The organism is Streptomyces canus, from assembly GCF_030816965.1.
GTDB lineage: Bacteria > Actinomycetota > Actinomycetes > Streptomycetales > Streptomycetaceae > Streptomyces > Streptomyces canus_E.
This window is the reverse complement of record NZ_JAUSYQ010000002.1, coordinates 1,988,906-2,104,248: the sequence shown is the minus strand read 5'-3', so window position 1 is coordinate 2,104,248 and position 115,343 is coordinate 1,988,906. Positions and strand designations below refer to the sequence as shown.

At 70.5% G+C, this 115,343-nt stretch carries 89 protein-coding genes, 1 tRNA gene and 4 pseudogenes (2 of these 94 running past the window's edge); 63 read left to right on the top strand and 31 right to left on the bottom strand.

Annotated features, from left to right (window positions below):
• On the top strand, window positions 1-1,408 hold the 3' portion of the coding sequence (locus QF027_RS10645; RefSeq protein WP_307074129.1) for a hypothetical protein. It extends 632 nt beyond the left edge of the window; only the last 1,408 of its 2,040 coding nucleotides appear in the window; its start codon lies beyond the left edge, outside the window; the stop codon is at window positions 1,406-1,408.
• Window positions 1,409-1,686: 278 nt separating this feature from the next.
• On the opposite strand, the gene QF027_RS10640 is transcribed toward QF027_RS10645, so the two are convergent.
• Both QF027_RS10640 and QF027_RS10635 read right to left on the bottom strand, forming a co-directional pair.
• Window positions 1,687-3,084, bottom strand: a complete 1,398-nt coding sequence (locus QF027_RS10640; protein WP_307074127.1) for a GntP family permease — start codon at window positions 3,082-3,084, stop codon at window positions 1,687-1,689.
• Between the two features lie 43 nt (window positions 3,085-3,127).
• Window positions 3,128-3,634, bottom strand: a complete 507-nt coding sequence (locus QF027_RS10635; RefSeq protein ID WP_307074126.1) for a gluconokinase — start codon at window positions 3,632-3,634, stop codon at window positions 3,128-3,130.
• Between the two features lie 158 nt (window positions 3,635-3,792).
• On the opposite strand from QF027_RS10635, the gene QF027_RS10630 reads away from it, so the two are divergent.
• Window positions 3,793-4,494, top strand: a complete 702-nt coding sequence (locus QF027_RS10630) for a FadR/GntR family transcriptional regulator (RefSeq protein ID WP_307074124.1) — start codon at window positions 3,793-3,795, stop codon at window positions 4,492-4,494.
• Window position 4,495: 1 nt separating this feature from the next.
• On the opposite strand, the gene QF027_RS10625 is transcribed toward QF027_RS10630, so the two are convergent.
• A complete protein-coding gene (locus tag QF027_RS10625; protein WP_307074122.1) occupies window positions 4,496-4,918 on the bottom strand; it encodes a YchJ family protein in 423 nt (140 codons plus the stop codon).
• 363 nt (window positions 4,919-5,281) lie between these two features.
• Between QF027_RS10625 and QF027_RS10620 the strand changes: the two genes are divergently transcribed.
• From QF027_RS10620 to QF027_RS10525, 20 genes are all read left to right on the top strand, one after another.
• Window positions 5,282-7,165, top strand: a complete 1,884-nt coding sequence (locus QF027_RS10620) for a phage tail sheath subtilisin-like domain-containing protein (RefSeq protein WP_307074120.1) — start codon at window positions 5,282-5,284, stop codon at window positions 7,163-7,165.
• Window positions 7,166-7,199: 34 nt separating this feature from the next.
• Window positions 7,200-7,724, top strand: coding sequence for a phage tail protein (locus QF027_RS10615; RefSeq protein WP_306983812.1), 525 nt, complete (start codon window positions 7,200-7,202; stop codon window positions 7,722-7,724).
• A gap of 32 nt (window positions 7,725-7,756) precedes the next feature.
• The gene (locus QF027_RS10610) at window positions 7,757-8,491 is read left to right on the top strand and encodes a T4 family baseplate hub assembly chaperone (RefSeq protein ID WP_306983814.1); all 735 of its coding nucleotides are present in this window, start codon (window positions 7,757-7,759) and stop codon (window positions 8,489-8,491) included.
• Complete coding sequence (locus QF027_RS10605; RefSeq protein WP_307074118.1) at window positions 8,484-9,206, top strand: hypothetical protein; 723 nt, start codon at window positions 8,484-8,486, stop codon at window positions 9,204-9,206. Before QF027_RS10610 ends, QF027_RS10605 begins: the two co-directional genes overlap by 8 nt.
• A 49-nt stretch (window positions 9,207-9,255) precedes the next feature.
• A complete protein-coding gene (locus tag QF027_RS10600; protein ID WP_307074116.1) occupies window positions 9,256-10,089 on the top strand; it encodes a DUF4255 domain-containing protein in 834 nt (277 codons plus the stop codon).
• Window positions 10,090-10,122: 33 nt separating this feature from the next.
• Complete coding sequence (locus tag QF027_RS10595; protein ID WP_307082340.1) at window positions 10,123-12,072, top strand: ATP-binding protein; 1,950 nt, start codon at window positions 10,123-10,125, stop codon at window positions 12,070-12,072.
• Entirely contained in the window at window positions 12,063-12,353 is a 291-nt protein-coding gene (locus tag QF027_RS10590) for a hypothetical protein (protein ID WP_307074114.1), read from the top strand. Before QF027_RS10595 ends, QF027_RS10590 begins: the two co-directional genes overlap by 10 nt.
• Complete coding sequence (locus tag QF027_RS10585) at window positions 12,350-18,919, top strand: eCIS core domain-containing protein (protein ID WP_307074112.1); 6,570 nt, start codon at window positions 12,350-12,352, stop codon at window positions 18,917-18,919. The genes QF027_RS10590 and QF027_RS10585 overlap by 4 nt, the downstream gene beginning before the upstream one ends.
• 12 nt (window positions 18,920-18,931) lie before the next feature.
• A complete protein-coding gene (locus QF027_RS10580) occupies window positions 18,932-19,501 on the top strand; it encodes a HEAT repeat domain-containing protein (RefSeq protein WP_306983825.1) in 570 nt (189 codons plus the stop codon).
• 32 nt (window positions 19,502-19,533) lie between these two features.
• Window positions 19,534-20,211, top strand: a complete 678-nt coding sequence (locus QF027_RS10575) for a hypothetical protein (RefSeq protein WP_373431014.1) — start codon at window positions 19,534-19,536, stop codon at window positions 20,209-20,211.
• A 10-nt stretch (window positions 20,212-20,221) separates the two neighbouring features.
• Window positions 20,222-20,593 (top strand): hypothetical protein, encoded by a 372-nt coding sequence (locus QF027_RS10570; RefSeq protein ID WP_307074110.1) that lies wholly within the window; start codon window positions 20,222-20,224, stop codon window positions 20,591-20,593.
• Window positions 20,586-21,725, top strand: coding sequence for a hypothetical protein (locus tag QF027_RS10565; RefSeq protein ID WP_307074108.1), 1,140 nt, complete (start codon window positions 20,586-20,588; stop codon window positions 21,723-21,725). Before QF027_RS10570 ends, QF027_RS10565 begins: the two co-directional genes overlap by 8 nt.
• A 64-nt stretch (window positions 21,726-21,789) precedes the next feature.
• On the top strand, window positions 21,790-22,326 hold the full coding sequence (locus tag QF027_RS10560; protein ID WP_306983831.1) for a phage baseplate assembly protein V: 537 nt from the start codon (window positions 21,790-21,792) through the stop codon (window positions 22,324-22,326).
• Between the two features lie 16 nt (window positions 22,327-22,342).
• Window positions 22,343-22,678 carry a hypothetical protein gene (locus QF027_RS10555; protein WP_307074106.1) on the top strand — a complete coding sequence of 112 codons (336 nt, stop codon included), beginning with the start codon at window positions 22,343-22,345 and terminating at the stop codon, window positions 22,676-22,678.
• A complete protein-coding gene (locus QF027_RS10550; RefSeq protein ID WP_306983834.1) occupies window positions 22,675-23,058 on the top strand; it encodes a GPW/gp25 family protein in 384 nt (127 codons plus the stop codon). Before QF027_RS10555 ends, QF027_RS10550 begins: the two co-directional genes overlap by 4 nt.
• Complete coding sequence (locus tag QF027_RS10545; RefSeq protein WP_307074105.1) at window positions 23,055-26,156, top strand: putative baseplate assembly protein; 3,102 nt, start codon at window positions 23,055-23,057, stop codon at window positions 26,154-26,156. Before QF027_RS10550 ends, QF027_RS10545 begins: the two co-directional genes overlap by 4 nt.
• Entirely contained in the window at window positions 26,156-29,926 is a 3,771-nt protein-coding gene (locus QF027_RS10540; protein ID WP_307074103.1) for a putative baseplate assembly protein, read from the top strand. The genes QF027_RS10545 and QF027_RS10540 overlap by 1 nt, the downstream gene beginning before the upstream one ends.
• Complete coding sequence (locus QF027_RS10535) at window positions 29,926-32,070, top strand: hypothetical protein (RefSeq protein ID WP_307074101.1); 2,145 nt, start codon at window positions 29,926-29,928, stop codon at window positions 32,068-32,070. Before QF027_RS10540 ends, QF027_RS10535 begins: the two co-directional genes overlap by 1 nt.
• Window positions 32,071-32,119: 49 nt before the next feature.
• Entirely contained in the window at window positions 32,120-33,670 is a 1,551-nt protein-coding gene (locus QF027_RS10530; protein WP_307074100.1) for a DUF6519 domain-containing protein, read from the top strand.
• The gene (locus tag QF027_RS10525) at window positions 33,670-34,551 is read left to right on the top strand and encodes a peptidoglycan-binding protein (protein ID WP_307074098.1); all 882 of its coding nucleotides are present in this window, start codon (window positions 33,670-33,672) and stop codon (window positions 34,549-34,551) included. The genes QF027_RS10530 and QF027_RS10525 overlap by 1 nt, the downstream gene beginning before the upstream one ends.
• An 18-nt stretch (window positions 34,552-34,569) precedes the next feature.
• Here QF027_RS10525 and QF027_RS10520 read toward each other — a convergent pair whose 3' ends face one another.
• From QF027_RS10520 to QF027_RS10510, 3 genes are all read right to left on the bottom strand, one after another.
• A complete protein-coding gene (locus QF027_RS10520) occupies window positions 34,570-35,940 on the bottom strand; it encodes a M1 family metallopeptidase (protein WP_306983845.1) in 1,371 nt (456 codons plus the stop codon).
• Between the two features lie 77 nt (window positions 35,941-36,017).
• Window positions 36,018-39,881, bottom strand: coding sequence for a Pls/PosA family non-ribosomal peptide synthetase (locus QF027_RS10515; protein ID WP_307074096.1), 3,864 nt, complete (start codon window positions 39,879-39,881; stop codon window positions 36,018-36,020).
• Between the two features lie 281 nt (window positions 39,882-40,162).
• Window positions 40,163-40,250 (bottom strand) — tRNA-Leu (locus QF027_RS10510).
• A 198-nt stretch (window positions 40,251-40,448) separates the two neighbouring features.
• Here QF027_RS10510 and QF027_RS10505 point away from each other — a divergent pair.
• The 3 genes from QF027_RS10505 to QF027_RS10495 all read left to right on the top strand — a co-directional run bounded on the left by QF027_RS10505 (window position 40,449) and on the right by QF027_RS10495 (window position 43,106).
• A complete protein-coding gene (locus tag QF027_RS10505) occupies window positions 40,449-41,774 on the top strand; it encodes a M20/M25/M40 family metallo-hydrolase (protein ID WP_266526397.1) in 1,326 nt (441 codons plus the stop codon).
• A 136-nt stretch (window positions 41,775-41,910) separates the two neighbouring features.
• Window positions 41,911-42,144, top strand: a complete 234-nt coding sequence (chpH, locus tag QF027_RS10500) for a chaplin ChpH (protein ID WP_306983852.1) — start codon at window positions 41,911-41,913, stop codon at window positions 42,142-42,144.
• A gap of 149 nt (window positions 42,145-42,293) precedes the next feature.
• Entirely contained in the window at window positions 42,294-43,106 is an 813-nt protein-coding gene (locus QF027_RS10495; RefSeq protein ID WP_307074093.1) for a chaplin, read from the top strand.
• Window positions 43,107-43,167: 61 nt separating this feature from the next.
• On the opposite strand, the gene QF027_RS10490 is transcribed toward QF027_RS10495, so the two are convergent.
• Window positions 43,168-43,356 (bottom strand): DUF5703 family protein, encoded by a 189-nt coding sequence (locus QF027_RS10490; RefSeq protein ID WP_007380901.1) that lies wholly within the window; start codon window positions 43,354-43,356, stop codon window positions 43,168-43,170.
• A 47-nt stretch (window positions 43,357-43,403) separates the two neighbouring features.
• Here QF027_RS10490 and QF027_RS10485 point away from each other — a divergent pair, with 47 nt between their 5' ends.
• A complete protein-coding gene (locus QF027_RS10485; RefSeq protein ID WP_306983864.1) occupies window positions 43,404-44,096 on the top strand; it encodes a hypothetical protein in 693 nt (230 codons plus the stop codon).
• A gap of 61 nt (window positions 44,097-44,157) precedes the next feature.
• On the opposite strand, the gene QF027_RS10480 is transcribed toward QF027_RS10485, so the two are convergent.
• Both QF027_RS10480 and QF027_RS10475 read right to left on the bottom strand, forming a co-directional pair.
• Window positions 44,158-46,776, bottom strand: coding sequence for a helix-hairpin-helix domain-containing protein (locus QF027_RS10480; protein ID WP_307074091.1), 2,619 nt, complete (start codon window positions 46,774-46,776; stop codon window positions 44,158-44,160).
• A complete protein-coding gene (locus tag QF027_RS10475; protein ID WP_306983868.1) occupies window positions 46,773-47,756 on the bottom strand; it encodes an aldo/keto reductase in 984 nt (327 codons plus the stop codon). The genes QF027_RS10480 and QF027_RS10475 overlap by 4 nt, the downstream gene beginning before the upstream one ends.
• A gap of 176 nt (window positions 47,757-47,932) precedes the next feature.
• On the opposite strand from QF027_RS10475, the gene QF027_RS10470 reads away from it, so the two are divergent.
• Both QF027_RS10470 and QF027_RS10465 read left to right on the top strand, forming a co-directional pair.
• Window positions 47,933-48,988 (top strand): LLM class F420-dependent oxidoreductase, encoded by a 1,056-nt coding sequence (locus QF027_RS10470; RefSeq protein WP_306983870.1) that lies wholly within the window; start codon window positions 47,933-47,935, stop codon window positions 48,986-48,988.
• A 251-nt stretch (window positions 48,989-49,239) separates the two neighbouring features.
• Window positions 49,240-50,028, top strand: a complete 789-nt coding sequence (locus QF027_RS10465; protein WP_307074090.1) for a ferritin-like domain-containing protein — start codon at window positions 49,240-49,242, stop codon at window positions 50,026-50,028.
• A 9-nt stretch (window positions 50,029-50,037) separates the two neighbouring features.
• Here QF027_RS10465 and QF027_RS10460 read toward each other — a convergent pair.
• Window positions 50,038-51,669, bottom strand: a pseudogene (locus tag QF027_RS10460) (IS200/IS605 family accessory protein TnpB-related protein).
• Between the two features lie 203 nt (window positions 51,670-51,872).
• A pseudogene (gene corA / locus QF027_RS10455) lies at window positions 51,873-52,872 on the bottom strand (magnesium/cobalt transporter CorA).
• A gap of 62 nt (window positions 52,873-52,934) precedes the next feature.
• Here corA and QF027_RS10450 point away from each other — a divergent pair.
• From QF027_RS10450 to QF027_RS10430, 5 genes and pseudogenes are all read left to right on the top strand, one after another.
• Complete coding sequence (locus QF027_RS10450; RefSeq protein WP_306983878.1) at window positions 52,935-53,621, top strand: histidine phosphatase family protein; 687 nt, start codon at window positions 52,935-52,937, stop codon at window positions 53,619-53,621.
• A gap of 87 nt (window positions 53,622-53,708) precedes the next feature.
• The gene (locus QF027_RS10445) at window positions 53,709-54,299 is read left to right on the top strand and encodes a DUF3090 domain-containing protein (RefSeq protein WP_266526379.1); all 591 of its coding nucleotides are present in this window, start codon (window positions 53,709-53,711) and stop codon (window positions 54,297-54,299) included.
• A pseudogene (locus QF027_RS10440) lies at window positions 54,263-55,082 on the top strand (SCO1664 family protein). Before QF027_RS10445 ends, QF027_RS10440 begins: the two are co-directional and overlap by 37 nt.
• Window positions 55,083-55,183: 101 nt before the next feature.
• Entirely contained in the window at window positions 55,184-56,413 is a 1,230-nt protein-coding gene (gene mshC / locus QF027_RS10435) for a cysteine--1-D-myo-inosityl 2-amino-2-deoxy-alpha-D-glucopyranoside ligase (RefSeq protein WP_306983883.1), read from the top strand.
• 289 nt (window positions 56,414-56,702) lie between these two features.
• Window positions 56,703-57,632 (top strand): SMP-30/gluconolactonase/LRE family protein, encoded by a 930-nt coding sequence (locus QF027_RS10430; RefSeq protein ID WP_307074088.1) that lies wholly within the window; start codon window positions 56,703-56,705, stop codon window positions 57,630-57,632.
• 56 nt (window positions 57,633-57,688) lie between these two features.
• On the opposite strand, the gene QF027_RS10425 is transcribed toward QF027_RS10430, so the two are convergent.
• The 8 genes from QF027_RS10425 to QF027_RS10390 all read right to left on the bottom strand — a co-directional run bounded on the left by QF027_RS10425 (window position 57,689) and on the right by QF027_RS10390 (window position 66,261).
• Window positions 57,689-58,699 (bottom strand): PAC2 family protein, encoded by a 1,011-nt coding sequence (locus QF027_RS10425; protein WP_307074086.1) that lies wholly within the window; start codon window positions 58,697-58,699, stop codon window positions 57,689-57,691.
• Between the two features lie 264 nt (window positions 58,700-58,963).
• Complete coding sequence (locus tag QF027_RS10420; RefSeq protein WP_307074084.1) at window positions 58,964-59,635, bottom strand: FadR/GntR family transcriptional regulator; 672 nt, start codon at window positions 59,633-59,635, stop codon at window positions 58,964-58,966.
• Window positions 59,636-59,680: 45 nt separating this feature from the next.
• Window positions 59,681-60,997 carry an amidohydrolase gene (locus tag QF027_RS10415; RefSeq protein WP_307074082.1) on the bottom strand — a complete coding sequence of 439 codons (1,317 nt, stop codon included), beginning with the start codon at window positions 60,995-60,997 and terminating at the stop codon, window positions 59,681-59,683.
• Window positions 60,994-61,770, bottom strand: a complete 777-nt coding sequence (locus QF027_RS10410; protein ID WP_307074080.1) for a nucleoside phosphorylase — start codon at window positions 61,768-61,770, stop codon at window positions 60,994-60,996. The genes QF027_RS10415 and QF027_RS10410 overlap by 4 nt, the downstream gene beginning before the upstream one ends.
• A complete protein-coding gene (locus tag QF027_RS10405; protein WP_306983893.1) occupies window positions 61,767-62,633 on the bottom strand; it encodes an ABC transporter permease in 867 nt (288 codons plus the stop codon). The genes QF027_RS10410 and QF027_RS10405 overlap by 4 nt, the downstream gene beginning before the upstream one ends.
• A complete protein-coding gene (locus QF027_RS10400) occupies window positions 62,633-63,703 on the bottom strand; it encodes an ABC transporter permease (RefSeq protein ID WP_307074078.1) in 1,071 nt (356 codons plus the stop codon). Before QF027_RS10400 ends, QF027_RS10405 begins: the two co-directional genes overlap by 1 nt.
• Before the next feature lies 1 nt (window position 63,704).
• Entirely contained in the window at window positions 63,705-65,228 is a 1,524-nt protein-coding gene (locus tag QF027_RS10395) for an ABC transporter ATP-binding protein (protein ID WP_306983896.1), read from the bottom strand.
• Complete coding sequence (locus tag QF027_RS10390; RefSeq protein ID WP_307074076.1) at window positions 65,209-66,261, bottom strand: BMP family ABC transporter substrate-binding protein; 1,053 nt, start codon at window positions 66,259-66,261, stop codon at window positions 65,209-65,211. The genes QF027_RS10395 and QF027_RS10390 overlap by 20 nt, the downstream gene beginning before the upstream one ends.
• A 304-nt stretch (window positions 66,262-66,565) precedes the next feature.
• Here QF027_RS10390 and mtnA point away from each other — a divergent pair, with 304 nt between their 5' ends.
• Complete coding sequence (mtnA, locus tag QF027_RS10385; RefSeq protein ID WP_307074074.1) at window positions 66,566-67,597, top strand: S-methyl-5-thioribose-1-phosphate isomerase; 1,032 nt, start codon at window positions 66,566-66,568, stop codon at window positions 67,595-67,597.
• Between the two features lie 52 nt (window positions 67,598-67,649).
• Here the strand turns inward: mtnA and mtnB are convergent, their stop codons facing one another.
• Genes mtnB through QF027_RS10370 form a run of 3 tightly spaced genes read right to left on the bottom strand, consistent with a single transcriptional unit; the run spans window position 67,650 to window position 69,570 of the window.
• Window positions 67,650-68,258 carry a methylthioribulose 1-phosphate dehydratase gene (gene mtnB, locus QF027_RS10380; RefSeq protein ID WP_307074072.1) on the bottom strand — a complete coding sequence of 203 codons (609 nt, stop codon included), beginning with the start codon at window positions 68,256-68,258 and terminating at the stop codon, window positions 67,650-67,652.
• Window positions 68,255-68,974, bottom strand: a complete 720-nt coding sequence (gene mtnC, locus QF027_RS10375; RefSeq protein WP_307074070.1) for an acireductone synthase — start codon at window positions 68,972-68,974, stop codon at window positions 68,255-68,257. The genes mtnB and mtnC overlap by 4 nt, the downstream gene beginning before the upstream one ends.
• Window positions 68,971-69,570 (bottom strand): 1,2-dihydroxy-3-keto-5-methylthiopentene dioxygenase, encoded by a 600-nt coding sequence (locus QF027_RS10370; RefSeq protein ID WP_306983906.1) that lies wholly within the window; start codon window positions 69,568-69,570, stop codon window positions 68,971-68,973. The genes mtnC and QF027_RS10370 overlap by 4 nt, the downstream gene beginning before the upstream one ends.
• Window positions 69,571-70,125: 555 nt before the next feature.
• Between QF027_RS10370 and QF027_RS10365 the strand changes: the two genes are divergently transcribed.
• Genes QF027_RS10365 through mtnK form a run of 4 tightly spaced genes read left to right on the top strand, consistent with a single transcriptional unit; the run spans window position 70,126 to window position 74,980 of the window.
• The gene (locus QF027_RS10365; protein ID WP_306983908.1) at window positions 70,126-71,223 is read left to right on the top strand and encodes a substrate-binding domain-containing protein; all 1,098 of its coding nucleotides are present in this window, start codon (window positions 70,126-70,128) and stop codon (window positions 71,221-71,223) included.
• Window positions 71,210-72,730 carry a sugar ABC transporter ATP-binding protein gene (locus tag QF027_RS10360; protein WP_307074068.1) on the top strand — a complete coding sequence of 507 codons (1,521 nt, stop codon included), beginning with the start codon at window positions 71,210-71,212 and terminating at the stop codon, window positions 72,728-72,730. Before QF027_RS10365 ends, QF027_RS10360 begins: the two co-directional genes overlap by 14 nt.
• A gap of 25 nt (window positions 72,731-72,755) precedes the next feature.
• Window positions 72,756-73,802, top strand: coding sequence for an ABC transporter permease (locus QF027_RS10355; RefSeq protein ID WP_306983911.1), 1,047 nt, complete (start codon window positions 72,756-72,758; stop codon window positions 73,800-73,802).
• Window positions 73,803-73,810: 8 nt separating this feature from the next.
• The gene (gene mtnK, locus QF027_RS10350) at window positions 73,811-74,980 is read left to right on the top strand and encodes an S-methyl-5-thioribose kinase (protein ID WP_306983914.1); all 1,170 of its coding nucleotides are present in this window, start codon (window positions 73,811-73,813) and stop codon (window positions 74,978-74,980) included.
• Window positions 74,981-75,060: 80 nt separating this feature from the next.
• Here mtnK and QF027_RS10345 read toward each other — a convergent pair whose 3' ends face one another.
• From QF027_RS10345 to QF027_RS10330, 4 genes are all read right to left on the bottom strand, one after another.
• Window positions 75,061-76,677, bottom strand: coding sequence for a glycerol-3-phosphate dehydrogenase/oxidase (locus QF027_RS10345; RefSeq protein WP_306983916.1), 1,617 nt, complete (start codon window positions 76,675-76,677; stop codon window positions 75,061-75,063).
• Window positions 76,678-76,733: 56 nt separating this feature from the next.
• Window positions 76,734-78,272, bottom strand: coding sequence for a glycerol kinase GlpK (glpK, locus tag QF027_RS10340; protein WP_306983918.1), 1,539 nt, complete (start codon window positions 78,270-78,272; stop codon window positions 76,734-76,736).
• An 83-nt stretch (window positions 78,273-78,355) separates the two neighbouring features.
• A complete protein-coding gene (locus tag QF027_RS10335) occupies window positions 78,356-79,156 on the bottom strand; it encodes an MIP/aquaporin family protein (RefSeq protein ID WP_307074066.1) in 801 nt (266 codons plus the stop codon).
• 376 nt (window positions 79,157-79,532) lie between these two features.
• On the bottom strand, window positions 79,533-80,306 hold the full coding sequence (locus tag QF027_RS10330; RefSeq protein WP_306983920.1) for an IclR family transcriptional regulator: 774 nt from the start codon (window positions 80,304-80,306) through the stop codon (window positions 79,533-79,535).
• Between the two features lie 284 nt (window positions 80,307-80,590).
• On the opposite strand from QF027_RS10330, the gene metH reads away from it, so the two are divergent.
• The 4 genes from metH (at window position 80,591) to QF027_RS10310 (ending at window position 88,630) form a co-directional block, all read left to right on the top strand.
• Window positions 80,591-84,112 (top strand): methionine synthase, encoded by a 3,522-nt coding sequence (gene metH / locus QF027_RS10325; protein WP_307074064.1) that lies wholly within the window; start codon window positions 80,591-80,593, stop codon window positions 84,110-84,112.
• Window positions 84,113-84,230: 118 nt separating this feature from the next.
• Window positions 84,231-84,929, top strand: coding sequence for an HAD family hydrolase (locus QF027_RS10320; protein WP_306983925.1), 699 nt, complete (start codon window positions 84,231-84,233; stop codon window positions 84,927-84,929).
• Between the two features lie 434 nt (window positions 84,930-85,363).
• Entirely contained in the window at window positions 85,364-86,968 is a 1,605-nt protein-coding gene (locus QF027_RS10315) for an ABC transporter substrate-binding protein (RefSeq protein ID WP_307074062.1), read from the top strand.
• 81 nt (window positions 86,969-87,049) lie between these two features.
• Window positions 87,050-88,630: an ABC transporter substrate-binding protein gene (locus QF027_RS10310; RefSeq protein ID WP_307074060.1), complete on the top strand. Its 1,581-nt coding sequence runs from the start codon at window positions 87,050-87,052 to the stop codon at window positions 88,628-88,630.
• Window positions 88,631-88,724: 94 nt separating this feature from the next.
• On the opposite strand, the gene QF027_RS10305 is transcribed toward QF027_RS10310, so the two are convergent.
• Window positions 88,725-89,396, bottom strand: a complete 672-nt coding sequence (locus QF027_RS10305) for a response regulator (RefSeq protein WP_020141342.1) — start codon at window positions 89,394-89,396, stop codon at window positions 88,725-88,727.
• Window positions 89,397-89,410: 14 nt separating this feature from the next.
• Window positions 89,411-90,382: a RecB family exonuclease gene (locus QF027_RS10300; protein ID WP_306983931.1), complete on the bottom strand. Its 972-nt coding sequence runs from the start codon at window positions 90,380-90,382 to the stop codon at window positions 89,411-89,413.
• A 554-nt stretch (window positions 90,383-90,936) separates the two neighbouring features.
• On the opposite strand from QF027_RS10300, the gene QF027_RS10295 reads away from it, so the two are divergent.
• From QF027_RS10295 to QF027_RS10285, 3 genes are all read left to right on the top strand, one after another.
• Entirely contained in the window at window positions 90,937-92,523 is a 1,587-nt protein-coding gene (locus QF027_RS10295; protein WP_373432110.1) for a site-2 protease family protein, read from the top strand.
• Window positions 92,524-92,561: 38 nt separating this feature from the next.
• The gene (locus QF027_RS10290) at window positions 92,562-93,464 is read left to right on the top strand and encodes a tRNA (adenine-N1)-methyltransferase (RefSeq protein ID WP_057614329.1); all 903 of its coding nucleotides are present in this window, start codon (window positions 92,562-92,564) and stop codon (window positions 93,462-93,464) included.
• A gap of 215 nt (window positions 93,465-93,679) precedes the next feature.
• On the top strand, window positions 93,680-94,258 hold the full coding sequence (locus QF027_RS10285) for a hypothetical protein (protein WP_307074056.1): 579 nt from the start codon (window positions 93,680-93,682) through the stop codon (window positions 94,256-94,258).
• Between the two features lie 57 nt (window positions 94,259-94,315).
• Here QF027_RS10285 and QF027_RS10280 read toward each other — a convergent pair whose 3' ends face one another.
• On the bottom strand, window positions 94,316-94,621 hold the full coding sequence (locus tag QF027_RS10280) for a ferredoxin (protein WP_069761305.1): 306 nt from the start codon (window positions 94,619-94,621) through the stop codon (window positions 94,316-94,318).
• Between the two features lie 244 nt (window positions 94,622-94,865).
• Here QF027_RS10280 and arc point away from each other — a divergent pair, with 244 nt between their 5' ends.
• The 6 genes from arc (at window position 94,866) to prcA (ending at window position 100,973) form a co-directional block, all read left to right on the top strand.
• A complete protein-coding gene (gene arc, locus QF027_RS10275; protein WP_306983942.1) occupies window positions 94,866-96,632 on the top strand; it encodes a proteasome ATPase in 1,767 nt (588 codons plus the stop codon).
• A gap of 245 nt (window positions 96,633-96,877) precedes the next feature.
• The gene (gene dop, locus QF027_RS10270) at window positions 96,878-98,389 is read left to right on the top strand and encodes a depupylase/deamidase Dop (protein WP_373431015.1); all 1,512 of its coding nucleotides are present in this window, start codon (window positions 96,878-96,880) and stop codon (window positions 98,387-98,389) included.
• Between the two features lie 155 nt (window positions 98,390-98,544).
• Window positions 98,545-98,763, top strand: coding sequence for a ubiquitin-like protein Pup (locus QF027_RS10265; protein WP_007380863.1), 219 nt, complete (start codon window positions 98,545-98,547; stop codon window positions 98,761-98,763).
• A 6-nt stretch (window positions 98,764-98,769) separates the two neighbouring features.
• Window positions 98,770-99,360 carry an endonuclease VII domain-containing protein gene (locus QF027_RS10260; RefSeq protein WP_306983944.1) on the top strand — a complete coding sequence of 197 codons (591 nt, stop codon included), beginning with the start codon at window positions 98,770-98,772 and terminating at the stop codon, window positions 99,358-99,360.
• The gene (gene prcB / locus QF027_RS10255) at window positions 99,312-100,157 is read left to right on the top strand and encodes a proteasome subunit beta (protein ID WP_306983946.1); all 846 of its coding nucleotides are present in this window, start codon (window positions 99,312-99,314) and stop codon (window positions 100,155-100,157) included. Before QF027_RS10260 ends, prcB begins: the two co-directional genes overlap by 49 nt.
• Before the next feature lie 60 nt (window positions 100,158-100,217).
• Entirely contained in the window at window positions 100,218-100,973 is a 756-nt protein-coding gene (gene prcA, locus QF027_RS10250) for a proteasome subunit alpha (RefSeq protein WP_306983949.1), read from the top strand.
• Between the two features lie 67 nt (window positions 100,974-101,040).
• On the opposite strand, the pseudogene QF027_RS10245 reads toward prcA, so the two are convergent.
• Window positions 101,041-102,058: pseudogene (locus QF027_RS10245) on the bottom strand (LacI family DNA-binding transcriptional regulator).
• Between the two features lie 88 nt (window positions 102,059-102,146).
• Here QF027_RS10245 and QF027_RS10240 point away from each other — a divergent pair.
• The 12 genes from QF027_RS10240 to QF027_RS10185 all read left to right on the top strand — a co-directional run bounded on the left by QF027_RS10240 (window position 102,147) and on the right by QF027_RS10185 (window position 114,437).
• Complete coding sequence (locus tag QF027_RS10240) at window positions 102,147-103,406, top strand: MFS transporter (RefSeq protein ID WP_307074054.1); 1,260 nt, start codon at window positions 102,147-102,149, stop codon at window positions 103,404-103,406.
• A 9-nt stretch (window positions 103,407-103,415) separates the two neighbouring features.
• Window positions 103,416-104,777 (top strand): Pup--protein ligase, encoded by a 1,362-nt coding sequence (gene pafA, locus QF027_RS10235; protein WP_007380857.1) that lies wholly within the window; start codon window positions 103,416-103,418, stop codon window positions 104,775-104,777.
• 127 nt (window positions 104,778-104,904) lie between these two features.
• On the top strand, window positions 104,905-105,909 hold the full coding sequence (locus QF027_RS10230; RefSeq protein ID WP_306983956.1) for an FKBP-type peptidyl-prolyl cis-trans isomerase: 1,005 nt from the start codon (window positions 104,905-104,907) through the stop codon (window positions 105,907-105,909).
• 88 nt (window positions 105,910-105,997) lie between these two features.
• Window positions 105,998-106,369 (top strand): FKBP-type peptidyl-prolyl cis-trans isomerase, encoded by a 372-nt coding sequence (locus tag QF027_RS10225; protein ID WP_020117713.1) that lies wholly within the window; start codon window positions 105,998-106,000, stop codon window positions 106,367-106,369.
• 176 nt (window positions 106,370-106,545) lie between these two features.
• Window positions 106,546-107,499, top strand: coding sequence for a helix-turn-helix transcriptional regulator (locus QF027_RS10220; protein WP_306983960.1), 954 nt, complete (start codon window positions 106,546-106,548; stop codon window positions 107,497-107,499).
• A gap of 18 nt (window positions 107,500-107,517) precedes the next feature.
• Window positions 107,518-108,555 carry a helix-turn-helix transcriptional regulator gene (locus QF027_RS10215; RefSeq protein WP_306983962.1) on the top strand — a complete coding sequence of 346 codons (1,038 nt, stop codon included), beginning with the start codon at window positions 107,518-107,520 and terminating at the stop codon, window positions 108,553-108,555.
• Window positions 108,552-108,842, top strand: a complete 291-nt coding sequence (locus tag QF027_RS10210; RefSeq protein WP_176742418.1) for a hypothetical protein — start codon at window positions 108,552-108,554, stop codon at window positions 108,840-108,842. The genes QF027_RS10215 and QF027_RS10210 overlap by 4 nt, the downstream gene beginning before the upstream one ends.
• Before the next feature lie 10 nt (window positions 108,843-108,852).
• Window positions 108,853-109,047 carry a hypothetical protein gene (locus QF027_RS10205; RefSeq protein WP_053850561.1) on the top strand — a complete coding sequence of 65 codons (195 nt, stop codon included), beginning with the start codon at window positions 108,853-108,855 and terminating at the stop codon, window positions 109,045-109,047.
• Window positions 109,048-109,305: 258 nt separating this feature from the next.
• On the top strand, window positions 109,306-109,593 hold the full coding sequence (gene tatA / locus QF027_RS10200; RefSeq protein ID WP_057614315.1) for a Sec-independent protein translocase subunit TatA: 288 nt from the start codon (window positions 109,306-109,308) through the stop codon (window positions 109,591-109,593).
• A gap of 48 nt (window positions 109,594-109,641) precedes the next feature.
• Complete coding sequence (gene tatC, locus QF027_RS10195) at window positions 109,642-110,592, top strand: twin-arginine translocase subunit TatC (RefSeq protein ID WP_306983967.1); 951 nt, start codon at window positions 109,642-109,644, stop codon at window positions 110,590-110,592.
• Window positions 110,593-110,623: 31 nt separating this feature from the next.
• On the top strand, window positions 110,624-111,514 hold the full coding sequence (locus QF027_RS10190) for a diacylglycerol kinase (protein WP_307074051.1): 891 nt from the start codon (window positions 110,624-110,626) through the stop codon (window positions 111,512-111,514).
• Window positions 111,515-111,572: 58 nt separating this feature from the next.
• Complete coding sequence (locus QF027_RS10185) at window positions 111,573-114,437, top strand: DEAD/DEAH box helicase (protein WP_307074048.1); 2,865 nt, start codon at window positions 111,573-111,575, stop codon at window positions 114,435-114,437.
• A gap of 13 nt (window positions 114,438-114,450) precedes the next feature.
• On the opposite strand, the gene atzF is transcribed toward QF027_RS10185, so the two are convergent.
• A protein-coding gene (atzF, locus tag QF027_RS10180) for an allophanate hydrolase (protein ID WP_306983973.1) crosses the window boundary here: on the bottom strand, window positions 114,451-115,343 show its 3' portion. The gene runs 754 nt beyond the window's last position; only the last 893 of its 1,647 coding nucleotides appear in the window; the start codon falls outside the window, past its right edge; the stop codon is at window positions 114,451-114,453.

The window sequence follows — 115,343 nt, the reverse complement described above, 5'->3', positions numbered from 1 at the left end:
CGGTTCGAGCCGCATCAGCGCGGTCCATGAACTCCTCGGCTACGCGCCGTCGAAGGTCGCGTACGAGTGGAGCATAGACAGCCGGTTGTTCCGCCGGGAGACCAATCGCTGGCTCCGGTTGGTGCAGAAGCAGGGCTGGGAGAACCTCAGCGACGAGGAACAGCAGAAGGTGCGGGTCCTGACCGTGCCGGCCCGCGTGGTGATCGGGTTCCGGCCCAACGAACGGACGAACCTTCCCTTCCACACCGCCGTACGGAACTTCATCGGCCTGACCCACATCCGCCCGCCCAAGCCCTACGGCTCCGCCGTGGAGAACGAGGCGAAGGCCGACGCGGTACTCGACACCCTGGCCCAGCCCACGCGCAGCCGTCCGGCCCGGATCTCGGAGCCGCAGAAGCAGTGGTTCGCTGGGGTGATCAGCCATGACGAGGCCCTGGACGAGGGCTTCAGCCCGTACCGCGACGTCCGGGCCGCGGAGATCGTCCGCTCCGTGCTCGGCGGCAGCGCCAAGCGACGCGTCAACGACGGCATCCGGTCCCTGACCGCCAAGCAGAAGCCCACGCGTGAGGACCGGGTCGACATCGCCGTCGAACTCGTCATCCGCCCGTACCGCACCGAGATGAACGACCTCGTCCAGGTCGTGCGGCCGCGCCGCGCGGTGCTCCAACGTGCCTACCGGCTCAAGGAGATCGAGCAGCATCTGACGGCGGACCTCAGGCTGGAGGGCGCCGAATACGACGGCCTGTCGCTGGAGCAACTGCGCGACGAGGCGCTGGACGAGGTGGAGTCCGGCTTCGGCGACAGCGGAGAACTGGGTCCGGCCCAGACCGAGTTGGCGGTGAAGGCCTGCTACTACATGGCCGTCGCCGATCCCATGGCGCTGCAGCGCGAGGTGTTCGGAGGGCCGGAACATGAGGACGACCGCAGCCCCGCGACCGTGCTGCGCGCCATGCTGGCCCGCAGCCGCGGCGTCCACCAGGCGTACGAGATCGTCCGCGCCGGCCGCCGTGGCGAGCCGCTCCTGGAGGTCGACGAGAAGGGTGTCCCGAACCGGTCGGCCGCGGGTGAGGTGCGGGAGCTGACCGACACGCTCGTGCGCCATACCTACAACGGCGAGCCCTCCACGGACGTTCCCCAGACCACGGGCCACAAGGCCGCGAGCCTGCGGTGGGCCGAGATCCGGCTGAAGGTCGAGGAGCTGACCAGGGCCGTGGCGGCCATGGAGGCTGTACCCGTCGACGAGGGCGGTCGCAGCCTGGTGCAACGGGACGGCTGGGACACCGAGCAGATCAAGGAACTGCGGGCCACCCTCGACCGCAGCGACCGCAAGCTCGCCACCTGGGCCGATGTGCACGAGGACAACAAGATGGCCGCGCAGGAACAGGCGGAGGCCGAGCAGGAGCTTTGACGGTGGTCCGGCTCTCCGCGGGGTTTTGACGGTGGTCTGGTCGTGTGCCAGTTCTTGACGGTGGCTCAGTCATCCGCAGGAGTTCCGACGACGGTCCCCCTGGAGCCCTGATGGGAGTCTGGTCGCCCGCCGGAGTCCCAACGGCGGTCCAGCCGCGCCGGAGCCCTCACGGCAGTCCCGTCGTCCGCCGGGGTCCCGACGGAGCTCCTGCCCTCGGAGCCGGTGGCCAGGAGTTGCCGGCCCCCGGCGTTCCCGCGGGGCGACGGATCGCCGTAGCGCTAGATGACCAGCGAGAGCAGCAGGACCAGACCGCCCGCGAACACCGAGATGATCGTCTCCATGATCGACCAGGTCTTGACGGTCTGGCCGACGTCCAGGCCGAAGTACTCCTTGACCAGCCAGAACCCGGCGTCGTTGACATGGCTGAAGAAGAGGGAGCCGGCGCCGATGGCGAGGACGAGCAAGGCGGTGTGGGTCGTCGACATGTTCGCGGCGAGCGGGGCGACCAGGCCGGCCGCGGAGACCGTGGCCACCGTCGCGGAGCCGGTCGCGAGGCGGATCGCGACCGCGATCAGCCAGGCGAGGAGCAGGGCCGGGATGGACCAGTCCTCGGATATCTCCAGGACCATCTGACCCACACCTGAGTCGATCAGGGTCTGCTTGAAGCCGCCGCCGGCGCCGACGATCAGCAGGATGCCGGCGATGGGCGCGAGGCCCTTCTCGATGAGCGGGGTGAGGCGCTCCTTGCCGAAGCCGGCGGGGCGAAGCAGCGTGAAGATGCCCACGAGCACCGAGGCCAGCAGGGCGATCAGCGGCGAGCCGACGACGTCGAAGACGCGCTGCCCGGTGTTGTCGGGGTCGTCGATCACGATGTCGACCAGTGCCTTGGAGAGCATCAGGACGACCGGGAGAAGGAGCGTGGCGAGGGTGGCACCGAAACCCGGGCGCTTCTCCAGGTCCTCCGAGGCACGCTGGGGGATCATCCGGTCGGGCGCGGGGACGTCCACCCAGCGGGCCGCGACCTTCGAGAACAGCGGACCGGCGACGATCACCGTAGGTATGGCCACCAGCACGCCGAGCGCGAGCGTCACACCGAGGTTGGCCTGCACCGCGTCGATCGCGACCAGGGGGCCGGGGTGCGGCGGGACCAGGCCGTGCATCACGGAGAGACCGGCGAGGGCCGGGATGCCGATGCGCATCAGGGAGTAGTTGCCGCGCTTGGCGACCATCAGCACGACCGGGATCAGCAGCACGACGCCGACCTCGAAGAACAGCGGCAGACCGATGACGGAGGCGATCAGAACCATCGCCCACGGCATCGAACGGCCGCCCGCCTTCGCGAGGATCGTGTCGACGATCTGGTCGGCCCCGCCCGAGTCGGCGAGCATCTTGCCGAGGATCGCGCCGAGGGCGATCAGCACACCGACGCCGGCGACCGTGGTGCCGAGACCGGTGGTGAAGCTGGTGATGGCCTTGTCGAGCGGCGCTCCGGCGACCGCGCCGAGCACGAGCGTGCCCAGGGTCAGCGACAGGAAGGCGTGGAGCCTGAACTTGGTGATGAGCAGAACGATGACGGCGATGCCCGCCAGTACGGCGATGCCCAGCTGAGCGTGACCGGCCGAGGTGATCGGCTCCGGTGCGTCCGCTGCCAGCATCTCGACGCTGAGTCTGGTCACGGGTGTCCCTTGCAGGTACGGGGATGGTCTTCGGAAAGGGGTGTTACGGGAGTTCGGCGAGCGCCTTCGCGGCGCGCCCGGTGATCTCCTCCGGGCTGCCGGAGACGTCCACCACGACCCCGGCCTCGTCCTCCTGGAGGGGCTGCAGCGTGGCGAACTGTGAGTCCAGCAGTGCGGTGGGCATGAAGTGCCCCTGCCGGTGCGACATCCGGTCCTCGATGAGGGAGCGGTCGCCCGCCAGGTGCACGAAGACGACCCCGGGCGCCTCGGCCCGCAGCCGGTCGCGGTACGACCGCTTCAGCGCCGAGCAGCTGACCACCCCGCCGAGCTCCGCCCGCCCGTGCGCCCAGGAGCCGATGGCGTCCAGCCACGGCCACCGGTCCTCGTCGGTGAGCGGAGTGCCGGCCGACATCTTGGCGATGTTGGCCGGCGGGTGGAAGTCGTCGCCCTCGGCGTACGGAACGCCGAGCCGGGCCGCGAGCAGGGGACCGATGGTGGTCTTCCCGGTGCCCGCGACGCCCATGACCACGACGACCTTCGGGGTACTCATCGCTGCCTCACTGTCTGCGTGTCGTCTTCGACATCAGATGCCGACTCATGCCGGCTGATGCAGACGCAACTGAAACCGATTAGGTACGACAAATTCAAGAGCCTGTGATGAATAAGTCTGACTTTTTCTGGGTGTGACATGCCCCGTACTCTGAGTGCATGAGCACATCGGGCCGGGGGCTGCACGGGCGCGTACTGGAATCCCTCGGCCCCGCCATCACCGCGGGGGAGTACCCGCCGGGCAGCGTGCTGCGCACGGACGAACTCGCTCAGCGCTTCGACGTCTCACGCTCGGTGATGCGCGAGGCGGTCCGGGTCCTGGAGTCGATGCACCTGGTCGAGTCCCGGCGGCGCGTGGGCGTGACGGTCCGCCCCAAGGCCGAGTGGAACGTCTACGACCCCCAGGTCATCCGCTGGCGGCTGGCCGGCGCCGACCGGCCGCACCAACTGCGCTCACTGACCGTGCTGCGCTCGGCGATCGAGCCGGTGGCGGCGGGCCTGGCCGCGAAGCACGCGACCGCCGAGCAGTGCGCCGAACTCACCGAGTGCGCGCTCGGCATGGTCGCCAACTCCAAGGGTCATCGCCTCGAGGGCTACCTCTTCCACGACATCGCCTTCCACCGCGTGATCCTCAACGCGTCCGGCAACGAGATGTTCGCCCGCCTCGGTGACGTGGTCGCCGAGGTCCTCACCGGACGCACCCGCCACGAGGTCATGTTCGAGGATCCCGACCCGGCCGCCGTCACCCTCCATGTCCGGCTCGCCGAGGCGATCCGCGAGGGCGACGCGGGTCACGCGGAGGAGCTGACCCGCGAGATCGCGGAGGGCGCCCTCCAGGAGCTGGAGATACTCGCGCCGTAGGTCAGTCGAGGAACTCCCCGTCGACGTACACCCAGGCGCCGTCCACGCGCTCGAAACGGCTGCGCTCGTGCAGGGAGCCACCCTTGAACGAGGCGCGGAACGTCACCGTGCCCGTGCTGTGGAACGCCGAGCCGTCGGTCGTGTCGAGGATCTCCAGGCCGGTCCAGCGCATGCCGGGGTCGAGATCGACGCCTGGCGGCCGGGTCCGCGGGTGCCAAGTGCGCAACAGGTACGCCTCGTCGCGCTTCACGAAAGCGCTGTAGCGCGAACGCATCAGCGCTTCGGCGGTCGGTGCGGCGGCCGCACCCCGGTGGAATCGGCCACAGCAGGCCTCGAACGTCTCCTCAAGACCGCAAGGGCAGGAGGGCTGGTGAGCGGGCCCGGAGGTGGTAGAGGGCCGGAGATGCGAGGTACGTCGGGGCATGACCGCCATTCTGCTAGAACATCGCCTGTGTGCAATCCGTGAAGTGCCTGCTGCGACATGCGCACATCGTGTGCGATTCGGGTGGGTACCCTCCACCGAACCTCCCTCAGGGCTGGCGTGAACACGCCTTGCACGGCCAACTCCCGACCCCCCACGGTGGGTTGAGCACTTGAGCATCAGGAGTCACAAGCGTGCGCTTGACCCGGACGGCCGTCCGTCCCGGGTGCTGACGGGGGAAACTGATGCGGTGTCACGGACCGACGCGCCTTCGCGCGCCGGAGACCGCCGCGCGCCGCGACGAACCCTCCCTCTTCCGTCTCCTGGTGCCTGTCGTTCGGTGCCCGAGAAGGGATTGGAGGGGGAATGCCGACGAATGCAGTGAGCGCCGCCAGGCCGACGTATCCCGGCGTCCATGTCGAAGAGCTTCCCAGCAGCACCCGCACCATCTCCGCCGTGACCACGTCGGTGACCGCGTTCGTGGGGCACACCCGGCGCGGTCCGCTCAACGAGCCCGTACGGGTCACAGGGTTCACCGAGTTCGAGCGCCGCTTCGGCGGTCTGAGCTCGCAGAGCGCCCTCGCCTACGCGGTCCACCAGTTCTTCGGCAACGGCGGCTCCGTCGCCGTCGTCGTGCGGGTCGCCAAGTCCGGCAGCGGCAAGGCCGCCCATGTGGCCCTGGAGTCCACCGAGGGCCACAGCGAGAGCCGCGTCCTCGACGTCCACGCCAAGGAACCCGGCGTATGGGGCAACGGACTGCGCGTCGCCGTCGACTACGACACCCTCCGCCCCGACGAGACCTTCAACCTGCGGGTCTACGACGCCAAGGGCGACGCCCGCGAGAGCTTCACCGGTCTGTCCATGGACGAGGCAGGGGGTACCCCCTCTGGGGGAGGCCGGTACGCGCCCACCGTGATCAACGCCGGCTCGCGGCTGATCCGGGTCGAGGCCGTGGGTGAGGGACGCCCGGACCCGTCGGGCACTGTCTCCAAGCCCTTCGGGCACGAACTGCCGGACCTGGCCGTCGACCTGACCGTGAAGATCGGTGACGTCGAGCGGGAGTTCAAGCTGTACGACCCGGGCTGCGACGGCGAGGCCCCCTCGTCCGTGGCCGAGTTGGCGCTGCTCCTTGAGCGCAAGCTGCGGGCGCTGCCCGACGCGCCGGGCAAGCACGCCTTCGCGGGCGTCGAAGTCACCGCGTTCGGACGGCGGTTGCAGGTCGTCGCCGGGTCCACCGACCCCGAGGACGTGGTCCGCTTCCTCGGCGAGTGCGCCAACGACCTGGGCCTGGAGGCCTCCGTCAACCCGCCGGTCTTCCCGCTGGAGGGCGGCGAGGACGGCGAGGCGCCGGGTCCGCGCGACCTCATCGGCTCCGAGGCCGACAAGACCGGCATCCAGGCGCTGCGCGGGGTGGCCGACGTCAACCTGCTGGCGCTGCCCGAGCTGGCGTCGTACGAGAAGACCGATGACGCCCTCACCGTCGTCTCGGCGGCCCAACGGCTGTGCCAGGAACGGCGGATCTTCCTGCTGGTCGACGCGCCCGGTACCTGGGTGAACGTCGACACCGCACGCGCCGGGGTCGCCGCCTTCGACGCCGTCCGCGGCAACCACGCCGGCCTGTACTTCCCGCACCTGCAGCTCACCGACCCGCTCACCGGGCGGCTGCGCTCCTTCCCGCCGTCCGGCGCGGTCGCGGGGGTCATCGCCCGCACCGACTCCGAGCGCGGGGTGTGGAAGGCACCGGCCGGCACCGAAGCGCAGCTTGTGGGCGTGCACTCGCTCACCGTCGATCTCACCGACCGGGAGACAGGGCTGCTCAACCCGCTCGGCGTCAACTGCCTGCGGACGTTCCCGGTGTCCGGTCCCCTCGTCTGGGGGGCGCGCACCCTCGAGGGCTCCGATGCGCTCGACAGCGAGTGGAAGTACGTGCCCGTGCGGCGGCTCGCGCTGCACGTGGAGGAGAGTCTCCAACGCGGCCTGCAGTGGGTCGTGTTCGAGCCCAACGACGAGAGCCTGTGGCAGCAGATCAGGCTCGGCGCCTCCTCGTACCTGCACACGCTCTTCCGCCAGGGCGCCTTCAAGGGCAGCACCCCGCGCGAGGCGTACTTCGTCAAGTGCGACAGCGAGACCACCACCGACGAGGACGTCGCCAACGGCATCGTCAACGTGCTGGTGGGTATCGCGCCGGTCCGCCCGGCCGAGTTCGTGGTCGTCAAGATCCAGCAGACCTCGGGCCAGTTCGCGCTGTAGCGCCCACGGAAACATGGAGAGCTGAAGGAATCCGATGGCTGAGTTCACGGTCAACGCGCATCGATTCGACCCCTACAAGAACTTCAAGTTCCTGGTTCTGTGGGACGGTCGCACGGTCGCCGGCATCAGCAAGATCAGTCCGCTCAAGCGGACCACCGAGGTCGTCAAGCACCGGCACGGCGGCGACCCCTCCTCCCCGCGCAAGTCGCCGGGCCGCTCGGAGTTCGAGGGCGTCACGCTCGAACGCGGGGTCACCCACGACCCCGAGTTCGACCGCTGGGCCAACAAGGTCTGGCAGGTCGGCGCCGGTCTCGGCGCCGAGGTCTCCCTCGCCGACTTCCGCAAGGACATCGTCATCCAGGTCCTCAACGAGGCCGGACAGGTCGCCGTCTCGCACAAGCTCTACCGGACCTGGCCGAGTGAGTATCAGGTCCTCGGCGAGCTGGACGCCAACGCCAACGCGGTGGCCATCCAGTCGCTGAAGCTCGAGTGCGAGGGCTGGGAGCGGGACTACGAGGTGCCCGAGCCGGAGGAGCCGTCGTTCCTCAACCCGGCGTGATCCAGGGGTAGTCGGGACAATCGGGGGAGAACATGGTGATCACCGGGGCGGCCGAGTTGCTGTCCACGTGGGAGGCGGGGATCGGCGAGGCGCCTGTCGGGCGGGCGCTGCTGCTGCACCGCACGGCACGGCCCGACATCGATGCCGGACGGCTGCCCTCGGTGCCCGTCGGCGAACGCGAGGCCGACCTTTTCGCACTGCGCCGGGCGCTGTTCGGCGAGCGGATGCAGGTGCGGCTGGCGTGCGTGGCGTGCGGCGAGGACATGGAGTTCGAGCTGGACGCCGGGGACCTCGCGGGCTCGCTGGGCGGGCGCTCTTCGGCCGAGTCCGTCGTCCGGGTCCAACAGGACGGCTGGGACGTCGAGTTCAGGCTGCCCGGGGTCGCCGACCTGACGGCCGTGGCCCGTTCCCGGGATCCGCGCGAGGCGCTGCTCACCCGGTGCCTCGTGTCGGCGGTGCGGGACGGGACCGCCGCCACCGCCGGCGAACTGCCCGCACCCGTGCAGCGCCGGATCGCCGAGGCCGTCGAGGCCGCCGACCCGGGCGCCGACCTGGCGCTCAACGTGGCCTGCCCCGAGTGCGGGCAGGCCACTCGGGCCGAACTCGACATCGCCTCCTACCTGTGGACCGAACTGGACGCCTGGGCACGGGACGTGCTGCTCGACGTCCATCTGCTCGCCACCGCCTACGGGTGGAGCGAGCCGGAGATCCTGGCGCTCAGCCCGCTGCGGCGCCGCTACTACCTGGAGCTGTGTGCGGATGTCTGACGCCGAGGGGGCGCCCGCCCCCGACTTCCTCGACCGGCTGATCGCCCGGCACGCGGCACCGCGCCCCGGTGCAGTGCGGGTGCAGCCCCGGCTGCCCGGACCCTTCGAGCGGGTCGAGGCCGTACGGGACCGGGCGGCGGCGCCGGACGAGGACGCGCTGCTGTGGCCCTCGGCCACGCCACCAGCCCTACCGGCGCCGGACATGCGGCGCCCGGCTCCCGCGCAGACCCGGACGTACACGGAACGGGAGCGGACCGTCGTACGCACGGAGCGGTCGCCGGAGCAGCCGGCCCCGCGTCCGGCGCCGGCGGTCCGGGCCGAGGTGCCGTTGCTTCGTCCTGCGACACCTCTCGCTCCGGTGCCGCGGCCGTTGCCCGACGCCGGGCGGCGCGCCTCGGGGCGGGCGGAACGGCATCCGTCACAGACCGCGGCGTCCGCGCCCATCCCCCCGGGAACGGACGCCGCCCCCACCGCCGTGCCGGCGGCGCTGCGACCCAGCGCCGCCGACACGGCGGCCGCCCGCGACGCCGTACGGCAGGCCGCGGCACGGCGGCCGGAGCGGGTGACCGAGCAGGTCGTGCAGGTGCAGATCGGGCGGCTCGAAGTCACCGCGGGGGACACGCCCTCGGGCGGCGGGCGGCAGCGGACGCCTTCGAAGGAGCGCGCCGGGGCGACCGTGAGCCTGGCGGAGTACCTGGCCCGGGGGCGCGAATGAGCGACACGGCAGGGACCAGTAGGACGAGAGGAACCGAGGAACCGACGTCATGAGCAACGCACTTGCCCTCGCCCATGTCACCCAGGCCCTCGCCCTGCTGATCGAGTCCAACCTGGGGCCGGAGACAGACATGGCCGTCAAGGTCGAGCCACGCAAGCCGTCGGCCGACCCGCCGAGCGACCCCACCATCTCCGTTTTCCTGTACCAGGTCACGCCCAACACCTCGCAGCGGGGCAACGATCTGCCGACCCGGGCGGCCGACGGCACGCTCGTCAAGCGGCCCGCCGCGGCGCTCGACCTGCACTTCCTGATCACCGCGTACGGCGACGAGACGGAGCTGGTCGGGCAGCGGCTGATCGGCTCCGTGGTCCGCGCGCTGCACGAGATCCCGATCCTGCCGAAGGACGTCATCGAACAGGCCCGTGAGCAGCGGCCGTACCTCGCTGCCAGTGATCTCGCCGAGTCGGCGCAGCGAGTGCGGTTCACGCCGACGGTGATGGACGTCGACGAGACGTCGAAGCTGTGGGGAATGCTCTACCAGACGCCGTACGCGCTGTCCGTGGTCTACCAGGCGGCGCTCGTCTTCATCGACGGCCGGGAGAGCCCGGTGCCGGGCAGGCCGGTGGAGCGGCCCGAGGTACGGGTCGTGCCGTTCGTGCCGCCGGTTCCTCCGGAGGACGAGCCCACAGCTGAGGAGCCGTCAGAATCGGCGCCGGCGGAGGTAGTTGGAGCGAGATCGAAAAGGACGGCGAAGGCACCTGCGAAGGCACCTGCGAAGGCCGTTGCGAAGACCGCCGCCAAGGCTCCCGCGCGCACGCGCAAGACCACTCGGCCGAGCAAGGCGGCACAGCCGGCGCCACGCGACGAGAGCACGGAGAGCTGAGACCACATGGAGACGACGGGGGCGGGTGAGGACATGGGGACGGACGGAACGGGTGTGGACGACGGAAGCTCGACGCTGAACGCGGAGATCCGGCGTGTCCTGGCTCGCGTCGACGGCCATGCCGCACACTCCGGTGGTACGGAGACGGCTTCCACGGAGCCGTCCGCGGGCACTCCCGTGCTCACCGGCCCCGGCGCCACCCCCCTCGACGCCCTCGTCGCCTGCTTCGGGCTCACCTCCTTCGAGCGGGACCTCGTACTCCTCACCGCTGCCCAGGAGTTGGAGCCCACGGCCGCCGCCCGCTGTGCCGCCGCCTGCGGGGATCCCGAGCGGGCGTACCCGACCTTCTCGCTCGCCCTGGCGGCGCTGGCCGAGCCGCACTGGAGTGCGCTCACGCCGGTGGCGCCGCTGAGGCGTTGGCGGATCGTGGAGCTGGAGGACGAGTCACGACTGACCATGACCCGGCTCCGGCTCGACGAGCGCATCCTGCACTTCCTGCTGACCTCGCCCTACCTGGACGCCCGCCTGCACGGCCAGTTGCGCCGCACTCCGGTGCCGGACGCGCTGTCGCCGTCGTACGACCTGGCCGCGACCCGGCTCGCCGAGGGCTGGACGAACGGGACCGACACCCCGCTGGTCGAGCTGACCGGCGGGGACGCGCGCAGCCGGGCCGACCTCGCCGCCGCCGCGGCCGCCCGCTCGGGGCTCGGGCTCTACTCCATGAGCGCCGAGGACGTCCCGTCCGACCCCGCCGAGCGCGACCGGCTCGCCCGGCTGTGGCAGCGCGAGGCGATCCTGCTGCCCGCCGCGCTGCTCGTCGAGGTGGCCGAGCTGGACCGCGACCAGCGGGCGGCGACCGAGTCGTTCCTGGCCGGGGCCGCCGTACCGGTGGTCGTGTCGAGTGAGGACCCGCTGCGTTCGGAGCGGTCGTACGCGGCGCGGGTGGTGGTGCCGCGGCTCGACGACGAGGAGCAACTCGGTCTGTGGGCGGGCGCGTTCGAGGAGACCGAACTGGGAGAACGCGAACTCCGTTCCCTCGTCGCCCAGTTCCAGCTGCCGCCGCACGTCGTGCGTTCCGCGGCCGCGACCGTACGGCGTCGGCTGCCGCACGAGGAGGAGCTGGACGCCGCCGAACTCGCGTGGCGGGCCGGGCTCGACGAGGCCCGGATCGGCATGGACGAGCTGGGGCGGCGGATCGAGCCGCAGGCCGGCTGGGACGACCTGGTGCTGCATGAGCGGCAGACGAGCGTGCTTCGGGAGATCGTCGCGCATGTGCGGCAGCGGGCAACCGTCCACCAGGAGTGGGGATTCGCGGCCACTCTGCGTCGGGGACTGGGCGTCACCGCCATGTTCGCGGGCGGCTCCGGCACCGGAAAGACCCTGGCCGCCGAGGTCATGGCGAAGGAGCTGGGCCTCGACCTGTTCGTCATCGACCTCTCCCAGGTGGTCAGCAAGTACATCGGTGAGACCGAGAAGAACCTCCGCCGGGTCTTCGACGCCGCCGAACGCGGCGGCGCGCTGCTCCTGTTCGACGAGGCCGACGCCCTGTTCGGCAAGCGCAGCGAGGTCAAGGACAGCCACGACCGGTACGCCAACCTGGAGGTCAGCTACCTGCTGATGCGGATGGAGGCCTACCGGGGTCTGGCCATCCTCACCACGAACATGAAGAACGCCCTCGACACGGCCTTCCTGCGACGCATTCGTTTCGTCGTCGACTTCCCCTTCCCGGCCGAGCACGAGCGGGCCGAGATCTGGCGCCGGGTGCTGCCGCCGCAGGCTCCGGTCAAGGACATCGACGCCGCGCTGCTCGCCCAACTCACCGTCGCCGGCGGCTCGATCCGCAACATCGCCCTGTCCGGAGCCTTCCTCGCCGCCGAGGAGGGCGACCCGCTGCAGATGCGACACATGCTCGCCGCCGCCCGTACCGAGTACCTGAAGCTGGAGCGCTCGCTGACGCCGGCGGAGGTGCGCGGATGGGTGTGAACAGGGACTCCGGGGTTTCGGCGATCCGCGTGGAGATCGGCGAGCTGGTACTCGACGGATTCCGGGCCGATCCGGAGCGGGTCTCCGCCGCCTTCGAGCGTGAGCTGACCCGGCTGGTACGGGAGCACGGGGTACCGCTGGCGGCGAACGGCGCGCTGAGCGTCGACGCGCTGACCGGACTCGCCCCGCTGCCCGCCGGGCTGTCCGCGCGACGGCTCGGACAGGAACTGGCCCGGGCCGTTCACGAAGGGTTGAGCGGTCACGGGGAGGCGACCCGGTGAACTCGCAGAGCCACCAGGCTGGTACGGAGCAGTCCGCCGAACAGCGCCGTCGCAAGCGCAAGGAGCGGGCCGCCAAGTCCCGTACGCCCGAGCCGAAGAACATCGTCAGCGGCGCCGGTCAGCCCCTTGACCCAGGCGTACGGCGGGAGTTGGAGGAGCAGCTCGGTCACGACCTGAGCCGCGTACGGCTGCACACCGGCCGCGACGCAGGTCAGCTGACAGAGCTGCTCGGGGCGGACGCGGTCGCCGTCGGCCAGGACGTCTTCTTCCGCGAGGGTGCCTTCAAGCCGGGCACCGACGAGGGCCGGCGCCTGCTCACCCACGAGCTGCACCACACCGTGCAGAACGCGCATGGCCTGGGCGCGCTGCGGGCCGGGCGTGAGCTGGGCGCCGTAAGCCTGCCGCAGCAGTCCATCGAGCGCGAGGCGGAAGCGGCCGCCCAGGCGGTCGTACGGTCCGGCGCTCCGGAATCCGCACCACAGGACGCTTCGAAGGTCGAGGAGGGACAGGCCACCCCCGGCTGGCTGCGCTACGCCACTGTCGACGCCGACCGGATGCGGGCCGAGGCCGTCGACCCGGCGACCCTCGTCGACCGGCTCGCGGGCAACGTGCTGCGCAGCCTGCGCGGCGACCCCACCGACGCCTCCGGCCGCGTACGCCTCCAACTGGCGCGGATGTCCGAGCAGTTGGAGGACGCGGTCGTCGAGCGCCTGGAGACCCGGCTGCTGACGCCCGAGTACGAGCGTCTCCTGGACCTCGCCGACGAGGCGCGTCCCGGTCCCGTCGAACTGCAGCCCGCCGACGTTCCGTTGCCCGAGATCGACCTCTTCGAAGCACTCGGTGTCGAACGCATCCAGTGGAAGAAGAAGCAGGAGTCCGACCGGAGTTCCGATGACAAGCGCGCCACCGACGAGCGCGAGGAACAGCAGGACGCCAGAGCGCGCGACGAGAAGAGCGGCAGCGACCGCAGCCGGGCCCGTGCGGACGCCGCCACCGAGGATCAGGAGGCCGCGCAGCGCACCGAGCAGGAGGACGAGCGCAACGCGTCCCGGCAGCAGGACCGGCAGGAGCAGCAGCAGGAGGACGAGCAGGCCGCCGCGGACCGCGACCGCACCGACCAGGCCGCCGACGAGCACGCCCAGGGGCAGCAGGAGGGCACCGAGCAGGCCAAGGAGGAGCGCAAGGAACAGCGCGAGCGTGAGGAGGCCGACCCGCAGCAGGCGAGCGCGCCGGGCGCCGACAAGCGCAAGCGCCGGGACGACCAGACGCAGCCCGCCGCAGGGTCCAGGAACGAGGAGCCGGACCCGAAGCAGAAGGCCCAGCCCGGCGCCGTACGCCCGGAGAAGGTCGACGAGCGGGCTGAACAGCCGGATTCCGCGCTCTCCGAGCACGGGCTGAACGACAAGGATGAGGACGGCGGCGCCGAGGCCGAGCCGCGCGAGGAGGAGCGGCCGCTCGGTCTCGAAGCGGGCGCCGACAACGAGGTCACGGGCGGCGAGGACGAGGGTGGGGGTGCCCCGGGCGCCGAGCGCGAGCCCGAGATCAAGCCCGAGGACCACCTTCCCGAGGCCGACCTCGCCCTGTCCGCCGTACCGACCGCGGACCGGCTCGAACCGGGCGCCGCCGAGCCGTCCCTGCCGTCCTTTCCCACTCCGCCGCCGACCAAGGCCGAGAAGATCGAGCAGGAGCGGGAGAAGCAGGAAGGCGAGCGGTCCGACGACGACGCAGAGGCCGGACCCGAGCCCAAGGCCCCCGGCCAGGACGAGGGACCCGTCGAGGGCGAGGCCCCGCAGCCCGAGAACGGGCCCGCCGCCCAGACCCGCGACCGCAGCACCAAGGACCTGCAGGAGACCGAGAAGCCGCTCGACCAGGAGGTCGGCCCGGACCTCGCGACCCAGGACAAGGAACGGGCCGAGCCCGAGGCCGAGAAACCCGATCCCGAGCAGGAGCAGGAGCAGGAGCAGACCAAGGACGCCGACTCCGATGCGGATGACGCGGGCGGCGACGACGAGCGGCCGGACGCCGAGGATGCGCAGGACGCTCGGGTAGAGGGCCGCGAACAGCGGGACCGTACGGCCGTACAGCCGCAGTCGGCCGTCCAGGCCCCGGCGCCGCCCGTCGCGTCCCCGGTCGCGGCGGCCGTGTCCAAGCCGGCCGGGGCGCAGACGCCGAAGACGCCGGTCGAGGACCGCAATCCCTCTCCCGCCGCCCGGCGCGGCGCCGAACCGCCCCGGCCCGAGCGCGAGGCACCGCAGGCCAAGAGCCGTGTGCCCAAGGAGTCCGGGCCCGGTGCCGTACCCCCTGGGCCCGTGGGCGCCGCCGAGCGGACGGCCGGGCCGACGACCGCAGCCGGACCCGGTGCCGCGCCGTCCGCCGCGCAGGCGGCGGTGAGCCCCGCCGCCGAACAGACCGCCACGCCCGGCCAGACCGCCACCGAGACGGCCACGCCCCGGCCCGAGGCGTCCCTGGAGAAGGACGGCGGAGGCTGCGCACCGCCCGAACCCGCCGCCGAGAAGGACGAGGGCGGTCAAGGCAGTTGTGGTGGCGGCGGTGGCGAGGCCGCGGCGGAAGAGAAGGAGCAGGAGCCGCCGGACGTCTCGGGGCAGGACCCCAAGGCCGCCGTGCAGACCGTGAGCAAGCTGGCGCCCGACCAGGCCGCTGCCGCCATGCCCGGGGTCGACAAGGCCGCGGACAGGAAGATCGGCGAGGAGCAGCAGCGGCTCGACGCGGCCCCGCCCACCAAGGAGCGTCCCTCGGGTGCGCCCGAGACGCGTTCGGCGCCGCCCGAGGCCGCCCCCGCGGCGGCTCAGGTCACCGGCAAGGTGGAGAAGCTCGGCCCGAAGGACCAGGGCGAGAAGCAGAAGGCCAAGGGCAGCGAGAAGGCCCAGGGCAAGAAGCCCACCGACGACGTGCCTCCGCCGCCGCCTCCCGCCGCGCCCGACAAGGGGCTCAGCGAGGCCGAGGCCGCGAACATCGAGGCCGCGGCCAACGCCGTGCCGACGACCGACCCCGAACTCCAGAACAAGACGGTCGGACCTGCCCCCAAGATCCGGCTGGAGGGCGCCAGCGACCCGACGCGGACCGACGACCAGGCCAAGGCGCTGAAGGACAAGCAGTCCGACATCCAGCGGACCGGTCGGGACGACGCGGCCAAACCCATGGGCGAGGACCAGATCTTCCCCGACGCGCCGCGGGAACAGCTCACCGGAAAGGCCTCCGGTGGCGGCAAGCGCGGCAAGGGCGGCGCACTCAAGGCCGCCTCCAAGCCCAAGGACGGCGTAGGCGCCGTCGCCAAGCAGGAGAAGGGCTCCGAGATCACCGGTGCCGCCGGCACTGCGCAGGGTGACCTCGGCGCCAAGGAGAAGGAACACCAGCAGAGCGAGCAGCAGTCCAAGCAGGAGAAGCAGACCGAGATCGACCGCGAGGTCGCCCAGAACACCGAGAAGCAGACCTCCGAACGCGGCCGGGTCGCCCGGGAGACGCAGAAGCAGCGAGAGGACTGGCGGACCGAGCAGGACAAGAAGGCCGAAGACGCGGACAAGCAGTCCGAGGACGAGCACGGCAAGAAGAACAAGGAGATCGTCAAGGCGCGCGACGACAAGGACAAGGAAGTCGCCGAGCGCAAGGACAAGGACAACGCGCAGATCGACACCGAGCGTGAGAACGCCGAGAAGGAGGCCGAGAAGAAGAAGGAGGAGGAGAAGCCGTCCGGCGGCTTCTTCGGCTGGGTCGCCGACAAGGTGGGCGACTTCTTCAAGGGCCTCCTCGAAGCGGTCACCAAGGTGTTCGAGGCCGCGCGCGCCCTCGTCAACGGCATCATCGACAAGTTCAAGGAGTGGGCCAACGCGGCGATCGACTTCGTCCGCGACCTGGCCGTCAAGGCGATCAACGCGCTCGCCGACGTCCTGATCGCGATCGGCGACGTACTCCTCGCGGCATTCCCCGAACTGCGCGACAGGTTCCGCAAGGCGATCGAAGGCATGCGGGACGCGGCCATCGCCACGGTCAACCAGCTGGCGGACGGCCTGAAGAAGGCCGTCAACAGGCTGCTCGACGCGCTCGCGGCGGGCCTGAACGCATTGCTGGACGTCCTGGAAGCCGGGGTCAAGGCGGCCATCAAGGCCTTCCAGGCCATCATCGAGGGTGCGATCAAGTTCGCCCAGGCGGCGGTCGAGGCGCTGGGCAAGTTCGCAGCCTTGGTGGCGGACATCGCCCCCGACCCGGGCGGCTGGATCTCGAAGGCGGGCAGCTCGGCCAAGACCGGCATCACCGACCACCTCTGGGGCGCCATCAAGGTGGCGGTCAAGGGGTGGTTCGACACGAAGGTCGAAGGCATCCTCGGCCTGGGCAAGGCGGTCATCGACGTCCTGGTCAAGGGCTGCGTGTCGATGAAGCAGATCGGCAAGATGGCGTGGGACGCGATCATCGCCTCGCTCCCGATGATGATCGCCTCCCTGGTCATCGAGAAGGTCGTCTCGATGATCGTGCCCGCGGCCGGGGCGATCCTCACGATCGTCCAGGGCCTGATGGCGGCCTGGCAGAGCATCAGCTCGATCCTGGCCGCGTTCGGGAAGTTCTGGGCGTATCTGAAGGCGGTCAAGGCGGGCCCGGCGGCATGCCTGTTCGCGGAGGCGGTCGCCGCGGGTGTGGTGGCCCTGCTCGACCTCATCACCAACTTCCTTCTCCAGAAGCTGTCTTCGGCGACCAAGGGGGTCGGCAAGCGGCTCAAGGCCATGTCCCAGAAGATCATGGAGGGCCTGAAGAAGGTCGGGGGCGGGGCGAAGAAGGCGGCGGGGGCGGCGGTCAATTCGGCGCGGGGGGCGATGCGGAAGGCGAAGCAGGCGCTGTCCAGGCCTGGCACCGTGCCGAAGCCGAAGGGCAGGCCCTCACCCGACCCGAAGTCCCCTGTGAAGCCGAAGGACACGGCTACGCCCAAGGGGCCGGAGAAGAAGCCGGACGCGGCGGAGACGAAGCCGAAGGAGCGGACGCCCGACAAGGATCGGGATCCGTCGAAGGAACAGAAACCCGACAAGGACCAGGGTCCGGACAAGGACAGGACTCCCGACAAGGACCGGGGCCCGGCCAGGGACAAGGCTCCCGCAACTCCTCCGAAGAAGAAGCAGAAGGAGATCGAGGGCCCGAAGCCGACCAGGCCCAAGAAGCCCAAGTCCCCGGCCGCGAAGGCCCTTGCGAAGGCCAAGGGTGCCGTCAAGTCCGCCCTGAAGAAGGTCGGCAACGCGGCGAAGACCCTCGGCAGGAAGCTGAAGAAGTCCAAGGTCGGCAAGGCGCTGAAGAACGGCGCGTCGAAGCTGCGGAACCTCTTCAAGAAGAAGAAGGACCGGCTGCGGGACCACAAGAGGCAGCAGCAGGAGCAGAAGAGGCAGAAGCAGGACCAGAGGCGCAAGGACGAGAAGTCGAAGGAGTCCAAGGAGGCGCGGCTCGCGAGGATCGTCGCGCGGATCCGCCCTCGTATCGCAAACCTGCTGCGACGCGGGACCACAGGCATTGCGCTCAATGCCGTCCTGCTGGCCATGCGCCTGTGGTATCGACTGACCAGACTGGACGCGGCGAGTTCGCGAGCTTTCGACATCCGTGCCGTACTCAATCCGGAGGCTCTGGCCGGTGGGGGCTTCCGGCTCACCGGGGCCGATATACGCCGTATCGTTCATGAACTCGTGCAGACCTTCGTGAGCCGGCCCGACGTGCAGGAGCGTGCGCAACAGATGCATCGGTCACGTTCCGGACTTCTGGCACGGTTCAGGAACACGCACCCGCTGGAGGTCTCCGGTGGGAGGGACGTACCAGCCGTGGTCCGCTATCTCAGGGAACGCGCGAGAAACCTCACAATATCCCTCCCGGGTGGCAGGAAGGTCGAGATCAATGCCTTCAATCCGCCGTTGTGGAAGGACGAGCAGTACCGCTTCGGTAGTGAACGCGAGAACGTCGCAGAGTGGAACAGGCCAGGCGCCGTCAACGCATTCACTCGGGGAGTCGGCACCTATCCGGAGATCGCAGAGCTCATGCGGAAGAGTGGTCTGACGGACGCCCGGATCGCGAACTACATGCGCACGTATGTGAGGACGGGCACCCTCCCGCCGAGCCTCAGCAGAGCGAACCGGAGGTTGCTGCGCAATGCCACCTGGCTCATGTTCGTCCGGGAATCGGTGAGGAATCCGGCCAATCTCGGCTTCGCTGCGATGACAACCCAGATGGTCGAGCGAGGTCCGCAGCGCGGCGGTATGACGTGGAGCCAGGCCTTCACGGAGTACGAGGGAACGGAGGCGCCCGGAGGGCGAGGCCGGTTCCCGATGTCGATGATCGGGGCCCCAAGGGCCGCCCGAGGTGTGGCAGCGGTGGAGGGCGGCAGGCATCCAGGAACGACCTCCCAAGGAGGGACCGGGGCCGAACGGGACGAGCTGGTGCGCCGCGAGGAGCAACTCGCCCAGCAATGGGCCGCAGCGGTGACCAACAACGAAGGCATCGTCGGGGATACCGAGGACGAAGCGCTGAAAGCCGGCCGGGATAGAGTCCAGAAGGCACTCGAAAAGTTCTACTCGCTGCAATAAAGGGCCCAGATCATGACGAACGCGAAGCAAAGAATTGTGCTAGCTCCCGGGGTGACTTCCGACGACATTCAGAGGTTCGCCTGGGATCTGGACTGGAATGCGGTCGATGCCGGGGACCTGGCCGCGGACGTGGTCGTCGACGTGTGGACCACAGTGGACGGCAGGACGGAAATCAGATCGGTCGAAGACCGACCGATCGCCCTCTTCTACTTCACCGTGCACGGCGACAATAGGGATCGGGTGATCGGCGAGATCGAAGAAGCGTGCCCCGTATGGCATTTCGAAGACGCCGTGGCTGCCATGGGTCGCGCGAGCTCTCGGGACGAGAAACTTGTCGCCGTCTACGCTGCCGCTCTCTCGGCGACATCGGACGACCGGCAGGAAGAAATCTCCCTGCTCCGGTCACTGGCACAGGATTCGGATCCCGCTCTGCGGCAGGCAGTTCTTGTCGCCACGGGATACCTGGGGTGGCCGGAGCTGATCTCGCTGGTCGAGGAGATCGGACAGAACGATCCCGAGGAGTTCATTCGGCACAACTCCGCGATCCTCCTGGAGGGATTCCACCGCTTCGGCACCGATTGACCCGTGCAAGAGGTCGCACCCCAAGGAGAATCATGTCGTACCGAAACATCCCCAAGCCTATCCGCTCCGGCATAGTCGTGGTCGACCCCGGCACCGGCGCCCCCCAACGTGTCGTCGTGCTCCAGTTCAACCCTGACACGCTGGAGCGCAGCCTCGCCCCCCAGTCCGCCGGAGACAACAGTGACTCCGGCGGTGGAGGCAGTGGTGGTGGGGACAGAAACGAGGCTCTCCGGCTCAAGGGCCCCGCCCAGGAGACCTGGAAGTTCACCGCGGAGATCGACGCGACCGACCAGTTCGAGGTGGCCGCGCCCGACGGGATCCACCCGCAACTCGCCACGCTCGAAATGCTGGTGCAGCCGACGACCGAGCAGCTGCGTGCCGCCAGCCGGCTGTCGCAGAAGGGGACCATCGAGATCAGCCCGATCGAGATGCCGTTGACGCTGTTCACCTGGGGGAGCAAGCGGGTCATGCCCGTGCGGCTGACCGAGCTGTCCGTGAACGAGTCCGCCTTCGACGTGAACCTCAATCCCATCCGGGCCTCCCTCGGCATCGGGATGAAGATCCTCACCGTCAGCGACCTGCCCGCAGGGCACCGCGGCGCCGACCTGTACATGGCGCACCTCGCGCAGAAGGAGCGGCTCGCGGCCGCCGCGCGGGGCGCCGGGCTGGGTGCGCTCGGGCTCAGTGGCACATTCAGCGGAAGGGGCTGAGCAGCACACCATGGCCGACATCGAGCCGTACGAGAACGCCCTGGGCGCGATACCCGGCGCCCATCCCTATTCGCGGGGCAGCCGGTACCACGACGCCGAGATCGGCATCCACCGTCAGGCCGGCGGGACCGAAGTCCGGTACGCCAAGCGGCGGTTGCTGCCCTCGCTGGACCAGCAGGAGACGCAGGAACATGTGGTGGGGGGCGGCGAGCGGGTCGACCTGCTCGCCCAGCGGTACTTCGGCGAGCCCGGGCAGTGGTGGCAGATCGCGGACGCCAACCCCGTCCTCGATCCACGGGAGTTGACCGACGAGGCTGGACGCGTCATCGACATCCCGCTCGCCGGCGGGTTCCCCAGCGGCAGGGGAGACCGGCGTGTTTGATCTGCCCGTCGGACAAGGTCCCGTCCACATCACGCTCCTCATGGGGCCCAAGCTCGCCCGGCCGGTCCCGGCCGAGGTCACCGAGGCGCTGCTGTCCGCGCAGATCACCGCCACGGCGGGGGAGCGCAGCGGCTTCCAGCTGGCCTTCGACCTCACCAAGAACGGGATCATCAACCGGCGGCTGCTGCCCGAGGGGTTCTTCGACCCGAAGACCCGGATCATCGTCACCGTCAGCGTCCGCGGCACCCTCGACGTGCTCTTCGACGGCCTGATCGTCCGCCAGGAGGTCGGCGCCAGCAACCAGCCGGGACACTCCACCCTCACCGTCACCGGCGAGGACCTCACCCTCCTGCTGGACCTGGAGGAGCGCACCGCCCGGTACCCGAATCTGCCGCCCTCCGAGCGCGTCCTGAACATCCTGCGCCGCTACTCCGACTACGGCATCCGGCCCGACGTCTACACCGAGCAGATCGCCCAACCCCCGCACCAGGACCTGCGTGTCCACTACCAGACGGGCACCGACCTCCAGTACGTCACCGAGCTGGCCCAGGCCAACGGCTACACCTTCTATCTGGAGCCCGGTCCCAACCCCGGCCAGTCCTCAGCCCGTTGGGGACCGGAAGTCCGCCTCGGCATCCGCCAGCACGCCCTCAACGTCAACGTGGACGCCAACTCCACCGTCGACCAACTGACGTTCGCCTACGACGGCACGGCCCGCGAAGAGCCGCAGGCCCGCTGGCAGGACCCGGGCACCAGGGTGTCCACGCTGCTGCCCCAGCCGGCGATCAGCCCCCTGCGCCCGCCCCTCGGCAAGCGGCCCACCCCGGCCCTCAAGCGCAAGACGCTCTCCGGCACGGCCAAGCAGCAACGCGAGCAGGCCGAGGCCGAGTTGCTCGCCCGCGCCGCCGTCTCCGCCGACGTCATCACCGGCTCCGGCTCACTCGACGTCAACCGGCACGGCTACATCCTCCAGCCCCGGCAACTGGTCGGCGTGCGCGGCGCGGGACGGGCGTACGACGGCGACTACTACGTCAAGTCCGTGACGCACACCCTGCGTCCGGGCTCATTCCAGCAGAACTTCACGATCTCGCGCGAGGGCCTCGAAGCCCGCAGCGACTACGTACGGCCCTGAGAACACACCGAGCCAGAACACACCGCGCCCCGACAACAGCGACACACACCGGGAGTTCCTCACCATGGCGGCACCCAGCAACCGCTACCTCGGCAAGTTCCGCGGCCGAGTCGTCAGCAACGACGACCCCCTGCGGATCGGCCGCGTCACCGTCGAGGTCCCGGACGTCCTCGGTGACGAGCCGTCCACCTGGGCGCTGCCCTGCCTGCCGTTCACCGGCCCGGAGTCGGGGCAGTTCGTGGTGCCGCCGCCCGGCGCGGGCGTGTGGGTGGAGTTCGAACAGGGCGACCCCAGCTTCCCGGTGTGGACCGGGTGTTGGTACGGCACCGCCGAGGAACTGCCGCCCGACGCCCGCCGCGAGCTCCAGGCGAACTCGCCGAACAAGCCCGTCGTCGTACAGACACCGGCCGCGCACAAGATCGTGATGAACGACACCGCCGGCGCCGAGCAGGGAATCCTGCTCCAGGCCCAGGGCGGCGCCTACATCCGCATCACCGAGGAAGCCGTCGTCATCGCGACCGGAGCGGGTGCCGAGGTCATCCTGCGCGGCCGTGAAGTGACCATCAACGAGGGCCAGTTGACCGTCCTCTCCAAGCGATAGACAACGGGGGAAGATCTTGTCCGGGAGTCTGCTCGACGCGGGCGCCGTGATCGGCTGTCCGCACGGCGGCCGGGTCACCGCCGCCACCACACCCTCCGGAGGCGTACGGGCGGGGGGCGCCGTCGTCGCCACGGCCGCCCACGCGTACGTCGTCACGGGCTGCCCCCACACCGTCGACCGCGTGCCCTCGCCGTGCGTCGCGGTCCGCTGGACCGCCGGCGGCAGCGGCGTCACGGTCGGCGGCGAACCCGTACTGCTCGACACCTCCGCGGCCCAGTGCCTGACCGCGGCCTTCGTCCCGCAGGGACCGCCCGTCGTCCAGGCCGCACAGCGAAAGGTCACGGTCCGATGAGCCCACGCGCCCGCACGCGCTCCGACATCGCGTTCCCGTTCCACGCCGACCGCCGGGGCCGCACCGCGCACGCCGGACACGGCGAGCACGTCCACGACCTCGTCGAACAGCTGCTGTTCACCAGCCCCGGCGAGCGCGTGATGCGCCCCGACTTCGGCTGCGGACTCCTCGACCTGGTCTTCGCCCCGAACAGCCCGGAACTCGTCAGCACCCTCGAACTGTCCGTCCAGGCCTCCCTCCAGCGCTGGCTCGGCGACCTGATCGAGGTGGTCGCGCTCGACATAGACAGTGAGGACAACGTCGTACGGGTCCATCTCTCGTACGTCGTCCGCGCCACCGGCACCCTGCGCGACGACCTCTTCGAGGGGAGGGCCTCATGACCGGCACCACGACCCGCATGACCCGCACCACCACCCGCCGGGCCAAGGTGCGAGCCGCCCAGCTCAACGGGATCGACGCGGTGGAGGTCGACGACGACGGCCTCCTCCTCACCGTCACCTTCCTCGGCAAGGCCCCGCACGGCCTCGGGCCCGAGAACGTCCGTATCGACGGCGGCCGCCGCATCACCGGCATCACCGCCGTCGACCTCAGCGTCGAACGCGAGGAGGACCCCGAGCTCGACGACAAGCTCTACGTCACCCTCGACCAGGCCGGCGACACCTCCCGCTACCGTCTCTCGCTCGTCGAGACCGACCCGTACGGCCGCCCCGGCACCGAACCCTTCCGCGGCTTCGACCAGCGCTACCACACCGCGACCTTCTCCTTCCGCCCCGACTGCCCAACTCCCTTCGACTGCAAGGAAGATGACGGACACCCAGAAAGCTTCCCCGAGGCCCCGGTCGTCGACTACACGGCCCGCGACCACGACACCATCCGCAAGCTGCTCCTCGACCGGCTCGCCCTCACCACCCCCGACTGGGTCGAGCGCAACCCCGCCGACCTCGGCATGACCCTCGTCGAGCTCCTCGCGTACACCGGCGACCAGATCAGCTACCAGCAGGACGCGGTGGCCACCGAGGCCTACCTCGACACCGCCCGCCGCCGGGTCTCCGTACGGCGACACCTCCGGCTCATCGACTACGCGATGCACGACGGCTGCACGGCCAGGGCGTACGTCACCGTCGAGAGCGCCGGCGACATCACCCTCGCCCCGGGCACCTTCCGCTTCGCCTCCGTCGACGTCCGCACCCTCGACCCGCACGACCGCCCCGAGCCCGGCACGGTCATCGACGAGAATGACCTCGGCGACCTGGACGAGCGCGGCTCGGTGGAGGTCTTCGAACCGGTCGTCGCCGCCGACCCGTTGGAGCTGAAGGTCGCCCACAACGCGATCCGCCTGTGGACCTGGGGCGGCGAGGTCGGCACCCTCCCCCAGGGCGCGACCTCGGCCACTTTGCGCGACGAATGGCGCGACCGGGAGACCTGCAAGGACCGCCAACTCGACCTGAAGCCCGGCGACTTGCTGGTCCTCGAAGAGGTACGGGGCCCACGCACCGGTACCCCCGGCGACGCCGACCCCGCCCACCGCCAGGCCGTCCGTCTGACCTCCGTCCGCCCGGCCGTCGACCGCATCGAGGACCAGCCGGTCCTGGAGGTCACCTGGGCCGCCGAGGACGCCCTGCGCTTCCCGTTCTGCCTCACCGCCCGGGCCGGCCGCGACTGCCTGCCCGTCGAGGACGTGACCCTCGCCCGCGGCAACGTCGTCCTCGTCGACCACGGCCGCACCCTCCACGGTTTTCCCGAGACGGTCACCGTCCCGCCCGAGCCCGCCGTCGTCGCCCCCTGCGCCCCGCCCGCCTTCGGCTGCGGCGACCGGGACGAGGGCAACGCGCCCGCCCGGCTCATCAACTCCCTGACGGACAAGGCCGAGTCGGGCGAGTCGCTCGTACCGGACGACATCCGTGAGCTGTTCCAGACCGTCGGCGAGGCCGCCACCGTACGCGCCGGACTCGGCCTGGAGCGGGCCGGGCAGCGGCACGAACGCGTCGTCCCCGGGACGTCGTACGCCCAGGCCGCCGCCCTGCGCACCCTGCTCGCCCAGTCCGTCTACCCCGGCATCGCCCCCCGCTTCCGCCCCGTCCTCGGCCGCTCCCCGGTCGTCCAAGCGGTGCCGTACCCCGAGCCGGCCACGGTCGCCGCCGGACAGGCCGAGCGGATCGCCGCGATCCCCGGACGCATCCGGCAGCGCCTTGTCGACCTGTGGCGCAGCGCCCGCGACCGCGACGGCCTGAGCGAGGAGGAGATCTCCGAACTCACCCTCGTCTACGGCCTCCACGTCCTCGAACGCCTCGAACTGCGCCGCCACCCGGTGCGCGCCCTGCGCGAACTCCTGTACCGCAGCGACCGGTTGCTCGACGGCAAACTCCGCCGCGTCGAGATCCTCGCGGCCCGCGCCCGCGCGGGCACGGTCCTCGACCCGCACATCGCCTGGGAGATCGCGCACAGTTGGGGCCCGCAGTACGCTGCCGGGCTCCACCCCGACGAGCCGGTACTCCGTGGCCCGGCGACCGCCGCGCTCACCCAGGACCCGCGCCGGGCACTGCCCGCCGTACGCGTCGACGAGACCTGGTCGCCGCGCCGCGACCTGCTCGACAGCGGTCCCCGCGACCGGCACTTCGTCGGCGAACTGGAGAACGACGGCCGCCTCGCCCTGCGCTTCGGCGACGGCCGGCACGGCGCCCGGCCCACCCCGGGAGCCCGGCTCGCCCTGCACTACCGGCTCGGCGGCGGCAGCGCGGGCAACATCGGCGCGGAGGCCATCAACCACCTGGTCATCCACAGCGACTGCGCACAGCCGCCCGCCGTCGTCGTACGCAATCCCCTGCCCGCCGTCGGCGGCGCGGAACCCGAACCCGTCGGGCAGGTGCGCCAGTTGGCCCCCCTCGACCTGCGCCGCACCCGCCTGCGCGCGGTCACCGCCGACGACTACGCGGCCCTCGCGAGCTTGCTGCCCGGCGTCCAGCGGGCCGCAGCCGCGCTCCGCTGGACCGGCAGTGTCCAGGAAGCACACATCGCGATCGACGCGTACGGCGACGCCGAGCCCTCGGCCGAACTGCTCGCGCACGTCGAGCAGTCCCTGGAGGCGTACCGGCGCATCGGCCACGACCTCGTCGTCGGGCCCGCCAGGCTCGTCCCGCTGGACATCGCGCTCAGCGTCTGCGCGGCCCCCGGTCACCAGCACGGGCAGATCCTCGCCGAGCTGTACCGCGTGCTCGGCAACGGACGGCACGGCTTCTTCCACCCCGACGCGCTGACCTTCGGCGAACCCGTCCGGCTCAGCCGACTGGTCGCCGCCGCGGCGGCCGTGCCCGGTGTGACGGGCGTCCAAGTCACCCGTTTCCAAAGGCTGTCCGAGCAGGACCGAGGAGAGAGGGAGGACGGCGTGCTGCGGCTCGGCCCGCTGGAGATCGCCACCTGCGACAACGACCCGGACCGGCCGGAGAACGGCCTGCTGGCGATATCCCTGGGAGGTGCCTGATGTGCGCGTCTGAAGAATGCGGCTGCGGCGGCCACGACGAGCGCCTGGCGCCCGCCCCGCTCCACAACCCACCCGGCCGCACCGCCCTCGACTACCGCGTCGGCGAGTACGGGTCCTTCCTGGCGGCCTTGCTCGACCGGCTCGCCTCACCCGCGTACCCGGCCCTGAACGGGCTCACCGTCCGCACCCCGGACGACCCGGCGATCGGCCTGCTCGACGCCACCGCCGTCCTCGGTGACCTGCTCACCTTCCACTCCGAGCGGATCGCCGACGAGGCGTATGTCCGTACGGCGAACGAGCACCGGTCGCTGGTGCTGCTGGGCAGGCTGGTGGGGCACCGGCCGCGGCCGGGTGTCGCCGCGTCCACCTATCTCGCGTACAGCCTGGAACGTGATCCGCGCGCCGAGACCCTGCCGGTGCTCATCCCGAGGGGAGCGCGTAGTCACAGCGTGCCCGCGTCCGCCGATGAGCAGTCCCTCACGTTCGAGACCAGTGCGGATCTGACGGCTCGCTGGGACTGGAACGAGTTGAAGGTGCGTCGGCGCCGGCCGTCGTCGGTGACGCCCGCGGATCTGGAGCGGCGGTCGGAGCTGTTCGTCGACGGTACGGCGAACTCGCTCCGGACCGGGGACCAGTTGCTGTTCGTCTTCGGGGAACAGGCGGGTGGACAGCGGCTGTTGCTGCCGGTCGCGAAGACACGGGTCGACCGGGACGAGGAGATCACCGCGATCTCGCTGCCGAAGTCGGCGCCGGCGACGCTCAAGGAGCTCGTGGACGAAGTGCGGCGGTGGGTCGCCGAGCCTGCGGTGCCGGGGGAGCCCGGGGATGAGCCGCCGACGCCCGAAGTGCCCAATCCGCGGCCGGTGAGTCGGCTGATCGAGGACATCGACGATCAGGTGCTGGCGCCGCTGCGGGATGACTTGGACGGCATCGAGACGCCTGAGAGCCTCGCCCAGCGGCTCGCGGAGCCCGTCGCCCGTCTCGGTGAGGCCCAGGTGTTGGCCGATCCCTATGAGGATGTCGCCGCTTGGTTCGAGCAGTTGGAGGCGGTGCTTGGGGAACTTGCTGAGCGGGCACTGGAGTTGGCGCCTGCGCAGACAGAAGGCAGTCGGTCGTCTGCCGCGCCGTTGGGGCTGGTCGCGCCCCGCGGCGGAGCCGCAGGTCGATACAGCCCCGCGCCCCTGAAAGACCGGCGCGCCGCCGCTCTCCAGGCACTGGCCGGCATCCTCCCCGCCCTGCGGGCCGACACCCCGGCATCGGAAGGCGCGGCCCCCCGCCCCACCGCCGACCCCGCCCGCCTCCTCTCCACCCTCAACCCCTCCCTTCGCACCCTCTACCCGGCCTGGCGCAAGGCCGCCGTGCCCGGAGCCGCGCCGCTCCTCCGTGAGCTGCTCGCCATGCGGGTCACCACCGCGCCCTTCGGGGCCACCGCTCCTCTCAAGCCGGTCCAGGACGACCGCGGGCGGGTCATCCGTTCCGCGGACTGGCCGCTCACCGGGGCCGTGCTGGCCGGGGTCCGGGTCGCCTACGACACCGCGGGCAAGGTGCCGGTGCGGACGGACTTCCAGTACATCGAGGGCGGCAGCTCCGACCAGCGGGCCGTGACCCTGCCGCTCGCCCAGCAGGTGTCCTTCGCGCTCGGGCCGGGGCAGGTCGACCTTCAGACCCGTTCCGGGCAGGACCGCGACCTGAACGGGCCGACCCGTCGGCCGACCGACTCCCAGGACCCCGGCGTCACCGTCCGCCTCCGCAGCGGGCTGCCCGAGCGCACCCTGTTCGTGTCCCGGCCCGACGACGACGGCCTGGTCCACGTGGGCATCCACAACGGCACCGCGCAGGAGATCGCCCTGCGCCCGGGCGCCAACGAGCAGTTCACCCACGGCGAGTACGAGGTCAGCCTGCGCTATACGATCGGCAGCACCGAGCCCAACGTCGAGATCGTCATCGCCAGCAAGCCCGAGCCCGTCAACCGCAAGGTGCTCCAACTGGACAGCGTGCACGACGGGATCACCGTCGGCAGCTGGGTCGCCGTCCAGCGGCCCGCCAAGGGGGACCAGATCCCCGGCGACGCCAAGCTGGCCTTCGTCACCACCCAGGTCATGGCGAAGCGTACGGCGGCGTACACCAACTACGGCATCACCGGGCGCGGCACCGAACTCACGCTCGCCAACGACTGGTTGGACGAGTTCGACGTACTCCTCTCCCACATCCGCGACACCACCGTGCACGCGGCGGGCGAACCGCTGCGCCTGGCCGACGAACCGCTCGGTGAGGACGTGCACGGCAACGAGATCGAACTTGCCGAGCTGTACGACGGGTTGGCCCCCGGACGGACCCTCGTCGTCAGCGGTGAGCGCAGCGACCTGCCGGGTGCCGTCCCGGCCACCGAGGTCGTCACCATCGCCGCCGCCGACCCCGCCGCGGACCCCCAGCTCCCCGGCGACCGCGTCCACACCCGGCTCACCCTGACCGGCGACCTCGCGTACCGCTACCGCCGCGAGTCCGTCCGTATCCTCGGCAACGTCGTCCGGGCCACCCACGGCGAGAGCCGCGACGAGGCCATCGGCAGCGGCGACTCGGACCGCGTGGGCCAGACCTTCGTACTCTGGCAGTCGCCGCTCACCTGGCTCGCCGACGACAACCCCCTCGGTGCCACGCCGGTGTTGGAGATCCGGGTCGACGGTGTGCTCTGGCACGAGGTCGACAGCCTCGCCGGACGCGGCCCGCGCGAGCGCGTCTACATCACCGGCTCCACCGCCGACGGCCGCACCACGGTCACCTTCGGCGACGGCGTCCACGGCGCCCGCCTGCCCACCGGCCACGACAACGTCCACGCCCGCTACCGCTTCGGCACCGGGCGGGCCGCCAACGTCGCCGCCGACCGCATCACCCAGCCCCTCACCCGCCCGCTCGGCGTCACTGCGGTCACCAACCCGCGCCCGGCCACCGGCGGCGCGGACGCCGACGGCCCCGGCCTGACCCGCCGCACGATCCCCCTCGCGGTCTCCGCCCTCGACCGGCTGGTCTCCGAGGCCGACTACGAGGACTTCGCCCGCTCCCGCGCCGGCATCGGCCGAGCGGCCGCACGCGAACTCTTCGACGGACGGCGGCGCGTGCTGCACGTCACGGTCGCGGGCACCGACGACGTGCCGATCGCGGAGGAGACCCTACGGCCCCTGCGCGGCGCCCTCACCGAATTCGGCGACCCGGGTCTCCCGGTCCGCGTCGACGTACGCGAGCTGGTCCTCCTGCTCGTCGCCGCCAAGGTGAAGATCGCGCACGACCACGCCTGGGAGACGGTCGAGCCGCGCCTGCGCCAGGCCATCCTGCGCCGACTCGGCTACGACGGACGGGAGTTGGGCCAACCGGCCCGCCTGTCCGAACTCCTCGCCACGGCCCACACCGTGCCCGGCGTCGACTACATGGACGTGGACGTCTTCACCGGCATCCCCGCCTCCGCGACCCCGCAGGAGCTGACCGAACTGCTCACCAACCCCGGCGAGCCCAAGCAGACCGTCCCCGCACACCCGGCGACGTACGACGAGAAGACCCACACGGTCCGGGCCGAGAACGGCGAGACCCTCACCGAGATCTGCGCCCGTCACGGCGTCCCGCTCGCCGAACTCCTGCGCCTCAACCCCGACATCACCGACACCCGGCGCCTCGCCAAGGGCCGGACGGTGTACGTCTTCCGCGGCATCCGCCCGGCGCAGCTCGCGCTGCTGTCCCCGAAGGCCGCCGACACCCTGATCCTGACGGAGGTCAAGTGATGACCGCGCACTCGGCGGATGTCCAGTCGGACACCACAGCCCCGGCTGCGGCAAGGGAACCAGACGGCCTCGCCGCCCTCCTGCCCCGTTGGCATCTCCTCCGCGACGCCGAGGAGGGCGAGCCCCTGCGCGCCCTCCTCGCGGTGATCGCCGAGCAGCTCGACCGCGTCCGCGACGGCGTCCAGCAGGGCTACGAGGACCTGTTCGTGGAGACGGCCGCCCCCTGGGTGCTGCCGTACCTCGGCGACCTGGTCGGCTACCGCACCCTCCCCGGCTACGAACGCGTCCTCACCACCGGCCTGCACGAAGGCGGCCGGGAAGCCCTCGCCGAGGCCGTCGCCCCGCGCGCCGACGTGGCCGCGACCGTCGCCAACCGCCGCCGCAAGGGCACCCTGCACCTCCTGGAGGAGATCTCGGAGCAGGTCGCGGGCTGGTCGGCCCGGGCCGTTGAACTCTCCCGCCTGGTCGCCCAGAACCAGTCGGTGAAACTACAAAGGGACAGGGGTCGCCTCCTCGACCTCCGCGACGGCTCCGCGCTCGCCCTCGCGGGCAGCCCGTTCGACACGGCGGCCCGCACGGTCGACGTACGCCGCGCCGAGTCCCGTAAGAAACAAGGAGGTTGGAGCCCGGCCGGAGTCGCCCTGTTCGTCTGGCGGCTGAAGTCGCACTCCCTGACGTCCTCCCCGGCCTACTGCATCGACCGAGCCCGCAACCTCTACACCTTCTCGATCCTCGGCAACGACAGCCCGCTGGTCACCAAGCCGGTCCCGGAGCCGTCGCCCACTCACATCGCCGCCGTCGACAACGTCCCGGCGTTCATCACCCGTCGCCTCCTCCACGACCGGCTCCTGGACTACTACGGCCCCGGCAAGAGCCTCTGCATCCGACGCGACGGCGAGGACCGGCCCGTGCCGCCCCAGGACATCGTGGTGGCCGACCTGTCCGACTGGCGCTACCGGCCCAAACGCGGCCAGGTCGCCGTGGACCCGGAGCTCGGGCGGATCGCGTTCGGGTCCCGGTCGGCGCCCCGGCAGGGCGTGTGGGTGGACTACCACTACGCGTACGGAACCGACATGGGCGGCGGCGAGTACGAGAGGCCGGACCGGGTGGCCCGCCCCGACGCGGCCTTCTACCGAGTCGGCCCGGGACAGCCGTACCGCCAGATCATGGACGCCTACCGGGCCTGGCAGCACGACCGGCGCGCGGACCGGACCGGGCCCGAGGGCATCATCGAGATCACCCACAGCGGCGCCTACCAGGAGCAGTTGGACTTCGACCTCGACCCCGGCGACCGCCTCGAACTGCGCGCGGCCGAGGGCACCCGGCCGGTGATCCGCCTGCTCGACTGGTACAGCAACCGCCCGGACGCCCTCAACATCCGTGCTGTAGAAGACGATTGCGCCCCGCACGAGCGGCCGCGGGTCGTCCTCGACGGGCTGCTCGTCGCCGGACGCGGCATCAACGTCACCGGTCCGATGGGTGCCGTCGTCGTCCGCCACAGCACCCTCGTGCCCGGCTGGTCCCTGGAACCGGAGTGCGAGCCGCACTCGCCCGACGAACCCAGCATCATCCTGGAACGCACCACCGCCTGCCTCCAGATCGAGCACAGCGTCCTCGGCACCATCGAGGTCATCGGCGACGAAGTCTCAGAGGACCCCCTCGACATCCACCTCCGCGACAGTGTCCTCGACGCCACCGGCCACGACCGCGAGGCCCTGTCCGCGCCGGACTGCCGCCTCGCCCACGCCGTGCTCCACGCCCACCGCACCACCGTGATCGGCGAAGTCCACACACACGCCGTGGAGATCGCCGAGAACTCGATCTTCACCGGCAAACTGCACGTGGCCCGCCGCGGCATCGGCTGCCTGCGCTACTCGTACGTCCCTGCCGGATCCCGTACGCCCCGCAGGCACCGAAGCCCCTCGCAGCCCGGCCCGTTGTTCACCTCCGTGCGCTACGGGACGCCCTGGTACGCCCAGTTGGCCGACCGCTGCCCCGAGGAGCTACGGCGCGGCGCCGACGACGGGGCCGAACCGGGCGCCTACCACGACCTGTACCGGCCGCAGCGCGAGGACGGACTCAGGGCGCGGCTCGCGGAGTACACGCCCGCGGGCACCGACGCCGGGATCTTCTTCGTCACCTGAGCGCACCCGCAGACCTACGCACACTTCCTGAACCAGGGGGACCCCTTTCATGCACGCTGACCTCTCCCGCCTCACGTTCCGCCCGGAGCGTCACTACTCGGCGGTGATCGCCCAGCAGGGCCGCGTCCAGCTCGACGCCGACGCCAACGAGCAGACCGCGATCCAGCTCCACCAGGCCCGCACCCTCGTCGCCGACCTGATCGGCCGGCACGGCGGGCCGCGTGACGCGGCGGGCTTCCGCATCGAGTACGTGGGCGGCAGGCACGAGATCGACACCCTGTACATCCACGGCGGCCGCTACTACGTCGACGGCATCCTCCTCGACGCGAACCGCCCCGCGCCCGGCGTTCCGGTGCCCGACGAGGACGACGCCGAGGACACGGCCGAGCCGCCCGCCTTCTGGACCTACTGGGACCAGCCCGACGCCTTCCGCGACCCGGAGAAGCCCGGCGACCGGCTGCCCTCGCCCGCCCAGTCGCCGTTCGTCGCCTATCTGAAGGTGTGGGAGCGGGCGGTGAGCGCGGCCGAGGACCCGGCGCTGCGCGAGGTCGCCCTCGGCGCCGCGATGCCCGACACGGCCGCCCGCGTGAAGGTCGTATGGCAGGTGCTGTCGCTCTCCCTGGCCGAGCTGGCGATCGACGAGACCGACCCGTCCAAGGAGGTCGTCCGCGCCGCGTTCGACAAGTGGGCCACGGCGCAGGCCCCGACCGCCCGCCTCGCCGCCCGCAGCGAACGCCCCGACCACGCCGACGAGGATCCCTGTCTCGTCAGGCCAGACGCCCGCTACCGCGGCCCGGAGAACCAGCTCTACCGGGTCGAGGTGCACGCCGGCGGCGAGGCGAAGGACGCCACCTTCAAGTGGTCGCGGGAGAACGGCTCGGTGGTCTTCCCGGTCGACGAACTCGATGGAACGTGGGTGCAGTTGGCGTCCCTCGGGCACGACGACAAGCTGGACCTGGACGTCGGCGACTTCGTGGAGTTCACGGACACGGCCTACGCCTCGCGGCTGGAAGCCCTGCCCCTGCTGCGAGTTGAGGAACTCGACCTGCCCGGCCGTCGGGTCCGCCTGTCCGCCGAACCGGAGCCCGGCGTCGGCCGCCTGCCTCACCTGAACCCGTTCCTGCGGCGCTGGGACCACCACGAGGGACCGAAGCGCAAGGGCCGTACGTCAGCCCTCAAGCACGGGGCCGTAGCCATCACGGAAGGCGAATGGCTCCCCCTGGAGGACGGCGTAGAGGTCTACTTCGCCAAGGGTGTCGGCTACCGCACCGGCGACCACTGGATCATCCCCGCCCGCACCGCCACCGGCAGCGTCGAGTGGCCCACGGACTCGGCCCGCCGCCCCCTCCTCCAGGCCCCGTTCGGCATCGTCCGCGGCTTCGCCCCGCTCGCCCTGGTCAAGGGCGAGGGCAGCACCGTGGACCTGCGCTACGCCTTCGGGCCGCTGGCCAGCAGCGTTCCCGCGGCGAGCGAGGCGACGCTGGCGGCGGAGGAGCAGGCCCGCCGTCAGGAGGAGGCCGCGGAGGCCGATCCCTCGCACGGCCAGTCGCAGACCACGGCACAGGCGGAAGCGGAGGCCTCGGAGGAAGGGAACCGGTAATGGCGAAGCCGATCGGCGCGTCCAAGATGGTGGAACTCCTGCGCGCGGAGGGCCTGACGGTCCACGAGGTCCGCAACTGGCGTTCCCACAACCGCAACACGAAGGGCCCCTGGGGCCCGGTGAACGGCGTGATGATCCACCACACCGTCACCTCGGGCACCGCGGCCTCCGTCGACATCTGCTACGACGGCTACTCGGGTCTGCCCGGCCCGCTCTGCCACGGTGTGATCGACAAGAAGGGCGAGATCCACCTAGTCGGCAACGGCCGTGCGAACCATGCCGGATTGGGCGACAGCGACGTCCTGCGCGCGGTGATCAACGAGTCGAAGCTGCCCGGCGACAACGAGGCGGACACCGACGGCAACCGGCACTTCTACGGCTTCGAGTGCATCAACCTCGGTAACGGCAAGGACCCTTGGCCGGAGGTGCAGAAGGAGGCCATCGAGAAGGTCGCCGCCGCGATCTGCCGCCACCACGGCTGGAGCGAGCGCTCGGTGATCGGCCACAAGGAGTGGCAGCCGGGCAAGCAGGACCCGCGCGGCTTCACCATGGACGGCATGCGCAAGCAGATCGCCGACCGCCTCGGCGGCAAGAAGCCCCAACCCGATCCGAAGCCCACGCCGTCGAAACCGTCGTACATCCCGTTCCCCGGCGCGGACTTCTTCCACCTCGGGCAGAAGTCCCCGATCATCACCGCGATGGGCCACCGCCTGGTCGCCGAGGGCTGCGGCCATTACGAGGAGGGGCCGAGCCCCGAGTGGACCGAGGCCGACCGCAAGTCCTACCAGGCCTGGCAGCACAAGCTGCACTTCCGGGGCAGGGACGCGGACGGCATCCCGGGCAAGGCCAGCTGGGACAAGCTGAAGGTGCCGGTGAGCTGAGACCCGGGGCCCGCCCGCCTACGCCGACCCGGCGTTGGTGGGCGGGTGCGCGGGCCGTGCCGGAATCAGCGTGGGCAGCGGCGGCAGCGCCGCCCGGTTCACCCAGGCGTCGAACAGGTCGTTCAAGGGCTCGTCCGCGAACCGGTTGACATGGGCCGTGAAGGTCGTCGTGGTCACGGCCCCGCCCCGGTGCAGCCCCGCCCAGCCGCGCAGCATCCGGAAGAACGCCTCGTCACCCATCGCGCAGCGCACCGCGTGCACGGTGAGCCCGCCGCGCTCGTAGAGCCGGTCGTCGAACATCGACTTGCGGCCCGGGTCGGCCAGGCGCAGGTCCTGAGGGAGCGAGGACAGCAACCGGTGTGCCGCAGCGGCCAGTTGCTGCGCGGTACGGCCCCCCGAGCGCTCCGACCACAGCCACTCGGCGTACTTGGCGAACCCCTCGTTCAGCCAGATGTGCCGCCAGTCCGCGATGGACACACTGTTTCCGAACCACTGGTGCGCCAGCTCGTGCGCGACCAGCCGCTCCCAACCCCGGGCACCGTCCACGTGGTTGGCGCCGAAGAGCGACAACCCCTGGGCCTCCACGGGCACATCGAGCTCCTCCTCCGTGACGACCACCGCGTACTCGTCGAACGGATACGGCCCGAACAGCTCCTGGAACAGCTCCATCATCCGCGGCTGCCGCGCGAAGTCCCGGGAGAACTCCGGGAGCAGATGCGCCGGGATGTGCCCGTGCTGCGGCACCCCGCCAGGGCCCGGGTCACCGAGCAGCACCGTCTGGTACTTGCCGATCGACAGCCCGACGAGATAGCTGGACGTGGGCGCGGCCTGCTCGTACACCCAGGTCGTCGTGGACGCCTTGGTCGTACGGGTCAGCAGCCTGCCGCCCGCCACCACCGCGTACGCCGACGGCGTGGTGATCGAGATCTGGTACGACGCCTTGTCCGCGGGCCGGTCGTTGCACGGATACCAGGACGGCGCCCCGATCGGCTGGCTCGCGACCAGCGCCCCGTCCTCCAGCTCCTCCCAGCCGAGCCCGCCCCAAGGGCTGCCGACCGGCTTGGGGTTGCCCGACCAGTGCACCTCGACGGTGAAGGCGGCACCTGCCCTGATGGGCTTCGCGGGCCGGACCCGCAGCTTCCCGCCCCGGTGCGTGTAGCGCGCCTGCCGGCCGTCCACCCGCACCCGGCCGATCTTGAAGTCGGACAGGTTGAGCATGAACTCGGCGAGCGGCGAGCGCCCCGCTATGGCGTTGATCCGGGCGCTCCCGGCCAGGCGGTTCGGGCCCGGACGGTAGTCCAGGGCGAGCTCGTAGCGGTGCACCCGGTACCGGGCGTCACCGTGGTCCGGGAAGTACGGGTCCGGACCCGCCGCCTGCTGAACTGCCACTGCCGCTTCCGCTCCCTGCGCTGCGTTGCCGCTCGGATCCGCCGGTACACCGCTCACCGACTCCGAGTGGCCCGCGTTCAGGGCCGCCATGCCTCGATCGGGTTGCCGAGCCAACGGGTGTCGTCCGGGACGGACTCCGCGGCCATGACGAGCGACGCGGGGCCCAGCGTGGTGCGGGCCCCGATCGTGCTGCCGGGCAGCACGATCCCGCCAGGGCCCAGCGTGGCACCCTCACGGAGAACAACAGTATCCGTCCGCAAGATCCGGTCGTGGAAGAGGTGGGTCTGGAGCACACAGCCGCGGTTCACGGTCGCCGCGTCCTCCAGGGTCACCAGATCTGTCTCCGGCAGCCAGTAGCTCTCCACCCAGACGCCCTTGCCGATCCGCGCGCCGAGCCCCCTGAGCCACGCCGTCAGCACCGGCGTACCGGGCACGGAACCCGCCAGCCACGGCACCGCGAGCACCTCGACGAAGGTGTCCGCGAGCTCGTTGCGCCACACGAAGCCGCTCCACAGCGGGTGCTCCCCACTGCGGTGCCGCCCCACGAGCAGCCACTTCGCGACCATCGACACCAGCCCCGCCGACGCACCGGCCACGAGCAGCACCACTCCCGCCAGCGGCCAGGCCCACGGCCCGAGCACACACAGCGCGGCCACCGTCAGCACGGCCAGCCACGCCGAGCAGAACACGGGCACGATCCGGCACAGCTCCACCAGACCGCGCGCCCACAGCAGCCCCGCCGAGGGCTCGTACGTCCGGCTCTGGTCGCTGTCGGCCGCACTGCGCGGCAGTTTCACCGGCGGCAGGCCCAGATACGACGTGCCCTTCTTCGCCTTCTTCGGCGTGGCCGACAGCACGCCCACCAGCCCGCCGTCCGGCACGGTCCGCCCCGGCGCGGTCATCCCGGAGTTGCCGAGGAACGCCCGCCGCCCGATCTCCGCGCGCCCGACCCTGACCCAGCCGCCACCCAGCTCGTACGGCGCGGTCAGCGTGTCGTCGGCCAGGAACGCGCCCTCGCCGACCGTCGTCAGGCTCGGCAGCGCGAGCACCGTCGACACCTCCGCACCGCGTCCGATCCGCATCCCGAGCAGCCGCAGCCACACCGGCGTGACCAGCCCGGCGTACAGCGGGAACAGCGTCTCGCGCGAGCGGTCCATCAGCTGTGTGACGGTCCACGCCTGCCACCCGACCCTGCTGTGCGTCGGATACGTCCCCTCGCGCAGCCCCAGGCTCAGCAGTCGTACGGCGACCAGGACGAGCAGCGCGTACGCCAGCCCGAAGGCGAGCGTGGCCGGGACGAGGGCCAGGGCGGCGCCCTTCAGGGGCGCGTGGGCGGCGAGGAACGGACGCGCGACCAGGAAGGCCGCGCCACCCGCCAGCACCGGGAGCATGCTCAGGGAGAAGCCGGCCAGGCCGTACATCACCCGCCAGTACGTCCCCCGCCCCGGCCGCTCCTTCGGCCAGTTGCGCTTGGCCTTGCCCAGCTTGACCGCGGGAGCGCCCGCCCAGCGCTGACCGGTCGGGATCTGCCCGGTGACCGCCGAGCCCGGCGCCACCTCGGCCCGCTTGCCGACCCGGGCGCCGGGGAAGAGGATGCTGCGCGTGCCGACGACGGCGTGCGCGCCCACCTTGACCTGGCCGATCTCCAGCCGGTCGCCGTCCAGCCACCAGCCGGACAGGTCCACCTCGGACTCGACGGCCGCGCCCCGGCCCAGTTTGAGCATGCCGGTGACCGGCGGCAGCGAGTGCAGATCCACGTCCGGGCCGATCCTGGCGCCCAGCGCCCGCGCGTACCGCTCCAGCCAGGAGCCGGTCAGCGAGGTCGCTCCGGTGAACTCGGCGAGCCGCTCGGCCGTCCACAGCCGCAGGTGCACGCTGCCACCGCGGGGGTAGCGGCCGGGCTGCACCGTGCGCAGCAGCACGCGCGCCCCGCCCGCTGCGATCGCCAGCCGTCCTGGCGGGCTGAACAGCAGCAGGGCACCGGCCCCCACCAGCCACCACGAGGTGCCCGGCAGCCAGGAGTACGGCAGGACGTTCCCGAGCGCGGCGAGCGGCACCAGCCAGCGCAGCCCGAGCAGCGTGAACAGGGGGAGCAGGACGAGGAGTTGGATCACCTGGGCCTTGAGCGGCACCGGTGCGATCACCCGCGCCGCCCCGTCGTCCTGCGCGGACTCCTCCAGGTGGCGGGCCAACTTCCGCAGCGTGGGCTGCTGGTAGATGTCGAGGACGGCCGCGCTCGGGTAGCGGGTGCGCAGCCGGGTGGTCAACTGGGCGGCGGCCAGGCTGCTGCCGCCGATCGCGAAGAAGTCGTCGCGGGCACCGCAGACCGGGATGCCGAGGACTTCCGCCCACTGCTCGGCGAGCCAGGCCTCGGTGCCGTACAACTCCTCCGCGGGGCCGCCCGTTTCGAGCCCCTCGAGCGGCCAGGGCAGCGCGTTGCGGTCCACCTTGCCGGAGGTCCGCGTCGGCAGGTCGGCGACGGGGGCGATCAACGGCACGAGCGCGGCGGGCAGTTCGGCCCGCAGCTTCTTCACGGCCGCGGCGTGGTCCCAGCCGTCCTGCGTGACGACGTACCCGACGAGGAGCTGGTTGCCGCTGCGGGCGGTGCGGACGGCGGCGGCCGCTCCCGCGACGCCGGGCAGGGCCTGGAGAGCCGCGTCGACCTCACCCAGCTCGATCCGCCGGCCCCCGAGCTTGATCTGCTCGTCGGCCCGGCCGAGGAAGACGAGCCCCTCGGGCTCCGCCTTCACCAGGTCACCGCTGCGGTACGCCCGCTGCCAGCCCAGCGACTTCAGCGGCGCGTACTTCTCCGCGTCCTTCTCGGCGTCCAGGTACCGCGCCAGCCCGACCCCGCCGATCACCAGCTGCCCGCTCGCGCCCATCGGCACGGGGTCCCCGGCCTCGTCGACGACGGCCAGCTCCCAGCCGTCCAGCGGCAGCCCGATCCGGATCGGCTCCTCGCCGCTCATCAGCGAGGCACAGGCCACCACGGTCGCCTCGGTGGGCCCGTAGGTGTTCCACACCTCGCGCCCCTCCGTCACCAGCCGCTGTGCCAGTTCGGGCGGGCAGGCCTCACCGCCGAAGATCAGCAGCCGTACGTCGTTGAGGGTCTCGGGCTCCCACAGCGCGGCGAGCGTCGGCACCGTGGAGACGACGGTGATCTCCTGCTCGACCAGCCAGGGCCCGAGATCGGCCCCGCTCCTGACCTGCGAACGCGGCACCGGCACCAGACAGGCGCCGTACCGCCAGGCCAGCCACATCTCCTCGCAGGACGCGTCGAAGGCGACCGACAGCCCCGCCATGACCCTGTCAGCGGGACCGATGGGATCGTCGGTGAGGAACAGGGCGGCCTCGGCGTCCACGAAGGCGGCCGCGCTGCGGTGCGAGACGGCGACCCCCTTGGGCCTGCCGGTGGAGCCGGAGGTGAAGATGATCCACGCGTCGTGCTCGATGCCGGGCCGGGCGGCGGGGGAGTCGCAGCGCCCGTGGACGGTCAGCTCGTGCCCGGCGCCGACCACGGCCCGGACCTCCGCCTCCCCGAACACCAGCTCGGCCCGCTCGTCGGGGTCCTCGGCGTCGACGGGGACGTACGCGCCGCCCGCCGCCAGCACGGCGAGGATCGCGACGTACAGGTCGTTGGTGCCGGACGGTACCCGGATGCCGACCCGGTCGCCGAGCCCGACCCCGGCCTCGGCGAGCCGCCGCCGCAGCCGCTCCACCTCGACAGCCAGCGCACGGTAGGTGAGCCGGGTGGTCCCGTCGTCCAGGGCGAGCTCGTCGGGGTAGGACCGTACGGATGCGTCGAAGACGTCGACGAGCGTGCGCGGGGAGGCGGCCGGGCCCCCGGAGAAACGGGCGGTGTGGCCGAACTGTTCGCGGATCTCTGCGCTGAGCTCTTCGTTGAGCAGGCCGAGAGCACTGCTCTCGTGTATCGCTGCCATCGGTCCTCGCGTCTCGATCCCGGAGCCCTCCGGGGCGCTGGCGGGCCGCAGGTCTGCCTGGGGTTGTCCGGCTCCAGCTCGTAACAAGCCGGAAATTTTAGTACGACGCTAGGTTCGACCCCCCGAAACGGCCACCGGGAAAGGGCTGTTCGGGCGGTGCGGCAGCTCTGCCGCGCGCCTGTGACCTGGTGATCTTCACGCCGAGCGAGAGATGCCCCACATGCAGCGAACAGGCCGTACACGACGAATCCCCCGGCCGCTGAGCGGCCGGGGGATTCGGCTGGTGTCCGAGGGGGGACTTGAACCCCCACGCCCGATAAAGGGCACTAGCACCTCAAGCTAGCGCGTCTGCCATTCCGCCACCCGGACAAGGTGTCTGTCGCGCGGGGTTCCCCTCGCGGCGACGAAGGAAACATTACCAGGCTTTCGAGGGGCCCCGATCACCCCCCGTCCCCGTGCCCGGCCCCGCGTGAACGGCGTGTGACGGGCCGGGCCCGGTCTTGGGGAGGACCGGGCCGCGGGGGGAGGATGAGGGGAACCACCAGCAGTGACAGCGGGAGGAACAGCGTGAGCGACACGGACACGGCCAGGGGCGTCACCGGCGAGGACGAGGTCGTGGACCTCTGCCGCGAGCTGATCCGGATCGACACCAGCAACTACGGCGACCACTCGGGCCCGGGTGAGCGCAAGGCGGCCGAGTACGTCGCGGAGAAGCTCGCCGAGGTGGGCCTCGAACCGCAGATTTTCGAGTCGCACCCCGGTCGCGCCTCCACGGTCGCCAGGATCGCCGGCGAGGACCCGTCCAGGCCCGCGCTGCTGATCCACGGACACACCGACGTGGTGCCGGCCAACGCGCAGGACTGGACCCACCACCCCTTCTCCGGCGAGGTCGCCGACGGGTGCGTGTGGGGGCGGGGCGCCGTCGACATGAAGGACATGGACGCGATGACCCTGGCGGTCGTCCGGGACCGCCTGCGCAGTGGGCGCAGGCCGCCCCGCGACATCGTCCTCGCGTTCCTCGCCGACGAGGAGGCGGGCGGCAAGTTCGGCGCCCGGTACCTCGTCGACCACCACCCGGAGCTCTTCGAGGGCGTGACCGAGGCGATCAGCGAGGTCGGCGGCTTCTCCTTCACGGTGAGCGAGCAGCGGCGGCTCTACCTGATCCAGACGGCCGAGAAGGGCATGCACTGGATGAAGCTGACGGTGGCCGGCACCGCCGGGCACGGCTCGATGATCCACCGGGACAACGCCATCACCGAACTGTCGGAGGCGGTCGCGCGGCTCGGACGGCACACGTTCCCGGTCCGGGTCACCAAGACCACCCGCGCCTTCCTCGACGAGCTCGGCGACGCGCTGGGTACCGAGCTGGACCCGGAGGACATGGAGGGCACGCTCGCCCGGCTCGGCGGCATCGCCAAGCTCATCGGCGCGACCCTCAGCAACACCGCCAATCCCACCCAGCTCGGCGCGGGCTACAAGGTCAACGTCATCCCGGGCGAGGCCACCGCGCACGTCGACGGGCGCTTCCTGCCCGGCTTCGAGGAGGAGTTCCTCACCGACCTCGACAAGATCCTCGGGCCCAAGGTCAAGCGGGAGGACGTGCACTCCGACAAGGCCGTGGAGACGACCTTCGACGGGGCGCTGGTGGACGCCATGCAGTCCGCGCTGGTCGCCGAGGACCCCGCCGCCAAGGCGATCCCGTACATGCTCTCCGGCGGCACCGACGCCAAGTCCTTCGACGAGCTCGGCATCCGCGGCTTCGGTTTCGCGCCGCTGAAGCTGCCCCCGGAGCTGGACTTCGCCGGGATGTTCCACGGTGTCGACGAGCGGGTGCCCGTGGACGGGCTGAAGTTCGGCGTGCGGGTGCTCGACCGTTTCATCGACGCGAGTTGACGCGGCAATTCGGCCGCTCGTGCGAAATCGGTCGGCAAGAGTGAATGTGCTCATAAGCTCGTATCCCCATTACTCCCTCCGCGTTACAGGTGATGCGATCCGCTACTTGGGGTCGCTTTGCCAATAAGGAGGAAGAATGATCAAGAAGGTCGTCGCCGCTGCCGCTGCCACTGGTGGCCTGGTTCTCGCGGGCGCGGGGCTTGCCGTCGCCGATGCGGGTGCTCAGGGTGCTGCTGTGGGCTCCCCGGATGTTCTGTCCGGCAACGTCGTCCAGGTTCCCGTGCACGTGCCGGTGAACGCCTGCGGCAACACGGTCTCCGTGATCGGGCTGCTGAACCCCGCCTTCGGTAACACCTGCATCAACAAGTGACGTTGTGCCTCGCCCTCAGTGAAGAGGGGTGAGCCGGTCGGCCCCGGAGTGCACGCCATGCGTTCCGGGGCCGACCGGCCTTTTCGAAAAGAAGCAGAACCGCGATGCGGCGGTATTTCGGGACAAGGTCGAAAGCAGGGATTCGGTACATGCGACAAGTCACCCGCAAGAGCCTGATGACAGTGGCGGCCGCGACCGGCGTGATCGCCGCGGCAGGAGGCGCCGCCCACGCCGACTCGGGCGCGAGCGGATCAAGCGCGAACTCTCCCGGCGTACTGTCGGGCAACACGGTGTCGGTGCCGGTGCACGTGCCGGTGAACGTGTGCGGCAACACCGTGGACGTCGTCGGGGTCCTGAACCCCGCGATGGGCAACAGCTGCGGCAAGGGCGGCGGCGCCGGAGCACAGGACGGCGGTCACCAGGGTCACGGAGACGGCGGACACGGCGACTCAGACTCCGCGGGCTCTGAGGGTTCGCACGCCGGCGGACACACCGGTGGCTCACCCGGCGTGGGCTCGGGCAACCACGTGGAGGCGCCGATCGACGTTCCGGTGAACGTCTGCGGCAACAGCGTCGACCTTATCGGCGTCGGCAACCCCGCCATGGACGACGACTGCGGAAACGGCTCCGGCGGCGGGCGGCACACCCCGCCCGGCGGCCACCAGACGCCGCCCGGATCGCCGGAACAGCCCGGCAACCCGGGCAACCCGGGCGACCCCGGCCACCCCGGTAACCCGGTGGAGCCCGGCCACCTCGGCTCCCCCGCCACCCCGCCCGGCGCGGGCCACCAGACGCAGGTCAGCGGCAACCACCCCGGTACCCAGACGCTCACCCAGCCCCTGGGCAGCGCGCAGCTCGCCCAGACCGGCAGCGACCTGCCGATCGGCCTGGCCCTCCCGGTGGGCGCCGGGGCGCTCCTGGCGGGCACGGTGCTCTACCGCAGGGCACGGGCCTCGGCCTAGGGCACACCGCGTGAAACGGAGCGGGCCCCGCCGCGGCGGGGCCCGCTCCGTTCGGCCTGTCTCACCACGTGGCACGCACCTGGCGGATGATCCGCCGGCGCAACCGCACCCTGCGGCTGCCATCGCGCATCAGGCTCAGTCGGTCCAACTCCCAGTGTCCGTACTCGGCATGGTCCGTCAGCAGACGTGTGGCGTCCTTGCGGGAGACCCCCCGCGGTACGTACACGTCGACAAATTCGTATTCCGGCATCGCATCTATTGTGCGGTCCGGGGCCCGGTACGGATAGCGTCTGCACTATGTCTGATGCTGTGCAGCCCACCGCTGCCGAGGTACGTGCCGCCGCCGAGGCGGTCAAGACCGCCCTCGACCGCCACCTGGCCGCGGTCGAACGGAGGTCGGGGGAGGACGACCCCGGCGTCTACGAGGCCTTCAACGAACTGGCCGCGGCCGCCGAGGTGTACGACGAGCTGCTCTACGACCGTTACGACGAGGTCACCCCCTTCGAGATCCCCGGCGCGGAGGACACCGCGCCGTACAAGGGCCCGGAGGAGCCGAACGCGCTGAGCGTGCTGATCCGCCGTGATTACGCCGTGGCGGAGCCGCAGCGGTTGCTGGCGCAGGCCCAGCGGGTCGAGGCGGCCGACGACGCCGTCGGCACAGAGGCCTCCGGCACGGTGCACGGCGCGCTGGGGGTGCTGTTCGGCGAGTTCGAGCCCGACGAGATCGCCTCCCGGCACAAGGAGTTCGGTCTCGAGGAGGGCGACTCCACACTGTGGGTCACCGCGGCCGACGAACCGGCCGAGCCGGGGGAGTGGCTGGAGGCCCCGTTCGAGCAGGTCGACGTGGAGCGGGTGGTGTGCCGGTTCGATGTCAGCGCGGTCTTCGACGAAGATCTTGACGACGACCTCGACGAGGACGTCGATGACGAGGCCGACGGGGCTGACCTCGAGGACGAGGACCTGGAACCGCTGGACGTGGACCGTCGCTGAGACGAATGAGGCGCGGCCCCGGAGGAATGATCTCCGGGGCCGCGCCCCTTTTTCGGACGGGTCAGGCGGCCGTCGGTGTCTGTGTCCTGAGGAGGACGGGCAGCCGAGTCGTTCGCGGCTTGGCCGGGATCTCGGCCACCGCCCTCGGGAGGGCCTGTTCCGCGCCCTGGACCACGGACAGGTGGCGATCCGCCCTGCCGAACGCCGTGTAGACCCAGGGGCGGGACAGGGCCTGGGTGGCGTCGCCGGGCAGTACCGCGACCACCGCGGGCCAGCGGCAACCCACCGCCTGGTGTGCGGTCAGGGCCCAGCCGTGACGTACGGACTGCTCCACGCGCTCCTTCGGTACGACGACGGGCTCGCCTGCGCAGGTCAGGTGCAGGCCGTCCGCGTCGGCCCCGACCACGCGGCCCGGGAGCGTACGGCCCGGTGCGGGGGAGTAGGCGACGCGGTCACCGGGGTCGAACCCGCCGAAGCGGCCGGGGCCGGGGTTGAGGCGCTCCTTCAGGGCCGCATTGAGGGCGCGGGTGCCGGCGGCGCCGCCGTGGCCCGGTGTGATCACCTGTGTCTCCTCGGCGGGCACCCCGAGCGCCCGGGGCACCGAGTCCGCGACCAACTGCACGGTCCGGTACACGGCCTCGCCCGCGTCCCGCACCGGCACGATCACGACCTCCTTGCCGGGGGCCTCGACCTGGTTCAGCTCACCGATGCCGATACCGGAGACCAGCTCGCCCAGGGGGCCGGGGTCCGGCCTTCGCGAGGCGACCTGCGGACAGATCCGCGCGGCGAGCAGATCCGCGAACACCCGTCCGGGCCCCGCCGACCACAGCACGGCCGGATCTCCGCCCAGCACCAGGCGCGCCCCGTCCGGCAGCGACTCCACGAGCAGCGCGGCCGTCTCGACGTCCAGCTGAGGCGCGTCGAGCACCACGAGCAGGTCGAGATCGAGCGCCCCGTCTCCATCCCGACCGGGTCCTTCAGCACCGGAGAGGAGCCCGGCGACGGTCGCGACGGGCCGGGTGCCGCCCGGGGAGCCGGTGTGGGGTTGTGCGTGCGGGGTGCCGTCCGAGGGCGCGGAGCCGGTCGGGATGCCGGGTGCCGCCCCTGCCGCCGGGGCGAAGTCGTCCTGGGGGACGGAGGCGTCGCGTGTACCGCCGCCCTGCCGGTGGGGGCCGGCGTCTGCGGTGTCGTCCTGCCGCGCGGCCCCGTCCGCGCCGGCGGCGATCGGCCGGTCGCCTTGGAGCAGGGCGCTGAAGCGGTCGCGGCCCAGTGGGCTGTGCGTGGCCGCCCATGCCCGCAGCCCCAGCCCTCGCGCTGCTGTCAGCAGCGCCGCGGGTTCCGTCAGGGACGCCTGGCCGCCGGTGTGCAGGACCAGACCGCCCGCCGCGACCGCGCGGATCAGCTCGGCGGCCGAACCCTTGGCCGACGCGGCGGCACGCTCCCAGTCCTCGGCCGAACCGTCCTCCTTGGGCACGGAGTTGATCAGCCGGGCCAGACCGTCGGCGAGGCTCTCCTCCGCGAGGGCGTAACGCTCGAGCCCGACCAGGATCCGGACCGGCAGCTCCACGCCCTCCTCGTCGTCCTCCGCGGGTTCCGGGGCCGCCGGGTCGAGCGCGTCCTGGAAGACCAGGGCCTCGGCCTCGGCGATCGTGCTCTGTACGGCCGCGTCGGCGTCCGGCACGCCCCGCTGGGCCAGTGCGGCGGTGAGCGCCGGCATCTCCAGCGCGGTGTGCCCGGCGAGCGCCGCCTGCTCCAGGAGCCAGACGGTGACCGCCCGCCCCCGCCGCTCGTCGTCCGGCGCGCACTCCGCGCCGAGCAGCTCCCGCGCGAACCCGTCGGCCTGCTCGGGCCGTACGCCCGTGACCCGCAGCAACTGCCAGGGATCCGCCCGCAGCTCCTCGGCGGCCCCTTCTCCGAGGACCGCGGCGACCTGCGGCGCGAGGGCCTTGGGCGCCCCGCCCTCGGCCAGCACACGCTGTACGGCCTCCACGGTCTCCGGCGCGGGTCCGCCGACACCGCCGGCCCCGGTCGCCTCCGCCGACACCGGCCGGGGCCGCACCGGCTCCTGGGCGGGCCGACGCGGCGGCTCGGGCTCGCTGAAGACGGCGGCCACGGGCTTCGCCCCGCTCTCCACCGCCCGTACGGCAGCGAGGAGATCGGCCGCCTTCCCGCTGAGCTTGGCACCACTGTCGAGGGGCCGCTGCTTCTCGGCCTTCCGCCGTGCGATCCGCTCCCGCTCGAGCCGCTGGGCCGCCAACTCGGCCTCGGCCTCGGACAACTGCGCCTTGCCCGCCCCGTCCGCATCAACGCCGGCGGAGTCGCCGCCCTCGCCCGCGTCGGCCTCCGCTTCCTCGCCGCCGACAGGCCCGTCACTCACGCCTTCACCGGCCTCGCCCCCGGCCGCCCCCGACCCATCGCCACCCCCAGAAGCCCCGTCGGCGCCCTCACCGGTCCGGGTGCTGTCGCCCGCCCCCGCGTCACCGCTCTCCGCCACGGAGTCTCGCGCTGATCCGTCGGCACCGGTGTCCGACCCCCCGGTCGCCCCTTCTTCGCCGCCCCCGGCGCTCACCGCGACGCCGTCCGTCGCCCGGCCCGGCGCTTCCCCGGTGCCCTCCGGCCCCGGTGCGGCGCCCCGCGTCCCCGGCTCGGTCTTCTCCGTGGGCTCCGGCTCCGTGCTCACAGCGTGCTCCAGTCGTGATCGGGATAGCGGTGCACGGGCACCGACACATCGTCGAGCGCCCGGCAGATCTCGTCAGGAAGACTAAGGGCCTCCACTGACAATGCCGCCGTGAGCTGCTGCGAGTTGCGCGCGCCGACGATCGGCGCGGCCACTCCCGGCCGGTCCCGTACCCACGCGAGGGCCACCTGGAGCGGCGTCACCGCGAGCCCGTCGGCCGCCGTGGTCACCGCGTCCACGATGCGGCTCGCGGTGTCGTCGAGGTAGGGCGCGACGAACGGCGCGAGATGCTCCGAGGCACCCCGCGAGTCGGCCGGGGTGGTGTTGCGGTACTTGCCCGTCAGGACACCACGGCCCAGCGGCGAGGAGGGCAGCAGCCCGATGCCCAGATCGAGCGCGGCCGGCAGCACCTCCCGCTCGATCCCGCGCTGCAACAACGAGTACTCCAGCTGCGTGGCGGCCAGCCGGGTGCGCGTCCCGGGCGCCGCCAGCTGCCAGGTGCCCGCCTTGGCGAGCTGCCAGCCGCAGAAGTTGGACACCCCGGCATAGCGGGCGCGGCCGCTGCTGACGGCCAGGTCGAGGGCCTGGAGCGTCTCCTCCAGCGGGGTGCAGGGGTCGTAGGAGTGGATGTGCCAGATGTCGACGTAGTCCGTGCCGAGCCGGGCCAGCGAGTCGTCCAGTGCGGAGAGCAGGTGCCCGCGTGAGCCGTCGACGCGGATGTCCGGGTCGGGAACGCTGCCCGCCTTGGTGGAGATGACCAGGTCCCGGCGCGGGACCAGGCCCTCTATGAGACGCCCGAGCAGATACTCGGCCTCGCCGTCGCCGTACACGTCCGCCGTGTCGACCAGCGTCCCGCCCGCCTCCCAGAAGGTTTTCAGGAGGTCCGCCGCGTCGTGTTCGTCGGTGTCCCTGCCCCAGGTGAGGGTGCCGAGTCCGATGCGGGACACGCGCAGGCCGGTACGGCCGAGATGCCTCTGCTCCATGAACGCCGAGATTACTGGCCAGAACCTGTCGCGTGGGGGCCTGTGGACAACGGATTGCGACAGGTGCGCGGGGATCGCCGCCCGCTCATCGGCACGGGCCGCGACCTGCCCCGGTGCGCCCTGCCACGCTAAGGTCTGCCGACAAGGACGTTACTGATCAGTAAGGGGAATCGGCCATGCAGCTCGGGATCAACCTCGGCTACTGGGGCGCCGGAATGGACGCGGACAACCTCGCCGTCGCCCAGGAGGCCGACCGGCTCGGATACGCCGTCTGCTGGGCCGCGGAGGCCTACGGCTCGGACGCGGCCACCGTGCTCACCTGGGTCGCCGCACAGACCGAGCGCATCGACGTCGGCTCGGCCATCTTCCAGATCCCGGCCCGCCAGCCGGCGATGACCGCGATGACCGCCGCCACCCTCGACTCGCTCTCCGGCGGCCGCTTCCGGCTCGGCCTCGGCGTGTCGGGACCGCAGGTCTCCGAGGGCTGGTACGGCGTCAAGTTCGACAAGCCGCTGGCACGCACGCGTGAGTACGTCGAGATCGTGCGCAAGGCCATGTCGCGCGAGCGCCTCTCCTACGAGGGACAGCACTGGACGCTGCCCCTGCCCGGCGGCCCCGGCAAGCCGATCAAGCTGACCGTGCACCCCGAGCGCGAGCACATCCCGCTGTACATCGCCGCGATCGGCCCGAAGAACCTGGAGCAGACCGGCGAGATCGCCGACGGGGCCCTGCTGATCTTCCCCTCCGCCGAGCACCTGGAGGACACCGCGATCCGGCATCTGCGTGCCGGGCGCGAGAAGGCGGGCAAGACCCTCGACGGGTTCGACATCGCCCCGACCCTCCCGCTCGCCCTCGGCGAGGACAAGGACGTGACCACGCTCGCCGACACCTTCCGCCCCTACACCGCGCTGTACGTGGGCGGCATGGGCAGCCGCAAGCAGAACTTCTACAACCAGCTCGCCCAGCGCATGGGCTTCGAGGCGGCGGCCGCCGAGATCCAGGACAAGTACCTGGGCGGCGACAAGGACGGCGCCGCTGCCGCCATTCCGCACGATCTGATCGACAAGACGACACTGCTCGGCTCCGTGGACCGCATCGCGGACCGGATGAGGGAGTACGCGGCGGCCGGCGTCACCACCCTCACCTTGGCCCCCGCAGGCTTCACCCTCGACGAGCGGCTCGCCTCGCTCAGGGCCGGCACCGAGGCCCTGGAGCGGGCCGGGCTCGCGTAACGGCGCCTGCGCACGGACACACGGTCGGCCACCGGAGGTTTCCGCGGCCGTGGTGGGGGCTCGGGGGTCTTCCCCGCCACGGCCGTCATGTGCTTCAACGCGCACGTGCTCTTTGCGGTTACGCCCCCGTCGTGGCCCCGGAGGTCATCCGTTCGGCGGAGCTGGCCGCCCTAGCTGTTGCAGCACCCCTCGCGCCGCATTTGACTCTTTCTTTACGGCGTGCGGCGAGTCCGGCAGAGAGGTGCCCCACGATGCTTTCGGCCAAGAATCTGTTCCAGGAGATCCTCGACAACGACGAGTCCTTCCGGCTGTTCTGCTCCATCGCGGCCAGCGGGGAGTCGCAGGGCGGCTGGGAGAACGCCCGCATCGCGGCGCTGGTACCGCCGAGCGAGCGCGAACTCGCCCCCAAGATCACCCGGCACGGCGCCGACGAGGACAAGCACGGGCGGATCTTCAACGCCCTGATGAGGAAACGCGGTCTCGAACCCGTGCCCGTCCCGCCCGAGACGGACTACACGATGCTCCTGGAGAAGCACGGCATCGGCCTCGCCCACGAGAAGCTCAAGAGCGACGAGCCGCTGACCGTGCGGGACATCGTCACCTACCTCGCCCACAGCAGGGTCACCGAACAGCGGGCCTCCGAGCAGATGGAGCTGCTGCGCAAGCACTTCGCCGACCACCCCGAGCTCGGCCGGGCGGTGAAGATGATCTCGGGCGACGAGGACAACCACCTCGCGTACTGCCACGAGGAACTGCTGCGCTTCGCCTACGCCGGCCACGGCCGCGCCATCCGGCACACGCTCAGGGAGTGCGCCCTGGCCGAGATCCGCGTCTACCGGGACGTCAGCCTCGCGGTGATGGCCCACATGGGAAGCATCCTCGGCTGGTCCCGGGCGAAGTCCGCCGTCCTCGCCGCGGGCATCCACGGCCTGTACGCCTACGAACGCGCCGCGGGCTGGCGCCGTATGGTCTCGCTGAAGCCACCGGAGCGCCGAGACGCCATGGGCGGTCCCGCCACCTCGGCCCCCGAGTTCGCCTGAGAACCGTTCCTAGATACTGAGCGGGAAGGAGTCCTGTTGCCAGGATTCATGCTCAGCCGAACGCTCCGAACGGTGTTGGGCGTTCTGGTCGCCCGCTTTCGCTCCGCGGTCCGGCGGCACGCATCGTGTCCGTGGTCCGGGAAGGGGAGGGCGGGGTCCCTCACGTCCAGGGGCATGCCGGTCGGCCTGGACGGTCCGATGCCCGTGCACATCGCTCTGGTGTGCACGGGGCGGTGTCGTCCGTCGCCGGATCGGGTGCCCTTGGGCGCGCCGTCCGATCGCCACGGCGGCAGCGTCGTGGCGAGTGATCTTCCTGTTGTCGTGGGTGAGAGGTTTCTGCCAGTGCTGGGCGCCCCAGCGGCTGGTGTAGGCCGGGTCCACGGCGATGATGGCGATGCCGGTCTGGTCGGCCATGGAGGTCAGCCGGGCGCGGAGTCTGCCGGTGGGCATGCCGGAGATCAACTGCCGGAAGCGGCGCTTACGTCCGTGTTTCTCACGGGTCTTCTCCGCGGTGAAGTCCAGGTCTTCGACGGCGATGGCCTTCACGCCGCAGGTGCGGACCCAGTGCAGGAGCCGGGTGAGGGCGTGGCGGACCTGGGCGTCACGGTGATCGGCGGTGCCCGTGAGGTCGTAGAAGAACCGGCGGGGGCTGCCGGTCGGGTTGCCGTGGGTGTCGAGGCGCCAGGCGGCCAGGTGGTCGGCGTTCATGTCGACGCCGATCACACCGTGCGCGAGCGCGGCGGCCGGCGGCACGGTCGGGGAGACCGGGATCTGCCAGGCGGCGGTCACATACCAGCGGTCCCGTTCCACATCCAGGTGGATGCGGTAGGCGACCGCCCGGTTCGCCGCCACCCGGTCCGCCCACTCCTGCCCCCGGTGCGGGAACCGCACGTTCGCCGCGAGGACATACCGGCCGTGCGGGACATTGGCCAACCCTGCGAGCGGGGCCGGGAGCTTGATGCTGACCTCACCGTCCGGGCTGATACGGATCGTCTCGTTGCCGTACCGCTTGCCGGACTCGCCGTCCGCCTGCACAAACCAGCGCTCCGCCTCCCAAAGCCGCCGCCACTGAGCCTCGGTCAGCTGCGCGGCGGGCAACTGGTGACGGGTGCGGGCCAGGTGCTTGCCGCCGCGTACGACGTGCACGGTCCCGGCTTCCCAGTCGGCCCGTGCGCGCTCCAGCCGGTCCTCCAGCACATGCCGGCGGCGGGACTTGGCGTGCCACTCCCGCCTGCTGCGGTAGCCGCCCGGCGTGTTCTTCGAGCCCTTCGCGCCGACCGGCAGCGACAACCGGTGCGCGATCGTGCGGATGCCCGCCTCGAGAGTCTGGATGTGGGCGAGCTGGCCGCGCCGGGCCAGGGCCCACTGATCATGCGTGGCCTTGGTGAGCGAACCCGCCCACCGGGACGACGACACCGCCGTCAAAGCCCGCTTACGGGCCGCCCAGGTGTCCGCGGAGTGCTCCAGGCCCTGCCCGCACCGCACCTTCAGGTCCCGGGAGGCGAGGGAGCCGAGGTGTGCGCCGACCAGCGCGAGGACCTTCCCATCGGCGGGCGTCAGCTCCCTGAGCCGGGTACGGACCGCCACCCCCGCAGGTCCGGGCACGACAAACGACGCCACAAGCTCCCGCAACCCGCCCACCCCTACACCCCCCATACAGCCCCTCGAAAACCCGCTCACCGCACCCAACGAGCACCCAGCCGGAAAGGTCACACATTCGACAGGCGAACCCTGATTCCCCTCCCGGGGCACTGCCCCTCAAACGTCCGCCGGGGCCCTCCACGCTCACCCACGCACGCCAGAACACACTCGTACTCAGTCGAACCCCAGCAGTTCCCAACCCCCTACAGCCAGCCCCGGCGCTTGAACAGCCGGTACAGCAGCACTTCCAGAACGCCCATCAGCGCGATCACCGCCGGATACGCCCACACCCAGTGCAGCTCCGGCATGTGGTCGAAGTTCATGCCGTAGATCCCGGCGATCATCGTGGGGACCGCCGCCATGGCCGCCCATGCGGAGATCTTCCGCATGTCGTCGTTCTGCCGGACGCTCATCTGCGCGAGATGCGCCGACAGGACGTCCGAGACCAGCCGGTCCAGGCCCTCCACCGACTCGTTCACGCGCGCGAGGTGGTCGTTGACGTCCCGGAAGAAGGGCCGCGCCCTGTCGTTCACGAACGGCACCGTCCCGCCGTAGGCCCCCACGCCCGCGAGCCGGGTCAGCGGCATCGAGAGCGGGACGGTGGCGCGGCGGAACTCCAGGATCTGCCGCTTGAAGGTGTAGATCCGGGACGCGGTGTGCCGCGAGCCGCCGCCGTCCGGCGAGAACACCTCCGCCTCCAGCTCCTCCAGGTCGGTCGCCAGCTCCGTCGCCACCTCCAGGTAGTGGTCCACGACGGCGTCGGCGACCGCGTACAACACCGAGGTGGGCCCCTTGCCGAGCAGCTGCGGCTCCTTCTCGAGACGCTCCCGTACGGCCTTCAGCGGTGAGCCCACGCCATGACGGACCGTCACCACGAAGGCATCGCCGAGGAAGAGCATGACCTCGCCGGTGGAGACGGTGTCGCTCTCCGGCTCGTACACCACCGGCTTGAGGACCACGAACAGCGAGTCGTCGTACACCTCCAGCTTGGGCCGCTGATGTGCCTTGAGAGCGTCCTCCACCGCCAGTGGGTGCAGTCCGAACTCCCGGGTGACCAGGTCGAACTCCTTCCTTCTCCGTCGGCTCGTGCAGCCCGATCCAGACGAACCCGCCCGCCGATCGCGCCTCATCCAGCGCGTCGGACAGGTCCTCGGGCCCCTCCGAACGATGCCCCTCCCGGTAGATGGCACAGTCAACGATCACGGAGTGTGTTCTCCCGTCGCTCCAAGGACGCCGCGGTCCGGCGTACGCCTACCCTGGGCCGCATGCCCACGTTGATCCTTGTCAGGCACGGACGATCCACCGCGAACACCGAGGGGCTGCTCGCCGGGTGGACGCCCGGGGTGGCCCTCGACGAGCGCGGCACCGCACAGGCCGCCGCGCTCCCCGGACGGCTCGAAGGAGTGCCCATCTCCGAGGTCGTCGCCAGCCCCCTCCAGCGCTGCCAGGAAACGATTCAGCCGCTGCTCGACGCCCGGCCCGGCCTCCCGGCGCACAGCGAGGAACGCATCGGGGAGTGCCACTACGGAGACTGGTCCGGCCGCAAGCTCGCGGAGCTGGGGGACGAGCCGCTCATGGAGGTCGTCCAGGCGCATCCGTCGGCGGCCGCGTTTCCCGGCGGCGAGTCCATGCGAGCGATGCAGACGCGCGCGGCGGAGGCCGTACGCGAGTGGAACGCGCGCGTGGAGCGCGATCACGGGGCCGACGCCGTCTACCTGATGTGCTCGCACGGCGACATCATCAAGTCGCTCGTCGCGGACGCACTGGGTCTTCATCTCGACCTCTTCCAGAGGATCTCTGTCGAACCGTGTTCCATCACTGTCATCCGATACACACGTCTGAGGCCGTTTCTCGTCCGCCTCGGCGACACCGGTGACTTCGCGTCCCTGGTGCCGCGCGAGGAGGCCGCGGGCGGTGACGCCCCTGTCGGTGGTGGTGCGGGCGCACCGTGATCGTCGGGCGCAGTAGGGTGAAGCGGTTCACACAAGCGCGTTCACGCATGGACGTTCCCGTACTCACGAATCCAATGGAGACAGGACGTGTCCCGTCAGGTGTTCCTCTATGACCCGCCGGACCGCTTCGTGGCCGGCACGGTCGGACTGCCCGGGCGCCGTACGTTCTTCCTCCAGGCCACGGCCGGCCCCCGAGTGACCAGCGTGGCCCTGGAGAAGACGCAGGTGGCCGCTCTCGCCGAGCGGATGGAAGAACTCCTCGACGAGGTCGTGCGCCGCAGCGGCGGCAGCGCCCCGGTGCCGGCCGTGTCGCCCACCGAGGTCGCCGACACCGCCCCCCTCGACACCCCCATCGAGGAGGAGTTCCGGGTCGGCACCATGGCCCTCGCCTGGGACGGCGAGGAGCAGCGCATGATCGTCGAGGCGCAGGCCCTCGTGGAGCTGGAGGCCGAGTCCGAGGAGGACCTCGCCGAGGCCGAGGAGAAACTCCTCCAGGACGAGGAGAACGGACCCCCGATGCTGCGGGTCCGGCTCACCGGCGCGCAGGCCAGAGCCTTCGCCAAGCGTGCCCTGGACGTCGTCAACGCCGGGCGGCCGCCGTGCCCGCTGTGCAGCCTCCCGCTCGACCCGGAAGGACACGTATGTCCGCGCCAGAACGGATACCGCCGCGGAGCGTGACCGCGGCAGAGCTGCTCGCCAGGGGTGAGCTGACGGTTCGCGGACAGATCCGGGACGCGTCCAACGCGGTGCTGCACTGCTCCGTCTCCCACGACGGCCAGGAGGTCCTCTGCGTCTACAAGCCGGTCCGCGGCGAGAGGCCCCTCTGGGACTTCCCGGACGGCACCCTCGCCCAGCGCGAGGTCGCCGCGTACGAGGTGTCCGAGGCGACCGGCTGGGGCCTGGTGCCGCCCACCGTGCTGCGGGACGGACCCTACGGCGAGGGCATGTGCCAGTTGTGGATCGAGGGCGTGCCGGGCAGTGAACTGCTCGCCCTGGTCGACGCCGAGGAACCCGAGCCCGGCTGGAAGGCCATCGGCCTCGCCGAGGTCGACGAAGGCAGGACCGCGCTCCTGGTGCACGCGGACGACGAGCGGCTGCGCCGGCTCGCGGTCCTCGACGCGGGTGATCAACAACGCGGACCGCAAGGGCGGCCATCTGCTGCCCGCCGAGGGCGGCCGTCTCTACGGCATCGACCACGGAGTGACCTTCAACACCGAGAACAAGCTCCGCACGCTCCTGTGGGGCTGGGCCGGGGAACCCCTGACGGGAGAGGCGGTCGACGTCCTCAGGAGCCTCAAGGAGACGCTCGGCCCCTCCGGAGCGCTCGCCCGGCGTCTTGCCGTACTGATCACCGCCGCCGAACTCGACGCCACGCGCGCGCGTGTCGATGCGCTGCTGGACTCCGGGAAGCACCCGGAACCGAGCGGTGAGTGGCCGGCCATTCCCTGGCCGCCCGTTTAGCAGCACACTGCACACAGGCCCGTACCGCGCAAGAAGGCCTTACCGGCCATCCGGCCCGGTCCGGTTCGTATACGGAACATCCGTCCGGTTAGGCTCATGACATGCATGCCTGGCCCGCTTCCGAGGTCCCCGCCCTGCCTGGTCAGGGCCGCGACCTGAGGATCCACGACACCGCGACCGGTGGCTTGGTCTCCCTCGACCCCGGTCCTGTCGCCCGTCTCTACGTCTGCGGCATCACGCCGTACGACGCCACCCACATGGGGCACGCGGCGACCTACAACGCGTTCGACCTCGTGCAGCGCGTGTGGCTCGACACCAAGCGCCAGGTTCACTACGTCCAGAACGTCACCGACATCGACGACCCGCTCCTCGAGCGCGCCGAGCGGGACAGCCTCGACTGGGCCGCCCTCGCCGAGAAGGAGACGGCCCTCTTCCGCGAGGACATGACCGCCCTGCGGATGCTGCCCCCGCAGCACTACATCGGCGCGGTCGAGGCGATACCCGGAATCGTGCCGCTCGTCGAGCGGCTGCGGGACGCCGGTGCCGCGTACGAGCTCGAAGGGGACGTCTACTTCTCCGTCGAGTCCGACCCGAACTTCGGCAGGGTCTCGAACCTCGACGCGGCCGCCATGCGGCTGCTGTCCGCCGAGCGCGGCGGCGACCCGGACCGTCCGGGCAAGAAGAACCCGCTGGACCCGATGCTGTGGATGGCCGCCCGCGAGGGCCAGCCCAGCTGGGACGGCGCCTCGCTCGGCCGGGGACGCCCCGGCTGGCACATCGAGTGCGTCGCGATCGCCCTCGACCACCTCGGCATGACCTTCGACGTCCAGGGCGGCGGCTCCGACCTCGCCTTCCCGCACCACGAGATGGGCGCCTCCCACGCCCAGGTGCTGACCGGCGAGTTCCCCATGGCCAAGGCGTACGTCCACGCCGGCATGGTCGCCCTCGACGGCGAGAAGATGTCCAAGTCCAAGGGCAACCTGGTCTTCGTGTCGCAGCTGCGGCGCGAGGGGGTCGACCCCGCCGCCATCCGGCTGGCGCTGCTCGCCCACCACTACCGGGCCGACTGGGAGTGGACCGACCAGGTCCTCCAGGACGCCGTGGACCGGCTGGGCCGCTGGCGTGCCGCCGTCTCCCGGCCCGACGGTCCGCCCGCCGAGACGCTCGTCGAGGAGATCCGCGCGGCCCTCGCGAACGACCTGGACGCCCCCACCGCGCTGGCCGCCGTCGACCGTTGGGCCGCCGCGCAGGAGGAGCGGGGCGGTGCCGACATGGGCGCGCCCGGCGTGGTGACACGTGCGGTGGACGCGCTGCTCGGCGTGGCCCTCTAGGAGGCCGTAAGGGCCGTAAGGAAGGGGCGCTTCCTCCCCGCGGAGGGAAGCGCCCCTTCGTCTGTCACGCTCCGGTCATGCCACGCACCACAACGGCGGACCGTCCAGCCCACGTTCGCCAACTCGGCTTGGAAACAAGTTGAATTGGGTAACGGGTGCAACCCTTCCGCAACCGATGTCACGTCACAATCCGGCCGAAGGCTGTGGAGACAGCCGTCATGTGATGGGGTGGGAGCTTCGCTCGCCCGTTCGGCCGGCCGTGCGCCGGCCCCTTGCGGAAGGACGCACCGTGGCACTCGCAGACCGTTCCTTCGCACGTCGCACACTCCTGACCACGACCGCCGCGCTGACCGGAGCAGCCCTGCTCGGTGGCACCGCGCACGCGGCCGAGACCCGGCACGCCGCGTGGCCCGCGCAGTTCCCCCTCCCCGACGGCTTCCAGCCTGAGGGCATCACCATCGGTTCCCAGCCATACGCCTACTTCGGTTCCCTCGCGAACGGAGCCATCTACCGGGCGAGCCTCGCCACCGGCCGCGGCAAGATCGTCGCCAAGGGCGCCGGACGCCCGACGGTCGGCCTGAAGATCAACCGGCACGGCAGACTCTTCCTCGCCGGCGGCGACAGCGGCGAGATCCGGACCGTCGACGCCCGCTCCGGCGAGACCGAGCAGGTGTACGCCACCGGCGGCAACTTCGTGAACGACGTGATCCTCACCCCGGGCGCCGCCTGGTTCACCGACTCCTTCAAGCCGGTGCTCTACAAGCTCGCCAGGGGCGCGGTGACGACCGTACCGCTGACCGGCGACTGGCAGCAGGGGCCCGACTTCACGGCCAACGGCATCGAGCGCACCCCCGACGGCCGCGCCCTGCTCGTGGTGAACGCCTACGCGAACGGCGGCAGCCTCATGCGGGTCGACCCGCGCACCGGCGCCGCCCGTGCCGTCGACCTGGGCGCGGCGAAACTGCCCAACGGCGACGGCCTGCTCCTGCTCGGCCGGATCCTCTACGCCGTCCAGCAGCAGCAGAACGCGATCGACGTGTTCCGGCTGAACGACGCCGGCACCCGGGGTACCGCGATCACCCGCATCACCGACCCGCGCTTCCGCATCCCGACGACGGTGGCGGCCTGGGGCAGTCGCCTGTATCTGCCCAACGCGCGCTTCGACGTGGAGCCGACGCCCACCACCGAGTACGACGCGGTGGCGGTGCGACAGTCCTGACACGGCTGAGGGCGGCGCGCATCCAGCGCACCGCCCTCACCGGCCCGGTCCTCGGGTCAGTCCTCCGACGACGAGTCCTCGTCGTCCGTCTCCGGTTCCGTCGCGGCCTCAGTCTCCGGCTTCGGCGGCCTGGGAGGCTTCGCCCGACCGCTGGGGCTGTCCCGCAGATAGGCCGCGCTGTCACTGCCGTCCGCGGTCGCGTGACCGCCCGGCTGCCCCGGCTGGCCGCCGTCCCGGCGCCGCAGATACCGCTCGAACTCCCGGGCGATCGCCTCGCCCGAGGCCTCCGGCAGCTCCGCGGTGTCCCGGGCCTCCTCCAGCGTCTGGACGTACTCCGCGACCTCGGTGTCCTCGGCGGCCAGCTGGTCCACGCCCACCTGCCAGGCGCGCGCGTCCTCGGCCAGCTCGCCCAGCGGGATCCGTACGTCGATCAGGTCCTCCAGACGGTTCAGGAGGGCCAGCGTCGCCTTCGGGTTCGGCGGCTGCGACACGTAGTGCGGTACGGCCGCCCACAGCGACACCGCGGGCACGCCCGCGTGAGTGCAGGCCTCCTGGAGGATGCCGACGATGCCTGTGGGGCCCTCGTACTTGGTCTCCTCCAGGTCCATCCGCTGGGCCAGGTCCGCATCGGACGTGGTCCCGCTGATCGGAACAGGGCGGGTGTGCGGGGTGTCGCCGAGCAGCGCGCCCAGGATCACCACCAGCTCCACGCCCAGTTCGTGGGCGAAGCCCAGCAGCTCGTTGCAGAACGAGCGCCATCGCATCGACGGTTCGATTCCTCGGACGAGTACGAGATCGCGCGGCTTGTCGCCGCCGACGCGGACCACCGACAACCTTGTCGTCGGCCACGTGATCTTGCGCACTCCGCCGTCCAGCCACACGGTGGGGCGGTTCACCTGGAAGTCGTAGTAGTCCTCGGCGTCGAGCGCCGCGAACACCTCGCCCTTCCACTCCTTGTCCAGATGTGCGACCGCGGTGGAGGCGGCGTCGCCGGCGTCGTTCCAGCCCTCGAACGCGGCCACCATGACCGGGTCGATCAGCTCGGGAACCCCCTCGAGCTCGATCACCCAGCGCCTCCTTCCGACGTGCCCTCGCTTAACGCACCAACCTTACGGCGTCCGGCGGGGGCGCCCGCAGCCCCCTTGCACGGGGGAGTGAACGGATCACTGCCCCGTTCGCCACCCTGAAACACCCGGGCCTCGCCCCGGGGCCATCCCGACCTCAGGGGCGCGGGCCATGTCCATATGTGGCTCCGCCGCGTGGGCGCGACCAGCCACAACGAGCCGGCACCCGCACGTCGACGCGCACCCCTACAGTCCCCGCCGCGAAACTCACAGCGTGGAACGCAGCCACTGCTCCACGCTCGCGATGTGCACCGTCGCCCACGACCGGGCCGCCTCGCCGTCCCGGTCGCGCAGGGCGGCGAGGATCGCGCGGTGCTCGTGCAGGGTGCGGCTGACCGCGTCCTCCTGGGTCAGCCCACGCCAGATCCGGGCCCGTGTGGTGGGACCTGACAGCCCGTCAAGCAGCGAGCACAGGACGGAGTTTCCGGAGCTCTGCACGATCCCGCGGTGGAAGTCGAGGTCCGAGGCCACCAGCTCCTCCACCGAGGGGCTGTCGCCGAGCCTGTCCAGCTGGGCGGAGAGCGCGTCGAGTTGCTGCTCGCTGATCCGGGAGGCGGCCATCGCCGTGGCGGCCGGCTCCAGGATGCGCCGCACGGCCAGGAACTCCAGGACCGTGTCGTCGCGGTGGAAGTCGACGACGAAGCTCATCGCCTCCAGCAGGAGTTGCGGATCCAGGCTGGTCACATACGTGCCGTCGCCCTGCCGTACGTCCAGGATGCGGATCAGCGACAGCGCCCGCACGGCCTCGCGCAGCGAGTTGCGGGACAGCCCCAGCTCGGAGGCGAGCTCGCTCTCCTTGGGGAGCCGGTCGCCGGGGCGCAGCGCGCCGGAGACGATCATTCCCTTGATCTTCTCGATCGCCTCGTCGGTGACAGCCATGTCGGCCTCCTTCTCGCCCCGCATCGCGCTGAGACGTCGGATGTCTCAGCTCATTATGAGGTCTGCTCGGACGAGAGCCTCCAGATCGGCGATCACGGCCCGCTCGTCGAGCGTGCGCAGCTCCCGGTCCCGCATCAGCACCCGCCCGTCCACGACGGTGTCCCGGACGTCCGCCGAGTGCGCCGCGTACGCCAGAGTCGACCACGGGTCGTGCAGCGGCCGCAGGTGCGGCGCGTTCAGGTCAAGGACGATCAGATCGGCGCGTTTGCCGGCCTCCAGCGATCCCAGGTGCTCCCCGAGCCCCAGCGCCCGCGCGCCCTCGATCGTCGCCATGCGTACGGCCTGCTCGGCGCCGACCGCCGTCGGGTCGCCGTCCGCCTTGTGCACCAGTGCCGCCTGCCGGACGGCGCCCAGCACGTCCAGCGAGTTGGAGCTGACGGCTCCGTCCGTGCCGAGCCCGACGGTCACCCCGGCGCTCAGCAGCCGCGGCACGGGCGCGATCCCGCAGCCCAGCTTCAGGTTCGAGACCGGACAGTGGGCCACCGAGGTGCCGGTGCGGGCCAGCGCCGCGATCTCCGGCCCGGTGAGGTCCACGGCGTGCGCGAGCAGCAGGTCGGGGCCGAGCAGCCCGAGCGAGGCGAGCAGTTCGACCGGCCGCTTGCCGTACCGCTCCTCGACGGTGGCGACCTCGGTGGCGTTCTCCGCCGCGTGGATGTGCAGCAACGCCCCGAACTCCCGTGCCAGGGCGGCGACCTCGGTGAGCTGGTCGGGGGAGAGGGTGTAAGTGGAGTGCGCGAAGACGACGGGACGGCGGCCGGCGTGGGCCGACCCCCGCGCCTCCAGATCCCGCCGGGCCCACGCGTGCCGCTGCTCGTACGCGAGACCGTCGGGCGGCTCCGGTACGTCCATGAAGGTGGGGCCCGAGTGGAGCCGCCAGCCCGCCTCCCGCGCGGCCCGTTCGGCCGCCTCGTGGAACCAGTACATGTCGAGCGCCGAGGTCACCCCGGCCCGTACGCTCTCGGCGATCGCCAGCCGCACGGCCGCCGCCACGTTCTTCGGCGCGAGCAGCTCGGCCTCCGCGGGCAGCACCCGCTCCAGGAACTCCTGGAGGGTCACGTCGTCGGCGCGGCCCCGCAGCAGGGTCATCGCCAGGTGGGTGTGCGTGTTGACGAGCCCGGGCAGAACCAGGCAACCGCTCGAGTCAATGGACTCATCGGCTGTGAACCGCGTACACAGCTCTTCCGCTGGACCGACGGCGACGATCTCGCCCTCGTGCACCCCGACGGCCCCGTTGTGAACAACGCCTCCGTCCTCGTCGACCGTCAGAACGGCACCGCCGTGCACCAACAGGTCGATGTTCACCGTGTGTCCCCCTCGGCGAGCAGCCGCAGCGCCTCCAGGGAGACCACCGCACCCCGCTCGACACCGGCCGCGACGACGTCCCGGTGCGGGTCGTAGACGCTGGTGCCCTCCTCGTCCACCAGCTCGTCCGCGTTCGCCCCGTCGATCACGAGCACACCACCGGCGACGAGCCCTCGCAGCGAGGCGGTGACCAGCAGCGCCGACAGCTCCATCTCGATCGCCGCGAGCCCGGCGCCGTCGTAGGAGAAGAGGGGGAGGAGCCCGGGCTGGAAGGCCGCCCGTGTCCAGACGATGCCCCGGTGGTGCGGGGCCCCGGTCTCACGGGCCGCGCGCTGGAGCGCGAGGACCGCCTCGGGCGCCGACACCGCCGGGTACTCGGGCGGCAGCAGCTGCTGGGTGACCCCGTCGTCCCGTACGGCCGCCTCCGCGATGACGAGATCGCCGTCGCCGATCCCGGGCTTCATCGCGCCCGCGGTGCCGAACCGCAGGATCGTGCCGACTCCCGCGTCCGCCAGCTCCTGGAACAGCAGGATCGCACCGGGGCCGCCCACGCCGTGTGAGGCGACGGCGACCGGCACGCCTTTCCAACTGCCGCTGAACACACGGTATTCGCGGTGGTACGACACCTCCTCGGCGCCGTCGAGGAGGGCGGCGACGACGGCCGCGCGGGCCGGGTCGCCGACGACGACCGCGTGCGCCGGGAGCCCGGTGCGGGGTATGCGGGTGACGGGAAGCAGGTCCTGGGCCCGGGCGTGCCCGTGGTCGTGGGTCATGAGGCGGCTCCGGTAGGGCGGGTACGGCGACGGCGACGGGCCGTCGTGAGGAAGAGGGCGCCGAGTGTGACGACGTAGGGCGCGGCGTCGGTCGCCTGCTGGGGCAGACCGAGGCCCTGGAGGCGGAAGCCGGCCGCTTCGGCGAGGCCGAAGAGCAGCGCGGCGAGCAGCACCCCGATGGGCGCGGCACGGCCCAGCATGACCGCGACGACCGCGATCCAGCCGCGGCCCGCCGTCATGTTCTCGGTGAACAAGGTGACGTTGCCGAGGGCCAGTTGAGCCCCCGCGAGCCCGCACAGCACACCGGAGAGCAGGATCGCCCCGTACTTGTACCCGGCCGGGCTCACTCCCAGCGTCGCGGCCGCGTCCGGGGCCTCGCCGACTCCGCGGAGCCTGAGCCCCCACACGTGCCGCGAGAGCATCACCGTGGCCACCGCGACCGCCGCCCACGACAAATACGTGAGCGGTGTGAAGCCACCGGCCAACGGCAGCCCGGCCAGTGACGGATCGTCGAAAGTGCCCTGCACTCCGAAGACCGTACGCAGGAGGAAGCCGGTGAGGCCCACGGCGAGGAGATTCATGGCCACCCCGAGAACCACCGCGTCCCCGCGGAGGGTCACGGCCCCCACCGCCAGGATCAGCGAGTACGCGGCCGCCGCGAGGGCCGCCGCCAGGACGCCGAGCCAGGCGCTGCCGGTGAACCAGCTGGTGGCGACGGACGTGAAGCAGCCCATCAGCATCATGCCCTCGAGGCCGATGTTGAACACGCCCGCCCGTTCGCAGATCGCGCCGCCGAGCGCGGCCAGCAGGATGGGGGTGAGCGCGCGCAGCGCCGACATCAGCAGATCGGAGTCGAGGAACATCACACCGCCTCCTTACGGCGGTCGAGCCGGCGGCCGGGGAACCGCAGCCGGGCCGCCAGGAACACGATCACGATCGCCTGGAGCACCTGCGTCAGCTCCCGCGGCACCTCGGTCGTGCGCTCCATCGCGAGGCCGCCGACCTGGAGGACCGCGAAGAAGAACGAGGAGATCACCGTGCCGATCGGTGCCGCCGTCGCCAGCAGCGCGGCGGTGAGTCCCGTCCAGGTGTAGCCGGGTGCGGTGAGCGAGCCGTCGACGAAGCGGTACGGGAAGCTCAACACCCCGATGGCGCCCACGAGTCCGGCGAGCGCGCCGGAGACCGACATCAACTTCAGGGTCAGGCCCCGGCGTTCGACACCGGCGTACGCGGAGAAGCGCGCGTTGAGACCCGTCATGCGTATCTCGTACCCGAACGCGGTGCGCCGGTCGGCGAACCAGTAGGCAGCGGCCGCGAGGACGATCAGTATCAGTCCGACGGTCACCGTCGAGTCGCCGAACGCCGGCAGCGCCACCCCGTCGGGCATCGCCCGGGTCTGCGGGAGGCTGGAGCCGGGCTCCTTGAGCGGGTAGCGGGCGAGATAGGAGGCCAGCGAGACCGCCGGGTAGCTGAGCAGCAGGCTGCTGACCAGGAGCGGAACACCGAGGTGGTTCTCACACAGGGCGGCCAGCGCGGCGTAGGAGGCTCCCGCCGCCATGCCGGCGAGCAGGGCGATCACGACCGTGAGAGGTGCGGGCAGCGGCGCGTACAGGCCGGTGACGGCCGCCGTGATGCCGCCGAGCACCATCTGTCCGTCCCCACCGAGGTTGATCAGCCCGGCCCGCAGCGGGATCGCCAGCGCGAGCGCCATGCCGAGCACGCTGGTGCCGGTGGACAGGGTGGAGCCGATGCCGTCGGCGCCCAACGAGCCGGTCAGCACCGCCTCGTACGCCGTGACCGGATTCGCGCCGGAACCGAGGAGAAAGAGCGCGCCGATGAGGAGGCCCGCGAGCACGGAGAAGGTGATGGGGGAGCGCAGGGCTCCCCTTGTCCGTTCCAGAGAGGGACTTGTTCGTTCCAGAGAGGGATTCATGTCAGTCGGCGGCTTCCACTCGCTCGTTCGTGCCGCCCGCCATCGCGAGCCCCAGCGTCCGTTCGTCCGCTTCGTTCTTGTCGTACGCCGCCGTGATCCGGCCCTCGTACATCACCAGCACCCGGTCCGCGAGCCCCCGGATCTCGCTCAGTTCGGCCGAGACGAGAAGGACGGCGTGACCGGCGTCGCGGTAGGCGATCAGCTGGTCGTGGATGTTCTGTATCGCACCGATGTCGACTCCGCGGGTGGGCTGCTCGACGAGCAGCAGCGGGGCCTCATGGGCGAGTTCACGGCCGACCAGCAGCTTCTGGAGGTTGCCGCCGGACAGGGCGGAGGCGGGCACGTCGGGGCCGGAAACCTTGATGCCGAAGCGCTCGATGAGCCGCCGTGCGTGCGCTCGGACGGACGTCGGCGGCAGCAGGCCGCGGTGCGACAGGGACGTACGGTGGTGTCCCATCGCGAGGTTGTCGGCCACGGACGCGGCAGGGGCCGTACCGACCGCGTGCCGGTCCTCGGGGACGTACGCGAGGCCCTTGAGGCGGCGTTCGGTGGCCGAGGCGTGGGTGATGTCCTGCCCCTTGAGCGTCACGTGCCCGGCCTCGAGCGGCCGCAGCCCGGCCAGTGCCTCGATCAACTCGCTCTGGCCGTTGCCGGCGACGCCGGCGATGCCGACGATCTCGCCGGCGCGGACGGTGAGTTCGGCCTCGTGCACTCCAGGGGTCGCGAGACCGGACACATCCAGCACCACATCCCCGGCTGTCCCCGCCCCGTGGATCCGGTCCAACTCGACCGCGCGGCCGGTCATCGCGGCCGCGATCTCGTCGGCGGAGGTCTCGGCGGTGACCAGGCGGGCCACGACCCGGCCGTCCCGCAGGACCGTGACGTTGTCGCTGCCCTCCAGCACCTCGCGCAGCTTGTGCGTGACGAGGATCACCGTACGGCCCTGTGCCGCAAGGGACTTGAGGACCGCGAACAGGGTGTCGGCCTCGGAGGGAGTGAGCACCGCCGTCGGCTCGTCGAGAATGAGGGTCCGGGCGCCGCGATGCAGCAGCTTCAGGATCTCCACCCGCTGACGCAGACCGACGGGCAGGTCGCCGACCCGGGCGTCCGGGTCCACGGCCAGGCCGTGTTCCTCGGCGAGCGCGCCTGCCCGGCGGCGGGCAGCGGCCCGGTTCACCAGGCCGAAGCGGCGCGGCTCGGCGGCGTAGACGACGTTCTCGGCGACCGTCAGCGAGTCGAACAGCTTGAAGCTCTGGTGGACCATGCCGAGTCCTGCGGCCATGGCGTCGGACGGGCTGCCGAAAATGACGTCCCGCCCGTCGATACGGATCGTCCCGGCATCCGGGACCTCCATGCCGTACAGGATCGACATGAGAGTGGACTTGCCCGCGCCGTTCTCGCCCATCAGGGCGTGGATCTCGCCGGGGCGGACGGTCAGGTCGACACGGTCGTTGGCGAGCGTGCCGGGGAAGCGCTTGGTGATTCCCCGGAGCTCGACTGCCGGTTCAGCTCGCGGCGGGGTCATCTACCGTCAGCTTCCCGGCGACGATCCGGTCGCGCAGTTCCTCGACCTTGGTGAGGACGTCCTTGTGGTCGGCGATCACGCACTTCGACGAGTCGACGCCGTCCTCCAGGCCGGTGAGGCTGATGCCGCCCTCCTTGAGGCCGTACGACACGGTTGTGCCCGTCGTGCCGGACAGGACCGACTCGATGCCCTTCTCCACGGCGACGTCCGTGCGCTTGATCACGTTGTCGACGACCGTGCCGGGCGCCGAGGGGCACTGGTTGACGTCGACGCCGTACGCGTAGGCGCCCTTGGCCTTCGCGGCCTCGAAGACGCCGTAGTTGCCCGCCGCGGCGGCCGCCATGATCTGGTCGTAGCCCTTGGAGAGCAGGGTGTTCGCCTGCTCCTTGGCGCGGGCCGAGTCGTCGAAGGGGGACTGGCCGCCGACGAAGCGGGTGCTCGCCGAGGTCCTGGGCGCGACCTTCTCGGCGCCGGCCGCGAACGGATCGCTGTAGCGGCGGAACTGGGGCGTGTCGAGGACGTCGACCGCGCCGACCTTGCCGGACTTGCTGAGCAGACCGGCCTCGGCGCCCGCGAGGTACACGCCCTCGTGCTCGCGGAAGACCGCGCAACTGACGTTCTGATACGTCTTCGTCGTGCAGGCGTCGATGATCAGGAACTGCTGCTTCGGGTTCTTCTGGGCCTGCTGGGCGACGATGTCGGCGAACTCGAAGCCGACCAGCACGATGACATCCGGCTTCGCGTCCACCGCGGCCTGCACGTTCTGCTGCTGGGAAGCGGTGTCCGTGGACTCGTAGACCTTCTGCGAGCCGTCATGCCGCTTCGCCGCGTCCTCGATGCCGGTGACGGCGAGTTTCAGGAACTCGTTCTGTCCCACCGAGTCGGGGGTGACGAGGGTGAAGGACTTGCCGCTGCCGCCGCTCGCGGAGGCGGAGGCGTCCTTCTTGGCGGCGGCGTTGCAGGCCGTGGCCGCGGTGACCAGGAGCGCGGCGGCAGCGGCGACTTGCAGGGTACGGCGGTGTCTGCGAGGCATGAAAGGACCTTCCGGGATACGACTTTGAGCGCGCTCCGGCAGGAGCGCGTGAGGTGCGGGCGGAGGGCGCCCTGGGGGTGTCGGAGGGGACGGGTCAGCGTCGACAGCCGTCGCCGGCACACCGGCAGAAGTCGAGGAAACGGCGCTTGGTCAGCAACACGGGCTTCCTCCTTCGTCTCGGTCCGCGGACTGGGTGCTGGACTTTAACACCGGTTTCCAGACACCTGCTCGACTGTCTCGAACTATGGTTCCCCCAGGTCATGTACGGTGGCGAGACCCACCGGAACATCAGGAGTGCCCCGAAATGCCCCAGGAACTGCGCGCTGTCGAGTGGACCGGATCCGGCCTCGCGCTCATCGACCAGACGCTGCTTCCGCACCGCACGGAAACGAGGGATGTCCGCGATGTGGACACCTTGGTCGATGCGATCCAGCGCCTCGTGGTGCGCGGCGCGCCCGCGATCGGGGCGGCGGGGGCCTACGGCGTCGCGCTGGCTGTCCTGCAGGGGGAGCGGGAGGGGTGGTCGGACGCCGAGGTGCGGGCGGCCGTCGCCCGCGTCCGGGAGGCCCGGCCCACCGCTGTCAACCTCATGGTGTGCGTGGACCGGGTCATGACCCGGTTCGGCGAAGGACTCGACGCGGTGCTCGAGGAGGCCGCCGCGGTCCAGCGCGAGGACGTCTCGGCGAACCGTGCGATGGGCTCCTCCGGTGCGGACTGGCTGCTCGAACGGCTCGGCGTGGACCGGCCGTTGAGGATCCTGACGCACTGCAACACGGGCGCGCTGGCGACGGCCGGATGGGGGACGGCGCTCGGCGTCATCCGTGAACTGCACGCGCGCGGACGCCTGGAGGTCGTCTACGCCGACGAGACGCGTCCCCTGCTGCAGGGATCCCGGCTGACCGCCTGGGAGTTGGTCCAGGAGGGCATCCCGCACTACGTCCAGGCGGACGGGGCCGCGGCGGGCACGATCCTGCGCGGGAAGGTCGACGCGGCGATCGTCGGCGCGGACCGCATCGCGGCGAACGGCGACACGGCGAACAAGGTGGGCACGGTGGGCGTCGCCCTGGCCTGCGCCGACGCGGGCATTCCCTTCCTGGTGGCGGCACCGACGACCACGGTGGACCTCTCCACCGCGACCGGCGACGACATCCACATCGAACTCCGCGGCGAGGCGGAGGTGTTGGAGTGGGGCGGGATACGGACCGCTCCGGCGCAGTCCCGCGGCCACAACCCGGCCTTCGACGTGACCCCGGGGCGCCTGGTGACCGGCCTGGTGACCGAGCGGGGCGTGCTGGAGGTCTCGGCGGGCGAACTCCCGGGCGACCGGCTGAAGTAGCCTCCCGAAACAGCGGAAGGGATCCCCGGAACCGGGGATCCCTTCCGTCGTGTCAGCGGCCCGTCAGCTCCAACTCCAGCAGCCACTCCACCACTTCGGTGTGATGCCGGGCCTGCCGGGGGTCCGAACCCCACACGTACAGCCCGTGCCCGGCCACGACCACCGCCGGCATGCGGGGGTCCCGCGCCGCCTCCAGGCGGTCCCCGAGCACCTTCATGTCCTGGCTGTTGGCGATGACCGGCAGAGGCACCTTGACGTCGTGGGCCGGCTGGCCGAGGCCCTTCAGCATCTCCAGGTCCTTGAAGACGATCCCGGCCGGGTTCCGGTGCCCCATCGCGACGGAGGCGACCGTGTGGACGTGCACCACGGCGCCCGCCCCCGTCAACGCGGCGACCCGCGCGTGCAGTTCGGCCTCCGCCGACGGCTTGCCGCCGTTCACCGCGGCGCCCCGGCCGTCCACCAGCACCACGTCCGCGGGCGTCAGTTCACCCTTGTCGTGGCCGCTGGCGGTGACGGCGAGCCGCAGCGGATCACGGGAGAGCACCACGGACAGGTTCCCGGACGTCCCCCGCATCCAGCCGAACGAGGCGAAACGGGCGGACTCGGCGGCGAGGACCGCCCCCGCCTCCTCGAGGTCGAGTGCGCTGATGTCGGCGGTCACGAAGTGCTCCTTGAAACGGTGATCTCGTCGAACGTCCCCGCCGCAGCGTGGTCGCCGACGCCTTGCTCGAAGTACGGCTCCCCGGGCCGCCGTATCGCGACGGCGTGCCAGCCCGCCGCACGGGCCGCGTCCAACTCGCCGGGGCGGTCGGAGAGGAAGAGGAGCTTCGCGGGCTCGACGCCGGTCGATCCGGAGATCCGGCGGTACGACTCCGCCTCCTGCTTGGGCCCGGCGTTCTCGGTGTCGTAGAGACCGGAGAGCAGCGACGTGAGGTCCCCCTCGGGGCTGTGGGTGAACCAGGCCCGCTGCGCCGCGACGGATCCGGACGAGTAGATGTAGAGCCGCACGCCCGAAGAGTGCCAGGAGCGCAACTCCGGTACGACGTCGTCGTAGAAGTGCGAGACGAGGTCGCCGCGGGCGAAGCCCTCGGCCCAGATGACGCCCTGCAGGGTCTTGAGCGGGGTCGCCTTGCGGTCCTCGTCGAGCCAGGTGTTCAGCGCCTTCTCGACGCGTACGGCGTCAGCCTCGGGTTCGCCGATCGCCTCGCGTACCTGGGCGACGGCCCGTGCCACCTCGGGGTCGCCTGACCGCTCGGAGAGCAGTGCGGCGAACCGTGAGCGCGCATACGGGTAGAGCACGTCGACGACGAACCCCGTGGCGCTCGTGGTGCCCTCGATGTCGAGCACCACGGCGTCGACGGTGTGGCGCAACGTCATGCGGCGGCCCTGTCGGCCTCGTAGCCCGCCGCGATGGTGTCGTAGTCCGGGAAACGGGAGGCGATGGTGGAGCCGGTGAAGGTGCCGATCCAGCCGTCCTCCTCGTGGAAGAAGCGGATCGCGGTGAAGGACGGGTTGGTGCCCATGTCGAACCAGTGGGTGGTACCGCGCGGGACCCCCAGGAGGTCGCCCTTCTCGCAGAAGACCGCGTGCACCTCGCCGTTGACGTGCAGGTAGAAGATGCCTGAGCCGGAGACGAAGAAGCGGACCTCGTCATCGTCGTCGTGCGTGTGCTCCTGGAGGAACTTCTCGCGGGCCGCCTTGGCCTTCGCCGGGAACTCCGGGTCCTCGCTCGGGTGCAGACCGAGGACGTCGACGGTGGTGAAGCCCTCCTCGGCGTTCAGCTTGTCGATCTCGGGGCCGTAGGCGGCGAAGACCGTCTCGCTGTCGGCGTCGAACGGAACGTCCTCACGGACCGGCCACTGCTCGTAGCGCACACCGATCGGCTTCAGCGCCTCCGCGATCTCGGCGGGGTCCGAGGTGCGGCGGACCAGGGTCTCGGGACCGGACTCGGACCAGGTGGTCAGCAGCGTCATGGGAGCAACTCCAGGAGTCTGGAAGGAAAGTCCGGATACCGAGACAAGCACCGGACGGGCGGGGGAGGAAGAGGGTCGGCGGAGGACGGTCGGCGGCGTTCGGGTCAGCCGCGACACGGCGCGCCGGGACAGCGGTGCATGCGGGGCATACACATCGCTTTCGCGCCATGGGGGTGCCCCCGCTCGAGCGAAGTCGAGAGTGGGGGAGTCGTCATCGGGGCCTCACTGTGCCGGGTCGGATGCCGGTCCTGCGATGGTAACTCCAGGCAGGAAGGCGGCCCGGTGTGACGTAGTCGTTGTCTCACCTAGTGAGAAAGCGGTTCCATATCTTTGACGTGTGGCTGAAAACGTTCTCATGATCTGCGTATGAAGACGCTGCTGCTCGTGCGGCGGCTGTACGTGGACTTGCTCCGGTCGACCACAGCCCGCTGTCGCTGACCCCTCCCGGAGCCCCCGCGCGCCCCGGTCACCCCTGACATCGGTGGCGCATTCCTTTCGCTCGCTCCGGGACCCGCACTCCCTCTGTCTTCCCCACCCCTGTACCTGGAGCCCCTCATGTCCCGTGCCCGCCTCCCGCTTGCCGCGCTCTCGCTGGCCTCCGTCTCCGCCCTCGTGCTCTCCGGCTGCTCGCAGTCCACGGACGCGTCGTCGAACACCGGCGACACCGCCGCTTCGGCCTCGGCCGCCACCGGCAAGAAGCCCGCCCCCTTCAGCGCGGGCGCGGTCAAGGTGGCTCTGGTCCGGCAGAGCGGCGCCGGCGACTACTTCGAGCAGTGGGGCAACGGCGCCAAGGCCCAGGCCAAGGCCCTCGGTATCGACCTGACCGTGTACGACGCCCAGGCGGACAACGCCAAGCAGGCCACCGACCTGTCCTCGGCGATCAACTCCGGCGCCAAGGCGATCATCATCGACCACGGTTTCCCGGCGACGATCCAGCCGGAGATCGACAAGGCCGTGAAGAAGGGCATCAAGGTCGTCGTCTACGACGTCGAGACCCCCACCAAGGGCGTGGTGAGCACCGAGCAGGACGACGCGAGCATGGCCCAGGCCGTCCTCGACGTGATGGCGAAGGACCTCGGCAAGAACGCCAAGGTCGGGTACGTCAACGTCGCCGGCTACGCGGCCCTGGACAAGCGGAACACCGTCTGGGCGAAGGAACTCGCCGCGCAGGGCTGGAAGCAGCAGTTCAAGGTCGGCAAGGTCACCGACTCCACGGCCACCGACAACGTTCCCCTGGTGTCCGCCGCGCTCACCCAGCACTCGGACGTGACCGGCGTCTTCGCCCCGTACGACGAACTCGCCAAGGGCACGGTCCTCGCCGTCCAGAACAAGAAGCTCCAGGACAAGGTGAAGGTCTTCGGCGCGGACGTCTCCAACGCCGACATCCAGCAGATGACCGCCGCCGACAGCCCGTGGGTCGCCACGGCGGGTACCGACCCGTCCGCGGTCGGCGCCGCCGTCGTCCGTACGGCCGCCCTGGAGCTGGCCGGTCAACTGGGCAAGACCTCGGTGGAGTTCCCGGCCGTCGCCATCACCCAGGACTTCCTGCGCGAGAAGAAGATCGAGAACATGGACCAGCTGCGTCAGGCGCTGCCCGCGCTGAACCTGTCGCAGGTCTCGACCGCCGACTGGATCTCGAATGTCGCCCACTGAGACGCCTGCGGTCGGTCTCACCGACGTCAGCATGTCCTTCGGCGGCAAGACCGTGCTCGCCTCCGTCACCCTCGACATCGCCCCGGGCAGTGTGGTCGCGCTGCTCGGCGCGAACGGCGCCGGCAAGTCCACGCTGATCAAGATCCTGTCGGGCGTGCACACCGGCCACGGCGGACAGGTGCGGGTCGCGGGGGAGACCGCCGCTCTCCATTCCCCGCTCGCCGCCCGCCAGTTGGGCATCCAGACCGTGCACCAGCGCATCGGCGAGGGCATCGTGCCGGGCCTCTCGGTCGCCGAGAACCTGGTCTTCGAGGAGCTGGCGCAAAAGCGCGGAAACCCGTTCCTGAACGGGCGCCGGGTCCTGGCGCGCGCCCGCGAGATCCAGGCAGGTCTCGATCTCGGCTGGAGCGACTCGGTGCTGCGCCGCGAAGTGAGCGAACTCGGCATCTCCGACCGCCAGTTGCTGATCCTCGCCCGCGCCCTCGCGACCCGCCCCCGGCTGCTGATCCTCGACGAGCCGACCTCCGCCCTGTCCGCCGCCGAGGCCCAACGCCTCTTCGCACTCGTCGAGAAGATGCGGGACGACGGCATAGCGGTCCTCTACGTCTCCCACCGCCTCGGCGAGATCGACGCGCTCGCCGACCGCCTGGTCGTCCTGCGGGACGGCCGTCTCACCGAGGACCAGACCAAGCCCTTCGACTGGGACAGCGCCCTGCGCGCGATGCTGGCCCAAGCGCAGGAGGTGACGACGGCACGGCCGGTGCGGGAAGGGGCTTTCGGTGACGTCGCCCTGTCCCTGCGCGGAGTCCGTCTCCTCGCGGGCCGGACACCTCTCGACCTCGACCTCCGTGCGGGTGAAGTCACCGGTGTGGTGGGCCTGTTGGGTGCCGGCAAGACCGAGCTGGCCCGCGGCCTGTTCGGCGCCGAGCCCTTCGCGACCGGTTCCGCCGAACTGGACGGCAAGCCGTACGAGCCGAAAAGGCCCTCCGACGCGATCCGCGCGGGCATCCACCTGGTCCCCGAGGACCGGCACGCCGACGCGCTCGTCCCCGGCTGGTCGCTGTCCCAGAACATCTCGCTGCCGTTCCTGAAGTCCCTGTCCCGGGCCGGTCTCGTCCAGCGGTCGAGGGAGGACGCCCTCGGCCGCGAGACCATCGAGGCACTCGGCGTCGTCGCCCGCGACGAGCACAGCACCGTGGAGGAACTCTCCGGCGGCAACCAGCAGAAGGTCGTCGTGGGCCGCTGGCTCGCCCGGACACCCCGTGTCCTGATCCTGGACGAGCCGTTCCGAGGCGTGGACATCGGTGCCCGCCGGGACATCGGCCGCCGGGCCAGGTCTCTCGCCGCCGAGGGCGCCGCCGTACTCGTGCTGTCCGCCGACGTCGACGAGGTCCTCGAGATCGCCGACCGGGTCGTCGTGCTCGCCGCGGGAGAGATCCACCTCGACGCGTACGGCGAGGACGCGGAACGCGACCGCGTCATCCAGACCATCTCCGCGTCCGTGTGACCCCGGCTCCCTGAGGAACTACGCCATGACCACCACCCAGAGCACCGAGGTCCCCACGAAACCGGCGACCGCGCCGGCGACCTCGACCGCCGTACGCGTCCAGAACGCCGTCATCAAGTACGGCTTCATCTTCGTCACGGTCGCGCTGTTCCTGTACTTCGCCCTGAGCGAGGGCTCCTTCCGCGAGTCGGCGACCCTCCTCGACACCCTCCGCTACGTCTCCGTCGCCGCGATCCTCGGCCTCGGCGTCACCCTCACCATGGCCGTCGGCGGAATGGACATGTCCGTCGGCGCGGTCGCCGGTCTCGGCGTCTCGGTCGCCGCCCAGACGATGGTCGTCTTCAACCAGGTCGGCGCGGTCGCCATCATCGCGGTGCTGGCGGCGGGCGCCCTCGCCGGCCTCCTCAACGCCCTGCTGATCGTCGTACTGAAGATCCCCGACATGCTCGCCACCCTCGGCACCATGTTCGTGATCCAGGGCAGCAAGCTCATCCTGGTCGACGGGCAGTCCATCACCCCCGGCATGACCCTGGACGACGGCACCACGGCACCGGGCCGCTTCACCGCCGGCTTCCTGAAGATCGACCGCGGCACGGTCCTGGGCATCCCCATCTCGGTCCTCGTCTTCGGCGGCCTGACGGTCGCCGCCTGGGTCTTCCTCGCCCGCACCCGCTGGGGCCGTGTGCTGTACGCCATCGGCGCCAACCCCGAGGCCTCCCGCCTGGCCGGCATCCGCGTCGGCGCGTACCGGGCCCTGGCCTACGTCCTCTCCGGCGTCCTCGCCTCGATCGGCGGCCTGATCCTGGCCTCCCGCATCGGCCAGGGCGACGTCTCCGCCGGGACCTCCCAGCTGCTCGAGGCGGTGGCCGTGGCGCTGGTCGGCACCTCCGTCCTGGGCCGGGGCCGCCCGAACGTCTGGGGCACGGCCCTCGGCGCGGTGCTCATCGGCATCATCACCACCGGCCTGACCATCAAGGGCCTGCCGTACTACACCCAGGACGTCGTCGAGGGCGCGGTCCTCATCCTCGCCCTGGTGTTCAGCTTCACCCTGTCCAAGCGCCGTACGTCCTAAGGAGACACATGGGCTACCGCATCCTGGAGACCGACGACATCCCGGCGTACCTGAGCGAGCGGGGCCACTGGGAGGACCTGGGCGACATCGCCGTACGGGAGGTCTCCGACGGCAACATGAACCGGGTCTTCCTCGCCTCCTCGGCCGACGGCACCCGCAGCCTCGCCGTGAAGCAGGCCCTGCCCTGGGTGCGGGTGGCGGGCCCCTCCTGGCCGATGAACCCCGACCGCGCCGACGCAGAGGCCCGCGCCTACGAGCAGATCGCGAAGGTCGCCCCCGACAAGATCCCAGCGGTCCACGGCTACGACCCCGAGAACTACGCGCTCGTCATGGAGGACATGTCGGACCTGGAGGTCCTGCGCACCCTCCTGAACGAGGGAGCGTCGTACGGCCCCCACACCTCGGCCCGCATCGGTGAACTGGTCGCCCGGCTCTCCTTCGCCACGAGCGACTTCGGCATGCCGTCGGCGGAGCGCAAGGCGCTGATCGCGGCCTCGGTGAGCCCGGAGCTCTGCAAGATCACGGAAGACGTGGTGTTGTCGGAGCCGTACCTCGAGCACGAACACAACCACTGGCACGAGGGCGTGGCCGACCTGGCCGTGTCCTTCCGGGCGGACGCGGAGCTCCGTACGGAGGTGGCCGAGCTCAGGCACCTGTTCATGACCGGAGCCCAGGCCCTCCTCCACGGTGACCTGCACACCGGCAGCGTCATGGTCGGCACCCGTGACGGCGCCCCCGTGGTGCGGGTCTTCGACCCCGAGTTCTCCTTCGTGGGGCCCATCGGCTTCGACCTGGGCCTGTACTGGGCCAACGCCCTGGTCTCGGAGGAACGGGCCCGCGCGCTGGGCGGCTTGACGGACCACGCCGACCAGCTCCGGCTGTCCTGGGAGGCGTTCGAGACGGAGTTCCGCCGCCTGTGGCCGGCCCGGGTGGACACGTTCTTCGACGACGCCTACCTGGACCGCTTCCTGAGGAAGGTCTGGACGGAGTCCCTCGGCTACGCGGGCACGGAAATCATCCGCAGGATCATCGGCTTCGCCCACCTGACGGACCTGACGACACTGGAGGACCCGGTCCAGGCGTCACGCAGGGCACTGCTCATCGGCCGCGAACTGATCGTGAACCGCCGGGAGTTGACCCACGTGGAATCCGTGCGGTCGGTGGTACGGGCCAGGTAGGCGGGGCCGCATCCACTTGCGGCTTCGAAAAAGGGCAAGTGCGGCCCCTCGACGAGGAGCCGCACTTCCCGTGCCACCGCTCACTTCTTGTCGAGCAGATCCTGAACCTTCGCCCGGACGTCGTCCGTGGCCAGCCCCCGAATCGTCAACGTGGTCCTGCGCCGCAGCACATCATCCGCGGTCTCGGCCCATTCGTTGTCCCGCGCGTAGACGACCTGCGCCCAGATCTCCGGGGCGTCCGGATGCACCCGCTGACCCAGTTCAGGGCTCTCGTTGGCCAGTCGGGCGATGTCGAAGGCCAACGAGCCGTAATGCGTGGCCAGATGCTTCGCCGTGTCGGCAGCCATGCGCGGACCCGGTGCCGGGTTGTCCACCAGCAGGCGGTGTGCGATCGCGCGCGGATTGGCGACACCGGGCAGCGGAAGCTTCTTCGGCAGGGACGCGATGGGCTCGAAGTCGTCGCCCAGCGGAGCGCCCGGCAGCGCCTCCAGCTTCCGCATGACCGTACGGCCGATGTGCCGGAAGGTCGTCCACTTGCCGCCCGCGACGGACAGCATGCCGCCACGGCCCTCCGTGACCACGGTCTCCCGCTTGGCCTTGGCCGTGCTGCCGGGGCCGCCCGGCAGCACGCGCAGACCCGCGAAGGAGTACGTGATCAGGTCTCGGGACAGCTGCTGGTCGCGGACGGAGAACGCGGCCTCGTCGAGTATCTGCGCCGTGTCCTTCTCGGTGACCGCGACATCGGCCGGGTCGCCCTCGAACTCCTCGTCGGTCGTACCGAGCAGGAGCATGTCCTCCCACGGGAGGGCGAAGGTGATGCGGTACTTGTCGATCGGGGTGGCCAGCGCGGCCTTCCACGGAGACGTCCGCTTCAGGACCAGGTGCGCGCCCTTGGACAGACGGATGGAGGGAGCCGCGTTCGGGTCCTCCATCTTGCGCAGGTGGTCGACCCACGGCCCGGTCGCGTTCAGTACGAGCCGCGCGTTCACGCCGAACTCGTCACCGGACTGCCGGTCGCGCAGATCCGCACCCGTCACCCGGCCCTTGGTGAACCTGAGGCCGGTCACCTCGGCGTGGTTGAGCACGACCGCGCCCGCCTCGACGGCCGCGCGGACCGTCATCAGCGCCATGCGCGCGTCGTTCATCTGGTCGTCGCCGTACACGGCCACGGCCTTGAGGTTCTCGGTGCGCAGCTCGGGCACGTCCTGCGCCGCCTTGGCGGGGGACAGGAGGTGACCGACGCCGTCACCGAACGCGGAGAGCGCGGAGTAGGCGAAGACGCCCGCCCCGAGCTTCGCGGCGCCGTGCGGCCCGCCCTTGTACACGGGGAGGTAGAAGGTGAGCGGGTTCGCCAGGTGGGGAGCCACCTGGCGGGAGACCGCACGGCGCTCGAAGTGGTTCTCCGCCACCAGCTTCACCGCGCCGGTCTGCAGATACCGCAGACCGCCGTGGAGCAGCTTGGAGGAGGCGGAGGAGGTGGCGCCGGCGAAGTCGCCGGCGTCGACCAGTGCCACCCTGAGGCCGGACTGCGCGGCGTGCCAGGCGGTGGAGATGCCCAGGATGCCGCCGCCGATCACGAGGAGGTCGTACGACGCCTTGGAGAGCTGCTCCCGGGTCTCGGCGCGGCTCGGGTGGGAGCCGGAGGCCGGGCGCGTACCGAGGGCAGGCACGGACTGCAGGGTGGGCTGACTGGTCATGTGGGGTTCTTACTCCTCATCAGAACTTCGAGATGAGCGTTTTGTGAGCTCTCTCGTCAGTTCTCGTCCTCGAGCCAGCCCATGGTCCGCTCGACGGCCTTGAGCCAGCTCTTGTACTCACGGTCGCGCTTCTCCGCGGCCATGTTGGGGGTCCACTCGGCGGCCCGGCGCCAGTTGGCGCGCAGGTCGTCGGTGCTGGTCCAGAAACCGACGGCGAGACCGGCGGCGTAGGCGGCACCGAGGCAGGTGGTCTCGGCGACCATCGGACGCACCACGGGGGCGTCCAGGAAGTCCGAGAGCGTCTGCATCAGCAGGTTGTTGGAGGTCATGCCGCCGTCGACCTTGAGGGCCGCGAGCTCGACACCGGAGTCCTTGGTCATGGCATCGCTGATCTCACGGGTCTGCCAGGCGGTGGCCTCCAGGACGGCGCGGGCGATGTGCGCCTTGGTGACGTACCGGGTGAGGCCGGCGATCACACCGCGGGCGTCCGGGCGCCAGTACGGGGCGAAGAGCCCGGAGAACGCCGGCACGAAGTACGCGCCGCCGTTGTCCTCGACCGAGAGCGCGAGCGTCTCGATCTCGGCGGCGGTGGAGATCAGGCCCATCTGGTCGCGCATCCACTGCACCAGCGAACCGGTGACGGCGATCGAGCCCTCCAGGGCGTAGACCGGTGCCTGGTCGCCGATGCGGTAGCCGACGGTCGTCAGCAGTCCCGAGTACGAGTTGATGATCTTGTCACCGGTGTTCATCAGCATGAACGTGCCGGTGCCGTACGTCGACTTGGCCTCGCCCTCGGCGAAACAGGTCTGGCCGAACAGGGCCGCCTGCTGGTCACCGAGCGCCGAGGCGACCGGGATGCCGCCGAGCAGGTCGCCCAGCTTGCCGCCCGTGACCTCGCCGTAGACCTCGGCGGAGGAGCGGATCTCGGGGAGCATCGACAGCGGCACGCCGATGGACTCGGCGATCTTCTCGTCCCACTCCAGCGTGTGGAGGTTCATCAGCATGGTGCGGGAGGCGTTGGTGACGTCGGTGTAGTGCTTGCCGCCGTTGACACCACCGGTCAGGTTCCAGATGACCCAGCTGTCCATGGTGCCGAAGAGGATGTCGCCGCGCTCGGCACGCTCGCGCAGCCCCTCGACGTTGTCGAGCAGCCAGCGGGCCTTCGGGCCGGCGAAGTACGAGGCGAGGGGAAGACCGGTCTCGCGGCGGAAGCGGTCCTGGCCGACGTTGCGGCCGAGCTCCTTGCACAGCGCGTCGGTGCGGGTGTCCTGCCAGACGATGGCGTTGTGGACGGGCTCACCGGTGTTCTTGTCCCAGAGGAGAGTGGTCTCGCGCTGGTTGGTGATGCCGATGGCCTTGATGTCGTCGCGGGTGATGCCTGCCTTCTGGATGGCTCCGGCGACGACTTCCTCGACGTTGGTCCAGATCTCGGTGGCGTTGTGCTCGACCCAGCCCGGCTTCGGGAAGATCTGCTCGTGCTCCTTCTGGTCGACCGAGACGATACGGCCGTCCCTGTCGAAGACGATGCAGCGGCTGGAGGTGGTGCCCTGGTCGATGGCGGCGATGAAGGGGCCGGCGGTGTGGGCGTCGGTCACTGTGTGCTCCTGGGGTTCCGTGAGTAAGGGGACGGGCTACGACTGATCTACTACGGCTTTGCTCTGTGGCTGCGTCAGATGTTCTAAGCGAAAGCGATGTTGTAGATGCCTGCAGCGATCGCGCCGCCGATCAGCGGACCGACGACCGGGACCCAGGCGTAGCTCCAGTCGGAGCCGCCCTTGTTGGGCAGGGGCAGGAGGGCGTGCACGACACGCGGACCGAGGTCACGGGCCGGGTTGATCGCGTACCCGGTCGGGCCGCCGAGGGACAGACCGATGGAGACGACGACGAGCGCGGTGATCAGGGCGCCCAGGGTGCCCAGGCCCTTGCCGTCGCCGTTGAGACCCTGTGTGAGTACGGCGAGCACCAGCACGATCGTGCCGATGACCTCGGTGGCGACGTTCTGCCAGGCGACCCGGACCTCGGGGCCGGTGGAGAAGATGCCCAGCACCGGGCCGGCGCCCTTCTCCTGCGCTTCGACGGCCTTGGCGGTCGTGGCCTGCGCGCCGGGAGCGCCGACGATCTCCTTGTCGGTCAGGTGCGCGTGGAACTGGCCGTAGTAGGCGATCCAGACCAGCGCCGCGCCGATCATGGCGCCGAGCAGCTGACCGCCCCAGTAGATCGGGACGTCACTCCAGGGAACGCCGTCCTTCTTGAGCGCGAGCGCGAGCGTGACGGCCGGGTTGAGGTGGGCGCCGGAGAGGGGCGCCGAGGTGTACACGGCCGTCAGAACGGCGAAACCCCACCCGAAGGTGATGGCGAGCCAGCCGGCGTTGCGGGCCTTGGAGGCCTTCAGCGTGACGGCGGCGCACACGCCGCCACCGAGCAGGATGAGTATGGCGGTACCGATGGTCTCGCCGATGAAGATGTCGGAGCTGGACACCCGCGACTCCTTTGTCCTTCGTCCAGGGGACCGAACCCCGGGTCCCTCCGGAGGTTCGAGCTGCCCTCGGGGGTGAGAGCGATGCCGGGCCCTTGGCGTTGTCACACTCTAGCGCGTATTGCCGGTAAGTGTTCGACAATGCCGACCGATGGACGGGAGTCTTGCTCCGGCGTCACGCGCACGTCAAGGGTTCTGTTATCGAAAGCACGATCGTTATTGATCGCTGCGGGGGTGCCGATCCTGCGGGGTGACTGCGCAGCGCGCGGCGCCGGACACGCTGTGTGCCGACCGGCCGGTATGCCCGTCGTGTCAGAGTACGGCGAGGACCGGAACGCCGCCCGACGCCCGGCCTGCGCCCCCTGGCTTCAGGTACTTCTCAGAACCGCCCGGCGCCCAGATCCCGCGAGACCGCGCGGGCGCAGTCCCGCACGGCCGCGATCAGCTCCGGGCGCAGCGCGCCCTCTTCGTCGGACCGGCACAGCCGCTCCACCGCGCCCGTGATGCCGACCGCGCCGACCGGCATGCGGCGCCGGTCGTGGATGGGCGCGGCGATGGACGCGACACCCTCCCAGGTCTCCTCCACGTCCGCCGCGTACCCACGCGCGCGCGTGACGTCGAGGATCTGCTCGAACTCCTCCAGCTCGCACACGGTCCGGTCGGTGAACGCCTTGCGGTCGCTCTCCAGCGCCTCGCTGTGCGCGACCGGGTCGTACGCCGAGAGCACCTTGCCCAGCGCCGTGCAGTGCAGGGGCTGCATGGCCCCGATCTCCAGCACCTGTCGGCTGTCGTCGGGCCGGAAGACGTGGTGCACGATGAGCACACCGTGCTGGTGCAGCACGCCCAGATGGACGCTCTCGCCGCTGGAGCGGGCCAGGTCGTCCGTCCAGACGAGCGCCCGCGCGCGCAACTCGTGCACGTCAAGATAGGTCGTGCCCAGACGCAGCAGTTCGGCGCCCAGCTGATACCGCCCGGAGGCCTCGTCCTGCTCCACGAAGCCCTCCTGCTGGAGGGTCCGCAGGATGCCGTGCGCGGTGCCCTTGGCGAGGCCCAGGGACGAGGCGATGTCCGACAGGCCGAGTCTCCGCTCGCCGCCCGCGAGGAGCCGCAGCATCGCGGCCGCCCGTTCGAGCGACTGGATGTTCCGTGCCATCGCCGTCCTGCCTCCGTCCGCTTCGACACCCGAGTGTTACGGCGTCGCTGCCGCTGTTCGGCAATGTCGAACACTACCGGTCGATGCCGACCTCCCGCCAATGGTCGGTCGGCAACTGTTGCGTCACTGGTATCCCGTTGGTGAGATGGCCGCCATCCTCGTCCGTCCCGTGGACGTGCCGAACATCCCGCCGGGGACCCGGCTACCCTGGCGTGGTGCGCCCGGCGTGGGACGACTCGCGGGCGCCTGAAGCCGACAGCCGTCGCAACTGAGGGAGCCCCTTCATGGCCTCGTCGCCACTGACCCCTTCCGCCGACAGCCGGACCCGTGTGTCCGCGCTCCGTGAGGCACTCGCCACCAGAGTGGTGGTCGCCGACGGAGCGATGGGCACCATGCTGCAGGCGCAGGACCCCACGCTCGAGGACTTCGAGAATCTCGAAGGCTGCAACGAGATCCTCAACGTGACCCGCCCCGACATCGTCCGCTCCGTCCACGACGCGTACTTCGCGGTGGGCGTCGACTGCGTCGAGACCAACACCTTCGGGGCCAATCACACGGCCGCGTCGGAGTACGACATCGCCGACCGCGTGCATGAGCTGTCCGAGGCCGGTGCCCGGATCGCCCGCGAGGCGGCCGACGAGTACACCGCCCGCGACGGCCGCCCGCGCTGGGTCCTGGGTTCGGTCGGGCCCGGCACCAAGCTGCCCACCCTCGGCCACATCGACTACGCCACGATCCGCGACGGCTACCAGGCCAACGTCGAGGGACTGCTCGCCGGCGGCGCCGACGCCCTGATCGTCGAGACCACGCAGGACCTGCTCCAGACGAAGGCCTCCGTGCTGGGCGCCCGTCGCGCGCTGGAGGCGACCGGCGCCGATGTGCCCCTGGTGGTCTCGATGGCGTTCGAGACCACCGGCACGATGCTGCTCGGCTCCGAGATCGGCGCCGCGCTGACCGCGCTGGAGCCGCTCGGCATCGACATGATCGGCCTGAACTGCTCGACCGGCCCGGCCGAGATGAGCGAGCACCTGCGGTACCTCGCCCGGCACTCCCGCATCCCGCTGCTGTGCATGCCGAACGCGGGTCTGCCGATCCTCACGAAGGACGGCGCGCACTTCCCGCTCGATCCCGAAGGCCTGGCCGACGCCCAGGAGAACTTCGTCCGCGACTACGGCCTGTCCCTGATCGGCGGCTGCTGCGGCACCACCCCCGAGCACCTGCGCCAGGTCGTCGAGCGCGTCCGCGACCTCACGCCCTCCGAGCGCACCCCACAGCCCGAGCCCGGCGCCGCATCCCTCTACCAGACGGTCCCCTTCCGCCAGGACACGGCGTACATGGCGATCGGTGAGCGCACGAACGCCAACGGGTCGAAGAAGTTCCGTGAGGCGATGCTGGAGGGCCGCTGGGACGACTGTGTGGAGATGGCCCGCGAGCAGATCCGCGAGGGCGCCCACATGCTCGACCTGTGCGTGGACTACGTCGGCCGCGACGGCGTGGCGGACATGAAGGAGCTGGCCGGCCGTTTCGCCACCGCGTCCACGCTGCCGATCGTGCTGGACTCGACCGAGGTCCCCGTCATCCGGGCCGGTCTGGAGAAGCTCGGTGGCCGCGCGGTCATCAACTCCGTCAACTACGAGGACGGCGACGGCCCCGAGTCCCGCTTCGCGAAGGTCACCAAGCTCGCCCAGGAGCACGGCGCCGCGCTGATCGCCCTCACCATCGACGAGGAGGGCCAGGCCCGCACCCCCGAGCACAAGGTCGCCATCGCCGAACGGCTCATCGACGACCTGACCGGCAACTGGGGCATCCACGAGTCGGACATCCTCATCGACACCCTGACCTTCACCATCTGCACCGGTCAGGAGGAGTCCCGCAAGGACGGCCTCGCCACCATCGAGGCGATCCGCGAACTCAAGCGCCGCCACCCGGACGTCCAGACCACGCTGGGTCTGTCGAACATCTCCTTCGGCCTCAACCCGGCCGCCCGCGTCCTGCTCAACTCGGTCTTCCTCGACGAGTGCGTCAAGGCGGGCCTGGACTCGGCGATCGTCCACGCGTCGAAGATCCTGCCCATCGCCCGCTTCAGCGAGGAAGAGGTCCAGACGGCCCTCGACCTCATCTACGACCGTCGCGCGGAGGGCTACGACCCCCTCCAGAAGCTGATGGCCCTGTTCGAGGGCGCCACCACCAAGTCCCTGAAGGCGGGCCGCGCCGAGGAACTGGCCGCTCTGCCCCTGGACGAGCGCCTCAAGCGCCGCATCATCGACGGCGAGAAGAACGGCCTGGAGGCCGACCTCGACGAGGCCCTCCAGTCCCGCCCCGCCCTCGACATCGTCAACGACACCCTCCTGGACGGCATGAAGGTCGTCGGCGAGCTCTTCGGCTCCGGCCAGATGCAGCTGCCGTTCGTCCTCCAGTCCGCCGAGGTGATGAAGACCGCGGTGGCCTACCTGGAACCGCACATGGAGAAGGTCGAGGGCGACGAGGCCGGCAAGGGCACCATCGTGCTCGCCACCGTCCGCGGCGACGTCCACGACATCGGCAAGAACCTCGTCGACATCATCCTGTCGAACAACGGCTACAACGTGATCAACCTCGGCATCAAGCAGCCGGTCTCCGCGATCCTGGAGGCCGCCGCCGAGCACCGCGCCGACGTCATCGGCATGTCCGGCCTCCTGGTCAAGTCCACGGTGATCATGAAGGAGAACCTGGAGGAGCTCAACCAGCGCGGCATGGCGGCGGATTTCCCGGTCATCCTGGGTGGAGCCGCACTGACGAGGGCGTACGTCGAACAGGACCTGCACGAGATCTACCAGGGCGAGGTCCGCTACGCCCGCGACGCGTTCGAGGGCCTGCGCCTCATGGACGCCCTCATCGGCGTCAAGCGGGGTGTGCCCGGCGCCAAGCTGCCCGAGCTCAAGCAGCGCCGGGTGCGCGCCAGTGCCGTGACCGTCGAGGAGGAGCGGCCCGAAGAGGGCCATGTCCGCTCCGACGTGGCCACCGACAACCCGGTGCCCACCCCGCCGTTCTGGGACACCCGGGTCATCAAGGGCATCCAGCTCAAGGAGTACGCCTCCTGGCTCGACGAGGGCGCGCTGTTCAAGGGCCAGTGGGGGCTCAAGCAGGCCCGCACCGGCGAGGGACCGACGTACGAGGAGCTCGTCGAGACCGACGGGCGGCCCCGGCTGCGCGGTCTGCTGGACCGGCTGCAGACCGAGAACCTGCTGGAAGCCGCCGTCGTCTACGGCTACTTCCCGTGCGTGTCCAAGGACGACGACCTGATCATCCTGGACCAGGAGGGCAACGAGCGCACCCGCTTCACCTTCCCGCGTCAGCGCCGAGGCCGCCGGCTCTGCCTCGCCGACTTCTTCCGCCCGGAGGAGTCGGGGGAGACCGACGTGGTCGGCCTCCAGGTCGTCACCGTCGGCTCCAGGATCGGCGAGCAGACCGCCAAGCTCTTCGAGGCCAACGCCTACCGCGACTACCTCGAACTGCACGGCCTGTCCGTCCAGTTGGCCGAGGCGCTCGCCGAGTACTGGCACGCGCGCGTGCGTTCCGAGCTCGGCTTCGCGGGCGAGGACCCCAATGACGTCGAGGACATGTTCGCCCTGAAGTACCGGGGCGCCCGCTTCTCCCTCGGCTACGGCGCCTGCCCCAACCTGGAGGACCGCGCCAAGATCGCCGACCTGCTCCAGCCGGAGCGCATCGGCGTCCACCTCAGCGAGGAGTTCCAGCTCCACCCCGAGCAGTCCACCGACGCGATCGTCATCCACCACCCGGAGGCGAAGTACTTCAACGCCCGATGAGCCGCCGCATCCCGGCTCGCCGAGCATACTGATCGGATAAGTCGTACACTGGTCGGTCCACCGCAGGCCGGTTCCCTTCATGGGAGCCGGCCTGCTCGTCCCCCAAGGAGGTACGTGGATGACCAGCACGGTCCCCGCGCCATTGACCCGTACGGCGGACGGCTCCGCCCTCCAGGCCGTACTCCTCGACATGGACGGCACCCTGGTGGACACCGAGGGCTTCTGGTGGGACGTCGAAGTCGAGATCTTCGCGCGCCTCGGTCACACCCTCGACGACTCCTGGCGCCATGTCGTGGTCGGCGGCCCCATGACCCGCAGCGCGGGCTTCCTGATCGAGGCCACCGGCGCCGACATCACGCTCGCCGAGCTCACCGTCCTGCTCAACCAGGGCTTCGAGGACCGTATCGGCCACGCCCTGCCGCTGATGCCCGGGGCCACCCGGCTGCTGGCCGAGCTGTCCGCGCACCGGATCCCCACCGCGCTGGTCTCCGCCTCGCACCGGCGCATCATCGACCGCGTCCTCGCCTCCCTGGGCCCCGAGCACTTCGCCCTCACGGTCGCCGGAGACGAGGTGCCGCGCACCAAGCCGCACCCGGACCCCTACCTGTTCGCCGCCGCCGGACTCGGCGCCGATCCGGCCAGATGCGCGGTGGTCGAGGACACCGCCACCGGTGTCGCCGCGGCCGAGGCCGCCGGCTGCCAGGTCGTGGTCGTGCCCTCGGTCGCCCCCGTCCCGCAGGCCCCCGGACGCACTGTCGTCGGCTCCCTCGAAGAGGTCGACCTGGCATTTCTGCGCGGCCTGATCACCCTTCGATGACGGAAATGCCTCGGGTGTTCACCCAGCGTGCAGAGCGGATAACGCGGTAATTCCCCAGGTCCCTGTCGCAGGAATTCGAAGAGCGCCGGATGGCCGAATTCCGGTCCGGCGCACTCCCGTTACGGGTGTGAGGTTCCCCACTCGACGGGGCCTCGACAGGTGGCCGATGCTGTGCCGGACGCCCCGCTTGGAGGGGTGCGGACGCGCCCATGTGTCCCGATTGATGAAACCCTGCACCAATCCTTCCCCTGACGGTTTTTCGGTGCGTCCACACCCGGTTCCGCTGTGTGATGGGAGCCCAACTCCGGTGGCTGCGAACCCTCCTGCAGGTGCGGACTAATCTCCTGGTGAGAACATCGCCCTAACCCCGTGATCCGCCGCACCACCCCTGCATGCCGGGTACACGGACTGAACAGCTGTGGAGAAACTCGAGCATGAACCGCAAGACTTTGGTGCTGCCGGCCGTCATCGGTCTGCTTGCGCCGGTGCTCGCCGCCTGCGGCGGCTCCGACAGCGGAAGCGGCGGAGGCGACGCGATCGCTGTGGGCACCACGGACCGGTTCACCGCCACGAAGGACGCTCCCGCGCCCCTCGACCCCGCCTACGCCTACGACGTCGGCACCTGGAACGTCCTGCGCCAGACCGTGCAGACCCTGATGATCCAGCCCAAGGGCGACGGCGACCCCGTGCCCGAGGCGGCCCAGTCCTGCGGCTTCAGCGACAGCGGCAACGAACGCTACGTCTGCACCCTGCGCGACGGCCTGAAGTTCGCGAACGGTGAGGCCATCACCGCGGCGGACGTGAAGTACTCCATCGACCGCGCCCGCGCCCTCAAGGCGGACTCCGGCGTCTTCGCCCTGCTGTCCACCATCGACACGGTGGAGACCAAGGGCGACCGCGAGGTCATCTTCCACCTCAAGACCGCCGACGCCACCTTCCCGTACAAGCTGTCGACCCCGGTCGCCGGCATCGTCAACCCCGACGACTACGCGAAGAACAAGCTCCGCGACGGCTTCGACGTCGACGGCTCCGGCCCCTACACCATGAAGGCCGACGTCAAGAACGACGAGCTCATGGCCGCGGTGTTCACCAAGAACCCCAACTACAAGGGGTCGTTGACGGTGAACAACGACAAGGTCGAACTGCGCTCCTACTCGGACGCCGACGACATGGGCACCGCCCTCGAGAAGGGCGACATCGACCTCATCACCCGCACCATGTCGCCGCAGCAGATCAAGAAGCTCTCGAACGAGTCCGGCGGTGACGTCGACCTCGTCGAAATGGCCGGCCTGGAGATCCGCTACCTCGCCTTCAACACCGACGCCCCGGCCGTGAAGTCCCGTGCCGTGCGCCAGGCGATGGCTCAGCTCATCAACCGCAGCGAACTCGTCTCCAAGGTCTACGGCACCCAGGCCCAACCGCTCTTCTCGCTGGTCCCGGCCACCATCACCGGCCACTCCAACGCGTTCTTCAACAAGTACGGCGACCCGAGCGTCACCAAGGCCAAGTCCCTGCTGACCCAGGCCGACATCACCACCCCGGTGAAGCTGACCCTCCATTACACGACCGACCACTACGGCTCGGGCACCAAGGAGGAGTTCGAGGATCTGCAGAAGCAGCTCAACGACAGCGGTCTCTTCGACGTCAGCATCCAGGGCGCGCCCTGGGCCACCTTCCGCCCGGCCGAGCAGAAGGGCAAGTACGACGTCTACGGCATGGGCTGGTTCCCGGACTTCCCCGACGCCGACAACTACCTCGCCCCGTTCCTCGACAAGGACAACTTCCTCGGATCGCCGTACGACAACAGCGAGATCCGCAACACCCTGATCCCGGACTCCCGCCGCGAGGCCGACCGCATCGCCGCGTCCGGAAGCCTGACCCAGATCCAGGACATCGTCGCCAACGACGTTCCCGTGCTGCCGCTGTGGCAGGGCAACCAGTACGTCGCCGCGCGCGACGACGTCACGGGCACCGCCTACGCGCTCAACTCCTCGTCGACGCTGCAGCTGTGGGAACTCGGCCGAGGCGTGAGCGGCTGACCGGCCGCGACGCCTCCAGCCCCCGGGCCTCGGCGGACGGGCCCGGGGGTTCCTCAAGAATCGACGACAAGGCACTCGCACGTGAACAAGCGCATCCAGTGGCAGGTCCTGCCCATCGTGGCGGGGCTTGGCGCCGGTCTGCTGACCGGCTGCGGCACGGAGTCGGGGGACTCCGGTTCCGGCGGCTCCTCCGTGGTCATGGGGATGTCCGACGACGTCCTCGCCACCGACCCGGCCTCCGGCTACGACCCCGGTTCCTGGCTGTTGTTCAACAACGTCTTCCAGTCGCTGCTCAGCTTCCCCAAGGGCGGCACGGAGCCTGAGCCGGACGCCGCCCAGAGCTGCGAGTTCACGGACACCAGGACCCAGGTGTACGCGTGCACGCTCAAGGACGGCCTCAAGTTCAGCAACGGCGACTCGCTGACCTCCGAAGACGTCAAGTTCTCCTTCGACCGCACGTTGAAGATCAACGACGATGCCGGTCCCGCGATCATGTTCCCGATGCTCGACAAGGTCGAGACACCGGACGAGAAGACCGTCGTCTTCAAGCTCAACACCCCGGACGCCACCTTCCCGAGCAAGATCGCCTCCGGCGCCGGCTCGATCGTCGACCACACGCAGTACGACGCCGACGGCCTCCGCAAGGACGGCAAGGCGGTCGGCTCCGGTCCCTACCAGCTCGACTCGTTCGACGACGACCAGGCCGTGTTCTCCGTCAACGAGAACTACAAGGGCACCGCCGATCCCCAGAACTCCGGCGTCACGCTGAAGTTCTTCCACGGCGACCAGAGCGCCCTGAAGACCGCCCTGACCGACAAGAAGGTCGACATCGCCTACCGCGGCCTGACCGCGGGGGACATCACCGACATCGAGAACGCCTCGCCCGACTCCGGCGTCGAGGTCGTCGAGGGCACCAGCGCCGAGGTCCAGCACCTCGTCTTCAACATGGACGACCCCGTCGCGGGCCGGCTCGGCGTCCGCAAGGCGATCGCCTACCTGATCGACCGCGAAGCCCTCATCCACGACGTCTACCAGGGCACCGCCACCCCGCTCTACTCGATCATCCCGGCCGGTGTCGCGGGCCACAACACGGCCTTCTTCGACACCTACGGCGCCCAGCCCTCCAAGTCCAAGGCAGCCGCCGCCCTCGCCGCCGACAACATCACCGGCAAGGTGAAGCTGACCCTGTGGTCGACACCGTCCCGCTACGGCCCGGCCACCGGCCAGGAACTCAAGACGATCGCCCAGCAGCTCAACGCCAGCGGCCTGTTCGACGCCGACGTGAAGTCCGTGGCCTTCGACCAGTACGAGAAGGACATCGCCGCCGGAAAGTACGGCGTCTACGTCAAGGGCTGGGTGCCCGACTACCCGGACGCCGACAACTTCACGGCCCCCTTCTTCGGCAAGGGCAACGTGCTGGACAACAACTACAGCAACAACGAGATCACCGGCTCGCTCATCCCGCAGACCGCCGCCCAGCCGGACCGCTCCGCGACGGACGACCCCTTCGCCACGCTCCAGGACATCGTCGCCGAGGACGTCCCCGTCCTGCCGGTCTGGCAGGCCAAGCAGTACGCCGTCGTCCGTGACGACGTCTACGGCTTGGAGTACTGCCTCGACGCCTCCACGGTCTTCCGCTTCTGGGAGCTCAGCAAGGGCTGATCCGACGGCGAGGACTGATCCTCCGACGGCCGCAGACACGAAGAGGGCGCCCCCCGTCAGACGGGGGACGCCCTCTTCGCTCGTACCGCTCCCGCTACTGCGCGCCGGGACGCACCAGCCCGCTCTCGTACGCGTACACCGCGGCCTGCACCCGGTCCCTGAGCCCCAGCTTGGTCAGGACGTGACCGACATGCGTCTTCACGGTGGTCTCACTGACGAACAGGTCCGCGGCGATCTCCGCGTTGGACAGCCCGCGCGCCACCAGCTTCAGCACCTCGACCTCGCGGTCGGTGAGCGTGTGCAGCGTGTCCGGCACCGGCTCGTCGCCGGACGGCAGATGCGTGGCGTACTTGTCGAGCAGCCGACGCGTGATGCTCGGCGCGAGCATCGCCTCACCCGCGGCCACCACCCGGATCGCCTGCACGAGCTCGTTGGCCGGGGCGTCCTTGAGCAGGAAGCCGCTGGCTCCCGCCCGCAGCGCCTCCACCACGTACTCGTCGAGGTCGAAGGTGGTCAGCACGAGCACCTTGGCCGGGCCGTCCCGCCCGGGCCCGGTGATCTGCCGCGTCGCCTCGACACCGTCCATCCGAGGCATACGGATGTCCATGAGGACCACGTCGGGCTGGAGCGCCCGTACCTGGTCGAGAGCCTGAAGGCCGTCTCCGGCCTCGCCCACGACCGCGATGTCCTGCTCGGCCTCCAGGATCATCCGGAAGCCGGTACGCAGCAGCGGCTGGTCGTCGACCAGTAGGACGCGGATGGCCACGTAAGTCTCCTTCGCTAGTCCGGCCCCATTCTGCCCTGCTCACCGATCGCGGACGTCACCGGCAGTGGGTACGGCGGGGGAGTGCCGCCGAACTCCGGGCAGTGCTCCTGGTGGTCGCACCAGCCGCACAGCTTGGTCGGGCGCGGCCGCCAGTCCCCCGTCTCCGTGGCCTGCCGGATCGCCTCCCACAGCGCCAGCAGCTTGCGCTCGACGCGCTCCAGGTCGGCGAGGACGGGGTCGTACGTCAGGACGTCTCCGCTGCCGAGGTAGACGAGCTGGAGCCGGCGCGGGATGACGTTCTTCAGCCGCCACACCACCAGGGCGTAGAACTTCATCTGGAACAGCGCGCCCTCGGCGTACTCCGGCCGGGGCGCCTTGCCGGTCTTGTAGTCGACGATCCGCACCTCGCCGGTCGGCGCCACGTCGACCCGGTCGATGATCCCGCGCAGTCTCAGCCCCGAGTCCAGCTCCGCCTCGACGAACAGCTCCCGCTCCGCGGGCTCCAAGCGCGTCGGATCCTCCAGCGTGAACCACCGCTCGACCAGCCGCTCGGCCTCACCGAGCCACAGCGCCAGCCGCTCGCCGTCCGGATCGTCGGCGAACAGCTCCACCACCTCGGGCCGGCTCTCCCTGAGCCGGTCCCACTGGCCGGGGACGAGCGACTTGGCCCGGGGCGCGGTCCGCTCCGTTGCCGGGGCGTCGAAGAGCCGCTCCAGCACCGAGTGCACCAGGGTCCCCCGGGTCGCCGCCTCGCTCGGCTTCTCCGGAAGCCGGTCGATCACCCGGAACCGGTACAGCAGCGGACACTGCATGAAGTCATTGGCGCGAGAAGGGGAGAGGGAGGCCGGCGCCGTGGCGGCCGGCCGCGACACCTCTACCGCCCCCGCCGCCGTACCCTCTGCCGTCGGCTCGCCCATGACCGGCTCCACCGCCGCCCCCGGGTCGCCGCTCGCGGCCTCCGCCGTGTCCTCGGTGCTCGTCTCCATGACCACAGACCATACGGCCCGCCACTGACAGTGACCTACCCGCGGCCGTGACCGCCGTGACTCCTGGGGAAAACACAGGGGGTGCCGGGGCGGAACGCGTCGCGACCGCCGCATACCATCAACCCGAGACCCTTCCGCACGGCAGGCGCGGAAGACGCTTCGAACGAGGGGACATCGTGGACGAGAGCGGCGGGAGCGGGCAGCCGCGGTCCGGCAAGGACCGGTCGGCCAAGCCCCACGCAGGGCCCACGGCCCAGACCACCGACCCCACGACCCCCGACCCGCACGAGAACGGAACCGGGGCGTCCGCCACGAACCCCACCAGCGCTTCCGCACCCCGACCCGACGGGGGCTTCGACGGCGCCCCGGCCGACCAGCCCACCCCGGAGGCCGAACACGGCACCACGGCCGCCCCGGAGCGGGCCGCGGATGACAACCCCGCCCAGGAACCGCCAACGGCCGATGACACCTCCGACGCCGACGCGGCCCCCGCGGCGGGCGATCTGCCGGTGACCGGCGCTGGGCCGGGGAGTCGGCGCCCGTCGGAAGCGCCGATGGCCGGCAACCTCGGCCCCTCGCCACGAGCGACCGACGGCACCTCTGACACCTCCGACGCCGACGCGGCCGCGGCCCCCGGTGCTGGCGTTGGGCCCGAGGGGAGTCGGCGCCCGTCGGAAGCGCCGATGGCCGGCAACCTCGGCCCCTCGCCACGAGCGACCGACGGCACTTCCGACGCCGACCGCCCCGTTGGGGCCGCCGCAGCCGCCGCGGCGGGCGGTCCCCCGGAGGCCGACGAGCCGACAGGTGAGGGCGCGGGCGCGGATCATGAGTCCGGCCGTCCCCACGGCGGTCACCGACAGCCCTCACCCCCCGCCGACCCGCACAAACCCCAAGCGCCGGACCCCGGCCACGCCCCTCCGGCCCACCACCACGACCACCGCACCCTCGCCCACTCCGGCGCCCCCAAGAGCCCCCCGCCCCAGTCCCCCCAGCCCCGGGGCGGCCTGCTGATGGGCCGCCCCTTCGGTGTGCCCGTCTACGTCGCTCCCAGCTGGTTCCTCGTCGCCGCGCTCATCACCTGGGTGTTCGGCGGACAGCTGGACCGCGTGCTGCCGGAACTCGGCGCCGCCCGCTACCTCGTCTCCCTCTTCTTCGCGGTCGCCTTCTACGCCTCCGTCCTCGTGCACGAACTGGCGCACACCGTCGCGGCACTGCGCTTCAAGCTCCCCGTCCGCCGCATCCAGCTCCAGTTCTTCGGCGGCGTCTCCGAGATCGAGAAAGAGGCCGAGACCCCCGGCCGGGAGTTCGTGCTGGCCTTCGTCGGCCCGCTGCTCTCCCTGATCCTCGCCGGCCTCTTCTACCTCGCCATGCAGCCCGTCGAGCCCGGCACGGTCCCCGGCGTCCTGCTCGCCGGCCTGATGGTCTCCAACCTCATCGTGGCCGCCTTCAATCTCCTGCCCGGCCTCCCCCTCGACGGCGGCCGCATGCTCCGCGCCGTCGTCTGGAAGATCACCGGCAAGCCCATGAGCGGCACCATCGCCGCCGCCTGGGTCGGCCGCGCCCTCGCCGTCTGCGTCCTCATCGGCCTCCCCCTGCTCACCCAGTCCGGAGCGCTCGGTTCCTCTGCCGAGGACAACGTCGGCATGGACACGGTCATGGACGCCCTGCTCGCCGCGATCCTCGCCGCGATCATCTGGACTGGCGCCGGCAACAGCCTGCGCATGGCACGCCTGCGCGAACACCTTCCCGAACTGCGCGCCCGCACCCTCACCCGCCGCGCGGTTCCCGTCGAGACCGACACCCCCCTCTCCGAGGCCCTGCGCCGCGCCAACGCCGCCGGCGCCCGCGCCCTGGTCGTCGTCGACGCCGAGGGCACCCCGCTCTCCCTCGTCCGCGAGGCCGCCATCGTCGGCGTACCCGAACACCGCCGCCCCTGGGTCGCCGTCAGCGGCCTCGCGCAGGACCTCACCGACGGCATGCGCGTCTCCGCGGAGCTCGCGGGCGAGGACCTGCTGGACACCCTGCGCGCAACCCCCGCCACCGAGTACCTCGTGGTCGAGCAGACCGGCGAGATCTACGGCGTCCTGTCCGCGGCCGACGTGGAACGCGCCTTCGTGAAGGCCATGGCCAGACCGTCCTAGTGGTCGGCGGCCCCTCCGGGGACCGGTAGGCTGTTCACATGTCCGAACCGACCGGTGCCGCCCGCAGGCGCGGGCCCTTCAAGGTCGGGGACCAGGTTCAGCTGACCGACCCCAAGGGCCGCCACTACACGTTCACGCTCGAAGAGGGAAAGAACTTCCACACCCACAAGGGTTCCTTCCCGCACGACGAGCTGATCGGCGCACCCGAGGGCAGCGTTGTCCGCACCACCGGTAACGTCGCCTACCTCGCGCTGCGCCCCCTGCTCCCCGACTACGTCCTGTCCATGCCCCGCGGTGCCGCCGTGGTCTACCCGAAGGACGCAGGGCAGATCCTCGCCTTCGCCGACATCTTCCCCGGCGCCCGCGTCGTGGAAGCCGGCGTCGGCTCCGGCTCGCTCAGCAGCTTCCTGCTGCGCGCCATCGGCGACCAGGGCATGCTGCACAGCTACGAGCGCCGCGAGGACTTCGCCGAGATCGCCCAGCAGAACGTGGAGCGCTACTTCGGCGGCCCGCACCCTGCCTGGCAGCTCACCGTCGGCGACCTCCAGGACAACCTGTCCGACACCGACGTCGACCGCGTCATCCTCGACATGCTCGCCCCCTGGGAGTGCCTGGAGGCCGTCTCCAAGGCGCTCGTCCCCGGCGGCATCCTGTGCTGCTACGTCGCCACCACCACCCAGCTCGCCCGGACCGTCGAGTCCATCCGCGAGATCGGCTCCTTCAACGAGCCGACCTCCTGGGAGTCGATGATCCGCAACTGGCACGTGGAAGGCCTGGCAGTCCGCCCGGACCACCGCATGATCGGACACACCGGCTTCCTGCTCACCGCCCGCCGCCTCGCCGACGGCGTCGAGCCCCCCATGCGCCGACGCCGCCCCGCCAAGGGCGCCTACGGCGAGGACTACACCGGCCCCAACGCCGACGGAGGCTCCGGCCGCTAGGGCGGCCCGTGTCGCAGTCAACGTACAGGCGTCGGGGTGGAGTTCCCGCAGACCAGGGGAACTCCACCCCGACGCTTCCGTGTTGAGGGAGCGACGGAAACCGCCGTACGGCAACCAGGACAAGTACCCACCCCCGCCGTTCCCCCGACCTGTGACGTGTGGCACCATGCTGGCCACCCCACCCCACCGGCACGCCCTCACAGGAGACGCTCCTAGTGCAGCAATCCGCCGTCCCGGAACTGGCACACACGCACACCCGCCCGATCCACTGGGTCGCCACCGCCACCGCCGTGGCGGGCGTCGTGGCCTTCTCCTCGGTCCTGCAGCCCAACCCGGCGACGGCGGCCCAGGCGGCCGGCCCCGAGGCCAGAAGCGCCCCCGTGGTCGCGGCCGCGCCCGATCCCGCGGACGTCCACTTCCCGATCGGCTGCGGACCCGTCAAGGCGAAGATCCAGAAACAGGTCTCCGGAGACCTCGACGGCGACGGACGGCCGGAAACAGTCGTCGTGGTGCACTGCGACGCCCCCATGGGCACCCCGCCCGACGCCGTCTACGTCATCACGCGCGCGAAGGGCACCGGCGAACCCCGTGTCGTCGCCACCCTGCTGAGCCCGAAGACCCGCAACACCGTCACCGACTTCACGGTGAGCGACGGCACCGTCCTCGCGACCCTGCTCGGCTACTCCACGTCCGACGTACCCAGTTGCTGCCCGGACGTGAAGGACAAGGCGAAGTGGCAGTGGAAGGACGGCGCGTTCGTCCGCTCGACCCCCGCAGGCACGCACACCGTCTGACCGAAGCGATCACATCTGTGAGAAATCAGACAGCGGTCACGCGCGGTGGCTTTCCGGTCACTCCGCGTCCGGTCCGTAGATCTCGACCCTGTCCGAAACTCGACGTACATGGATGCAGTCGCCAGGACACTCCTTCGCGGAGTCGACCACATCGTTGAGAAGCGGCAGAGGGACGGGCGTTGTGGCGCCTCTGTCCTGCAGAAGCTCGTCGTCCGAGCCCTTCACATAGGCCAGACCGTCGATGTCCAGCTCGAACACCTCAGGCGCGTACTGGGCACAGATGCCGTCACCGGTACAGAGATCCTGGTCGATCCAGACCTCCAGGGTCTCGCCGTCGGCCCCGACCTCCTGCTGCACTCTCATCTCTCCTGCCGTTTATGCGTCGAGCCGAACGGGAATCCGGCCAGCTCTGACGGGTGTTGAACACTTCGACCCTACCTTCGGCAGCTTTCCAATCTTGTTCGGTGGGTATTCCCCTGGCGTGAGGGAGAGCGCAAGGGTGAAGATCGGACACACCTCGACAGTCTTTGTGATCTAGGGGTTTCAATCGACACCCACCCAGGTAGGGTCTGGAAGCGTCCAGCTCCCCTTGGAGGAGGTGAGGACCGTGGCAGCCCACGACGACGACATGAACCGCGGCATCCGCCCGGGACGAGGGTCCGACGACCCGTCCGGGCAGATTGCCTACCTTGAGCAGGAGATCGCCGTCCTGCGACGCAAGCTCGCCGACTCTCCGCGACACACGAGGATTCTCGAAGAGCGGATCGTCGAGCTGCAGACCAACTTGGCCGGCGTGTCCGCCCAGAACGAGCGACTCGCCAACACGCTCCGTGAGGCCCGCGACCAGATCGTGGCCCTCAAGGAGGAGGTCGACCGGCTCGCACAGCCCCCGGCCGGCTTCGGTGTCTTCCTCGAAGCGAACGAGGACGGCACCGCCGACATCTTCACCGGCGGCCGCAAACTGCGGGTGAACGTCAGCCCCAGCGTCGAACTCGAAGAGCTCCGGCGCGGCCAGGAAGTGATGCTCAACGAAGCTCTCAACGTGGTCGAGGCCATGGAGTACGAGAGCGTCGGCGACATCGTCACCCTCAAGGAGATCCTCGAGGACGGCGAGCGCGCCCTGGTGCAGGGACACACGGACGAGGAGCGGGTGGTACGGCTCGCCGAACCGCTGCTCGACGTGACCATCCGCCCCGGCGACGCCCTGCTCCTCGAACCGCGCTCCGGCTACGTCTACGAGGTCGTCCCCAAGAGCGAGGTCGAGGAACTCGTCCTCGAAGAAGTCCCCGACATCGGCTACGAACAGATCGGCGGACTCGGAGGCCAGATCGAGGCCATCCGAGACGCCGTCGAGCTGCCGTACCTCTACCCGGACCTGTTCAAGGAGCACGAACTGCGCCCGCCCAAGGGTGTCCTGCTCTACGGACCCCCCGGATGCGGCAAGACACTCATCGCCAAGGCCGTCGCCAACTCGCTGGCCAAGAAGGTCGCCGAGGTCACCGGTCAGGCCACCGGCAAGAGCTTCTTCCTCAACATCAAGGGCCCCGAGCTCCTCAACAAGTACGTCGGCGAGACCGAGCGGCAGATCCGCCTCGTCTTCCAGCGTGCGAGGGAGAAGGCCTCCGAGGGCACACCCGTCATCGTCTTCTTCGACGAGATGGAATCCCTCTTCCGCACCCGCGGATCCGGTGTCAGCTCGGACGTGGAGAACACCATCGTCCCCCAGCTGCTCGCCGAGATCGACGGCGTGGAGGGCCTGCAGAACGTGGTCGTGATCGGTGCCTCCAACCGTGAGGACATGATCGACCCCGCCATCCTGCGTCCCGGGCGCCTGGACGTGAAGATCAAGATCGAGCGTCCCGACGCCGAGGCCGCCAAGGACATCTTCGGCAAGTACCTGACCGAGCGCCTCCCGCTGCACTCCGACGACCTCGGCGAGCACAGCGGCAGCAGGACCACCACCGTCCAGAGCATGATCCAGACGGCCGTGGAACACATGTACGCCGAATCCGAGGAAAACCGCTTCCTGGAAGTCACCTACGCCAACGGCGACAAGGAAGTCCTCTACTTCAAGGACTTCAACTCCGGCGCCATGATCGAGAACATCGTGGGCCGCGCCAAGAAGATGGCGATCAAGGACTTCCTCGACCACAACCAGAAGGGCCTTCGCGTCTCCCACCTCCTCCAGGCCTGCGTGGACGAGTTCAAGGAGAACGAGGACCTGCCCAACACCACCAACCCCGACGACTGGGCCCGCATCTCCGGCAAGAAGGGCGAGCGGATCGTCTACATCCGCACGCTCATCACCGGAAAGCAGGGCGCCGACACCGGGCGCTCCATCGACACGGTGGCAAACACCGGGCAGTACCTGTAAAGACAGGGCGGCTGCGGGTGCCCTCACCGGGGTACCCGCAGCCGACTGTTTTTCAGGCAACTAACCGGACCAAAGGCGAGCAAGGCAATGACGCAAATGATCTCCCCACCAGCGCAGAGCCGTTCTAGGCTCTTCGGTACCGCCGAGTCGCGCAGTGCGGGGACGGGCACCGCACACGCACCGGAGCGCCAGCGGTACTTGAGCGGCGCCCCCGACCGAGGGCGCTGCCGGGCAAGGAGGGCCGCATGACCGTACGGCGAGTAATGGGCATCGAGACGGAGTACGGGATCTCCGTCCCCGGCCACCCCAACGCCAATGCCATGCTCACCTCGTCCCAGATCGTCAACGCCTACGCGGCGGCGATGCACCGGGCCCGCCGGGCCCGCTGGGACTTCGAGGAGGAGAATCCGCTGCGGGACGCGCGGGGCTTCGACCTCGCCCGTGAGGCCGCCGACTCCAGCCAGCTCACCGACGAGGACATCGGCCTGGCCAACGTCATCCTCACCAACGGCGCACGGCTCTACGTCGACCACGCACACCCCGAATACAGCAGCCCCGAGGTCACCAACCCACGCGACGCCGTCCTGTGGGACAAGGCCGGCGAACGCATCATGGCCGAGGCGGCCGAGCGGGCCGCCCAGCTCCCCGGCGCCCAGCCCATCCACCTCTACAAGAACAACACCGACAACAAGGGCGCCTCCTACGGCACGCACGAGAACTACCTGATGAAGCGGGAAACCCCCTTCTCGGACATCGTGCGCCACCTCACGCCCTTCTTCGTCTCCCGCCAGGTCTTCGCAGGCGCCGGCCGCGTCGGCATCGGCCAGGACGGACACGAACACGGCTTCCAGCTCAGTCAGCGCGCCGACTACTTCGAAGTCGAGGTCGGCCTGGAGACCACTCTCAAGCGCCCCATCATCAACACCCGCGACGAGCCCCACGCCGACGCCGAGAAGTACCGCCGCCTCCACGTGATCATCGGCGACGCGAACCTCTCGGAGATCTCGACGTACCTGAAGCTCGGCACCACGGCTCTCGTCCTGTCCATGATCGAGGACGGCTTCATCGCGGTGGACCTCGCGGTCGACCAGCCGGTACGGACCCTGCACCAGGTGTCGCACGACCCCACCCTCCAGCGCCTGGTCACCCTCCGTAGCGGCCGCACACTCACCGCGGTCCAGCTCCAGATGGAGTACTACGAGCTCTCCCGCAAGTACGTCGAAGAACGCTTCGGCGCCGACGCGGACGACCAGACCAAGGACATCCTGGCCCGCTGGGAGGACACCCTCAACCGACTGGAGCACAACCCCATGAGCCTCGCCGGCGAGCTCGACTGGGTCGCCAAGCGCGAGCTCATGGAGGGCTACCGGCGCCGCGACGACCTCGACTGGGACGCCGCGAAACTGCACCTCCTGGACCTCCAGTACGCCGACGTGCGCCCCGACAAGGGCCTCTACAACCGCCTCGCGGCCCGCGGCCGCATCAAGCGACTCCTGGACGACAACGAGGTCGAGCGAGCCCGTACGAAGCCCCCGGAGGACACACGCGCGTACTTCCGCGGCCGCTGCCTGGAGCAGTACGCCGACGACGTCGCCGCGGCCTCCTGGGACTCGGTGATCTTCGACCTCCCGGGCCGGGACTCGCTCCAGCGGGTCCCAACCCTCGAACCGCTTCGCGGAACGCGAAATCACGTCAAAGAGCTCCTGGACCGCTGTCGCACGGCAGAAGACCTGGTCAGGGTGCTGTCGGGCGGCTGAGCGGGTCCTCGGGCCGGGCGGTCCGGCAGGGTGGAAAACCCGGCCAGAGGGAATCATCGAGATGGCCCACGTACGTTGTAAGAACTGCGGGGCCGATGTCAGACCCTGCTTGTAGGGTCTGATCAAGAACGTCGAACCGAGCGGGGTGAGGGGTTATGGCGACCAAGGACACCGGCGGCGGACAGCAGAAGGCCACGCGCAACACCGAGGAGGTCGAGGAGCAGACTGCGGAGACGCAGGGTTCCGAGGACCTCAAGGAGCGCCAGGAGAAGCTCAGCGACGACGTCGACTCCGTCCTGGACGAAATCGATGATGTGCTCGAAGAGAACGCGGAGGACTTCGTGAGGTCATTTGTGCAGAAGGGTGGGGAGTAGCGGTAAATGTCCGAATTGGGTGCCGAGAAGCGATGCTCGGCATGCAAGCGGACTCTCCCTACCAGCGCATTCGCGGCTAACAGGTCGAAGCTCGACAGGCTTCAGGACCGTTGCCGCGAATGCGGGGCAGATGCCTACCGCCGTGGTCGGGAGGCTCAGGGCAAGAAGGTCCGTCGAGTGGATGTGCCCGAAGGGCACAAGCACTGCCTGGGGTGCGACGAAGTCAAACAGTGGAGTGAGTGGCACAGAAACGCGTCGGCCTCCGACGGCTTGTCGACGCGCTGCAAGACGTGCCGAGCTGTCGCCGGGCGTGAGCGGCACCTGAAGCGCCACTACGGCCTCACCGAAGCCGAGCGTGACGAGATGGTCGCCTCTCAGATGGGGCTCTGCGTGATCTGTCTGAAGGCTCCTGCCGTTCATGTGGATCATTGCCACAAGACGGGTAGGGTCCGAGGCGTACTGTGCTTCAACTGCAATTCGGCCATCGGCAAGTTGGGAGACGATCCCGACGCCGTCCGTCGGGCCGCCGCTTACCTGGAAGGAATCGCGTGGAAGCCAACACTCGTAGCACCGGGCGTCTACCAGCTGCCTTCCTGACGCCTGGGTCGTCGTCCTTCATGGACTTCCTGTCCGAGCACCAGCCGGAGATGCTGCCGGGCAACCGGCAATTGCCGCCCATGCAGGGTGTGATCGAGGCGCCGCACGGCACCACGATCGTGGCGGTCACCTTTCCCGGTGGTGTCGTGCTCGCCGGTGACCGTCGCGCCACGATGGGCAACGTCATCGCTCAGCGGGACATCGAGAAGGTGTTCCCCGCCGACGAGTACTCCGCCGTCGGGATCGCCGGCACCGCCGGTCTCGCCGTCGAGATGGTGAAGCTGTTCCAGTTGGAGCTGGAGCACTTCGAGAAGGTCGAGGGCGCCCAGCTGTCGCTGGAGGGCAAGGCGAACCGGCTGTCCACCATGATCCGTTCCAACCTCGGCATGGCGATGCAGGGGCTGGCCGTGGTGCCGCTGTTCGCGGGGTACGACGTGGACCGCGGCAGGGGGCGGATCTTCTCCTACGACGTCACCGGCGGCCGTTCCGAGGAGCACAACTTCGCCGCCACCGGTTCCGGCTCGGTCTTCGCGCGCGGTGCCATGAAGAAGTTCTTCCACGACAGTCTGAGCGAGGCCGAGGCCACGATGCTCGTGGTGCAGGCCCTGTACGACGCGGCCGACGACGACTCGGCGACCGGTGGTCCCGATGTCGCCCGCCGGATCTACCCGATCGTCACCGTGATCACCGAGGACGGCTTCCGCCGGCTCACCGACGACGAGTCCTCCGAGATCGCCCGTTCGATTCTCGAGCGGCGGCTGGAGCAGCCCGACGGCCCGCGGGCCGCGTTGCTCTAGGCGCCACCCGTCTTGTTCAAGGTGATCGCAGTGACTTCCACAGAAAGGGACGGATAACCGGTGTCGACGCCGTTCTATGTCTCCCCCCAGCAGGCGATGGCCGACCGGGCGGAGTACGCCCGCAAGGGCATCGCCCGTGGTCGCAGCCTGGTCGTGCTGCAGTATGCCGACGGCATCGTGTTCGTCGGCGAGAATCCGTCCCGCGCGCTGCACAAGTTCAGCGAGATCTACGACCGGATCGGCTTCGCGGCCGCCGGCAAGTACAACGAGTACGAGAACCTGCGGATCGGCGGCGTCCGGTATGCCGACCTGCGTGGTTACACCTATGACCGTGACGACGTGACCGCCCGTGGTCTTGCCAACGTCTACGCCCAGACGCTGGGCACGATCTTCTCCTCGGCCGGTGAGAAGCCGTACGAGGTGGAGCTGGTCGTGGCCGAGGTCGGTGAGACGCCGGACGGCGACCAGATCTACCGGCTGCCGCACGACGGTTCCATCGTGGACGAGCACGGCTCGGTCGCGGTGGGCGGCAACGCCGAGACGATCAGCAGCTATCTGGACCAGCGTCACCAGGACGGTATGAGCCTGGCGGAGGCGCTGAAGCTGGCCGTGCAGGCGCTGTCCCGTGACACGAACGGCAGTGAGCGGGAGATCCCCGCGGAGCGGCTGGAGGTCGCGGTGCTGGACCGGACGCGTCCGCAGCAGCGCAAGTTCAAGCGCATCGTGGGGCGTCAGCTCGGTCGGTTGCTGGAGGTCGGCGGTGCGTCCACCGAGGCGGAGAGCGCGGATGAGGCGGAGGGTTCCGAGGACGAGTAGTCCCGGGGCGTCCCGCCCGACCATCACCCGTTCTGTGCCCCGGCCTTGAGGCCGGGGCGCAGGGCGTTCAGGGGGTGCTGGGCGGGGCCGTGGAGCCCCGTACGACCAACTCGACGGGGATGTCCCCCGCCTGCGGTGTACGGCCTTCCAGGACGGCCAGGAGGGCTTCCATGCCGCGTTCGCCGAACAGCTCGGCGTCCAGTCGTACGGTCGTCAGCTCGGGGTCGAGGGCGGTGGCGAGAGCGAGGTCGTCCAGGCCGGTGACGGAGATGTCGTCGGGGATGCGCAGGCCGAGCCGTCGTACGGCCTTGTAGGCGCCGGCGGCGAGTTTGTCGTCGTCGCAGACGAGGGCGGTGGGCCGGGGGCCGGGTGCGGCGAGGGCGGTCTCGGCGGCGGTCAGGGCGCCCTCGATCGAGATGGGGGCGCGGGCCGTGCGGACGGAGGTGCCGGGGACCGCGTCGAGTCGTGCGGCCAGTTCGCGCGCGCGTACCTCGAAGGTCCAGGACGGGATGTCGGCCGCGAGGTGCAGGAAGCGGCGGTGGCCGAGGTCCAGGAGGTGGGCGGCGATCTGGCGGACGCCGTCGGCGATGTCCAGGTTGACGGTGGCGGCGCCGAGGCTGCCCGAGGGGTCGCTGTCGAGCATGACGAGGGGGAGCTGGTCGCCGCGGATGGCGGTGAGGGCGTCGGCGGCCATGGAGGAGGCGATGACGCCGTCCAGGGCGGCCTGGGCGGAGGCGAAGGGGTCGCGGGCGGGGCCGATGCCCTCGGGGGAGGGGGTACAGGACGACGCCGAAGCCGTGGTCGGCGGCCACGCGTGCGGCGCCGGTGTAGACGCCGGCGAAGAACTCCGTCGTCAGGGCCGGGACGACGAGCAGCACCGTGCGGGTGCGGCCGAGGCGGAGGTTGCGGGCGGCCAGGTTGGGCCGGTAGCCGAGGTCGCGGGCGGCTTCCCGGACCCGTTCGGCGGTGGTTTCGGAGACCCTGCCGCGCCACTTGTCGCCCAGCACGAGCGAGACGGCCGCCTGGGACACCCCGGCCGCCTGTGCGACGTCACGGCTGGTCGGGCGCGTACTGCTGCGTGCCACCGTGGGTCCGCTCCTTCGTCTGGACGTCCGAACAGCGCACATGGTACGTATGGGAGTCGACGTTATACGTATGACTTGGAGGCGGGACATGGCCGCGGGATACCTGGAGATCCTCAGGGCGAGGCACGCGGTGCGCCTGCTGACGGGAACGCTGGTGGGCCGGCTGCCGAACGCCACCGCGGCGATCGCCATCGTGCTGTTCGTCCGGGCGCAGGGCGGCACGTACACCCTCGCGGGAGGTCTCGCGGCCGCGTACGGCGTGGCCAACGCCGTGGGGCAGCCGGTGCTCGGGCGGCTCGTCGACCTTCACGGCCAGCCCCGGGTCCAGCTCCCCTCCGCCGTGCTGTCGGCCCTCGCGATGGCTCTCTTCGCCTTCAACGGCACCGACCCGCTCCCGCTCGCCTACGCGGCCGTGGCCGCCGCCGGGCTCTTCACGCCGCCCCTGGAGGGCGGTCTGCGGGCGCTGTGGCCGAGCGTGCTGCGCAGGGAGGACCAGGTGCACACGGCGTACGCCATGGACGCCGTGGCGCAGGAGGTCATGTTCACCGTGGGGCCCTTGCTGGTGACGTTGTGCGCGGCGCTGTGGTCGGCGCAGGCGGCACTGCTGGTGCTGAACGTCATCGGGGTGCTGGGCGCTGTCTCGGTCGTGGTGTCGCCGCCCTCGCGCGCGTGGCGCTCCGCACCGCGTGAGGCGCACTGGCTCGGCGCGCTGCGCTCGCCCGGACTGCTGGCGATGCTCGGCGCGTTCCTGTTCGTCGGCATCGCGCTCGGGTCCATCACGGTCGCCTCCGTGCCGTACGCGGACGAGCACGGCGGGGACGCGGTGTACGGCTGGCTGATGGCCGGGATCGGTCTGGGGGCCCTCGTGGGCGGCACGGTGTACGGCGCGCGGCAGTGGGCCGGTGAGCCCGCGCGGCGACTTCAGGTCCTGGTGGGCTTCCTGGCGGTGTGTTACCTGCCGCTGACCCTGATGCCGGGCGCGGTGGCCATGACGCTGCTGACGGTGCTCGCCGGGGTCTTCCTCGCGCCCGTCATCGCGTGCGCCTTCGTCCTGGTCGACCGGCACGCGCCGACCGGGACGGTCACCGAGGCCTTCTCCTGGCTCGTGACGACGTTCACCGTGGGCGCGTCGGTCGGAACGGGCCTCGCGGGCCCGGTCGTCGAGCGGGGCGGGGCCCTGTGGGGCTTCGCCGTGCCGGGTGTCGCGGGGGGCGTGTCGCTGCTGGTTCTGCTGGTGACGGGAGGCGTCCTCACAGCTCCCGCGGGGCGGGCGGTGGTTGCGTCTTCATCGGAAAATGATCCAAACCGTGCTGCCGAACCCCGTTTCAGCTCGAAGGATCGGGCGTAATGTTCACTCATGGACCGCCGCATTTTCGGGCTGGAGAACGAGTACGGCGTCACGTGTACGTTCAGGGGACAGCGCCGCCTGTCTCCCGACGAGGTGGCGCGGTACCTCTTCCGCCGTGTCGTGTCATGGGGCCGCAGCAGCAATGTCTTTCTGCGAAACGGCGCCCGCCTCTATCTCGATGTCGGGTCACATCCGGAATACGCGACACCCGAATGTGACAACGTGACCGAACTGGTCACGCACGACAAAGCAGGCGAGCGCATTCTCGAAGGACTCCTGGTGGACGCCGAACGACGCCTGCACGAGGAAGGAATCGCGGGCGACGTCTACCTCTTCAAGAACAACACGGACTCGGCCGGCAACTCCTACGGCTGCCACGAGAACTATCTCGTCGCACGCCACGGGGAGTTCTCCCGGCTCGCGGACATCCTCATTCCCTTCCTCGTCACGCGCCAGCTGCTGTGCGGCGCGGGCAAGGTTCTGCAGACCCCGCGGGGCGCCGTGTACTGCGTCAGCCAGCGGGCCGAGCACATCTGGGAGGGCGTCTCCTCGGCGACGACCCGCTCCCGGCCGATCATCAACACCCGCGACGAACCGCACGCCGACGCCGAGCGCTACCGCCGCCTGCACGTCATCGTGGGCGACTCGAACATGTCCGAGACGACCATGCTGCTGAAGGTCGGCGCGACCGACCTGGTGCTGCGCATGATCGAGGCGGGCACCGTGATGCGCGACCTGACCCTGGAGAACCCGATCCGGGCGATCCGCGAGGTCAGCCACGACATCACCGGCCGGCGCAAGGTGCGCCTGGCCAGCGGTCGCGAGGCCTCCGCGCTGGAGGTGCAGCGGGAGTACTACGACAAGGCCGTGGACTTCGTCGAGCGCCGGGGCATCCGCACCGGCACCGTCGACCAGGTCCTGGAGCTGTGGGGCCGCACGCTGGACGCGATCGAGGCCGAGGACCTCGACCGGATCGGCACCGAGATCGACTGGGTCATGAAGTACAAGCTCATCGAGCGGTACCGGGCCAAGCACAACATGACCATGTCCCACCCGCGGGTCGCGCAGATAGACCTCGCGTATCACGACATCCACCGCCGTCGTGGCCTCTACTACCTTCTGGAGAGGAAGGGCCAAGCCGCTCGTATCTGCAACGACTTGAAGATCTTCGAGGGCAAGTCGGTTCCGCCGCAGACCACTCGGGCCCGGCTGCGCGGTGACTTCATCCGCAGGGCCCAGGAACAGCGCCGGGACTTCACCGTCGACTGGGTCCACCTCAAGCTCAACGACCAGGCGCAGCGCACTGTGTTGTGCAAGGACCCGTTCCGTTCGGTCGACGACCGGGTCGAGAAACTGATCGCCGGAATGTGATCGACGCGTTCCGCGTCACTGTCGGAACGCAACACGGGCGCCGTACGTTTCACGTACGGCGCCCTTCTCACGCCGTAGAGTTGCGCGCACGCCATCAACAAGATCGACCGATTACGAGGCCCCCACCGTGCGCCGACGCTCACTCCTCATTGCCGTTCCCGCAGGACTGGCCACACTCGCCGCATGCGGTGACGACAAGTCCGACTCGAGCAAGGCGAGCGACAGCGCGTCACCCTCGGCGTCGTCCTCGGCCTCGCAGGCGCCGCCGCCGAAGATCGTCGACGGTCCGCTGCCGGCGATCACGGCGGGCACGAAGTTCGGTGAGAAGCCGACGGTCGCCAAGGGCAGCGGCGATCCGTCGAAGGATCTCGCGGTCAAGACGGTCATCGCGGGCGGTGGCACCACCATCGCCGAGGGCGACTACATCCAGGCCCACTACCTCGGCCAGATCTGGAGCACGGCCAAGGTCTTCGACAACTCCTACGACCGTAAGACGGCGCTGGTCATCCAGCTCGCGCAGAACAGCATCATCGACGGCTGGCGGTACGCCCTGACCGGCAAGAAGGCCGGCAGCCGGGTCCAGTTCTCCATCCCGCCCACCTGGGGGTACGGCAAGGAGGGCAACGCGCAGGCGGGTATCAAGGGCACCGACACGTTGGTGTTCGTCGTCGACATCCAGGACACGTTCAACGCGAAGAGCTCCGCCAAGGGCAAGGACGTCGCTCAGAGCGACGCGAAACTGCCCAAGGTCGGCACCAACACCGACGGCAAGGCTCCCTCCATCGAGATCCCCAAGGCGGACGCGCCCACCAAGCTGGTGTCGGAGTACGTCATCGAGGGCGACGGCGACGAGGTGGCGGCCGACAGCACGCTGCTCGTGCAGTACAAGGGCGTGGTGTGGGACACCGGCAAGGAGTTCGACTCGACGTACAGCCGGAAGCAGTTGGCGTCGTTCTCGCTCCAGCAGGTCGTCAAGGGCTGGGCGCAGGGGCTGACCGGCAAGAAGGTCGGCAGCCGGGTGCTGATCTCGATTCCGCCGAAGCTGGGCTACGGCGACAAACCGCCGGCCGGCAGCGGTATCGAGAAGGACTCCACGCTGGTCTTCACCGTGGACATCCTGGCGAAGATGTGACGCACGGGGGACATGCGCGAAGGTCCCGGCCGCGGGGATGTAAGACTGGTCCCTGTTGCCTTTCCGTGAACCAGCAGGAGCGAGTGACGTGAGCATCGACAAGCCCGAGATCGACTTCCCGGGCGGCGAGCCCCCGGCGGACCTGGAGATCAAGGACATCTGGGAGGGCGACGGCGAGGTTGCGCAGGCCGGCCAGACCGTCACGGTCCACTACGTGGGCGTCGCCTTCAGCACCGGCGAGGAGTTCGACGCCAGCTGGAACCGTGGTCAGCCGTTCCGCTTCCCGCTGGGCGGCGGCCGGGTCATCAAGGGCTGGGACCAGGGCGTGCAGGGCATGAAGGTCGGCGGCCGCCGCCAGCTGACCATCCCCGCCCACCTCGCCTACGGCAACCAGAGCCCGACCCCGGCGATCAAGCCCGGTGAGACCCTGATCTTCGTGGTCGACCTGCTCGGCGTCTGATCGTCGTACCGGAGTCATAAGGGATCGCGTCGCGGTCGGATCGTCGTACGACTTCCGACCGGACCTGATCAACCGGGGTCCATGCCCGTCCAGGCATGGGCCCTCGGCTTTTGCCTTGCTCCTTCGGGGCGGTACGGTCATCGTCCGTAAGCACCATAGGGAGGCGAAGGGCGTCGATGGCCATTGCCAAGGCCGAGCGGCTGATGAACCTGGCGCTGTGTCTGCTCGGGACGCGACGGCCGCTCAGCAAGCGTGAGCTTCGGGAGTCCATCGAGGCCTACCTGGAGGCGAATTCCGACGACTCCTTCAACCGGATGTTCGAGCGCGACAAGGACGATCTGCGTGAACTCGGCCTCGTGATCGAGACCGTTGAGAACCTGGACGGCGAAGTCGGCTACCTCGCCCGCCGCGACAGCAACCGGCTGCCGCCCGTCACCCTCGACGCCGAGGAGGCCGCCGCCCTGGGGCTGGCCGCCAAGGTGTGGCAGCAGGCCCGGCTCGCCGGCGCGGCCAGCGGTGCCCTGCAGAAACTGCGCGCGGCGGGGCTGCCCGAGGACTTCGACCCGTACGAGGCGCACGGCGCCCTGGAGCCGCGCATCCCGGTGCACGAGGCCTCCTTCGAGCCGCTGATGCTCGCCTGCCGGGACCGCCGTCCGGTCGTCTTCGACTACCGCAAGGCCACCGCCGCCCGCCCCGAGCCCCGTCATGTCGAACCGTGGGCGCTGGAGTGCTGGCGCGGCCACTGGTACCTGGCCGGATTCGACCGCGACCGGGGTGCCGAACGGGTCTTCCGGCTCTCCCGGATCACCGGCAAGGTGCGCTCGCGCGGCACGCGCTACACGGCCCCGGTCCCCGACGTCGTGACCGTCCGCGAGACCGTCGCGAGCTGGGCGGGGGAGACCGCCGACCGCAGCGCGCGGATCCGGCTGCGCACGGGCGCCGGGTACCCCTTGCGGGCGAAAGCGACCTCGGTGCGGGAACTGGGCGACGGCTGGGACGAGTTGGAGATTCCGTACGGCCATGGCCTGGACGCCTGGCTGGTGGAGTTCGGTCCGGACGTGGTGGTCCTGGAGCCCGCCGAGTTGCGGGCCGACGTGGTGGACCGGCTGCGTGCCGTGGCCAAGGGCTGAGGGGGAGCGGAAGAGATCATGGCAGGCAAACCGGTCAGGCCGGCGAACGCCATCGACCAGACCCGGCGGATGCTCTCCCTGGTGACCTATCTCAGGGAGCGCCCCGGCGCCCGGGTCGAGGACGTCGCCCGCGCCTTCGGGATCACCGAGGACGAACTGGTCTCCGACCTCGATGTGCTGCCCATGTGCGGCACCAGCTTCCGCGGCGGAGATCTGCTCGACATCGACACCGACGGCGAGCGGATCTGGTGGCACAACCCCGATGACGTGGCCGAGCCGCTCAGGCTCGCCGCAGACGAGGCGACCGCGCTGCTGGTGGCCGCCCGCGCGGTGTCCACGCTGCCCGGTCTCCGGGAGAGCGACCGGCAGGCGCTGCTGCGGGCGACCGCCAAGGTGGAGACCGCGGCCGGTGAGACGGCCGGTGCCAGCGCGCGGCTGTCGGTGACCTTCGAGTCCGAGGGCGGGGTCTTCGCGGACGTCGACCGGGCCATCTCCGAGCGCCGGCGCCTGTGGATCCGCTACTACTCGCCCGCCCGCGACGAGCTCACCGAGCGCGAGATCGACCCGATCCGCCTGGTCAGCGTCGGCCACACCTATGTCGAGGCCTGGTGCCGCCGCTCCGAGGCGCGGCGCACCTTCCGGCTCGACCGGGTCGCCGAGATCAAGATCCTCGACGAGCCGTCCGCGCCGCCCGAGGTCGAGCTCAGGGACCTGTCCGAGGGGCTCGTGCAGCCCGCGGCCGAGGACCCCGAGGTGGTCGTCGAGGTGGGCCCCGGCGGCCGCTGGGTCGCCGAGTACTACCCGCACGACAGTGCGGATGAGCTTTCCGACGGCGGGCTGCGTATTACCCTGCGCACCCCCGACCCTGCATCGCTGCGGAGGCTGGCGCTCCGGCTCGGCCGCGACGGTCGTATCGTCTCGCCGCGCGACCTCGCCGACAGCGCCCGCGAGGCGGCCCGCGAGGCGCTGGCCGCCTATGACGGGGTCGAGGCGCAGGACACCCCGGGAACCCGGGTGCACGACGGTCGGTACGACAGGCAGGAGCAGGGGCTTTGAGCGAGTCGGCGACGTCTGGTGCGGGCATGACGGTGGCTGCCGCCTTCGCCGGGATGAGGAGCGCGGCTCCGGTGACCTTCAAGGCGAGCTGCCCGGACTGCCGGGAGCGGTTCGAGCTGGCCGCCGCCGCCCTGCGCCTCGCCATCGGCGCGACCAGCCGCGCCACTTTCTACTCCTTCACCTGCCCCGAGTGCGGCGCGGCCGTCCGCAAGCCCGCCGGCGAGCGGATCGTGGAACTGCTGACCGGCGGCGGGGTCCGGACGCTGCGGCTGCACTCCACCCTCTAGGCTCGGTGCCATGTTCTGGCCGATGTTCGCGGTAGCAGTGGGTTTCGTGGGTCTCGCCGTCCTGGGTGTGCTCGCCGTCCGGGTCTTTCTGGAGGCGCAGCGTCTGGGGCGCCAGGTCACGGACTCCGCGCGGCGTATCAGCCGGGCCGCGGAGGACCTGGAGCGGGCGGCGGTGAGCACGGCCCGTTCTGTTGACTCACTGTGAGTACGGCTGAGAGTTGGGTGTGAGTCGAGGGACGCATGCGTTTTGGGCCACTTCGCCCTGTCCCCTCGGCCGGGTCGGCAGGTACGCTGCTGGTCGCGGTCCGGATAACGAGGCTCGGCCGCGAACCGGGAGTACGCACAGGGATTGCCAGGCGTTCACCCCTGAGCGTTACGATCGCTGTCAGCACGACTGATCGGACACATGTCCGACCGGTCGGACAGCACCCCACAAGCCGCCTCGGTGAGAAGGTAAAGACTTATGTTCGGAAGGCTCGGCGCCCCCGAGATCATTCTCATCCTCGTCGTCATCATCCTGCTGTTCGGCGCGAAGAAGCTTCCCGACATGGCGCGCTCGCTCGGCAAGTCCGCTCGCATCCTCAAGAGCGAGGCCAAGGCGATGAAGGACGAGGGCAGCAGCACGGCCACCCCGGCCGGTCCGCCCAACACCGACGAGCAGACCCCTGCTCAGCGCACCATCCAGGCCGCGCCCGGCGACGTGACGAGCTCGCGCCCGGTCACCGAGCCGACGGACACGACCAAGCGCTGACGCGGGGCCGGTGACCTCCGGCCCGCCCGCACGAGATGGGAACGTGGGTTGCTGAAGTCTGCCCGCAGAGAAGAGAGGGATCCCGAGGGGCGGATGCCTCTCGCGGATCACCTTCGTGAGCTCCGCAACCGGCTCGCGAAGGCGATGCTGGCCATCGTCATCGTGACGGTGGTGGCCGCCTTCTTCTACAACGACATCATCAACTTGATCACCAAGCCGATCCTCGACTCGGTCGGCTGTGACAAGTCCTTCGCGGAACTGGCCAAGTCGACACAGTCGACCAAGCCGTGCGCCGAGATCACGATCAACGGCCTGCTCACGCCCTTCACGCTGGCCCTGAAGGTGTCGCTGATGGCCGGTGTCGTCGCGGCCTCGCCGGTCTGGCTCTACCAGCTGTGGGCCTTCGTCGCACCCGGCCTGCACCGGCACGAGAAGAAGTACGCCTACGCGTTCGTCGGCACGGGCGCCCCGCTCTTCCTCGTCGGCGCCTACTTCGCCTACTCGGTCCTGCCGACCACGGCGCAGGTGCTGATCGGCTTCACCCCGGGCGGCACCGCCAACCTGCTGCCGTTGGACGACCTGCTCGACCTCGTCCTGCGCATGGTGCTGGTCTTCGGTCTCTCCTTCGAGCTGCCCCTGCTGCTGGTCTTCCTCAACCTCACCGGGTTGATCACCGGCAAGCGGATGCTCGGCTGGTGGCGGGGCATGATCATGGCCATCACCGTGTTCGCGGCCGTCGCCACCCCGAGCACCGACCCGCTGACGATGCTGGCGCTCGCTGCGCCGATCTGGGTCCTGTACTTCGGGGCGACCGCCTTCTCCCTGCTCAACGACCGGCGCAAGCGCCGTCGCGAGGCCGAGGGACCTGACGACGACGAGGCCTCCGACCTGGATCTCACCCCCGAGGACATCGGCGAGGTCGAGACCGTCTCCGCGAGCCGGGCGCTGCCCGAGCAGTCGGGTGCGGACCGGGTCAACGGTTATGACGACGTGACCTGACGACCGGGAAGCGGCTCGTAAGGTCACTTCCGTGACCAGCGAGATCACCCTCTTCGTCAACCCCACCGCGGGCCGCGGCCGGGGCGCCCACGCGGCGCAGCCGGCCGCTTCCGCTTTGCGGGCGGCCGGCTTCGCGGTGCGGACCGTGCTCGGCGAGGACGTCGCCGACGCCCTCGCACGCGCGCGTGCCGCCGTGGACGAGGGCACGGGGGCACTCGTCGCCGTCGGCGGCGACGGGATGGCGAACCTCGCGCTCCAGGCCGTGGCCGGCACCCGCACGCCGTTCGGTCTGGTCGCCGTCGGTACCGGCAACGACTTCGCCCGCACCCTGGGCCTGCCGGTACGCGATCCCGCCGCCGCGGGCCGGCTGATCGCCGACGCCCTCAAGGGGAGCCGGGTCCACGACACCGACCTGGGCCGGGCCGGTGACCACTGGTTCGGCACCGTCCTCGCCTCCGGCTTCGACTCCCGGGTCAACGACCGCGGCAACCGCATGAGATGGCCCGCGGGCCGCCTCAAGTACGACCTCGCGATGCTCGCCGAACTGGCCGCCTTCCGGCCCGTCCCGTACCGGATCACGCTCGACGACGGCGACGTCCGGGAGGTCGAGGCGACCCTGGTGGCCGTCGGCAACGGATCGTCGTACGGCGGTGGCATGCGGATCTGCCCGGGCGCGGACCTCACCGACGGGCTCTTCGACATCACCGTGGTCGGGGACTGCAGCCGTACGACCCTGCTGCGGGTGTTCCCGAGCGTGTACCGGGGCACCCACGTCGAGCACCCCAAGGTGACCGTGCTGAGGGCCGCGCGGGTCGAGATCGCCGCCGAGGACGTCACCGGATACGCGGACGGCGAGCCGCTCGGACCGCTGCCGCTGAGCGCGCGCTGCGTGCGCGGGGCGGTGTCCGTGGTGGGCCCCTGAGCTGCCACGGGCCCGTGAACTGCGTGAAGAGCAGGTTTCGCGGACTCCGATCCGGATAATGATCGTCCTGTTGTCAGTGCAGCCGGGTACGCTCGAAAGCACGATGACAGAGGACCTCTCACCGGCCGAGCGGTACGCGGCAGCCCGCCTGCGGGCAGCCGAGCAGGCCACCGCGCTCGCGGGCTTCCGCGAGATGTACGACTTCGGTCTCGACCCCTTCCAGATCGAGGCCTGCCAGGCTCTCGAAGCGGGCAAGGGCGTGCTGGTCGCCGCTCCCACCGGCTCCGGCAAGACGATCGTCGGCGAGTTCGCCGTCCACCTCGCCCTCCAGCAGGGCAAGAAGTGCTTCTACACCACACCCATCAAGGCACTGTCCAACCAGAAGTACGCGGACCTGAGCCGCCGTTACGGCGCCGACAAGGTCGGCCTGCTCACCGGCGACAACAGCGTCAACTCCGACGCCCCGGTGGTCGTGATGACCACCGAGGTGCTGCGGAACATGCTGTACGCGGGCTCACAGACCCTCCTCGGCCTCGGATACGTGGTCATGGACGAGGTGCACTACCTCTCCGACCGCTTCCGGGGCGCCGTATGGGAAGAGGTGATCATCCATCTCCCCGAGTCGGTGACCCTGGTGTCGTTGTCGGCGACCGTGTCCAACGCCGAGGAGTTCGGCGACTGGCTCGACACCGTCCGCGGCGACACCCAGGTGATCGTCTCCGAGCACCGGCCCGTGCCGCTGTTCCAGCACGTGCTCGCCGGTCGCCGGATGTACGACCTGTTCGAGGAGGGCGAGGGCAGCAAGAAGGCCGTCAACCCCGACCTCGCCCGGCTGGCCCGCATGGAGGCCCAGCGGCCGTCGTACCAGGACCGCAGACGCGGCCGGGCGATGCGCGAGGCCGACCGGGAGCGCGAGCGGCGGCAGCGGTCGAAGGTGTGGACGCCGAGCCGGCCCGAGGTCATCGAGCGGCTGGACGCCGAGGGCCTGCTGCCCGCCATCACGTTCATCTTCAGCCGCGCCGCCTGCGAGGCGGCCGTCCAGCAGTGCCTGTACGCGGGACTGCGGCTCAACGACGACGAGGCACGCGGGAAGGTGCGCGCCCTCGTCGAGGAGCGCACGGCGTCCATCCCGACCGAGGACCTCCATGTCCTCGGGTACTACGAGTGGCTCGAGGGCCTGGAGCGCGGCATCGCGGCCCACCACGCGGGCATGCTGCCGACCTTCAAGGAGGTCGTCGAGGAGCTGTTCGTGCGCGGCCTGGTCAAGGCCGTGTTCGCGACCGAGACTCTCGCGCTGGGCATCAACATGCCTGCGCGCTCGGTGGTGCTGGAGAAGCTCGTCAAGTGGAACGGCGAGCAGCACGCCGACATCACTCCCGGCGAGTACACCCAGTTGACGGGGCGTGCCGGGCGGCGCGGCATCGACGTCGAGGGTCACGCGGTGGTGCTGTGGCAGCGCGGGAGCAGCCCGGAACACCTGGCGGGACTGGCCGGCACGCGCACCTACCCACTGCGCTCCAGCTTCAAGCCGTCGTACAACATGGCGGTCAACCTCGTCGAGCAGTTCGGCCGGCACCGCTCGCGTGAGCTGCTCGAGACGTCGTTCGCGCAGTTCCAGGCCGACAAGTCGGTCGTCGGGATCTCGCGGCAGGTGCAGCGCAACGAGGAGGGCCTGGACGGCTACAAGGCCTCCATGACCTGCCACCTCGGCGACTTCGAGGAGTACGCGCGGCTTCGCCGCGAGCTCAAGGACCGCGAGACCGAGCTGGCCCGGCAGGGAGTTGCCCAGCGGCGGGCCGAGGCTGCCGTGGCGCTGGAGAAGCTCAAGCCGGGCGACGTCATCCATGTGCCGACGGGCAAGTACGCTGGTCTCGCGCTGGTGCTGGACCCGGGACTGCCCGCAGGGCGGTCCAACGGCCAACGGGGCTTCGAGCACCACGACGGCCCGCGGCCGCTGGTGCTGACCGCCGAGCGGCAGGTCAAGCGGCTCGCGTCGATGGACTTCCCGGTGCCGGTCGAGCCGTTGGAGCGGATGCGGATCCCGAAGTCCTTCAACCCGCGCTCACCGCAGTCCCGTCGGGACCTGGCCTCCGCGCTCCGTACCAAGGCGGGGCACGTTCCGCCGGAGCGGGCCCGTAAGCAGCGCTCCCAGGCGGCGGACGACCGTGAGATCGCGCGGCTGCGGACGGCGATCCGGGCGCATCCCTGCCATGGGTGCAACGACCGTGAGGACCACGCCCGTTGGGCCGAGCGGTATCACCGGCTGCTGCGGGACACCTCGCAGCTGGAGCGGCGCATCGAGGGGCGTACGAACACGATCGCCCGCACCTTCGACCGGATCGTGGCACTGCTGACCGAGCTGGACTATCTGCGGGCCGACGAGGTCACCGAGCACGGCAAGCGGCTGGCCCGGTTGTACGGCGAGCTCGATCTCCTGGCCAGTGAGTGCCTGCGGGAAGGGGTCTGGGAGGGGCTGGCCCCTGCCGAACTGGCCGCGTGCGTCTCGGCGTTGGTGTACGAGTCCCGGGTCGGCGACGACGCCATGGCACCCAAGGTGCCGTCCGGCAAGGCCAAGGCGGCGCTCGGTGAGATGGTGCGGATCTGGGGGCGGCTCGACGCCCTCGAGGAGGACTTCCGGATCAGCCAGACCGAGGGGGTCGGGCAGCGGGAGCCGGATCTCGGGTTCGCCTGGTCCGCGTACATGTGGGCCAGTGGGAAGGGGCTCGACGAGGTGCTGCGGGAGGCGGAGATGCCTGCCGGGGACTTCGTGCGCTGGTGCAAGCAGGTGATCGATGTGCTGGGGCAGATCTCGGCTGCGGCTCCGGTGTCGGGGGGTGTCGGGTCTTCGTCCGTCGCCAAGAACGCGCGGAAGGCTGTTGATCTGTTGCTGCGGGGGGTTGTGGCCTACTCGTCGGTGGGGTGACGGATCGGTTGACCTACTCGGCGTTCAGATAGGACCGCCAGCCTCCGAATGACGTGATGTCCTCGGCGTCCGTGAGAGCGGCCGGCTCGCAGAGAAAGCCGGGGACGTCAGTGCCGTCGGCCAGTTGCACGCTGCCCAGGGTCATGGGGCGGGGGAGCGTGGAGAGGAGCCGGCCGAGGCCCGCTGCAGGCATCTTCCAGACCTCCGTCTCGATCTCCGCGCCGCCCTCGCCCACACGGACCAGGCCCGGCTTCGGTGGGGTCGTCCGCAGGGCGTGCAGGCGGTAGACCGGTGCCGTTGTGGTCGTACGGTCCAGGCGGGCGTCCAGCGCGAGGAGTTGGGGGTTCAGCGGCTGGCCCGTCAGGTGCGCGCCGACCACCGCGAGCCGCGTCTCGGGCTGGAGCAGGCTCGCGATCCTCGCCAACCGCTCGTCGGTGTACGCCGGGCCGATCAGCATCACGCCGAACGGGAGGCCGTTCACCTCGCCCCCCGGAACAGCTGCCGCGGCCAGGTCGAAGAGGTTCGTGGAGTTGGTGAAGCGGCCCAGGCGGGCGTTGGCCCCCAGGGGATCGGCTGCCACCTCGGCGAGCGTGGGGTGGCCGGGGGTGGTGGGTAGGAGGAGGGCGTCCGCGTCGGCCAGTTCGGCCAACGCGCGCGTGCGGAGCGCGGCCAGGCGGTCCAGGTCGGCGTAGAGCTGGTGGGCCGGGAGGTCGCGGGCCCGGGTGATGATTCCGGCGACCGTGGGGTCCAGGGAGTCGTCGTCCGCCGCTGTCGCCTTGTCGACAAAAGCCCCTACCGCTGTGTAGCGCTCGGCCACGAAGGCGCCCTCGTAGAGCATCGCCGCAGCCTCGGTGAAGGGCGACAGATCCAGCTCGCGGAGCGTCACGCCCGCCGCCGCGAGCTGCG

Coding starts and splice junctions, on each gene's coding strand:
- QF027_RS10420 (WP_307074084.1), bottom strand. CDS start 59,635: ATGGCTGTCACCGACGAGGCGATCGAGAAGATCAAGGGAATGATCGTC.
- QF027_RS10330 (WP_306983920.1), bottom strand. CDS start 80,306: ATGGCACGGAACATCCAGTCGCTCGAACGGGCGGCCGCGATGCTGCGG.
- QF027_RS10550 (WP_306983834.1), top strand. CDS start 22,675: ATGAGCCCACGCGCCCGCACGCGCTCCGACATCGCGTTCCCGTTCCAC.
- pafA (WP_007380857.1), top strand. CDS start 103,416: ATGGACCGCCGCATTTTCGGGCTGGAGAACGAGTACGGCGTCACGTGT.
- QF027_RS10615 (WP_306983812.1), top strand. CDS start 7,200: ATGGCTGAGTTCACGGTCAACGCGCATCGATTCGACCCCTACAAGAAC.
- QF027_RS10295 (WP_373432110.1), top strand. CDS start 90,937: ATGGCCGGCAACCTCGGCCCCTCGCCACGAGCGACCGACGGCACCTCT.
- QF027_RS10240 (WP_307074054.1), top strand. CDS start 102,147: ATGGCCGCGGGATACCTGGAGATCCTCAGGGCGAGGCACGCGGTGCGC.
- mtnA (WP_307074074.1), top strand. CDS start 66,566: ATGCCCCAGGAACTGCGCGCTGTCGAGTGGACCGGATCCGGCCTCGCG.
- QF027_RS10400 (WP_307074078.1), bottom strand. CDS start 63,703: ATGAATCCCTCTCTGGAACGAACAAGTCCCTCTCTGGAACGGACAAGG.
- QF027_RS10605 (WP_307074118.1), top strand. CDS start 8,484: ATGTCTGACGCCGAGGGGGCGCCCGCCCCCGACTTCCTCGACCGGCTG.
- QF027_RS10365 (WP_306983908.1), top strand. CDS start 70,126: ATGTCCCGTGCCCGCCTCCCGCTTGCCGCGCTCTCGCTGGCCTCCGTC.
- metH (WP_307074064.1), top strand. CDS start 80,591: ATGGCCTCGTCGCCACTGACCCCTTCCGCCGACAGCCGGACCCGTGTG.
- mtnK (WP_306983914.1), top strand. CDS start 73,811: ATGGGCTACCGCATCCTGGAGACCGACGACATCCCGGCGTACCTGAGC.
- QF027_RS10595 (WP_307082340.1), top strand. CDS start 10,123: ATGGGGACGGACGGAACGGGTGTGGACGACGGAAGCTCGACGCTGAAC.
- QF027_RS10560 (WP_306983831.1), top strand. CDS start 21,790: ATGGCGGCACCCAGCAACCGCTACCTCGGCAAGTTCCGCGGCCGAGTC.
- QF027_RS10525 (WP_307074098.1), top strand. CDS start 33,670: ATGGCGAAGCCGATCGGCGCGTCCAAGATGGTGGAACTCCTGCGCGCG.
- QF027_RS10630 (WP_307074124.1), top strand. CDS start 3,793: ATGAGCACATCGGGCCGGGGGCTGCACGGGCGCGTACTGGAATCCCTC.
- QF027_RS10610 (WP_306983814.1), top strand. CDS start 7,757: ATGGTGATCACCGGGGCGGCCGAGTTGCTGTCCACGTGGGAGGCGGGG.
- chpH (WP_306983852.1), top strand. CDS start 41,911: ATGATCAAGAAGGTCGTCGCCGCTGCCGCTGCCACTGGTGGCCTGGTT.
- QF027_RS10545 (WP_307074105.1), top strand. CDS start 23,055: ATGACCGGCACCACGACCCGCATGACCCGCACCACCACCCGCCGGGCC.
- QF027_RS10355 (WP_306983911.1), top strand. CDS start 72,756: ATGACCACCACCCAGAGCACCGAGGTCCCCACGAAACCGGCGACCGCG.
- QF027_RS10410 (WP_307074080.1), bottom strand. CDS start 61,770: ATGACCCACGACCACGGGCACGCCCGGGCCCAGGACCTGCTTCCCGTC.
- QF027_RS10540 (WP_307074103.1), top strand. CDS start 26,156: ATGTGCGCGTCTGAAGAATGCGGCTGCGGCGGCCACGACGAGCGCCTG.
- QF027_RS10360 (WP_307074068.1), top strand. CDS start 71,210: ATGTCGCCCACTGAGACGCCTGCGGTCGGTCTCACCGACGTCAGCATG.
- QF027_RS10475 (WP_306983868.1), bottom strand. CDS start 47,756: ATGGAGCAGAGGCATCTCGGCCGTACCGGCCTGCGCGTGTCCCGCATC.
- QF027_RS10390 (WP_307074076.1), bottom strand. CDS start 66,261: ATGCCTCGCAGACACCGCCGTACCCTGCAAGTCGCCGCTGCCGCCGCG.
- dop (WP_373431015.1), top strand. CDS start 96,878: ATGACCGTACGGCGAGTAATGGGCATCGAGACGGAGTACGGGATCTCC.
- QF027_RS10260 (WP_306983944.1), top strand. CDS start 98,770: ATGTCCGAATTGGGTGCCGAGAAGCGATGCTCGGCATGCAAGCGGACT.
- QF027_RS10620 (WP_307074120.1), top strand. CDS start 5,282: ATGCCGACGAATGCAGTGAGCGCCGCCAGGCCGACGTATCCCGGCGTC.
- QF027_RS10290 (WP_057614329.1), top strand. CDS start 92,562: ATGTCCGAACCGACCGGTGCCGCCCGCAGGCGCGGGCCCTTCAAGGTC.
- QF027_RS10370 (WP_306983906.1), bottom strand. CDS start 69,570: ATGACGCTGCTGACCACCTGGTCCGAGTCCGGTCCCGAGACCCTGGTC.
- QF027_RS10495 (WP_307074093.1), top strand. CDS start 42,294: ATGCGACAAGTCACCCGCAAGAGCCTGATGACAGTGGCGGCCGCGACC.
- mshC (WP_306983883.1), top strand. CDS start 55,184: ATGCATGCCTGGCCCGCTTCCGAGGTCCCCGCCCTGCCTGGTCAGGGC.
- QF027_RS10405 (WP_306983893.1), bottom strand. CDS start 62,633: ATGTTCCTCGACTCCGATCTGCTGATGTCGGCGCTGCGCGCGCTCACC.
- QF027_RS10515 (WP_307074096.1), bottom strand. CDS start 39,881: ATGGCAGCGATACACGAGAGCAGTGCTCTCGGCCTGCTCAACGAAGAG.
- QF027_RS10345 (WP_306983916.1), bottom strand. CDS start 76,677: ATGACCAGTCAGCCCACCCTGCAGTCCGTGCCTGCCCTCGGTACGCGC.
- QF027_RS10625 (WP_307074122.1), bottom strand. CDS start 4,918: ATGCCCCGACGTACCTCGCATCTCCGGCCCTCTACCACCTCCGGGCCC.
- QF027_RS10450 (WP_306983878.1), top strand. CDS start 52,935: ATGCCCACGTTGATCCTTGTCAGGCACGGACGATCCACCGCGAACACC.
- QF027_RS10590 (WP_307074114.1), top strand. CDS start 12,063: ATGGGTGTGAACAGGGACTCCGGGGTTTCGGCGATCCGCGTGGAGATC.
- QF027_RS10300 (WP_306983931.1), bottom strand. CDS start 90,382: ATGGAGACGAGCACCGAGGACACGGCGGAGGCCGCGAGCGGCGACCCG.
- QF027_RS10215 (WP_306983962.1), top strand. CDS start 107,518: ATGGCAGGCAAACCGGTCAGGCCGGCGAACGCCATCGACCAGACCCGG.
- QF027_RS10470 (WP_306983870.1), top strand. CDS start 47,933: ATGCAGCTCGGGATCAACCTCGGCTACTGGGGCGCCGGAATGGACGCG.
- QF027_RS10265 (WP_007380863.1), top strand. CDS start 98,545: ATGGCGACCAAGGACACCGGCGGCGGACAGCAGAAGGCCACGCGCAAC.
- QF027_RS10185 (WP_307074048.1), top strand. CDS start 111,573: ATGATCGTCCTGTTGTCAGTGCAGCCGGGTACGCTCGAAAGCACGATG.
- QF027_RS10320 (WP_306983925.1), top strand. CDS start 84,231: ATGACCAGCACGGTCCCCGCGCCATTGACCCGTACGGCGGACGGCTCC.
- QF027_RS10530 (WP_307074100.1), top strand. CDS start 32,120: ATGCACGCTGACCTCTCCCGCCTCACGTTCCGCCCGGAGCGTCACTAC.
- QF027_RS10280 (WP_069761305.1), bottom strand. CDS start 94,621: ATGAGAGTGCAGCAGGAGGTCGGGGCCGACGGCGAGACCCTGGAGGTC.
- QF027_RS10205 (WP_053850561.1), top strand. CDS start 108,853: ATGTTCTGGCCGATGTTCGCGGTAGCAGTGGGTTTCGTGGGTCTCGCC.
- QF027_RS10570 (WP_307074110.1), top strand. CDS start 20,222: ATGGCCGACATCGAGCCGTACGAGAACGCCCTGGGCGCGATACCCGGC.
- QF027_RS10535 (WP_307074101.1), top strand. CDS start 29,926: ATGACCGCGCACTCGGCGGATGTCCAGTCGGACACCACAGCCCCGGCT.
- mtnC (WP_307074070.1), bottom strand. CDS start 68,974: ATGACGTTGCGCCACACCGTCGACGCCGTGGTGCTCGACATCGAGGGC.
- QF027_RS10580 (WP_306983825.1), top strand. CDS start 18,932: ATGACGAACGCGAAGCAAAGAATTGTGCTAGCTCCCGGGGTGACTTCC.
- tatA (WP_057614315.1), top strand. CDS start 109,306: ATGTTCGGAAGGCTCGGCGCCCCCGAGATCATTCTCATCCTCGTCGTC.
- QF027_RS10465 (WP_307074090.1), top strand. CDS start 49,240: ATGCTTTCGGCCAAGAATCTGTTCCAGGAGATCCTCGACAACGACGAG.
- QF027_RS10490 (WP_007380901.1), bottom strand. CDS start 43,356: ATGCCGGAATACGAATTTGTCGACGTGTACGTACCGCGGGGGGTCTCC.
- QF027_RS10315 (WP_307074062.1), top strand. CDS start 85,364: ATGAACCGCAAGACTTTGGTGCTGCCGGCCGTCATCGGTCTGCTTGCG.
- QF027_RS10575 (WP_373431014.1), top strand. CDS start 19,534: ATGTCGTACCGAAACATCCCCAAGCCTATCCGCTCCGGCATAGTCGTG.
- QF027_RS10485 (WP_306983864.1), top strand. CDS start 43,404: ATGTCTGATGCTGTGCAGCCCACCGCTGCCGAGGTACGTGCCGCCGCC.
- QF027_RS10220 (WP_306983960.1), top strand. CDS start 106,546: ATGGCCATTGCCAAGGCCGAGCGGCTGATGAACCTGGCGCTGTGTCTG.
- QF027_RS10395 (WP_306983896.1), bottom strand. CDS start 65,228: ATGACCCCGCCGCGAGCTGAACCGGCAGTCGAGCTCCGGGGAATCACC.
- QF027_RS10635 (WP_307074126.1), bottom strand. CDS start 3,634: ATGAGTACCCCGAAGGTCGTCGTGGTCATGGGCGTCGCGGGCACCGGG.
- QF027_RS10600 (WP_307074116.1), top strand. CDS start 9,256: ATGAGCAACGCACTTGCCCTCGCCCATGTCACCCAGGCCCTCGCCCTG.